We start from the raw sequence: 113,329 nt of genomic DNA on the forward strand, positions 1-113,329 counted from the left end.
AGATTACTATTAAAACTAGTACCACCCTTTGAAGACCCAGTGCTGATTTTCACGCTGGTGCTGCTGATTATCCTGATTGCTCCCATCATATTAAACAAACTGAAAATTCCGGGCATAGTCGGACTTATATTGGCCGGTGTAATTGTGGGTCCAAACGGGTTCAACCTGCTGCAGCGCGACGCCAGCATGATCCTTTTCGGAACAGTAGGAATACTTTATATCATGTTTCTGGCAGGGTTGGAAATGGATATGATAGGGTTCAAGAAGACTAAAGTAAGAAGCATTGTATATGGCGCGCTTACATTCTTTATACCTATAATATCAGGTACTATACTTTTCTTCTATGGATATGAATACGAGATAAATTCAGCAGTACTACTGTCGTGTATGTTTGCCTCCCACACTTTGCTGGCTTATCCTATTGTAAGTAAACTCGGGCTAACCAAAAATGAAGCGGTAACAGTAACCATAGGAGGAACAATCATTACAGATACAGCTGTACTTTTGGTACTGGCAGTAGTAGCAGGGGTCGCACAAGGCAACATTGGAGTAGGATACTGGATAAAGCTGATGGTATCGCTTTCCGTGTTTGTAGCGATTGTGGTATTTGTGTTTCCAATCATAGCCAAATGGTTTTTTAAGCAAATAGAAAGTGAGAAAGGCGCACAGTTCATTTTTGTGCTGACACTGGTGTTTGCAGCAGCATTTCTGGCTGAACTGGCAGGAGTGGAAGCAATATTAGGGGCCTTCCTGGCAGGATTGGCGCTTAACCAACTCATACCCCATACATCAGCTTTGATGAACAGGCTGGAGTTTGTAGGCAACAACATCTTCGTTCCATTCTTCCTCATAAGCGTAGGTATGTTGGTTGATGTAACGGTGCTGTTCGAGGGAATCGAGATCATAATCATGGCAGTTGTCATCATCGTGCTGGCACTGGTAACTAAATGGGTGCCTGCTTACATTACACAAAAGCTTTATGGCTATACCTCCACCCAGCGAAATCTGATGTTTGGGCTCAGTACAGCAAGAGCTGCAGCTACACTAGCAGTGATATTGGTAGGATATGAGTTGCAGATAATTGGGGAGACGGCTCTTAACCTAACAGTGGTGCTAATCCTGGCCACTTCACTGAGCAGTTCATTCATTACAGAAAAAGCAGCACGCATACTGGCAATTATCGAAAGCCGAAAGCAGCCGGACCTAAGCGAGAAGCCAGATAGAATTATGGTGCCGATCGGGAATCCGAAAACGCTCGAGAATCTGGTGGATCTGGCTATCATGCTAAAAAACCCACAGTACCATGAGCCCATATACCCACTCGCCGTGGTAATAGACAATGAACAGGCAAATGAGGAGATCTACAAGAAGAACAAAATGCTGCAGGAAGCCATTAAACATGCGTCAGCAACTGATCATGATGTTCAATTGGTATCCAAAATAGATATAAACGTGGCTAGTGGGATACTACGAGCCATTAAAGAATTGATGATTACGGAGGTGGTGCTGGGCTGGAATGCTAAGATCACGACACGTGACCGGATATTTGGTACCATACTCGATAACCTGCTTGCAAACACTGAGCAAATGATACTCGTGTGTAAGATCATGCAGCCGCTGAATACAACCAACCGTCTGGTAGTGATCGTACCAGCCAACGGAGAACTTGAAAGAGGATTCTTGCGCTGGATGCGAGCCGTACGATTGCTCTCGACACAACTGGGGGCAAAAGTGGTTTTTATGGCAGGTAGAAGAACGAATAATAAAATAAAAGCTACCGTGACGAGCAGTAAGCCAGCCATAGATGCCACGTATATGCCGCGCCCTACCATGCCCGAGTTTGCGAACAACCAGACAGGTATAGGCAAAGACGACATGGTGGTGGTGATCTCGGCTCGAAAAGGAACTGTATCCTACAATGGCGTACTAGACAATGTGCCACGCGTGCTTTCGCGAAATTATAAGGACAACAGCTTTATCATTATTTATCCGGAGCAGCACCCGAACATGTACCAGGACAACCAGTTCAAGACAACGAACTATACCAATGAAGCGAGAGAAATCGAAGGCTTTTAACTATGAACTTGATTTCAAAAAGACGGACTTTAGAAAAACTCCGGAGCTATACCGTATAGGAAAAGGAGAGCAGGGTGTTTTGCTGGTAGAGCCCTATAAGTCGGAGATACTGCCGCATTGGCGCTTTAAAACGCCCGAGGTGGCACAGGAATCATCGGAGCATATCTATGGCTTGTTTTTGGAATACCTCCGCCATAACGACTTTGTGGGCGCCGATATGGCCCGCAAGTTTTTGCAGATGGGCTATACCCGATCGCGCCGCTACGCCAACCACCGCACAGGCCAGAAGTACAAGGGACCTGTGCCGGAAGATAAGAAAGGGCAGAGCGGAGCCCACGGCCGAGACCAGTTGCCGCTAGACCCTGACCCGGTAAAAGCAGAATCGGCACGTATTTTTAAAGAAAAATGGGAGGAAGCCAAAGAAAATGAAACGTATAAAAAGCTAATGGCAGACTTCAGGGCAAAATATGAAGCCTAAAAAAACGGAAATGAGGTATAGCAATTAACCTTTTAATTCAGAAATTAGTAAATCACATATCTTTGCATACAAGATAAAACTAGAGAATAACATGGTTAACAAAGAAATCAGGTTAGGCAAAGGGCTTGGTAAGATCAAGTTTGGCCTTACAATGGAAGAAGTAGAAGCACTATTGGGCGAACCTGAAGAGATAGAAGAGTCCGATGAAGAAGATGAGTTTGAGCACCAGGCCTGGAACTACTGGGAAGAAGGCTACTCGCTGTACTTCGACAAGGAAGACGATTACAAACTGAGCTGCATCGAAACAGCCAACCGCGACGTGAAGTTGTGGGAAGAGCGTATTTTCGAGATGAGCCAGGAGCAGCTAAAAAGACTTTTCGCTGACCACGGTTACGAAGATCTGGAAGAAGAAGAAATGGAAACAGGCGAAACACGCGTTTCTTACGAAAAAGAAATGATCGACCTGTACTTCGACGAAGACCAACTAATAGCCGTGAACTTTGGCGTGTTCATCAACGACAACCTGGAGGTTGTTTGGCCAGAGAAATAAGAAAAACAGTTTCTGCATACATCCCGGCTTCTGCAAAGAAACCGGGATTTTTTTTGCCTAAACCTCGATAAGCTACTCACAACAAGGTATAGATCTGAAAAGAAGACAAGCTATTCCTGAGGCTCCAAGTATAGGTATAACTCATCACTAAAGAAAAGCGTTATACCTGACGGACAGGTATAGCCTGTGGAAAAGCTAATCAAAAACAGCGATTACAGGTATAGGAGGCACTATTTCAGGTATAGCTATACACAGGAGAGCATAAAAAAGGCCCGGTGTAAGCCGGGCCTTTTCAACAGCAATGGTGCTATACCTTAGTTGAAGAAGAAGTTATAAATCTCTTCCTGAATAGCGGGGTTAATAGCGATAGCCAGTATCATGGAGATGATCAGACCAATAGTTACTGACAGGATATCCTTGCCTATCAAATTCAGCGTTTTGGCAATCTTGGTGCTGCTATCCTGTGCTCTCAGGCGCATACCTAACTCACGGCCGGCCAGCAAACCAATAAACACCCAGGTAGTACTCATCGGCACGTTGTTCACCTCCTTGAAAACATAAAGGATCAGGGCATAAACTAAGTCGATGATGGTGGCACTACGCACATCGCGTACCTCCGATTTCTCGTTGATAATGTTCTGAATTTTGTCGCCTTTTTTGAAGAACAGGAAGCCAAGGCCCAGGAAGATAAACAGCGTGAAAACCAGGAACTCGTATATATTCAACTGGCGCGGCAGGTATACAGCAATGTTAGCCAGGTCTTGCGCCAACCAGATGTACCACAAAAAGCCACTGATAATCCACTGTGCCCATACCCAGAACGCATGTGCCTCGCCTTTTATGAAGCGCTTGATAACTTTAGTAAGGGTCAGGTATATAATCAGGGCAGAAATAAAGGCAACGATATAACCGGCTATACTTTTATTGAGCATGCTCAGGATAGTGCCCGAAGTAGCCGTGAACACGCTAAGCAGCATGAACGTGGTGGAGACAGGTATACGGAACCTGGTCAGGAGCAACAGAATGATAGGTGCAGCTAACTGCAGGTATACAAACTTGGATGGTGCTACGTCGAGGCCAGGTGTGGCAAGGCGTTGGTACGATACGTCACCGTCAAACACTACCCAGCTATACGATACCGTGAACACAAAAATAAGCCCCATAAAGAGCCACTGCCAGTACCACTTCCGATGTTCATTGGAGCCAATGAACGTACCGATGGTCTGGATACTGTCGTTGGCGATTGCCGAGTAACCTGCGAAAGCGAAGCCCACCCACATGGCAATGGAAGGATAAGGATAAAGCGCGCCCGCTGCAATCAGGGCAAAGGCAATAAAATAGAGGAACTTCTTTTCTTTTTGAACTACCACATCCACGAAGCTGATTCGCTTCATAAACTTATGGGGTTGGGTAGGCACTACATGCTTCGGCCCTTTCTTTTTCTTCTTAGCCATTTTCAAAAATTGGGTGAGATTTTAAAAACGCCGCAAGTTATCATAAAATAGGCGAGAGACTGAGCGGTCTAATGTTAAGAAATTATTAACAGATGCTGGTTTATACCTGATATACCTTTGATAGTTATACTAAAGCGAGAAAAAATTAGCGTATAGTGTTTTTTGCATACTCGAAAATCTGTAAAAAGCGTATGGCATAATCACACCTTAATCTTCTATCTTTGCAGCATGGCGACACAAGAGAAAACCCCTGTAGAAAACGCGCAATTAAAAGATATCATCTCGCACGCAAAGGAGTACGGCTTCGTATTTCCGTCAAGTGAGATTTATGATGGTCTGCAAGCCGTGTACGATTACGGCCAGATGGGCGTAGAGCTGAAAAACAACCTCAAGAACCTGTGGTGGAAGTCGATGACGCAGCTGCATCAGAACGTGGTAGGTATAGATGCTTCCATTTTCATGCACCCGCTTACCTGGAAGGCCTCCGGTCACATCGACAGCTTCAACGACCCGATGATTGATAACAAGGACTCAAAGAAGCGTTACCGCGCCGACGTGCTGATAGAAGAGAAAGCCGCCCAGTACGAAGCCGACGGACACTACGACAAAGCCAGCGAGCTACTAGTAGAGATGGGCAAGCTGCTCGGTGCCGAAGAACTCGATGCCGTACGTGAGCTGATCATTCGTGAAGATATTAAATGCCCGATTTCCGGCACCACCAACTGGACCGAAGTACGTCAGTTTAACCTGATGTTCTCGACGCAGGTAGGTTCTGTGGCCGAAGACTCGAGCACCATTTACCTGCGCCCCGAAACGGCTCAGGGTATATTTGTGAACTTCCTGAACGTGCAGAAGACCGGCCGCATGAAGGTGCCGTTTGGTATCGCGCAAATCGGGAAGGCCTTCCGTAACGAGATTGTGGCCCGTCAGTTCATCTTCCGTATGCGCGAGTTTGAGCAGATGGAAATGCAGTTTTTCGTGCGCCCTGGCACCGAGATGGAATGGTACAACACTTGGAAAGAGAACCGTAAGAAATGGCACGAAGCCATTGGTATACCTGCTGACAGCCTGCGCTACCACGACCACGAAAAGCTGGCACACTACGCCAACGCTGCCGTGGACATTGAGTTCAAATTCCCATTCGGTTTCAAAGAGGTGGAAGGTATACACTCACGCACCGACTTTGACCTGACCCAGCACCAGGAGTTGAGCCGCAAAAAAATGCAGTACTTCGACAACGACCTGAGCGAAGACGGCAAACCATATGGCAACTACATCCCTTATGTGGTGGAAACATCCGTAGGCGCCGACCGCCTGTTCCTGATGACGCTTTGCAGCGCCTATACCGAAGAAGAAATCACTGAAGGTGACCAAACCAAGACACGTACCTTCCTGAAATTCCACCCGTCACTGGCTCCTGTTAAGGCTGCTATTCTGCCACTCACGAAGAAAGACGGCTTGCCAGAGAAAGCGACAGAGATTTTTAACTCGCTGCGCTACGACTTCAACATGATTTACGAAGAGCGTGACTCCATTGGTAAGCGTTATACCCGTCAGGATTTGATCGGTACACCGTTCTGCATCGCCGTAGACCACCAGACGCTGGAAGACAATACGGTAACCGTTCGTGATCGTGACTCCCGTGAGCAGGTGCGCATGCCAATCAGCGAACTGCACAGCTACATCGACAAAGCTGTTAACTTCAAGAGCATATTTGAGAAGTTGGCCTAAGGTATAGGTATAGCATTAATAGAAAACAGCCTGCGGCACTAAGTCGCAGGCTGTTTTTGTTTTGTAGCCAACCGTCCCGGGACAGATATTAGTTATGGGCGGAGCTGTATGAGGCTCCCAATAGGTATAGCTATACCTTAAATTGTCTCTAAAAATGTCCGAAAATACTCGTAAGTGTTGTTGTTATGTTAAATGGAGTGTTCGGTGATGTGGATAATTAATAGTTAATAGTAGTAGGGTATACAGCCAGTGCTTTGGTAACCAATGCTTTATGATATGCATGATTGAAAATAAGCTACCGCTATACCTGTTACAATGGTCAACCGTGTCTTGGCGCAATTTTAAATTGTCTATACATAGGTTTCAGATATTCAGCTTAAGCAATTAGCTAGGTATAGCCGAAGAACTAGATGCAATTACGAGTATGACAAACGCTTCTCCTAATAATATTGATGGGTTTGAAAACTTTTTAGAGCATGACGGCTAAAGAACAGGCTGTGTAAAAGCTGTTCTAAAACTGCCAATTGGCTTCATAAAGGTGCTTTACAGGCAATTATTCCACAATGTTTGCCAGACTGCAGCACGAGGTTTTATGCACTGTGTCCGGTATAGGTATAGCAAAAGATGGTAGAAAAGTCCTGCAAGCTTCCACGTGGAAAGCATCAAAAAATTAAAAATACTTACCTTTGTATTACAGCTGGAAAATCCGGAGTAAAAAGGGCTCTTTACCAGAGTTTAACGAGACACGAGATCTGTTTTATAACGATTGATTTCCGGTATCTGACCCACAAGGCAGCATGGGCAAAATATGCTGCTTTGTACTGTGGTTTTAGCTAAATGCCCATTTAAGGATACCGGCATATTTGGTTTAGGTGCAAGCGGGCAGGATTGTACTGTTATCAATCCTGAGTATCTTGCTAAATAGCTACATTAGCTTGAACCAGCTGATTTGAATTTTGACGAAGAATTATCGTAAGAATAAGTGCTGAAAATGGCAAAGTATAACGAATACAAAAACCTGAACTACGCGCAAGTAGGCGAGGATGTGCTGGCATTCTGGAAAGAACACAATATCTTTCAGAAGTCGGTGTCGACAAGAGAGGGGCACAAGCCTTTCGTGTTTTATGAAGGACCTCCTTCAGCCAACGGTACGCCGGGTATTCACCACGTGATGGCCCGCGCCGTGAAAGATATTTTCTGCCGTTACAAGACGTTAAAAGGCTTCCAGGTGAACCGCAAAGGCGGCTGGGACACGCACGGTCTGCCCGTAGAGCTGCAGGTAGAAAAGGAGCTGGGCATCACAAAAGAGGATATCGGCAAGAAGATAACGGTGGAGGAATACAACCAGCGCTGCCGCGAAACGGTGATGCGTTTCAAAGGCCAGTGGGACGACCTGACAGAGCAGATGGGTTACTGGGTGGACCTCGACAATCCGTATATCACGTTTGAGAACAATTACATCGAGTCGGTATGGGCGCTGCTGAAACGCCTGTACGACAAAGGTTTCTTATACAAGGGCTATACCATACAGCCTTACTCACCGGGAGCGGGCACGGGTCTGAGCTCACACGAACTCAACCAGCCGGGCTGCTACAAAATGGTGAAGGACACGACCATCGTGGCGCAGTTCGAGGTGAAAAAAATTACACGCAACATGTTCCTGTTCGAGTACGAGGAGGAGAATGTGTTTTTCCTGGCCTGGACAACCACGCCTTGGACGCTTCCGGCGAACACGGCGCTGGCGGTAGGCAAGGGCATCAAGTACGTGAAAGTGCGTACCTACAACCCCTATACTTACGAGCCGATTTCGGTGATACTCGCCAAAGACCTGGTAAGCCGCTTCTTCAATCCGAAAGCAGCCGACCTGGCTCTGACCGACTATAGTTCCGGCGATAAACTGATCCCGTTCAAGGTAGTAGAAGAATTTACGGGTGCTGATCTGGCCGGTGTAGAGTATCACCAATTGATGCCATACGTGCAGCCGGATAAGCCAGCCTTCAGAGTAGTGGTAGGCGATTTCGTGACCACAGAAGATGGTACCGGTATCGTGCACATTTCGCCAACCTTTGGTGCGGACGACTTTAGGGTAGCTGCCCAGAACGATATACCTGCGCTGTTGGTAGAAGACGAGAATGGCAAACCAATGCCGCTCGTGGACAAGCAAGGCCGCTTCGTAAAAGAGGTAACTGACTTTGCCGGTATGTATGTGAAAAACTATACCGGTGAAGATGAGTCAGCTGCTGACTACAAGCCGACCGACGTACTGATTGCCATCAAACTGAAAGAAGAGGGCAGAGCCTTTAAAGTAGAGAAATACGAGCACACCTATCCGCATTGCTGGAGAACTGATAAGCCGGTACTTTACTATCCGCTGGATAGCTGGTTTATCAAGACTACGGCAGTTAAAGATAGATTGATCGAGCTCAACAAGACCATCAATTGGAAACCGGAATCTACGGGTACAGGTCGTTTCGGTAACTGGCTCGAGAATCTGGTGGATTGGAACCTGTCGCGTTCCCGCTATTGGGGCACGCCGCTGCCAATCTGGAGAACAGAAGATGGTGAAGAAGAAATCTGCATCGGCTCTATCCAGCAACTGAGCGACGAGATAGACCGTGCCGTGGACGCTGGCCTGATGGAAGCGTCTGTGGAGATAAACGACCTGCACCGTCCGTATGTGGACAACATCGTGCTGGTAAGCGACTCAGGAAAGCCAATGTACAGAGAGACAGACCTGATCGACGTTTGGTTCGACTCAGGCGCTATGCCTTATGCACAGTGGCACTACCCGCTGGAGAACAAGGAAATCTTCGAACAGAACTTCCCAGCCGACTACATCGCCGAGGGCGTTGACCAGACGCGTGGTTGGTTCTTTACGCTGCATGCTTTGGCTGTGATGTTGGAGGATAGCGTGGCTTACAAGAACGTAATCGCGAATGGTCTGGTACTCGATAAGAACGGTAACAAGATGAGCAAGCGCCTTGGCAATGCCATCGACCCGTTTGAGATGATCGGCAAGTATGGTCCGGACGCCGTGCGCTGGTACATGATTGCCAACGCGCCACCTTGGGACAACCTGAAGTTCAACCCGGAGGGGGTAGTGGAGACACAGCGCCGTTTCTTCGGAACGTTGCAGAATACCTACTCTTTCTTCGCGCTATACGCCAACCTGGATAACTTCACTTTTGCTGAGCACGAGGTGCCACTAGAGCGCAGAACCGAAAGCGACCGCTGGATTATCTCCAAGCTGAACACGCTGGTAGCTGACGTTGACACCTTCTTAGAAGACTACGACCCAACCCGTGCTGCCCGAGCCATACAGGATTTCGTGGTGGATGACCTGAGCAACTGGTACGTGCGCCTGAACCGCAAACGTTTCTGGAAAGGCGAGTACAACGAAGACAAGATGGCCGCTTACCAGACGCTCTATACCTGTCTGGAGACGATCGCCAAACTGGCTTCGCCTATCGCGCCATTCTACGCCGAGCAACTCTACCGCGACCTGAACAACGTGAGCGGCAAGCACAAAGAGGAATCGGTTCATTTGGCTTACTATCCGGAAGTGGAACACTCTGCTATCGACAAGGACCTGGAAGAGCGCATGGCACTGGCCCAGACCATCTCGTCGCTGGTGCACTCGCTGCGCAAGAAGCACTTTATCAAGGTGCGTCAGCCGCTGCAGCGTATCCTTATACCTGTGCTGAATGATAAGACACGTCAGCAGATTCAGGCCGTAGAAGACCTGATCATGAGCGAAGTGAACATCAAGCACGTGGAGTACATCGACGATACGTCCGGTATACTGGTGAAGAAGATCAAGCCGAACTTCAAGAAGCTGGGTCAGGTTTTCGGTCCGAAAATGAAGCTGGTGGCGGCCGCTGTGCAGCAGATGAACCAGGAGGACATCGCGCTCTTAGAGCGTGAAGGCGGAATCGAACTGCAAATCAGCGACGAGGAAACCGCTGTGCTGACGCCGGAGGACGTGGAAATCTCTTCGGAGGACATCCCAGGCTGGTTGGTAGCCAGCGAAGGCAAACTGACAGTGGCACTCGACGTGACCATTACCGAAGAGCTGAAGCAGGAAGGTATCGCCCGTGAGTTGGTGAACCGAATCCAGAACCTGCGCAAAGACAGCAACCTGGAAGTGCAGGATAAGATACACATCGTGCTGCAGGCATCGGTGCCGGAAGTAAATGCCGCTGTGGAAAACTTCCGCGACTACATCCAGGCCGAGACACAGGCGCTGAGCCTTGAACTGACTGACAGTGTGGTAGATGGCACACTCTTAGAGGTGGACGATTACCAGGTGAACATCCACATCCGCACTGAAGCGGTTTAGCATAAATAATAAGCCCCGGCTGTATAAAACGGCTGGGGCTATACCTTATACCTGTATCCTGCGGCGGCTGATTAAAGTCTCTGCAGCCTAATAGACGAAACATGAAATATTGGAAGTACTACCTGGTGGCCCTTATTGTCATCATCATCGACCAGGCTGTGAAGCTTATCGTGCATTACAACATGGAAATGGGGATGCCTGGCGAGATTGTGCTCCTTGGCGACTGGCTGAAGCTGCATTATACTCTGAACCCAGGTATGGCCTTTGGTGTGGAACTCGGCTCTGACTACGGCAAGCTGATGCTGTCGCTGTTCCGGTTAGTTGCGGTGTTCGGTATAGCCTATTACATCTACCATCTTGTCCAGACGAAAGCTCCGAAAGGCCTGATCTGGTGCATTGGCCTGATTCTGGGCGGCGCCATCGGCAACCTGATCGACAGTACCTTCTACGGTGTTCTATTTGACAATCATCCCTATGGCTCTTCCACTCCCTGGTTTCACGGTCAGGTAATTGACATGTTCTACATAGACATATGGGAGGGCATCGTGCCGAACTGGGTTCCGCTATTAGGTGGTAAACCCATGTCTCTCTGGCCTATCTTTAATGTGGCGGATTCGGCTATTTTTATCGGTGTGCTGATTATCCTCTTCAACCAGAAGCGCTTCTTCGCGCACTACGACGAACCGGCTAAGCAGCCTGCAGCCGAGCAAAAGGGTTAATAAGGTATAGATTAAAGCTAAAAAAAGCGGCTGTTCCATGTGGAGCAGCCGCTTTTGTGTGGTATAGTTTAGATGAATTACAGTTTCTTTTTTCTGCGAACCACTGGATGCGGTTAGAAAACTTCCGCTTATATTTCGTGCCTTTTTCTGGTTACTCTACCTCAAATCCTGAGCCTGATGAAATTAAGTAAGCTTATAGCGGTTGTTGCCTTATCTATAGGGCTGTCAGCCTGTGGTTGTGAAGATGTGCATCTGGGTAAGCTCGAGTTTACCAACGAATTAGTATCCTTTTTGCCAGCTCAGCCAGCTCAAGGTATGAGTTATTACATGGCGGAGGAGGGCATTAACCGGAAAATGAAATATGTTAATGCTGCTGGGATAATGAGCGTTGAGCTACCAGTAAGAAAGACAAATTACAGCGGCAAATTTGACCCGAATTCCTGCAAGGAGTTTTTTACAGCTGACCAGAAGGTATACACAAGCCAAACAGAAGGCGAGAGCCTGACCAGTATCAGTATCACTTACAGAAAAGATGCGAGCACTGATCGGTTCAACAATATAACAGATAAAGCTCAAGTTGAGGACGTGATTGAATTCACAATCGGTTACAATAACAAATTTCCTCAGCCGATACAGACTGGCACTTCCAGCAGTAGCCATTTCATTACGAGCCGCACTTTCCTGCTTACTGACGCGACAACCCACACGATTGAGAATCCTACCTATACTCAGAAATTCTTACCAACCGTGACGCTTGGTGGTGTGCAGCACCAAAACGTATACCATCTATACCTAAACCAACCCAACTACTACAGGCCGGAGGAACAGTACATCCACGACCGCTATCCTGCTTTGGATTACATACAAGGAATTTATGTAAAGGAAGGGTTTGGGATTATACATGGCTATACCTCTAAAGGCAAGGATATTGTGCTGAGCATGAACTAATCCAGGATTTTGTTTTACCTGAAGCATCAGTCATTATACCTGCAGCACAAAACGCTGCTCTGATTACAAAACTCCCAATTTTTCCAGCCGTACTTTCAAATCCTCAGGTGAGGTAAAGTGAATTGAATCTATACCTAGTTGCTCGGCGGCTTTAATATTGCGGAGGTTATCGTCGATGAACAGCACTTCGGATGGTTGCAAGTTATACCTATTGAGCAAGGTATGGTAGAAACTGGGGTTGGGTTTGCGGTCCTTTTCAGTGCCAGATACCACAATGCCGTCGAACCAGCCGAGGAAGTCGTAGCGCTCCAGGGCAATCGGGAAAAGCTCAGCTGACCAATTGGTGAGGGCGTATAGCTTATGCTCGCCACGATGCTTCATCTCCCGGAAAATCTCCACAGTGCCTTCAATCGGGCCGCCCAGCATTTCTTCCCAACGCCCGTAATAGGCTCTGATGTGTTCTTCGTGTTCGGGATGCTTTGCGATCAGGTAGTCGTTGGCTTCCTGTATGGTGCGGCCGGCATCCTGTTCTTCGTTCCACTCAAACGTGCAGACGTTTTCAAGGAAATGCAGCATTTGCGCTTCGTCATCAAAAATTTTGCGGTACAGGTGATGCGGGTTCCAGTCGATCAGCACAGCACCGAGATCCCAGATGATCGTGCTTTTAGCATTAGTTTCGGTAGAGGTGCTGTTACCAGTGAAGTTGTTCTCAGAAGAGTTTTTCATATGTTTTAAGCTCAATCTTAAATGTACTGCGAAAAACGAAAACAAGAAAGGCTTCTCAATCATTCAAAAAACCTTATTTTTACCCGAAACACATACCTCATCACCTTTGTCTATACTTACGCCCATACTGCAGGTCACAGATCTCGGAACCACTTTTTCCACTCGCCAGGGTATAGTCCGTGCGGTGAATCAGGTGTCGTTTGCGGTATACCCGGGCGAGGCGGTGGCGATAGTAGGGGAGTCGGGTTCTGGGAAGTCGGTGACGGCGCTGTCGCTCATGCAGCTAATTGACACCAATGCGCAGGTTAGTGGGAAGGCCATATTTGAGTCGGCACGGCTAGGGGCGGTAGACTTGTTACAACTGAAAGAAAAGCAATTGCAACAGGTTCGTGGCAACGAGATGGGCATGATTTTTCAAGATCCCATGTCGTCGCTCAACCCCGTCTATACCTGTGGACAACAGGTGGCAGAGGTGCTCTTGTGGCACCGTAAAATTTCAAAAAAAGAGGCGAAAGAGCGTGTATTACAACTTTTTGAGCAAGCCAGGCTTCCTAGGCCGGAGCAAATTTATAACAGTTATCCACATCAGATTTCCGGGGGACAGAAGCAACGGGTGATGATCGCCATGGCCATGGCCTGCGAACCTGCTATCCTGATTGCCGACGAACCGACTACTGCTTTAGACGTGACGGTGCAGGCCCGCATGCTCTCGCTGATCGATGAACTGCGGGTGAAGCAAAACATGGCCGTACTATTGATCAGTCATGATTTAGGGGTAGTAGCCGAGATTGCCGACCGTGTGCTGGTGATGTACAAAGGCCGCATAGTGGAGCAAGGTAAAGTGCTCGATATTTTCACCAATCCGCAGCATCCTTATACCAAAGGTTTGCTTGCCTGTCGCCCAACGCTCAGCACCAAGTCACAAGCCAAGTTGCCTACGGTCGCTGATTGTATGGAGGAAGACGAGCAAGGTATAGTTCAGGAAAAGAAGCCGCAGGTATACGAGCCGTCGTTGGTGGACGTGGTGAATGCCTATGTGGGTACAGTCTCAGGTATAAAGCAGCAGCGCTACAACAGCCAGAAGCCGCCCTTGTTGCAGGTGCAGGATTTACAGGTATACTTCCCCATCAAGAAAGGAATTTTCTCCCGCACCACAGGCCATGTGAAAGCCGTGGACGGGGTGAGCTTTGAGTTAAAGCACGCCCAAACCATAGCCTTGGTAGGCGAGTCAGGAAGCGGCAAGACGACACTGGGACGGGCAATTTTAAGACTGCTGGAGACAACTGCAGGGAGCGTGCTATTCGAAGGGATGGACATCGCCGGCATGGACGCTGAAACCCTACGCAAAAGCCGCCGGCATTTCCAGATGATCTTCCAGGATCCCTATACCTCGCTCAACCCCATGCACACCGTAGGGGAGGCCATACTGGAACCCATGCGTGTGCATAAACTCTACGGCAGCGATAAAGAACGCCGATCTAAAATGCTGGAACTCCTTGAAAAAGTAGGACTTAAGGCGGAGTATGCGCAGCGTTATCCACAGGCTTTTTCGGGCGGACAACGGCAGCGTATTGCCATAGCACGAGCCTTGGCACTGCAACCCAAACTGTTGATATGCGATGAGTCGGTGTCGGCGCTGGATGTGTCGGTGCAGGCGCAGGTGCTCAATCTGCTCAACGAACTCAGGCGTGATTTCAACATGACCTATATCTTCATCACGCACGATCTGGCTGTTGCCAAGCACATGGCTGACCGTATACTGGTGATGCACAAAGGCCGCATTGTAGAGCAAGGTATACCTGCCCAGCTTTTCCAGAATCCGCAGCACGACTACACGCGTTCTCTCCTGCAAGCTATACCTGCCGGTGATCCTGAATCCATTGTGATGGCGCAGGAAAAGCGAATGATACTGAAAACAGGTATAGCACTGCATCAGGATTAATATACCTTTCTGTATAGCCCATATATAGAGTTTTCTCTATAAATTCACCTGAAATTGATTTGGCTTTAACCTAAGTCCGGCTTGCGGGCGTATAGAGGCTAAACTATTTCAATCAAGAATTGCCATGGCCCGGGTGCGGCATACCTGCACCGGCCAATAGAAACAAGACACATGAGAAGTAAAAGACCAAGCAAAGGCGGCAGAGATAAAGACAGCCGCAACGAAAAAGGCGGCTCCCGCAGAGGCGAGTCTTCCAGAAGAGAACCATCCGCAGGTAGCGGCTCCCGCAGAGGCGACGGACGTAAAGGCGGCAAAGACCGTTCTGCCAAAGGGATCGTGCTGGAGATGTTCTCCAGCAGCCCCGATACCGTATTCACGCAGCGTCAGATGAACCGGAGGCTGGGTATAGTTGACAAGAAAGGCCGCGATGAACTACAGGTTATTGTCAACCAGCTGGTGCGCGAGAACAAACTGTTGCTGATAGACGGTGACAAATACCAACTCAACCTACGCGTCAACATCATCACGGGCCGCGTAGATTTGGCCAACAGCAAGTACGCCTACATTGTATCCGAAGAGACAGAAGACGATGTACGCGTATTCCGTGAGCACCTGAAATATGCCATGGACGGCGACCTGGTGAAAGTGGAAGTGCTGCCAAGAGTGCATGGAGGACGTGCTGAAGGTATGGTGATCGAGGTACTGGAGCGTTCGCGCACCGAACTGGTAGGCCTGATGGAACTTACCAAAAACTTTGGCTTCGTAGTGCCCGACTTCAAGCGACTCTATTTCGACGTATTTGTGGGAGAGCGTAACCTGAATGGAGCCCAGTCAGGCGACAAGGTGCTGGTGAAGATCATTGAATGGCCAAAAGAGCCCGGCAAGAACCCAACGGGCGAGGTAATTCGTGTGTTTGGACCGGCCGGCGAGCACGAGGCTGAGATTCACTCCATCATGGCCGAGTTCGGACTGCCGTTCGAGTTTCCGGAGGCTGTGGAAGAAGAAGCTGAACAGATATCTGACAAAATACCGGCAGGCGAGATTGCCAAGCGACGCGACATGCGCGATGTGACCACCTTTACCATTGACCCTGCCGATGCCAAAGACTTTGATGATGCACTTTCCATCCAAAAGCTAGAAAACGGTAACTGGGAAATAGGCGTGCACATTGCCGACGTGACGCATTACGTGCATCCGCGCAGCATCCTGGAGAAGGAAGCTTTCCACAGAGCTACTTCGGTATACCTGGTGGATAGAACCATCCCGATGTTGCCAGAGCGTCTCTCAAATGGCCTTTGCTCGCTAAGACCAAACGAAGAGAAGCTGACTTTCTCGGTCGTGTTTGAGATTGACGACAACGGCAAACTCTACGACACCTGGTATGGTCGCACGATTACGTATTCTGATCGCCGCTTTGCTTACGAAGAGGCACAGGAGCGCATAGAGTCCGGAGAAGGCGACTTTGCCGAGGAGATCAACGTCCTGAACAACATTGCCAAGAAACTGCAGGCCAAACGCTTTAAAAATGGCGCCATCAGCTTCGAGACAACCGAAGTGAAATTTAAGCTCGATGAAAACGGGAAACCGCTCTCTGTCTATGTGAAGGAGCGCAAAGATGCCCACAAGTTGATCGAGGAATTCATGCTCCTGGCAAACAAAAAGGTGGCTGAGTTTGTCTACGGCTTAGGCAAAGGCAAAAAGCGCCCGACTATGGTATACCGTACGCACGGCTCTCCTGATCCTGACAAGCTAAACACGTTCTCACTCTTCGCTCGCAAGTTTGGGTATAAAGTAGACCCTGAAGGCGATATTTCGGAAGAGCTGAACAACCTGACGCACGAAATTGAAGGTAAGCCGGAACAAAGCGTGCTGCAGAACCTGGCGATCCGGACGATGGCCAAAGCCAAGTATAGCACCGAGCCCGAGGGCCACTTTGGTCTGGCCTTTGACCACTACTCGCACTTCACGTCACCGATTCGTCGTTACCCCGATATGATGGCGCACCGCCTGTTGCAGCATTACCTGGATGGTGGTACTTCGGAGGACAAAGAGGCTTTTGAGGAACGTTGCCGCCATTCATCTGAGATGGAAAAACGTGCCGCTGATGCCGAGCGTGCCTCCATTAAGTACAAGCAGGTGGAGTTTATGAAGGACACCATTGGCAACCAATACAAAGGAATTGTGTCTGGTGTGACAGAATGGGGTATCTTTGTGGAGATTGAAGAAAACAAGTGCGAAGGTATGGTGCGCCTCTCAAGTCTGAACGACGACTACTACGAGCTGGACGCCAACAACTACCGCATCATTGGTCGTCAGTCGAAACGCATCATCTCGTTTGGAGATGAAGTGATGGTCGAGATTGTGAGCGCCAACATGGCCGAGCGCACCATCGACATGGAACTGGTAGAAACCCTTAAAACACACTAATACAACCTGTGGATATTACGCAGCTTTCAACCCAGCTTAACCAAACGCTGAATACCCTCCGCTTTGGCGACCAGCCAACGGAATTGTACGAACCCATCCGCTACATTATGTCGTTGGGCGGAAAGCGGATAAGGCCCTTGCTGGTGCTTTTGGCTGCAAAAATGTACGATGATGATGTGGAAAACGTGCTATTGCCCGCTGCGGCGGTAGAGGTTTTCCACAACTTCACGCTCATGCACGACGACATCATGGACAAGGCCCCACTGCGCCGCGGTAACCCAACCGTGCACGAAAAGTGGAATGCCAACACCGCCATTCTGAGCGGAGACGTGATGCTGGTACGCGCTTACGAAATGATGTTAGGCATAGCCCCCGACAAACTGGGCAAAGTGCTGCAGCTTTTCAGCAAAACAGCCGCTGAGGTATGCGAAGGCCAGCAACTCGACATGAACTTCGAGCGTCGACAGCAGGTGAGCATCGAAGAGTACATCCACATGATCACGCTCAAAACAGCCGTGCTGCTGGGTTTCAGTCTCGAGTTGGGTGCCATGCTGCAGGGAGCCCCTGACAGCGACGCCGAGCACTTGAAGGGGTTCGGAGACAACGTAGGTATAGCCTTCCAGCTGCGCGATGATTTGCTCGATGTGTACGGCGATAAGGCCAAGTTCGGCAAACAGGTCGGCGGCGATATTCTGTCAGATAAGAAGACCTTTCTGATGCTGAAGGCGCTGGAGCAAGCCAACAAGGAACAACTGCAAACCATACTCGACTGGCGTGACAACACTGATGCAGGTATAGCCGAAGAAAAAGTACAGGCCATTACCGCCGTTTACAACCAGCTCAACATCCGAAAGCAAACCGAACAGCAAATCGATTTCTATTTCCAGCAAGCCCTGTATCACTTAGAGGCCGTGCAGGTACCAGTCGAGCGTAAAGCTACCATTCATGGGCTGGCCCTGCAGCTAATGGAGAGGGACAGTTAGAATTGTTAAAATGTTGGTTCGCTAGTGTTGAATCCTCAGGTATAGATTCGCAGGTATAGCATAAAGCTTTTCCGGCTTGTAAAGTTTGCCCGACCTTAATTGGTTTACAAGAATTCTGAAGCCATAAAAAGTCGCCCATTATAAACTTGCGGCAGAAATAAATTCCGATTTTTAGTAGTGAAAATGATTCATCATTCTTGAGTAATCATTTGTCAATAATTCACTCATTCACTCAACCACTCATTCAAAATTAAAAAATGAGCGTTACCGTCATCCTGATTATCATTACAGTGGGCATTTCGATGTATGCCTGGAAGAACCACGACCTGATGCAGAACTGGATTTTTCATCCGTACTCCGTGGCACGTGACAACTCGTGGCATCGCTTCCTGACTTCGGGCTTCCTGCACGCGGATTATACTCACCTGTTCTTTAACATGTTCACGCTGTATTTCTTTGGAAATGCCGTGGAGATGACTTTCGGTGCAATTTTTGGAGATGTAACAGGTATACTTATCTACATGTTGATTTATCTGGGCGGCATTATCGTGTCAGATATACCTACTTTCCTGAAGCACCGCGACGACCCGTCTTACCGGGCTTTAGGTGCTTCGGGTGGTGTGGCTTCGGTCGTGTTCTCCAGCATACTCTTTTACCCGACACAGGATATTTGCCTCTACGCTATTCTTTGTATACCTGGCTTCATCCTCGGCATTCTATACCTGATGTACTCCTACTTCCAGGGCAAGCGCATGGGCGACAACATCAACCACGATGCCCACTTTTACGGTGCGGTGTACGGCATGGTCATAAGCCTGGCTTTAGTACCAAAGGCAGGCCCATTGTTTATCGAGCAAATCAGCAACTGGCGCTTACCTTTTTTATAGGAGGAAGTACAATTGCACTTTATTGGCCTGATTCTTCGATATTAAAATCAGGCTGAGAGCCGATGGATTCCGTATAAATACTAAAGTCATGCATTTATACTGATGAAATCGAAACTATACTATCTATACCTTGGAATTGTACTTCTTGTAGCCTTCTTCCTGACGAGCAGTCAGGCAGTAGCGCAGGATGCTGCCCTGCAGCGCACCACTATTATGCAGTATGTCATTAACGAGCGCCCTGTGCTGGCCGAGCTTTTGACTACGGCAGGTATGGCGCCTGCTCTCTCCGGCAGCACATCCTATACCTTGCTGATGCCCCCCGAAGCACGCCTGCAGGAACTAAAAGGGCAATCAGTAGAGAAAATACGCGCTGTTATGGCGATGCACCTGGTGAAGGGCGCTCTCTCCGGAACCGACTTTAAAGAGGGCAGCAACCTGCAGACCTATAGCGGCGCGACACTGAATGTTTGCCGTAAAAAAGGAAACACCCTGCTGAACGGCGTGGAGTTGCGCCCAACAGATATTGCTCTGCGAAATGGAACGGTGCATGAACTGACAGGCCTGTTGCAACCTTAAAAACAGAAAACGTCCTGCTCGAATTCAGAATTGCACATTTTTACTCTCAATCAGCCTATTACTCCTTGGATAGGTATAATGCATCCGTCAGTAGGTTGCGTATGCTATACAGGAGCCTTCTATGGATAACAAAACACAATATAACGACCCCTCTATACCTGCCCAACAGCATGTTGTCCGAAATTCATGTTACGAAATCGGTTATGACGGCATCCGGAACAGAGTATATTTCAGCATACTGGGCTTTTGGAAAAATGCCGACAGCGTACCTGATTTTTTGAACGACTGGGACAAAGCATTGCAACTGGTTCGGTCAGGTTTTACCCTTTTGGTTGACATGCGCACCATGATTACCCATCCGCACCAGCTCAACCGCCTCCACGAAGAGTCGCAGCGCAGGATGAAAGCTGCCGGATTAAGCAGAATTGCCAACGTGATGCCGGTAGATAAAATTGCTAGTTTGCAAGTGGCAGACATTGTTAAGCAGATAGAAGTGCCTTCTCAGCATTTTGAAACCTGCGAAGCGGCCCAACAATGGCTGAATGAAACCATTGCGTAACATCTTGACGCTTACCGGATTTCTTTTTCCGGCAATACTTTTTCCCCTTTCCGCTATTTTCTATCTTTTGTAACTGTTTGGCCGCAAATACAGTTATAGCTACCAATTATTTCGCCTCTAGTCCGTGGCAACGCTATACCTGCTGACCGACAGCTTACAAGGTCGGTTCTATCCTTAACTATCGAGCATGACGTACGAGATTGGCGTGGTTCTATCTGTGATAGCGGTGGCTGTAGTGCTTTTCGTCAGCGAGAAGCTCTCCATCGACACGACGGCCATTCTGGTAATGACACTCTTCATGATGCTCGGCATACTCACGCCGGCCGAAGGACTAGCCGGTTTCAGCAACCCGGCCACTATCACGGTAGCCTGCATGTTCATCATCAGCTCTGCCATTTTCAAGTCGGGTTCTTTGAGTAATGTGGGCGTGTTGCTTACCCGGATAGGTCGCAAAAGTAACCTGCTTTGTTTATTGGCGGTGATGCTGGTGGCAGCTATGCTGTCCGCTTTTGTTAACGATACGGCGGTGGTGGCCCTGCTGATGCCCATGGTGATACAAGTAGCCCGCGACACCCGCATCAGTCCTGCCAAACTGCTGATGCCCCTCTCTTTCGGTGCGTTACTGGGTGGCGTCTGTACCCTGATCGGTACTTCTACTAACATACTGGTGAGCGGTATTGCCGAGGCGCAGGGCGAGGAACCTATTGGCATGTTTGAACTCACATCGGCCGGAATATTTTTCCTGATAACCGGAGTACTTTACATGTTGTTTGTGGGCCGTTTCCTGTTACCCAACCGAAAGGTGGCCGAAGACCTGACAGAAGATTTTAACATGGGCGACTACCTGACAGAAATTGTGCTGTTGCCCGATTCGCCCTCGGTGGGTATGCCGCTCAGGAGCTCTAGTCTGGTGCAGAACCTGGACATAGACGTGCTGCAAGTCACCCGCGACAAGTATAAACTCAACGCCACACCCTATACCATGCTGCGAGCAGGCGATGTGCTGAAGGTGCGTTGCGATGTAGAGAAACTCAAGAAAATGAAGGAGGAGAAGGGCATCAAGTTGAAATCGGAGCGAAAGCTCAAAGATGAAGATTTGAACAGTGCCAACTCAAAACTCTTCGAGGCCATCGTAACGCCCAACTCCTACATGGTGGGCAAGTCCCTGAAAGAACTCGACTTCAGGGCCTACAACCACGGGGCTACGGTGGTCGCCATCCGGCACCGCGACGAAATCCTACACGAAAAACTCACCCATACCCATCTCTCGGCTGGTGATGTGCTCCTCATTTCGGCCGACAAAAGCCAGGCCCAGAACCTGCGAAACAACGAAGACATTTTGCTCATCTCCGAAACAGAGCGCAGCCACTACGACTACAGCAAGATTATACCTGTACTGGTAATAGGAGCAGGCGTGGTGATAACGGCAGCCACAGGACTGGCGCATATTGTGCTCAGTGCCTTGGTAGGGGTGCTACTGCTGGTGCTTACCAAATCCATACGCCTCGACGAACTCTACAAGTCCATTGAGTGGAAAGTGATTTTTATGCTGGCTGGTGTACTCTCCATGGGTACAGCCCTCGAAAAGACCGGCGCCGCTAGTCTGCTTTCAGGCTTTCTGGTGGAGTCGATTGGTAGTTATGGGCCGCATGCGCTCTTGTCGGCTTTCTTCTTCATCTCTTTTATGTCTACTAATTTTATGTCGAACAACGCCACGGCAGCCTTACTGGCACCTATTGCCATTGTGGCGGCCAAGGAGATGGGGGTGAGTGTTCGGCCTTTTCTGGTGGCGGTGACCTATGCGGCTTCCCTTAGTTTTATGACCCCCATGGGCTATCAGACCAACACCATGATTTACGGGCCGGGCAATTACAAATTTATGGACTACCTGCGTGTGGGTACGCCGCTCAATATGCTGCTGTGGCTGGTGGCTTCGATCATCATACCTTTCTTCTTTCCTTTTTAAATTGTTCCACGTGTGACAAGCTTGGTGGCTGAAGGTATAAATTAATGTTAAACGACTTATAACCAACGCTATTTGGCGACGTAATTTATCAACTCAGCTTTTGGATTACCGTAAAATCAAAATGTTGTTTTGAAACAGATGCAGGCACCTGACAAACTCAAACGGAGTTTGTAAACGCCTGGCCACACGTTCGTCCACACAAGAAGTATATACCTTAGCTACACCAACCATGACAATCGCTATAATAGGAGCAGGGCTAAGCGGTACGCTAACGGCTATCCATCTATTGCAAAATGCCGCATCAGGCACTACTGTATACTTAATAGAACCTGACAGGTATAGAATGAACCGTGGCGTTGCCTATTCAAGTCAGTTGCCGTTTCAGCCGCTCAATGTACCCGCTTCAGCCATGAGCCTGTTTGCTGACGAACCACTCGATTTTTTTAACTGGCTGGAAGCGCATGCCCAACTCTATAAAAGACAGATTTCCCTGCCAGTTCAGATCACCGACTTCATTCCACGTACTATTTTTGGCGATTACCTGAAAGCGCGCTTGCAGGAAGCAGAGGCGGGTGCGGCAAAAGGAGTTTCGCTGGTGCGGGTATACGAAGAGGCGCTATCCGTTGCCAGGCAGGGACGACATTTTACTATTGATTGCAGTAACCAGTGTACCTTGAGCGCTAACAAAGTAGTGCTGGCCATGGGTAATTTCCCGCCGGCGCTTTTGCCTATACCTAACAAAAGCTTTTACAAAAGCCAGCGTTATGTCGCCTCGCCCTGGTCGGCCAAAGGACTGAGTGGACTGCAAACGCACGAATCGCTCTTATTGATTGGTTCCAGCCTGACCATGGTAGACTTGGTGGGCAGCCTGCAGGCGCAAGGTCATAAAGGCAAGGTATACGTGGTGTCGCGCCACGGGCTGTTGCCGCAGCCTTTCGATGTCAGCACACGGCCATATCCTAAAACAGCGATTCCCGAAGGAGCATATCAATCTGCTTTAAGTTTATTCCGCTTCGTCCGGCAAGAGATAAAGCAGGCCGAAGCGGCGGGCTATCCCTGGCGAAGTGTGCTGGATGCCCTGCGCGATGATATACCTGTTCTCTGGCAATCATTGCCAGAGAAAGAGAAAAAAGCTTTTCTGCGCCACATCCGGCCATACTGGGAAGTGCACCGCCACCGCATGCCTGCCTCCTCAGCTGCTCTGCTGCAGGAACTACAGGAAAAAGGGCAACTGGAGGTAATAGCCGCCGCTGTCTTGGATATGCGCGAAACAGAGAGTGGTGCCCGAGTTTCTATCAGGAGAAGGCATTACCAGGAAACAGAGGAAATCGAGGTAGGCAGGGTCATCAATTGCACGGGTCCACAATGCGACTATACCCAGGTAGAGGCGCCCTTGGTAAGGCAGCTGCTGGCAGACGGTCTGACACAACCCGATGTGCTGCGCCTCGGAATAAAAACAACACCAGGTGGCAAACTAATAGATGCATCGGGCAAACCTGTAAGTGGTATGTTCACGCTCGGGCCTCCCAGGAAAGGGATGCTCTACGAGTCTACTGCGTTGCGAGAGATAAGGCAGCAGGCAAAAGCACTTGCACACAGATTGCTTCGCCAGGGAAAAGCCACACTGGAAGTCGCCAAAACCAGCTGACCTGTTAAAACTAACCATGGGAGAAGACCTGTTCCTGATTTTTCTGGCAATACTGAGTCTGGCCTGTGTGATACTGGTGTGGCATTTTATGGCGGAGGATGAAGACATAAGGTAAGGCCTGTATTTATACCTGGGGTGTGTGAGCTAAAGGGCTGCATGAGCGAATAAATTATGTGTTCCCGCTGCTGCATGTGCTGTACGCTCCCGTATATTCGCTGAATAAATGTCTTACATGAAAATCTTCAGCGTATACCTCTTCCTGGCAGGATGTTTCCTGGCAGGTCCTACCTTTGGGCAATCCTCCGGTAAAAAGGTCACGCATCAGGAATTGATCTGGTTTACTTATACCAATACACTTAAGTTCAGTCCGAAGTGGGCGTTGATCTCTGAGATACATGAAAGGAGATTTATTAACCCGGATAGGCACCACCAGTTTGTGCTGCGGTCGCAGGCACGCTATGCACTGGGCGAGAACTGGGAGGCTGTGGCAGGCTTAACTTATTTCCGGCAGAGCCCAAACGACCCTAATGCCACACAAAGACTTGTAGTGCCTGAACTGAGACCGCATGTGCAGTTGAACTACAATCAACCGCTCGTTAGGTTCATGATCACGCACAGGTATAGAGCTGAAAAGCGTTTCTTCCGGAATACAGCCGACGGGGAACTGGCAGACGGGTATAATACTAACTACCGTTTTAGGTATAGGCTAGGCATAGAATACCATTTAACAGACATCAGAGAGCAGCCACTTAAGCTCAAGGTAAGTGATGAACTCCTAATCAATGCAGGCAAAAACATCATTTACAACCGATTCGACCAAAACAGGATGTATGCAGGCCTTAATTATGCGATTTTAAACGATCTGGAGGTGGAGGCGGGATACCTGAACTGGTACCAACAAAGACCAGCAGGCGATCAGTTCTATAACAGGCATATCATCAATTTGACAATTTCCCACCGAATTGACCTGACTAAAAAGCCAAAGGATGCAGAGGAGTAAGGTATAACCGTACGATTTGTGCTAAGTACACAGCCAGAATTGGCCTGAGACGAAAAAACAGTCTTAAAACTTAAAAAAGATTTGGGATTGAAGTTTTACATGCAGAACACCTCTGCCCTTAATCAAATTTCTTTTGCCTACAGATACCCCTTCGCCTGCAAGGCAAACAACTCGGCATACTTGCCGTTCTGCGCTAAGAGTTCTTCGTGCGAACCAAGCTCCTTGAGTTGCCCCTGCTCCAGGAATAGGATGCGGTCGGCCATACGCACCGTAGAGAAGCGGTGGGAGATAAGCACAGCGGTTTTGCCGGCAATCAGTTCCGAGAACCGCAGGAACACCTCGTGCTCGGCGCGGGCATCCAGGGCAGAGGTAGGTTCGTCCAATATTAACAGCTGTGCGTCGCGCATGTAGGCCCGGGCCAGCGCCACCTTCTGCCATTCTCCACCCGACAGTTCCACACCTTTGTTAAATCGCTTACCCAATACCTGTTCATAACCATTCGGCAGGCGCTGGATCACGGGGTCTGCCAGGCTTTTCTGGGCGGAGCCCTGTATGCGGTCGCGGTTAGTGATGCTGCTGATCTGCCCGATGGCAATGTTGTCGGAGGCCGTCATCTGGAAGCGTACATAATCCTGAAAAATAATGCCCACCTGGTGGCGCAAATCGTTGAGGTCGTACTCACGCAAGTCTATACCGTCGAGCAGGATGCGGCCTTCGGTGGGTTCGTACAAACGGGCCAGTAACTTGACCAGCGTGGTTTTGCCTGCTCCGTTTTCGCCCACCAATGCCAGTTTTTCGCCAGCCCGCAGGAGGAAGGAGAGGTGCCGCACGGCCCATTTCTCGCTGTTGTGGTACTTAAATCCGACATCCTCAAAGGTAAAGCCCTGTTGGATGGGACGAGGTATAGACAGCGGATTGACAGGCGGCGTAATCTGTGGCTTGAGCTCCAGAAAATCAAAAAGGTCCTGCAGGTATAGTGCACTCTCGGCAATCTGCGAAAAGCGGGTCATGATGCCTTGCAATAGCCCCCGCATGTTACTGAAAGATCCGGCCAGGAAAGTGAGCGTACCTACTGTAATAGCACCTGCTACTGTCTGCGCCAGTATAAAAATATAAGCCCCGTAGTAAGCCAGCGTTCCAAGTGAGGAGAGCGCGCTACCCCATACTGCCCGGCGTACGATAAGACTTTTGTTCATAGCATAATAGCGATCCGAGAGTTCTTTGAAGCGATTCGCCAGAAAACCGGACAGGTTAAAGGTCTTGATTTCCTTTGCGGTTTCATCGGAGGCGCCGATGTAGCGCAGGTAGTCGAGTTCGCGGCGCTCGGGCGTCCAGGAGCGGGAAAGGGAATAGGTGCGTTCGTTGAAGTGCGTCTCACCCAGAAAAGAAGGTATAACGGCCACGAGTAAGATCAGGATCAGCCAAGGATTAAAGGCAATCAGACCCACGGCCAGAAAAGCAATTGTGACCATATCCTGTAGTTGCGAGAGTACCTGCGACATGAGTACCACCCGTGTAATGGTTTGCCTGCGTGCCCGCTCCAGTTTGTCGTAGAAAGTGGCGTCCTCGAACTGCGCCAGGTCTAGCCGGGCAGCGTGCTCAATGAGTTGTACCGAGGTGTTATTGGAAAACAGGTCGCCCAGCAGACTGTCGAGCAGCGTAATGCCCCGGTTAATGATATCTGAAAGGATGGCCAGACCCAATTCTGCTGCAACCAGTATCCACAAAAAGTTCAGATCCCGTTCGCCTGTTTCGGCAATCAGCCCGATCACTTCGTCAATGATGAGCTTGCCCACATAGAGCATCGCCAAAGGTATAGCCGACTTGACAAGGCGCAGCAGCACGTTGGCGATGGTCATACGTGGGCTCGTATTCCAGATCAGGCGGAAGAACTTGGGCAAGTTTTTCAGTGCGCCCACCTGTTCGCGGAAGCTCTTCTTATCGTCTGCCTGATTCGCCCTGAGGGCACCTTTACCTGGTCTATTCATCGTTTATCTATACCTGAAACCTATACCTATACCGAAAAAATAAGCTTATGTTTTGTTCTGTGGCCTGAATCTTAACAAAAGCTGTAGGGTAATCCTGACTGCCTATACCTTAAATTCATAATTGTACTTATTTTTAGGGCATGAAACAAATTTACTCGTTCCTGATGTTAGCCGTGGCACTCTTGTCAGGGCACCAGGCCACCGCACAAGCTGTGAAAACAAGATATCTGTCAGCCATGCAGAAAGAAGTGCCGGCTGCCGAAGCACATTATTTCGAAGAAATAAAAGAGTACTCTTCTGGAGGAGGAACCCGCACGCGTTACCTGGCAAAAGACAGCTCCAAGGTAAGCCTGATGCATTACAGCCACATAATTTATAGAGATGGGGCTGTCTTAGGAATGCAACATGGGCCTGTTTACGAATGGTACCCTAACGGACAGCTGAAGACGAAGATGGCTTATCATTCCAATAAATGGGACGGTGCTTATACCACCTGGTATGAGAACGGTCAGGTAAGGATGAGCAGCAAGTATAAAATGGGTACACCCCTGGACACCCTAAAGGTATATTATGAAACAGGTGCTTTACGCAGAGTGGAGGTTTATGAGCAGGGTAAAATGGTGTTGGGCGAGGTATACGATGCAAGTGGCAGTCGGCTGGATTTTTTGCCAATGGAAGTCCTGCCCGAGTTTCCGGGAGGAGAGAAGGCCATGTTACGTTGGATCAGTTCGAATCTGAAATATCCGAAAACTACCCTAAAGGCAAAGCTACAGGGCGTGGTGATCCTTTCGTATGTAATAGATGAACAGGGAAAAATTGGAGATATAGAACTGATCAAGGGAATCCATCCTGATGCAGATGCCGAGGCAGTTAGAGTTATAGAGGCCATGCCCACCTGGAAACCCGGGCAGCAGGAGGGCAAGCCCGTACCGGTGCGTTATACCCTACCCTTACGGTTTGCACTTCAATAAGAAAAAGGCACTTGAATATAGGTTTTCACTATATTTTTTTATTTCAAGCCTATCCTAGCTAAATGCAGCACGAAGTTTGAGCAGGTTCAGGTTAAAACCTTATAGTCAAGACCTATGAAAAAAGCTGTACTACTCATGTTGCTGACCGGAGTTGTTTCGCTAAATGCCTGTTCTCCGTCATTACACCCTGAAGTGGACGAACGATTGACCAAAATTCCTACACAACCTCATGGTTATGATATAGAAGTATTTTTTGCAGGAGAGTGGCCCCGCGAAGAGTACATTAAACTGGCAGCGCTTGAGACAAGAAGTGGGGATAATGTACCCTACGCCGACATGATCAAAAATCTGCAGGACAAAGCCAGGGTCTACGGTGCCGATGCAGTAGTCCTCCAGGAAAAGAACATTGTATCCGATGTGTATACCACCGACACTTGGAGTGCGCTGACGGGAGTCGCCATTAAGTATAAGAAATATCTGGACACGAACCTGATGCCCAAAAGCCAACAGGTTGAAATATACGACCCCACGACGGGCGCTTTCCAGCCGTTGATCAACCTGGCATACTGGCCGGATGGAAATCTTAAAACAAAGGATGAACTGCGTGAGAATGCGGCGTTTATTTATAGCAACTACATTGGCGGCTATACCATGCGCTACTTGCAGGAGCGGGGACCGGGCTGGTCGCACCGCATGCAGGAGGGCTTTGTAGTGGAACGGGAACTACACAGAGACGGCATACTACAAAAGCGCATGGAGTTCAACTACGATACAGCCAGACGATTAAAGCAGATCCGGATCAGAAATACAAGAGGCGCATCCGAAGAGATAAATTTTGTATATGACGAAACAGGCAAGCTAAGCCAACGCACCATTCTGAGAAGTGGTAAACCTTACATTGAGGAGGTATACCGCTACGACGAAGCAGGGCAGGCACACGAAGTGCAGGTATACAACACAAACCTGCCCGAAAAACAACCACTTTTGCGAAGCACCTATACCTATTATACCATGGAGGAAATCTGAAAGCCGGCTTCTGCAGTATAGTAGCGTATGACGCGTTACCTGCTGCTTTTCCTGACGGGCTTTGCCCACGCACTCCTGATCCTGCTTTACACCGACCTGACAGGGGATGAGGCGCTTTTCTACAGGAAAATGGGCCTGATGGCAGCAGTTCCACTTTTTGCCTTTACTTCGTGGCTTACCTTGTTCAGCATGCGGTTAGGTGCGCTCGTCTCGCTGCCCAGTCTGCTGGTGCTTTTATACTGGAATCTGCGCACTGCTGAGCACAGCATGAGCCAGGATTCCGCCTTCGATATGGCCATTGCCATCACCCATCTCGTGGCGGGCCTGCTGGCGATGGCAACTTTAATGACCAGTCTCCGCTACGTGTTCAAAACCAACCTATCGTGGGGAGCGGGTACCCCTTCGCCGGGCTTGTTCCTGAAACTGCTGCTGGCCGCTATACCTGTAACACTGGGAACAGCCTATTTACTGTATGCCTGAAGTATAAGGTGGCAGCTCTTTTTTAAATTCGGGACACAGAAATGCGAATCAGAAAAGCCCTGAAATGAGAAAAGCCCCGTCAAAATGACTGGGGCCTTCTCTCACCTTAAAACAAACTAATCTAAACTTTAACTAACCTTATCTTTATGCCTGCCGGAGCAGATTTTATATCACTTTTTTATATATATGCTGTACACAGCTAATAAAATTCAAGAAAATCGGAGTGAGATTTGCGTATTTAGGAAATGCTTTTCATATTAGCTTTCCGTTTAAGTGTCTCTCTCAAATCGGGTGCAAAATTATGGTTTCAGTTTCCTAAAAGCAAGGGGTATTGCATAATTTTTTTTACTTTTATGTAAGCGCCTGGTTATCAGTAATAAAATTTTTAATCAACCTTGAAATTAAGGTCGATTTCCTATCCCAGACTACCCAAAACAGTCACTTTTCCACTGCCCTATACCTTAACATCAGGCGAGTAACTCTCTGCTCTTTGGCTCCATTTTCCAGCAAAAATAAAGGCAGGCGGTTTGCTGCTTTTACAACAGCGCATTCGCTTGCCTTATACCTTGGTCGGTTATCGTTCCTAACTTAAATCATCGCTACCGTTTTGTTATCAATCTGAGTGCCGTAGGTGTTTTTGTAGTGCACCTTACGCTCCAGCGCTTCGATAACAGGTATAGAGAAGTCAACTCCCTCCAGGTTACTGGCAGTAGGCATGCCGCCCGGACTAAACACGTTTATCTCCATCAGCTTATCGCCAACAATGTCGAGGCCTACCATGAACATACCGTCCTGAATGAGCTTTGGGCGCACCAGTTCAACCAGGTCCAGCATACTCTGGTCCACTTTGGCGGCTACAGCCGAGCCACCGGCGTGAATGTTGCTGCGGATGTCGTCTTTACTGTTTACGCGGCGCATGGCGCAGTATTTTCCGTTGTGCTGCAAAGCCTCGCCATTCACGACAAAGAGGCGCACGTCGCCTTCAGTGGCCTGTGGCAGATACTCCTGTGCAATCACGTAGCCGTCGCGGCTGATAGCTTCTACAATCTGGTTCAGGTTGGTGGAATCGTTCTTCTTCACCATAAACACACCCGAGCCGCCCGAACCTTGCAGCGGTTTGAGGATGATGTTGTTTTTCTGCTCGTTGAAGAACTCCTTTATCTCATCCTTATCGCGGGTGATGAGCGTACGCGGACGTACAGCTTCGGGAAAATGCTGAAAGTACATCTTGTTCACAGCATCCGAGAGCGAAGTCGGGTCGTTGAGTACGATCACGCCATGGCGCAAAGCTAGCTGACCGAAGATGATGCCGGCATTCTGGGCCCAGCCGCGGCCTTCGCCTTCCGATGAGGGGTCGTTGCGGAGCATCAGTACGTCCAGATCGGGTGCGGTCACGCGGGTGCGCTTTGCCTTCGGGCCCTGTATGGCTTCCAGAAAAGTGGCCGGCGATTTATACTTATGCTTAGAGTCAGCGATGGCAGCGTTGGCGCCCATGTAGCCGTCGGGGTAGTAGGCCAGGTCGCCTACACCCATCAGCAGCACCGTATGCCCCAGATTATGCATGCGCTGCGCCAGAAAAATAGTGGTATGATCGGGTTTTTCAGTATTTACGTCGTTTACTACGAATCCTATTGTCATGTCTATATATAAGTATTTATTGGGATTAATTTTCCAGTAAGTTAAATACTGATATCCCTTCTTTTAGTTTTTCCAATTTGGGTTGTACGGCCGGATCGGTCAGGTAACGGGGCCGGATGGGCACCGGCCGCAGCACCTGCCGGTAGATGAGTTCCTGCACAATGGGGATGTATTCCTGCCGGATTTTACCGATCAGGAGCGGTTCCAGTTCATTGCCATCTTTGAGATACTGCAACAGGTGCACAAGCCCGCGCAGGTATACGGCGTCTTTGGTGAGACCACCGCCCCGGTGCACGCGCATGGTCACGTTAAAGGCCGTTTCTTCATCGAATTTATAATCATCTTTTAGGCGGCAGAAGTTGTCGGTAAAGCTGCAGCCTTTGGTCAGGTGATGCACCGCCACCACGCGGGCAGCCAGTATACGCAACCGATCCTGATCGAGACCACCTACCAGGTACTCGCTCAACACAGCCAATCCTTCCTGCAACTCCTCGTAGCCAGGTGCCCCTACATAAAGCTGCTGCAGTGGCTGGGCTTTGCCATTAAAGTACGTGAGGATATGCGTGCCCACTTCGTGCTGAATCAGTGCTTCGGCGCGGTGGCGGGGTATTTTAGCATCAGTACCAATGTTGAGTCTGCCTTTGGAAACGATCAACCCGACAATGTCTTTGCGGATGTCCACACCCGAGTCGAGGGCCGGGTACTGGCTTTTGAGGAAGGCAATCTCGCCTTCGGCCAGAGCAGCAAACTCCTCTACAGGTATAAGCGGCACATCTTCCTGGCGGGCGGGCTCAGGTATAGCGGCGAGTATACCTTCAGCTACTTTGAGCAGTTGTTCATCCACGCCGCCAAACACTTGCAGACTGCTGTACAGGAAATCGGGTGTGTTGCGGTCAGCCAGCATGCTCAGGGTCTTATCGAGTTCGTGGCGCTTGTCCCGAAACAGAAAAGCCAGTGTCGGGTCCTCCACCTTCTCAATGGGGATGTTGTAGAGCTTTCGCTTGAGCAGGTCGGCATCCACAGGCATCAGGCGGTAATGGAAGTTAGGTGCCTGCTTGAACTTCTTCCTGCGAAACTCCTCCCAAGCCTCCTCGGCATTGATAGGCGTGACGAGCAACAGAAACCGGAACTGGTCGCTGATGGAAGTGAGCTGCTTGTCGATGCGCCAGACGGCGGGCACAACCGCCTGCCTGCCCAGCGCCTGAAAGTGTTTAGGCTGATGCGTGGTCTGCACGCGCACGAAATCGAACACGGCTTTTTTGATAGCGCTCGACACATGGCTGCGCAGGGTGCGCTGCAGCAAAGGGTATACCTGTCCGGAGCCGGCCTGGCGATAGATAGGTTTCAGTTCGAGCCCGAGCATGAGCGAGCTGTGCTGTTTCAGTTGTTCTTCGCCCATCAGGCTGTTGGAGCCCTCTAGTAAAGTCTGGTTAGAGGCCGTGGCCACCGTAACAGGCAGATTGCTGATTTTAATGTTGGCCAGTTCGTTTGTAAGCGTACGAATGGTGGCGGGCAGCGCCTGTTCGGGACCCAGCACTCGGAAGGTTGGGCTGTCGGCAACACTAATGTCGGGTGCGGCAAAGAGCTCGAGTACCATAAAAGCCCCAAACTCATCGGCCATGGCCTTGGCGATCTCGCCTATCAATTGTCGCAGCTCGGGCGTCTGCTCATTGCGGGCAATGATGTAGGCGGCTTCGGCTTTTACGAAGTCGGCGGTGGCATGGTCGGGATGGCCTGCCGGGTGGCGGAAGAGTACCAGAAAGGGTAATGGCCGGTCGATGTGCAGCAAGCCGCCATCGGGCAGTCGGCGACGCACCTGCCGGCCCCGCTTCAAAGTCCGGACGATGCCTTTTATGAAAATGTCGGAGATGGTGTCGGTCATAGGGAGAGGGTTTTGCATACCTGTTCGCGCGCTGCCAATACAGGTGCTATGGTGCGCTGCAGCGCTTTGCTGATTTCCTGCAGCTGTGCTTCGTCAGGTCTGCCGGTCCACTCATCCATAAAAAATTTCTTGAACTCGATGGAGATGACGCAGGCACGGTCCGGGAAGGTATCGTGAATCCAGCGCATGAAGTGGCCGCCTTCAAATTTTACATTTTCGCGCACATCGAGGTGACGGCCCTGGTAATCGTACGCTTGCAGACTTTGAGTAAAAGCATCCACCACAGGCGCCCAAAGCTGGCGGTTCATGTTGCCGGTGCCAAGGTTCACTTCGGGGTTTTCCTGCGGGTCAGCTTCGGGGCCGTTAGCGCCATCGCGGCGGTGGTTGTAGGTATGGAGGTCGTATACCACTAAGCAACCGTGGCGGTCCGCTATACCTTGCAGCATCTTTTTCACGTCGGCATAAAACTGGTCGTAACGGGCCAGTGACTCCTGTGCCATTTCCTCGGGTAGCTCGTCTTTCCAGACGGTGAGGCCCCAAGCGTCTTCGGGTTTGCGGTAGATGGCCTTCTCCCGTGCCCTGTTCAGGTCCATTTCGAAGCGGGAGTTTAAACCAATTACTTGGTTGTCGGTTATACCTACCCAGCCCGCCGTGAAAGGGTCTTCTTCGCGCAGCCGTTCATCTGACGTAAGTAAAAAGAAGGAACTGATGTTGTCGCGCACAGTATGGCCGTCATGTATGGCAGTGGCGATGAGGGGACTTTGACCGGAAGTTAAGGTATAGTAAGGTTGATTTTGTTTGGTGTCAGGCATAGAATCTTTTTGGAAACTTTTACCCGATAATTATACCTAAGGTTATTCTACAGGCATGTTTGTTTGCACATTGATATTCAGTCACAAACAATTTATGTCGATTAAGTGAAAGCTCAACTCAAAATAGTTTGCAGATTGATTATAAATAAATAGATTTAAAAGTCTATAACAAATTTAGTTACTATAAAGTATAGCTATATACCAATTGTTTCACCCTAAACCAGAGGTGCCCATGCGTCAGATTTACAAAAGTGCGCTATTAGCTATTGCCATTTTCTTAATTGTACTGATCATGCATAGCCTCAGGCATGGGGGGCTCTTTCTGACAGATACCCTAGCGCTTGGCATGTGGTATGGCATCGGGCTAACCGGAGCTTTACTAGTGGGCAGAGTGATGCTTGCCCATAGCCGGTAACATCTTCTGTGCTTGTATAATGAGTCTGCTGCCTTATCTTTACAGGAAGAGAATAAGGTTTACAGATGGAAAACAGTTACGCAGCAGTGGCCTCTGAAAAAGAGGATAGTCAACTGCTGGGAATTTTAGAAGAACATGTAGCATACGAGCCGGAAGCTATACTGGCCGTGATCGCTGAGATTGAAAAAAGAAACCTACAGGCTCCGAATCTGGAGCAAATAAAGCAGGACACCCTGCAAAACCTCCTGCAACGTGAGCAACAGTTAAATCCTGAACCCATAGGCCCGGCTTCGCTCACAGATAAATTCAAAGACTTTTGGGGGTTCTTTGTGCCAAAGCGGCACTATTTTGTCACACCTATCCTGGTCAATACCAACATAGTTATTTTCGTGCTGCTGGCGCTGGCAGGTATGCACGTGCTCTCGCCTGAAGGAGAAGACCTGGTGAATGCGGGCGCCAACTTCGGCCCCTATACCCTGACAGGAGAGCCCTGGCGACTTTTCACGTCCATGTTCCTGCACATCGGCATCATCCACCTGCTCGTGAACATGTATGCGCTGGTTAGCATAGGTGGTGCGCTGGAGCCGCTGGTGGGGCGCAAGCAATTCATCACGGCCTATATACTTTGCGGACTGGCAGGCAGTCTGGCGAGTCTGTGGTGGGATCAGCAGCGCATCAGTGCGGGCGCCTCGGGGGCTATTTTTGGCATGTTCGGTATGTTTATGACCATGGTGTTATTGGAGCAGCGCATGACCTGGGCCGAGAAAAAAGGCATGGTGTTCAATATGCTGGGCGTTATAGCGCTGAACCTGGTTTTTGGTCTTAAAGGAGGTATAGATAATGCGGCGCACACGGGAGGCCTGCTGCTGGGTATAGCATATGGTGCTGTGTTGATGCTACGCTCAGGCAGATACTTTACGCAACACTATAATCTGCGCGGGAGCATCGTGACGGTGGCATTGTTGCTAGGTGCTTTTGTGGGCCTATACCTGCAAATACCAACCGAGAATGCCCGATACCTGACCATGCTGGACCGCTTTGGCGAGCGCGAGACAAAGGCGATGGATGTGATGAAGGAAATGGAGTTGGATGCTACTCTGATCAGTGGGGGAAAGTACCTGCAGGGGCTGGAGCAAGGTATAGCGCTGTGGGATGAGAGCATCAAGGATCTGATAACGCTACAAGAGTTGTCGGACCTGGGCGAACAGCAGGCAAAAGAGGTCGAGATTTTGCTAAGCTATACACAACTGCGCAAAACGTCCTATACCATGATGCGCGACGATATACAGAGCAACAAGCCGTGGATGCACCAGAAGCAGCAACGGGTGCTGTGGGCCATCGGTACGTATGTGCAGGAACTACAGGCATTGCGGGGAGGAGAGGAGCATGAGTCGAAAGAAACTGAAAGCGAGATACCCGTAGATGTGGAGGTAGACAAGATGGAAACACTTGACCCGGACGCAAAGCCCTTATTTGTGATAGACGGTGAACCGCTGGAGCAAATGAATCTGAATGATGTAGAAGAGATCATTCATCCAGATGATGTTGAATCGATATCAGTTTTGAAAGGAGAGGAGGCCGTAGCCAAGTATGGCGAGAAAGCCCAAAACGGGGTGGTCGAAATAATTTCAAAACAGAAATAGGCTGCTATAATAGTGTGACTGTCGATTCAGCTTGATGTGTTAACCAATTAGAGGTAGCGGCCTATACCTTGGGTGTGCTGCCCTCAACTTGAGTGAATGCTCTAAACGCTCTTTGGGATTTCCTAATCCCGAAGCTTACTGCTAAGGATGTCCACATCCCCGTGTGCCAGCACACGCACGTCTCCAGACCCACAACAGTTGGGGGTAAGGGCCCTCTATTGGGATTCGGATTTATAAGTCCGAGCCAGTTCTTCAATTCAGCTTTTCTAAATTCTTGTGTTGGCGACAAGGGGCATACTGCTCCCTGTTTGTCATTGCTATACCTTCATGGCAAACATCTCTCAGGCGCCAGCCTATACTCTGCCATGTCTTTTTGCAGGGGAGTATCAAAAAGTATGATTTTTTTTCTGAGGTTCAAGCAACCTTTCGGTAATCTGTGCATCTATTAGGCAGTGAAAAGCTTCAGAGAGGTATAGCCTGCTGAGCCGACACACGCTTAACCAAAACCATCAAACAGATAAAACCATGAACACCATCAACATCTACAAAGCGCTAGCCTCTATTTTTGTAATGGCCTTACTGCTATCAAGCCTGACTGCAATGGCGCAGGATCGTCGTAACCTGAAAGGCGAGGGAGAGCCTGTGTCACAGAACAGAACCGTATCCGGGTTCAAAGGAATAGATGTGAGCGGCGGCTTTTCGGTGGAATTAACGCAGAGCGGCAAAGAAGGCGTACGCATCGAAGCGCAGGAGAACCTGCTCAACAGTATACAGACAGAAGTAAAGGATGGGGTACTCCACATTTATACCTCTGACAACATCAGCACTAACAAAGGTCTGAAGGCTTATATTTCAATCAAGGAGCTAAATATGATTGATATAAGTGGCGGGGTGAAAGTGACAAGCAATTCCACTTTTAAGTCAGATGCTTTTAAGATGGACCTGAGCGGGGGCTCTAAAGTAGAGCTGACAATTAACACTAAAAAATTGACAGCCGACATGAGTGGTGCCAGCAAAGTGATGCTGAGTGGCCGCGCCGACGAAATGCGCATGGATATGTCGGGAGCTTCTAAAGTAGACGCTTCCGGGCTGGAGGCTAAGGATGTATACCTGGAAGCCAGTGGTGCCAGCAATGTAAAGGTGTTTGCCAAAAACAAGTTGAGCGTGAATGCCTCAGGCGCTACGAAAGTGGCCTACAAAGGCGACCCAAGTGTATCGTCAAATGTGTCGGCGGCAGCCAAAATTTCTAAAATGTAAGAGAATACACTGCACATAAGAAAAGGGCAGCCCGCTGGGTTGCCCTTTTCTTATGTGCTAACTTTTTATACCTACTGGCGCACCGGCACCGGCAGCACTGGCAGACTGGTATGTCCCAGTTCGTCAGTAGCCTGTACGGCAAAGAAATAATTGTCTTTCGAGTAAGGCAGTGTCACTTTCGTGTCTTTCACAAAGAACTTCTTGTTCCAGGTTTGGCTGCTTGTTTCACGCATCAGGATGTAGTAGCCTGCTGGTTTTTTACCTTTAGGAGGGGCATCCCATTTCAGGTCGGTTTTGTTAGTGAGGTTGGCGGTGAGCACGCCTATTTTCTCCGGAGCATGCGGTGCTCTGCCCAGGTTTGCCATCGTCGCCAGGTTCACAGCCGTGTTCTTGCGCAAGTACTCGAAGTCCATAAACTCTGTCAGGTCGCCGTACTGCTTGCCGTTCTCTTTGCGCACGTCTTGATGCTGGTGATCGAAGTCCTCGTTCATCTCGCTCATGCGCACAGCCGCATAGCCCTGCTGATTGAATGGCGTATGATCACCACCGCGCAGAAAACGGTCCGGGCGGTAGCCGAGCACCACCTCAATCTGGTCAACATAGGCCTCGCCAGTCATTTTCATGTAGCGGGCCAGGTTGCGGCTTGGGCCATCGTTTTCAGAACCCAAGGTACGGCGTAGACGGGCCTGCTCTTCTGTTTCGTTGGAAGGAGTGGCTTCGCTGAAAACACGCACGCGGGTGTTGTCGTGGATGCCCATTTCAGAGGAGTAAGAGTTGCCCACAATGTCGTTGTTGAGAACAGCTACCAGGTTCCAGCCCTCTTTCTTCACGCGCTCCGCCATGTGGCGGGAGCCGTACAAGCCCTGCTCTTCGCCCTGAAAAGCCACAAACACCAGGGTAGCCGGGAACTGGCGCGAAGCCATCACACGGGCCATCTCCATCACAATGGCTACACCAGAGGCATCGTCGTTAGCACCGGGCGCTTTACTTTTGGAGTCCATCACGTCGGTAGCGCGGGAGTCAAGGTGGCCGGCTACAATGATCACGCGATCATCATTCGGGTCAGCACCTTTAAGCGTAGCGACTACGTTGGCCATCTCCACATCCTGCGGTATGCGGCGGCCATCGCTCTTTACGGTATAGCGATCCATGTCCACGATCATGCGGCCGTTAGAGGCTTTGGCGTATTTCTCAAATTCTGACTTCACCCACTCGCGGGCAGCACCTATACCTCTTTTCTTGTCAGTGGTTGAGCTCAGAGAGTGCCGAGTCTCAAACGAAACCATTTTATCGACCAGTGCCCGCAGGTTGTCTGCCGACACTTCATTGACCATTTTTTTGATTTCTTCGTCGTGGGTAGCTGGGGCCTGTGCTGCTACGGTTTGGCTAAGGTATAGCCCAGCCAGCAGGCAAAGCGCGAGCAGTCGGGTGAACTTTGTTCTGTAAGTCATTGGTGTTAGGTGAGGGTGATTAAGTGCTTAGTAGTTTAGATTCTAAATATAAGCAGCTTCAGGAAAGAATGAAAAGAAAGGCTGAGCCAAAGTATAGGCAAGCGCAGGTATAACAGAGAAATCCAGGCTGAGATGTAAACTCCGAGACATTAAGGTATATAGTTCAGCTGACAGCGCTCGCCCTCGAGTTTGTAGAGTTCTGCCTCAACGGCAATGCCATGTTTGGCCTCGGTAAGTTCTGTTTGGTAGCGCTGCGCCAGTTCACGACGCTTGATGGCTTCCAGAAAACGCCGGGCATCCTCTCGGCTTTCCAGCGTGAGGCCCGGCACCTGCGTCGGTTTGTCATCGTCGCCTTTGGCTACCATGGTAAAGTATGAGGTGTTGGTATGTTTAACTATACCTGTTTTCACGTTCTCGGCGATCACTTTTATACCTACCATCAGCGACGTATTGCCCACATAATTCACCGAAGCCAGCAGCGATACCAGTTCTCCCACCTCCACGGGCTGCAGAAAATGTACTCCATCTACTGTTACAGTCACACAATAATTGCCGGCGTGCTTGGCGGAGCAGGCATAGGCCACTTTGTCCATGAGCGAGAGTAAAATGCCACCGTGTATCTTGCCGCCGAAGTTGGCGTAGCTCGGAATCATGAGTTCGGTGAGGGTGGTGCGGGAATAGGAGACAGGTCGGAATGCAGGTATAGCCATGTTCTGTTTATCGATTATGGCAAGGTATACGGGTCCGGCAAAAGCGGGGGTACGCTACTGCTGCAAATAAGGAGCTACTTCGGAGAGCTTAAAAGAAACAGAAGCACCGTCTATCGACAGGCATGCTTCAGGCAGGCCAAGCGAGGCATGAAAAACGAGCTGATCATCTTCGAAGCCAATACTCAGCTCATCGAAACCAAACGCAGGTATAGACTCCACCATAGCAAAGCAGTCACTAAAGTCAGGGTCGTCTGAAAAGAGATGGTACTCCGCCTGAATCCGTTGGTTGACTTGCCGAAGCAAATCGTCTCGTTTTTCGTTGAACAGGAGTTCGTTTTTGATCGGCACAGATTCCTCATTTTCCAACTTGTACAGGGCGTACTCCCAGCTGTAGCGGCCTTTGTAATCGGGCATGCCGGTAGCCACCGATCTATAATTTTGGTAAGTGCAGGTTCTGACAATGATCGGATCTTCGGAGCCCGGGTTGTCTTCGTCTTTTTCCTCGCACGCAGTGGACGTGCTGTCAGTTGCTGTCTGTTCTTCAGGCTCAGAGGAAACTTCCGTAATGGGAGCATCCGTTATTGTTTCTTCTGCAGACTCAATCGTAACGCCGTCAGCTTCTGTCAGGCTTCGTTTACTTTGCTCACAACCAAAGCTCATGCTCAAAAACAGCACCGGTGGGATTAAAAACGCAAGGTTTCTCATAAAAAAGCAGCAGGTATAGCGCCTACAAAAATACTACTTCTTTCACCACTTCGTCGCCCATAGCGCGGTTGAGCAGTTCTACCACTTTGCTTTTCGACATGTTGAGCTCGTGCTTGAGGGGGGCAGAGGTGAGGCGCACAAACAGTTTTTGGTCCCGGAAGTAAAGCTCCTTCGTTTTCATGGCAATGGGCTTGCCCATGATTTCCTCCCAGCGCTGCACCAGGTTCACCTCATTGAGCTTGCCCTGTAGCCGGTAGGCCTTCAGCAACCCTTTGATGCTATCGCCGATGGTCTGCACGTCAGCCTTTCGCTTCGCAATCTCCTCTTTCTTCTTGTAGTAGCGCACGGGGGGTGGTTTTTGAATGAGTGGTTGAGTGATTTGGTGGTGTGAAGTTACTGAAATTGTGGTGATGGTGGGTAGCAGGTATAGACAAAAGTATGGCTAAATCATTAAGGATATACACGCTATAAACTACTCACATTGAATTGAAGATTCCTTGATACTCAACAGGGTAAATTATTTCATAATCCCATTCTTCCTCAGATATCATAATCCTCTTTGTTACTAATACGTGGTCAATAAGCTCTTCTTCCTTTAATATTTCTAACACTAGTTCGGTAGCTTTATCCCAATCATTAACATGGAACAGCATATTTGCGCCTACACCAAGATCACCTGCCACCCATTCGCCCAGCATTTCATTTCTTAAGCTTTTATCGATTTTGTCCTCAATTTGGTATCTTAAATTTAAGAACTTAAAAACATCAATATTGTCCATTGCAGTATCAGGCACGATCTGCACAAACAAAACACTTTGACTATCCGCTGCCTTTGCTGATAATCCTTGGCTAATGAAATAAGTAGTTAATGAATCAACAGTGGTGTAAGTATAAGCTAATCTTCTTGATGAGTTAATTACCTGATTAGTATGATAATGCTCTCCACGAAATACTTTGCCGCTTTGTAAGATTAATTCAGATTTACTTGACAGGAGCCTTTCAAAGAAGATAGTGTCATTATCAATTTTATAAAATGTGTTAACAATTTTGCTGTCGTTGTTCTTAAAATCTGCTAGCAGCTTATCCTTTGGTTTATAGGTGCAGCTAGATAAAAGAGCTAATGCAAGGATTATCGATATATGCCTTATCATGTAAAAAGATTTAACAAGGAACTCTCCAATTAAGCAATCACCTTTACTGTACCCTCCTTCACCTCAAACCTACGAATCTGTTCCGACAGGTTCTCCAGTATTTTATCTGTCCGACCCAGGTGCGTATCTGTCAAAAATATCTGGCCGAAGGTATGGGCTGCGACCATTTGCATGAGCTTAGTGATTCGCTTCTCGTCGAGGCGGTCGAAGATGTCGTCGAGGAGGAGGAGGGGCTTGTGGTGCTGTCGCTCGTCCATTACTTCAAAGTGCGCCAACTTCAGGGCAATCACATAACTTTTCTGCTGGCCCTGCGAGCCAAAGCTTTTCACCGGGTTGCCATCCATCAGGAAAACGAAGTCGTCTTTATGTGTGCCTACAGTGGTACGCTGCAAGGTGCGGTCCTTCTGCTCGGCTTGTTCCAGCAAAGTGGCAAAGTCGGCGCCGGGCAGTTGGCTTTTGTAAGTCAGGGTTACGGTTTCGCTGCTGTCAGAGATGTGGCGGTAGTGCTTCTGGAAAACCGGCTCAAACGTCTCCAGAAAAGCCATACGCTCCTGCGCCAGCTGTTCGCCAAGCGGCACCAGTTGCTCGTTGAGGATGTGCAGGTAGTCGCGGTCGTAGTAGCGGCGCTCGGCAAACTGCTTGAGCAAAGAGTTGCGCTGCTTGAGGATGTAGTTGTACTGAATCAACTGCTCCAGGTAGGTATGGTTGAGCTGCGAGATCAGGCTGTCGAAGTATTTGCGACGTTCCTCGCTACCTTCCCGGATCAGGTCAGTGTCGTAGGGCGAGATCAATACCACCGGAAAGCGGCCAATGTGGTCACTCATTTTCTCATAAGCCACCTTATTGTGAAGCACCGTTTTCTTCTGGCCCTGCTTCAGGCTGCAGGTCACAGTGTGCTTCTCTTCCTCTATCTTAAAGCGGCCTTTCACCATAAAATACTCCTCGCCCTGCTTAATGTTGAGGGCATCGGAGCTGTTGAAAGCGCTGCGCGTCATGGAGAGGTAATGGATGGCATCGAGCAGGTTGGTCTTGCCGCTGCCGTTGTCGCCGATAAAGCAGTTTATGTGCGGCGAGAAACTAATGTTAGCTTCGTCGTAGTTCTTGAAAAACAGCAGACTTAGATTTTCGAGGAGCATTAGTTTCTTCTTTGATTTCTTTTTCCTTAATTTCGCATGCTAAAACCCGACAGTAAGCTGATTTGCCGCTAATTGAGGCCCGAATTTCGCTAAAAATGCTGTACGGACAACAATAACGATACATAAATACCCATGGCTGATACGAAAGAAAAAGCAAAAGCAAAGTCGCAGAAAGCAAAGGTACAGGCTGAACCAACATTTTCAAAAGAGACTTACATGTGGTGGTACGAGTCCATGAAACTCATGCGCCGCTTCGAAGAAAAAACGGGCCAGCTGTATGGCCAGCAGAAAATCAAAGGCTTTTGCCACCTCTACATTGGCCAGGAAGCCTGTGTGGCTGGCGCCGTAACAGCCCTCAACAAAGATGACAAGTGGATTACCGCATACCGCGACCACGCGCATCCATTGGCGCTGGGCACCTCTCCGGGTGCTATTATGGCCGAAATGTACGCCAAAATAACCGGTTGCTCTAAAGGCAAAGGCGGCTCCATGCACATGTTCGACAAAGAAGTTAACTTCATGGGCGGCCACGGCATTGTGGGCGGTCAGGTGCCGCTGGGCGCAGGTATAGCCTTTGCCGAGAAGTATAACAAAACCGGCAACGTGTGCATCTGCTACATGGGCGATGGTGCCGTGCGCCAAGGCGCATTCCACGAGGCCCTGAACATGGCCATGACCTGGAAACTGCCTGTTATTTTCGTGATCGAGAACAACGGCTACGCGATGGGTACATCAGTAACACGTACCTCTAACGTGAATGACCTGTACAAACTGGGCCATGCATACGAAATGCCATCGGAGCCGGTAGAGGCCATGAGCGTAGAAAATGTGCACAATGCCGTAGCGAAAGCTGCTGAGCGTGCCCGTGCCGGCGAAGGACCTACTCTGCTCGAGTTCAAGACCTACCGCTACAAAGGCCACTCCATGTCTGACCCTGCCAAGTACAGAACCAAAGAAGAATTGGAAGACTACAAAGGTCGCGACTCAATAGAATCTGTAAAGGCGACTATTCTGAAAAACGGATGGGCAACTGAAGAGGAACTGGAGGAAATCGACGAGAAGCAAAAGCAGATTGTAGCTGAGGCAGTGAAGTTTGCCGAGGATTCGCCATTCCCGGATCCGTCGGAGCTTTACACCGACATCTACGTGGAGGCGGACTATCCATACATAATGGACTAAATTTTAAATAATTAAGGATTAGGAATTAAAAAACATAAATTTGATGTTCTGGTCTTATGAGATTTGGAACGAATCGCTTTTAATTTCTATTTTTGAGTTCTTATTTCAATTAAACTAATGGCAAAAGAGACAGTAAAGAAGCACAGCGAGTTTGAGGAGCTGGTAGAGAGTCCGGAGGTGTTGGCTGAACGCCTGGCGCATTCGGAGGACTTTGTGAAGAAAAACAAGACCAAGCTGCTCGGTGTGTTTGCCGCAATTGCCGCTATCATCGTTGCAGGTTTCCTGTATTACAACCACCGCACTACCCAGAACCAGGAGGCTCACGAGGCCATGTTCCAGGCAGTTTACTACTTCGAAGCCGATTCGCTTAACAAAGCTCTGAACGGCGACGGTCAGTACGATGGTCTGTTGAAGATCTCTGATGAGTATAGCGGAACAGAAGCCGGCAACCTGGCCAAATTCTATGCTGGTGTTGCTTTACTGAAGCAGGGAAGCTTTGCCGAAGCACAGTCCCACCTCGAAGGTTTTAAGTCAGATGACTACCTGATGCAGGCACGTGCTTACAGCCTGACAGGCGATGCACTTTCGGAGCAGGGCAAGTACAAGGAGGCCGCTGATATGTATAACAAAGCGGCTAACCACAACAGCAACCCTTACTTCTCGCCACAGTACCTGATGAAAGCTGCCGTAGCTTACGAAGCTGCCAACGACTTCCAGGCTGCTGCCAACACGTACGACAAGATCATCAAAGACTTTGTGACGTCGGCTGAAGTAACAGAAGCCAAAAAATTTAAGGCTCGTGCTGAAGCAATGTCCGGCGCAGCTGCTAACTAAGATCCGATAGGCGAACGCCTGGATATAAAAGCGCTTTTGTCTTTCCGGCAGAAGCGCTTCTTTTTTTGAGCTGGCGGGACTGGCTCCCAAGGGCTATACCTGTACGGGAGGTTTACATTCCTATACCTGTGAGCTCAACCATTAACCATTTAACCATCAACAATTAATCACATGGCTACTTCACTCAAAAACCTGAATGACTATAAGAAGGAAGGCTTCGGCGATATATCAGAAAAGAAATTCGGCATTGTAGTGGCCGACTGGCATAGCGAAATCACGGATGTGCTATGTGCTGGTGCCATCGATACTTTGTTGCAGCACGGTGCTAAAAAGGAGAACATTTTCAGGAATACCGTGCCCGGGAGCTTCGAGCTAACATTGGGCGCACAGTTCCTGGCCCTGCAGGAAGAAATCGACGCGGTAATTTGTATCGGAGTAGTGATCAAAGGCGACACTAAACATGATGACTATATCAACCATGCGGTCGCCAATGGGCTTACCAATGTGTCGCTCAAGTTTAACAAGCCTGTAGCATTTGGCCTGGTTACTACCAATAACCTGGAGCAGGCACTGGACAGAGCAGGCGGCAAGCACGGCAACAAAGGAGTAGAAGCAGCCGCTGCTGTTATTCATATGCTAAGCTTCTAGGCCTAAGCAGGTATACAGGTATAACACAAAGGCCCTTGCCGTAATTGGCAGGGGCCTTTGTTGTTTATCCAGGTTACTAAGGTATAGGCAAACTTAAAAGTTATACCCTATGGCTATACCTGGCCGGAAAGAAAAGCCGCCTCCCAGAAGCATATCACCGATTATACCTGTATCAAAGTCTTCTTCTGTTCCGGCATTCACCTTCAGGTTACCGCCATTGTACCCGGCGCCCATAAATACATCGAGGGTGAGGCCACTGTTGAATATCCACTGGTTACCAATGGCCACACCAGCTCCCACCGGTTTGTAAGTGGCGCTATAATCGCGGCCTTCTTCGTCCTTTTTCTCTGCTGTCAGTTTAAAACTCCTGATACGGCCATAGCCTGCCACATAAGGTCCCATAGGCGCTACTTTGTTTTCAGAAAAATAATACCGCACCTCAGGAGTAAAGCCATAACCTCTGAATTTGACATTAGAAATAGAAACGCCGGTTAGGGAAGCACCAAGCTGTGCACTCAGGTTATCGGTGATGGCATACTCTAGAAAACCGGATCCTGTAAGGGCAAAGGCACTCAGAGGATTTACCTTGATAACGGCCCGTTTTGGCTGTTGTGCCTGAGCATGAGCTTGTTGAGTAGGTATAAAAAAAAGTGCCGCAGCGGCAAAGGCGAGTATGATGCTGTTTTTCATATATTGAAGTGCGTATTACAAAATTAAAATAGCCTGGTTGTAGCTCATAGCAAGTTCCATTCCAGTCTTGCAGCGTACCGAACAAAATAGCGGAAAGACAAATTTAAAATTAAAATAAAGAGGGCAGGTAGCAAATTATAGATATAACTTCTATTTTTGCACGAAATTTAGCTTAAATAATAACCTGAACATCAGAGTGGTTCGGTTTTTGGGTTTACCATTTGAGCTTTAAACTAAATCTACCCCGCTGCTGTTAATAGGCACAAGAGCAATGCTCCAAACAGGGGAAGGTTTTTTTAGCTTGCGAGACAAAAAAACTATAACCTAGTTCTAAGATAGTATAATGAATACAAACGAAGAGAAACAGCGGTATTCCAGAGAGGAATTGGCAGAGTTTGAAGCAATCATTCAGGAGAAACTGACCAATGCGCGTAAGGAAGTGTCTTTTATCAAGGAAACCCTGAGCCGTAAAAATGACTCGGGTACGGATAACACAGCTTCTCCTACCAAAGTGTTGGAAGACGGAGCAGACACAGCAGAGAAAGAAAGTCTGAACCAGCTGGCGTCGCGTCAGATGAAGTTTATCCAGCAGCTGGAAAATGCGCTTATCCGCATCAAAAACGGCACTTACGGTGTGTGTATCGTTACAGGCAAATTGATCCCGAAAGAGAGACTGCGCGCCGTGCCACATACCCAGCATACCATCGAAGCCAAGCTTCAGCGTAAAGACTAGTAAATTTATACTTTGAATATACTGCAGAACCATATTCAGGCACTGGTTTTTTGTGCCCAATCGCCCATAAGCATCGAAGAGATACAGCGCTGCCTCACGGAGTCGCTGCAGATGGAGGTGCTGGTAAGTGATGTGCTGGAAGCTATTGAGAGTATCAATCAGCAACTGGCGGAGTCAGGTTTTGCCTTTCAGATATACGCTATCGGGGGCGGGTACCAGTTCCTGACCAAGCCGGAGTACCAGGAAACAGTCAGCACTTACTTGAAGCACAAATCAAAAAAGAAATTGTCAGCGTCTTCTCTGGAGACGCTGGCAATTATTGCCTACAAACAGCCGATCACCCGCTCGGCCGTAGAGCAGATTCGTGGCGTGGGCTGCGACTATGCCATTCACAAACTACTAGAGAAAGAACTTATCGAGATCAAGGGTAAAGCCGAAACCATTGGGAGACCCGTACTGTACGGCACGTCTCAAAAGTTCATGGATTACTTCGGTATTAACCACATCAAAGACCTTCCACAGCTAAAGGATTTCGCCTCAGAAGAGAACATGATCGGCGAAATAGCCGATTAGCGAACCCCCATCATTCATTAGAGTATACTATTCTTATATATACTGCACACAGAGGTACAGTAGCGATACTGCATCATTAATTATTAGACAATGGCAACAGAAAACGAAAGACCATCCCGCAACGACGGCGAAGGCAGAAGATCGTCTGACAGAAACGAGTCAGGCAGGCCGTATAATGACCGCGGCGAAAAGAAAATCTTTAACAGAAGAGATAAAGGCGAAGGAAGAGATGGCGGAGAGCGCCGCTCTTACGGAAACGATAGAAGAGAAGACCGCGGAGACCGCAAACCATACGGCGACCGTCGCGAAGGTGGTGAGCGTCGCAGCTTCGGAGGTGACAGAGAGCGCCGCGAGGGCGGTGAAAGAAAATCTTACGGAGATCGCAAAGAAGGCGGAGAAAGACGCTCTTTTGGCGGCGATCGTGAGCGCAAGCCTTATGGCGACAGAAGAGAGGGTGGCGAACGTCGCTCTTTTGGAGGAGACCGTGAGCGTAAACCCTATGGTGATCGCAACGAAGGTGGCGAACGCAGATCATATGGCGATCGTCGTGAAGGCGGTGAACGTCGCTTTGACGCTGAGCGTGGCGAAAGAAAATCCTTTGGCCGCGATAACAGAGAAGAAGGTGGTGAGCGCCGTTCGTTCGATGAAAACCGTGAAGAAAGAGGCGAACGCCGCTCTTTTGGCAATGATCGTCGTGAAGGCGGAGAAAGACGTTCATTTGGTGGCGATAGAGAACGCAAACCTTATGGCGATCGTCGCGAAGGCGGTGACAGAGAGCGTAAATCATACGGCGACCGTAAGCCATACGGCGACAGAAGAGAGGGCGGTGAAGGCCTTTCTTTTGGAGGGGATCGTGAGCGCAAATCCTACGGCGACCGCAGAGAAGGTGGTGAAAGAGAAGAGCGCGGCGAGCGTCGCAGCTTCGGAGGCAACCGTCGTGAAGGAGATGACCGTGGTGAGAGACGTTCTTTCGGAGGAGACCGCAAAGAAGGTGGCGAGCGCCGCAGCTTTGGTGATCGACGCGAAGGAGGCGAACGCAGATCATTTGACCGCAAAGACAAGTTTAGCAAAGGCGGTGAGGAGCGTCGTGGCCGTAGCTTCGACCGCAGCTCTGATTCAGAGCATAATCCTGAGACGCCAAACTATGACCTGCGCCGCTACAAAGACAATCCGCGTATCAAGAAAACGAACCGCAAGGGCGAAGACGAGGACGGAAGTATCCGTCTGAACCGTTACATCGCCAATGCCGGGGTATGTTCACGTCGTGAGGCGGATGAGCTGATTCTGTCTGGCGAGATCAAAGTAAATGGCGAAGCAGTTACCGAAATGGGCTTCAAGGTACAGCCTTCTGATACCGTGACATACGGCAAGAAAGTGTTGAGCCGCGAGAAGATGGTATACGTGCTGCTCAATAAACCGAAAGACTTTATCACGACGACAGAAGATCCGGAAGGTCGCAAGACCGTGATGAGCCTCGTGGAGAAATCCTCAAAAGAGCGCATCTTCCCGGTAGGCCGCTTGGACCGCAATACCACTGGTCTATTGTTGTTCACCAACGACGGCGAACTGGCCCAGAAACTGACGCACCCGTCTAACGAAATCAAAAAAATCTACCAGGTAGAGCTTGACAAGCCAATTACCAAAGACGATTTCCAGAAAGTAGTGGAAGGCGTGGAGTTGGAAGACGGCAAAGCGATGGTAGACGATGTGGCGATGCTGGGTGACTCCAAAAAATTCCTCGGACTGGAAATCCATATCGGTCGTAACCGCATTGTGCGTCGTATTTTCGAGCACCTGGGTTATGAAGTGGTAAGCCTGGACCGCGTGCAATATGCTGGACTTATCAAGAAGGATCTGCCACGCAGCGAATGGCGTTACCTCACCGAAAAAGAAGTGATTCGTCTGAAATACTTTATGTAAGCATATGCGCAGCATCGCCATTGACTTAGGTAATACAGGAGGCAAATACGGCATGTTTGAAGAGGATGCTCTTGTCTCGCAGGGCAATTTCAAAGAGCAGGAAGGGCTGCCGCAGGAGTTAGCATCCCAGACTTTCGATAACGCCATTATTGCCTCCGTAAGTGGGGGTGCTGTAGAACAAATAAAAGCAGGGCTGTCAGTGTCCGGAAGCATCATAGAGCTTTCGGCGCAGACAGCCCTGCCTGTTTCTAATGATTATAAGACTCCCGCAACACTAGGTGCCGACCGCATTGCAGCGGCCGTGGCAGCCCACTATTTCTTCCCGGGGCGCAATTGCCTTATAATTGATGCAGGCACAGCCATCACGTATGACTTTATTGATGCGCAAGGTCATTACCAGGGTGGAGGTATAGCGCCTGGCATCCAAATGAAATTTAAAGCGCTGCATAATTTTACAGGCCGCCTTCCGTTAGTACAAGGAATCCACGAAAATTTTCCTTTGATCGGGCAGACCACCCAGGAGTCGCTGGAGAGCGGCGTGCTGGGCGGTACAGTGGCAGAAGTAGAAGGTATAATCAGCGCGTATCGCCAAAAATCAGACAAACTGGTGGTTATACTTTGTGGTGGAGACGCAGGATTTTTTGAAAGTACCGTAAAACACCCCATCTTTGTAATTCCTGAACTGGTCCTGATTGGGCTTCAAAGAATATTAAGACATAATGTATAAAACGCTCCGTTTACTTATTTGCGCATCCGTACTGTGCCTGGCGCAGGGCGTGCAGGCGCAAAGCATCGGTAACTCGCCTTATTCCCGCTACGGATTAGGAGAACTCAACACAAACTTAGGCAATTTGCGAACAGCGGCTATGGGTGATGTGGGCGTAAGCACCGGAAACAGCTTCCACTCCAATACCGCTAATCCGGCACTTCTATACTATAATAGCATCACGGTATTTGATATAGGTATAGCAGGCAGGTATAAAACTCTGAAAAACGCCACCCAGTCGCAGCGCGACGGTGATGCCAACCTGACTTACATGACCTTGGGAGTACCTATAACCAAGCGCTGGAGCTCTGCTGTTAGCTTAAGGCCGTATAGCTCAGTTGAATATAACATCGTTAACATGGGTTCTTTGCCTAACAGGCAGGAAGCTGTGGTGATCAGCGAATACAGTGGCGAAGGCGGCATCTCGGAGCTCTATTTTGGGCACGGGGTAAGAATCGCTGACGGCCTGACAATTGGCGCTAGTGCCTCATACCTGTTTGGCACTATTTCGCAGGAGTCTTCTTCTATTGTAGCGGATACATCGATCAGCAATGCTTCGCTGGAGCGAGTGGCTTACGTAGAGCGTACCCGTTACTCCGATTTTATTTTCAGAGGTGGAGCCAATTACCGCAAAAAAATAGCTGATAAAGCATTTGTAAGTGCAGGGGCAGTTTATACCCTGGGCACCGACCTGAATGCGAAGCGCAGTTCCGCTTACGAGCGCCGCGACCTTGGTGATGCCCTCAAAGGAACACCGATGCTGCCAGACAGTGTGGAATCTTCTGTAAATGTTCCTCCAAGCCTGAGCGCCTCCATCAGCTACGACAATGGGTCTAACCTGACGATCGGTACAGAGTTCATGACACAAGACTGGTCGGACTACCGAAACCTGAATGGTGAGCAGCAGATGGGCAAAAGCTATAAAATTGGTTTTGGTGCCGAGTATACGCCTAACCCAACAGCCATCGACAGCTACTTTAAGCGCATTACATACCGTGGTGGCCTTCGCTACGGACAGAGTCCGTACATCGTTAACGGCGAAAATATCAAAGATATGGCCGTAACAGGTGGTGTCACTTTGCCATTAGGCCGCGGCAGTTACTTTGAACCACCCTTTCAGCTGAATGTGATGATGGGCTATGGCAAAAGGGGCACAACTGACAATGGACTGATTGCCGAAAACTACTTTCAGTTCGGAGCAGGCGTGACCATCAACAGCCGCTGGTTTGTAAAACGCAGAATAGAATAAACTATTCCGACTTTAAAAGCATTATTAAAACAGGCCGTTCTGACGACGGTCTTTTTTAATTTTTAGTATCTTCACTTTTGAATAAGTATAAAAGCATGCCGAGATCTATTTTTTCAGTGCTGATCGTCTTGTTTGCCTTACTGGCAACAGGTTGCGGAACAGACCTGAAAGACCCGGACCAGGAGAAAAAATACGAAGGCCCGTTTCGGGAGACAGCCAATGTGCTGACACTTTACAGCGACTCAGCCAAAGTGATGGTGAGGCTGCAGACTCCGATGCAGGAAGATTATGAAAACGGTGATGTAGTGTTCCCGGATGGCATTGACGTAGAATTTCTGGAAGAAGGGGAGAAGGTGACATCGACGCTGCGGGCCAACTACGGGAAGCAGGAACGAAACAAAGACCTATACCTGGTGCGGGGCAACGTGATCGTGCACAACCTGCAGAAGCAGGAAAAGCTTGAGACAGAAGAGCTTTACTGGAACAAAGCCAAAGCCCAGATCTACACCGACAAGTTTGTGAAGATAACGACGCCTGAGGAAATCCTGATGGGGCACGGCCTGGAAGCAAACCAGGACTTTAGTAATTATAGAATCAAAAAAGTAACGGGCGTATTCAGCCTGAAAGAATAATGAACCAAAAACGGGTTAATACTATTTTACTGGCGTTGGCTTTTGTAGCCATGGTAATTGGTGTGCACAAAAGCATTCAGGAGTCTGACATAGCAGGCAATTACTGGATTTACATGATCGGCTTTATGCTCTATATCGTGTACCATTACCGCAAGAAGAAACAGACCGAGTAGTCTCATCTTATGATAGACCCCGACCAGATACTGTTGCTGTTTATTGCGCTGTTGGCCTGTGCATTCTTCTCAGGTATGGAGATCGCTTTTATGGCAGCGAATAAACTGCAGATAGAGCTCGACGAGAAAAACAACGTTCTTTCAGGGCGCATACTGACGCACTTGCTGCAACACCCTGCCCGCCTGATGGGCACGACTCTGATCGGCTACGTTCTCTCGCTGGTGCTGTACGGCTTTGTGATAGCAGGTATCATCTATACCTTGCTTCAGGCCTTCCTGCCGGCGTCTTTGCAACTAGCACCGCTTATTCTGGTACTGCAGGTATTGGTGGCTTCGGTCTTTGTGCTGCTCACTGCCGAGTTTCTTCCCCGCAGCCTCTTTGCCATTAACCCCAACCGCATGCTGGACCTGCTGGCTATACCTATGCTGGTGCTGCACTACCTCCTATACCCTGTTGTGATCGTGCTGATGGGGATAAGCAAGTGGATTGCCGAACGCATCCTCAAGATCGAATTTTCAGAAGAGTACCCGGTGTTTGGAGCGACAGACCTGAACACCTACATCAAAAACAGACTGTACCACCCGGTAGAGGAGGGCGCCCCGGAAGTAGACCAGGAGATATTTCATAATGCAATGGATTTTAAAACAGTGCGTGTGAAAGAATGCATGGTGCCCCGCACGGAAGTAGAAGCTGTGGAGGTAAACGAGCCAATAGAGCTGTTGCGCGACACCTTTATCAAAACAGGGCATTCCAAGATACTGGTATACGAGGACTCCATAGACAACATCATCGGGTACTGTCACCAGCTGGCCATGTTTCAGCAGCCAAGCCAGATCCGCGACATTCTTTCGCCGGTAAGCCTGGTACCGGAGAGCATGCTGGCCAGCGAGTTGTTTTTGCGTTTCGGCACAGAGCATCGCACTGTGGCCGTGGTGGTAGACGAGTTTGGCGGCACGTCAGGTATAGTAACCGTGGAGGACGTGATTGAGGAGATTGTGGGGGAAATACAGGATGAATATGACTACGAGGCTCTGCTCGAGCAAGTATTCCCGGCCAAGCACCTATACCTGCTAAGTGCCCGCCACGAAATCGACTACCTCAACGATAAATACGAGCTCAGCCTGCCTGAAGGGGATTATGAGACGCTGGGCGGACTTATCTTTTCGGTGCTGGGCGAAATACCAAAACCGGGCGATGTGGTGGAACTGCGACCTTTTACCATTACCATCCTGTCCATGGATGACAACCGCATCAACGCTGTGAAGCTCTTCAAAGACCCAGACTTACAGGCAGATGGCGTATTTTAAACAGATACGCACAAAATTTTGAATTTTTGCACGATTAACCTTATTTTGCACATCCTTTATCATTCGTATAACACATGGCATTAATTAACAAGATTAGAGAAAAGTCGGGTTGGGCTGTTGGCGCTATCGCCATTGGACTTGGCGTATTTGTAGTAGGCGGCGACCTATTAGGGCCAAACTCCAGACTTTTGGGGAACGATGCGACTACCGTAGGCGAAATAGCCGGTGAGGAAATTGACTACCAGCGTTTCGACATGGTGTTCCAGCAGATCAAAGCCCAGTACGAAGGACAGGTGCAGCGTTCTGCCACCGAGGGCGAAATGGCCATGATGCGTGAGCAAGCCTGGAACCAGCTAATCTTCCAGATTGCCTTGCAGAAGGAGTACGACCGCCTGGGCATCGAGGTGTCAGAAGAAGAACTGGCCGACATGGTGCAGGGTAACAACATTCACCCTTCAGTGCGCCAGGCATTCACCAATCCACAGACAGGTGAGTTTGAGCGCAACCAGGTTGTTCAGTACCTGCAGAGCCTGGACCAGACCGGTGGCCGTCCGATGTGGGTTAACTTTGAGCAGAGCATTCTCAACGACCGCATCCAGACCAAGTATAGCAACCTGCTGACCAAGTCGGAGTACGTAACATCAGCTGAAGCGAAGAAGCACTTCGAGGCACAAAACACGATCGCCAACATGAAAGTGTTGTATATCCCTTACTTCTCGATCGCTGATTCTGCTGTGAGTGTAACCGATGCGCAGTTGAAAGACTACTATAACCGCAACAAAGAGCTTTATAAAGTTGAAGACGGCCGTACGCTGGAGTATGTGACCATCCCGGTTGCAGCTTCTACCGAAGACATGAACTACTTCCAGGAAGAGTTGAAAGACCTGACTGAGCAGTTCGCGGCATCGGCCAACGACTCTGCTTTTGTGAACACGCACTCAGACCTGCCATACGACGGCACATACCTGCACACAGCAGAATTGCCTGAGAAACTACACGAAATCGCGCCGCTGGAAGAAGGCAAGGTATACGGTCCTTACAACCAGGGCGATACTTATGCGATGTACAAGATCATGGACATCAGAGACGGCAGCACAAACACTGCCCGTGCCAGCCACATCCTGATCAAGCCAGAGAATGACTCGCCTGAGGCGAAGCAGGCTGCCCTTGCCAAAGCAAAAGACATTCATACGCAGATCAAAAATGGCGCTGATTTCGGGGCAATGGCTGCACAGCACGGTTCTGACGGTACTGCCGCAGTAGGTGGCGACCTAGGTTACTTTACAGAAGGCCGCATGGTACCAGCTTTCGAGAAGGCTGTATTCGGCGCAACTGCCGAAGGCTTGTTGCCAGCTCCTGTTGAAACAGAGTATGGCTACCACATCATCAAAATAACGGCTCCTAAGTCGAAGCGTACTTATAAAGTAGCGGCCGTGCAGCGCTCATTGGATGCAAGCGATGCCACCCGCGATCAGGCCTATGCAATGGCTGATGAGCTGGCCGGCACAAGCGGTTCAAGCAACGAGTTCAGAGAGAACGTGAAGAAAAACGAAGCACTTTCTATTGAAGAAGCGCCAAGCATAGGTAAGAATAACGTGCTTGTAGGAAACCTGAGCAATGCCAGAGAACTGGTGCGCTGGGCATATTCTAAAGACACATCCGTAGGTGATGTATCGCCTGTGTTCGAAATCAACGACCAGTATGTAATCGCAACCCTGACCGGCCAGCGTGAGAAAGGCTACGCCAGGTTGGAAGACGTGAAAGAAGAACTGACTGCCGCCGTTCGTAACGAGCTGAAAGCACAACAGATCATGGACAAGCTGAAAGGCGCTACCGGTTCACTTGACCAGATTGCGGCTAACTACGGTCCGGATGCAATTGTGAGAGATGCAGAGGAAGTATCGCTTGCTTCTGGTGCTATACCTGGCCTGGGCCTGGAACCAGTGGCTATCGGCAAAGCGTTTGGCCTGAAGCCAGGCAGCCGTACTGCTCCTATCGAAGGACAGGGTGGTGTGGTGATCGCAGAGCTTGTTAACCTGACTAATGCACCGGATGCGCAAGACCTTTCAGGCGTGAAGGCGCAGCTGGTAAATACCCGCACTTCACGTGTAGAAACCAATGCGTTCGAAGCGATCAAAGAGAAAGCTGATATCAAAGACAACCGCGTAAGGTTCTTCTAAGAACTGCACGACAGGTATAAGCAAAGGGCTGCTCCGATAGGAGCAGCCCTTTGCTGTTTATGGCTAAACCGAAATTATTGGCTATCTTCATTTTCGGGAGAGAAGATCATATCAAAAAGCCCGTCTACACGTTGTAATAGATGATGTTTATACCTGCTCATACCTATTTGTCGCGCCTGCTGTTTGTGTTCCTGTTTGTGGTACTGGCAGTGCCTTTTTCAATGGCGCAAACCCAGGAACTGGCGCTGGCACGCGAGTACCTTAGCAAAGGCGAATACCAGAAGGCAGAGGTTATCTACAGCAAGCTGATCGATGACCAGCGCCTTTTCTCCGTTGTATACCCCGACTATCTGAAAACCCTGCTGGCCCAGAATAACCACAAAGAAGCCGAAAAGCTGGTAAAGCGCACCATGAAGCGCCACCCGGAGCAGATCAACTACAACATCGACCTAGGTATAGTATATCAAGCCGCCGGCGACAAAACTGGTGCAGAGAAGCACTTCGACAAACTGATTGCTCAACTGAAGCCGGAGGAGGTGATTGTAGCAGCCAGCGTATTTGTGCAGCACGAATTGTTCGACTACGCAGAGAAAGCCTATTTGCGTGGCCGCGAGCTAAGTAAGAATCCTTACGAGCACAACCGCTCGCTTATCGCTCTCTATACCTTCCGGCAGAAGCACGAGAATTTGATAGGAGAGGCACTTAACCTGCTGCAGGAAAACGAAAGTGAGCTGATCTATGTGCAGAACATGCTGCAGAACAGCATGCAGGACGAAAAGACCACGGATGCGCTGGAAAAAGAACTGATTACCCGGGTGCAGCAAAACCCCGACCTGCTGGCTTACAACGAACTGCTGATCTGGCTCTACATCCAGCGCCGCGACTTCTACAGCGCCTTGCTGCAGGCCCGCTCCGTGGACAAGCGTACCCGCAGTGGTGGCACCCGCGTGATGGAACTAGGTGCCATCAGCGCCCGCAACCAGGACTACCAGGGCGCCATCGAGGCCTACGAGTACATCATCGAAGAATATCCTGATGGTCCCTACTATTTGATCGCCAGGCAGCGGCTTATACACGCTCGTGAGGAGCAGGTAGAAAACACCTTCCCCGTTGACCTGGACAAGATCAGGACGCTGATATCAGACTATGAGGCGCTGCTGGCTGAGGTGGGACGCAATGCCCAGACCGTGGAGGTGTTGCAGCACATGGCGAACCTATACGCCTTTCACTTGGATGAAAAAGACAAAGCCATTGCCTTGTTGCAGGAGGCGATTGCAACGCCCCGCGCAAAGGCCGACTTTGTGGCCGAGAGCAAACTTACGCTGGGCGATATATACCTCCTGAAAGGGGAGCCCTGGGAATCGACGCTGCTCTACTCGCAGGTAGAAAAATCGCACAAAGAGACACCGATCGGGCACGAAGCCAAGCTGCGAAACGCTCGGCTCAACTATTACAAAGGCGACTTCGAGCTGGCGCAGGCCCACCTTGACATCCTGAAGCTGGCCACCAGCCGCGAGATCGCCAACGACGCTATGGACCTGAGCTTGCTCATTACCGATAATACCGGTCTGGATACGTCTACCGTAGCGATGGAGGAGTATGCGGCTATTGAGTTGCTGATTTTCCAGAACAAGCTGGACGAGGCGCAAAACAGGTTAGATGCCATGCTGCAGAAATTCCCGGGCCACAGCCTGACAGATGAGATCTACTTCCGGAAAGCCAGCATCTATGAACGGGCTGGTGCGTTTGATAAAGCCATTGCCAGTCTGGAGAAAGTGGTGAGTGCTCCCGCTGATATTCTAAGTGATGATGCGCTCTATAAAATGGCCTACATTTACGAAGAGAACCTGAAAGATACCCAGAAAGCGCAGGAGCTATACAATGAGTTCTTGGTCAAGCACCAGGGAAGCATTTTTGTAGCCGAGGCACGCAAGCGATTCCGCAAACTACGCGGCGATGCGCCTGTGGTTAACTGACAGGTATAGGGCTCAATCGTAAACGTAATACTTCCAGTTATCAAGCCCGGTATCAGACAAGGTGGTCACTTCCCCTTCCGCCTTATGAGAACCCGACGGATCGAATATCACCACTTCATAATTAAAGCCAAGAATCACGTTCTGTGTGAAGGACAAGGTATAGGCCTTTTCTGTTTTGGTGTATTGATAAGCCGGAATTCCTATCACCCAGGAAGCGGGCTGACTCATAGTTAGCTCTTCCAGTGCTTCCGGATAGGCGCCTCGCTCCTGGTAGTAATTGTCTACCTGCTCAATCAAGGCAGCGGCATTGGTCATGGCAAGGTTACAGCTTATATCACGGGTATGATTGGCAAGCCAGGTAGTGGAAACCAAAGCAGTGGCAGGCAGGGCCCAGCACAAAATAGCAAAAGCTTTGGACAGGCTTGGTGCAGGATATCTTAGGAAAGCCCATACCATCCATATCAGGGTAACTGGGATTAGCAAAAAGCCCAATATGCCTACAAACATGCCCAACGAAAAAAACAACTGAGCAGGAAGGTATAGGAGGGCAGGCCCCGGCAGAAAAGGTAGATTGGTGAACAGAATGGCCAGTACGCAGGTCAGGATTACAATCATCCAGAGTCTTCTGTTCATGCCAAGGTAGTGTTTGTGAGAGGTTTATACGCTGCCCTGCTGGAACTCCTAGGAGAAGAAAAGGAACAGGAACAAGATAAATATAAGGAAAAAACCATACATGATCAGGTCAAGCGAGTAATTCTTATACTGCTCATAAAGTTCTTTAATGCGTTTCATAATCAGCGGTATTGTGTAGCCGCAAATTACAAAAAATAGCGGAAAGGTGCTGTGTGATGGGTTGATCCAACTTCAAATCCAGGCTAAATTAACTACCTTTGCACTCGGGTTTATTTGTGAAGCAGCATATGGAGAAAAGGTGGGTTTATAACGAAAGCGTAGCGCCAGAGGCAATCAATCAATTGGCCGAATCGCTCCGGATCAGTACTACACTGGCCGATGTGCTGTGCCAGCGCGCTATCTGCACGTTCGAGGAAGCCAAAGACTTTTTCCGCCCCAGCCTGCACCACCTGCACGACCCTTTCCTGATGAAGGACATGCACCGCGCCGTCGACCGACTGGCGGAGGCACTGCACGGCTCCGAGAAGATACTGGTATACGGCGACTACGACGTAGACGGCACCACCTCGGTAGCGCTCATGTTTAGCTTCCTGCAACCATTCACTCAACCCGACCAACTCGAGTATTACATCCCGGACAGGTATAAGGAGGGTTATGGCGTATCCACGCAAGGTATAGACTATGCCAAAGAGCAGGGTTTTTCGCTCATCATCAGCCTCGACTGCGGCATCAAGTCTGCGGATAAAGTAGCTTATGCCAAGTCACTAGGTATAGACTTCATCATCTGCGATCATCACTTACCCGACGAGGACATTCCGCAGGCAGTGGCTGTGCTCGATCCAAAACAGATCGATTGCCCATACCCTTATAAAGAGCTTTCGGGTTGTGGCGTAGGCTTTAAGCTGGCGCAGGCTTTTTGTATCCAACAGGGCATCCCACAAGAAGAAACATTTAAGCTGCTGGACCTGCTGGTGGTGAGTATCGCTGCCGATATTGTGCCGATCACAGGCGAGAATCGCATCCTGGCTTATTATGGTCTCCAACAGATCAACGGACCGGGACCATTGCGCCCGGGGCTCGAAGCACTGAAGGAGCTGGCAGGTATAGCAGGCGAGATGGACATTACCAGCGTCGTGTTTGGCTTTGCGCCACGTATTAATGCGGCAGGTCGTATGGGCGATGCGAAGCGCTCTGTACGCATGCTACTGGCCCAGACGAAGGTGGAGGCTTTTGAGATGGCCGATATCATCAACGAGTCCAACAAAGAGCGTCGCGACAAAGACTCCAATATTACCAAAGAGGCGCTGCAGATGATCGCTGAAGATGACTTTCTGCGCAACGCGAATTCTACAGTTCTCTTCAAGGAAAACTGGCATAAAGGCGTGATCGGTATTGTGGCATCGCGCTGCATTGATCATTACTACCGCCCTACGATCATCCTCACGCAGTCAAACGGCAAGGCGTCTGGCTCAGCCCGTTCAGTACACGGATTTAACGTGCACGACGCCATTGAAAGCTGCTCTGACCTGCTCGACCAGTTCGGAGGCCATATGTATGCTGCAGGCCTTACGTTGCCTGTAGAGAACGTGCCCGCTTTCAGACAGCGCTTTGAAGAGGTGGTAGCCCGCACCATTACCGAAGATCAGAAAATCCCGCAGATAGAAGTAGATGCCAAAATCAGGCTCAACCAGATCACGCAGAACTTTTGCAAAATCATAAAGCAGATGGAGCCCTTTGGGCCGGGCAACATGAAACCTGTGTTTGTGTCGGAGTGCGTGTACGATACGGGTAGTGTGCGCGTGGTTGGTGACAGTCACCTGAAGCTGCGCCTGACGCAGGACGGCTTTTACGACATCGATGCCATCGGCTTCGGCTTTGGCGACTTTTTCAAGCACATCTCCAAAGGTATACCGTTTGATGTATGCTATACCATAGAAGAAAACGTATTTAGGGGGAACGTAACGCTGCAACTGCGCATCAAAGACATCCGGATGATGAAGTAGTAACAGGAGAGCATTGTATCTATCTCAACGTAGGTATAAACAAGGTTAGCCCAACTCTAAAGACCATATCCATATAGCAGGATCAGACAAAGCGCGCACAATCCTATACCTGACAAACCAAGCTTAACATGTCGGCGCCTATAGGCAAAATAACCAAGTAAGATGTCAAGCGCTTCCAACGTAAACAGGGAGATCAGCATAGGTTGGCTCATGGGATAGCTCGATACAGCATGCTGTACATCACCTAAGTCCACAAAGCTTTCTTCTAGTTGAGAGTAGAAATAAGTGATCACCACGAGCCCTGTCAGGCCGATCAATACAGAAGCGAATCCCATTTTCATATACTTAGGATTACGCACAGGCAGCAAAAATAAATGAAGTGAGCCCTACAACTGCAGGGCTCGCTTCATTTATAGGGTGTTATGGTTGTTCGCTGTTGCTTGCCAAAAGCTTCACGGCAGGTAGTTGCTCCAGTTCCGCTAAGATTATCTTCTCCGGGTAAGGTATAAGTTTGGGAGGCACACACATCAGGTTGAGGCTATTGAGGTCGCCTGCAAAGTAATTGAGGTCGATGGCTGCATTTACACCGGCTAGTTTTCCTGTGTCGGTATATTGCCAGAAAAGCCATTTGTCTTCGTGGTGAATTTCGGGCTCAATAGTATTGTAGCGGGCAATCCAGAAATGATAATCCTTGAAATGGCCCTGCAGCCAGCGGCGGTAAAAATTCTGATTGGTATAGATGATAGGCTTTACACCATAATGGGCTGTCACGGCTTCCAGCCAGATGCGCATGTTTTTCCGCATGTCGGCAGGGGAGGTGTGCTTTTCGATCACTTCTACATCCAGCACGGGTGGCAGGTCGCCTTCATGAAGTTCCACGGTGTTGATGAACATCTCGATCTGGCCCTGCACCGGAGCGGCAGGTATAAAGAAATGATAAGCGCCCCGTTTGATGCCCACACGCTTTGTTTCTTCCCAGTTACGGGCAAAGTAGGGGTCCAGCCTGTAATCGTCCTGCGTCGCCTTTACAAATGCAAACGTCACGTCAGCATCCCGCACCTGGTCCCAGTCCACCTCTTTCTGCCACTTCGACACGTCTATACCTTTCAGGCTCGAAGAAGTTATAAGCGTGGTCTTGGTGGTAGCGCCCGTGCTTTTGGCAGCGGCTCCGTTGTTTTTTGCATTATCGGAATTTCCGGAAAGAAGCCCGGTAAGCATCAACGAAAGCAGTAAGCCGGAATAAGCCAACTTGTGGGCGGCCAGGTAGAGTAAAGAAAATATCATAAAGGCTGGTTAATCGGAATTCCAAACTAATAAGAAGACGCGACACTAACAACAGTATACCCGGAATAATTTCATTTCTGAAATTAGATTTTCTGAATATAGACAAAGGTATATCTAATGTTATACTTGGCAGGTATAAGTATAAACTTGGCAGGATTACTGCATTGCAGGACGGGTCTAGAATGTGTAAATTAGCCCGATGATATTAAGAGCCGAACATCTATATAAGAAATATAAGTCGCGCATGGTCGTGAACGACGTGAGCGTGGAAGTGAACCAAGGTGAGATTGTGGGTTTGCTGGGGCCGAATGGTGCCGGTAAAACCACCTCGTTTTACATGATCGTGGGGCTGGTAAAGCCAAATCAGGGCCGGATATACCTCGACACAGAAGACATAACCGACCTGCCTATGTACCAGCGTGCCAAGCGTGGTGTCGGTTATCTGGCGCAGGAGGCCTCTGTGTTCCGGCAGCTGACAGTGGAGGAGAACATTCTGGCTCCGCTCGAGATGACCAATCGCTCGAAAAAGGAACAGCTGGAGAAGGTGGAGGAACTGTTGGAAGAGTTTTCGCTGACGCATGTGCGCAAGAATAAAGGCATTGTGCTGTCAGGTGGGGAGCGCCGCCGCACCGAGATTGCCCGCGCCCTGGCCGTTGACCCCAAATTTGTGTTGCTCGACGAACCCTTCGCCGGCGTAGACCCGATTGCGGTAGAAGAAATCCAGAGCATCGTCGCCAAACTCAAGAGCAAAAATATCGGCATCCTGATCACCGACCACAACGTAAACGAAACCCTTTCCATCACCGACCGCGCCTACCTGCTCTTCGAGGGCAAAATTCTAAAGTCTGGCACCGCCGAAGAACTGGCCGCCGACGAACAGGTGCGCCGCGTATATCTGGGCAAACATTTCGAGTTGAAGAGGAAAATTTAGGTTAAATTGTTTAACTGCTAAATGGTTGAATTGTTGCTCAGAGAGAGATAAATGGAAGAGAAAAAATATCTTAAATTGAACGACATTGAAGCCTATAAGATCAGCTTTGCATTAAGTAATCATATCTGGGATATTGTGATAAGCTGGAGCATTTCCCCAAAAAACACTGTAGGTCAACAGTATGCGACTGCTGCTGACAGTATATCTGCAAATATTTCTGAAGGGTTTGGGAGGTATGGAAAGAAAGATAAAATAAAGTTTTATCGCTATGCGCAGGGCTATATGTACGAGTCATTTAATTAGACGGAGAAAGCAAGAGTACGTAAACTGATCACAGAAGAGCAATACCTATACATATTAGGTGAGTTGAAGAAGCTGCCAATAGCAATCAATAGCCTAATAAAATGGACAAACAAAAATTTAACCATTTAGCCTTCAACCTTTGGAAATAATAAACTCAATCGTGACGTGGGTGATGAAGAAGCGGATTCATGACATAGATCTGTTTCGGAAGTACCCACATGACGTGCAGAACGAGCTGTTTCAGGACCTGATCAGCACAGCGAAGGGCACGGAGTTTGGCAAGAAGTATGGCTTTAACGATACCAAATCGGTAAAGACCTTCCAGGAGCGGGTACCGATTGCTACCTACGAAGACCTGTACCCCTACATAGAGCGGGTAATGAAGGGCGAACAGAATATCCTGTGGCCAAGCAAGATCGAATGGTTTGCCAAGTCATCGGGTACCACTAATGCCCGGAGCAAGTTTATACCTGTCAGCCCGGAGTCGCTGGAGGACTGCCACTACAAGGGCGGCAAAGACATGCTTTCGCTCTACGTCAATAACTACCCCGATACCAAACTTTTCACGGGCAAAGGGCTCTCCATAGGTGGCAGCCATCATCCCAACGAATTCAATGCCAAGACTTCCTGCGGCGACGTGTCGGCGGTGATCATGCAGAACCTGCCCATCTGGGCCGAGGCTATGCGTACGCCACCGCTCAAAGTAGCCCTGATGGACAAGTGGGAGGAGAAGATCGAGAAGATGCTGGAGGTGACCGTGCCGGAAAACGTGACCAGCCTGAGCGGTGTGCCCACCTGGACCTATGTATTGTTAAAACGCATTCTGGAGGTAACAGGCAAAAAAAACATCCTGGAGGTATGGCCAAACCTGGAGCTTTTCACGCACGGCGCAGTAGCTTTCGGTCCGTACCGTCAACTATTCAAAGAGATTATACCTTCCGCTCAAATGCACTACCTGGAGGTATACAATGCCTCGGAAGGCTTCTTTGGGATACAGGACCAGCGCAACACCGAAGACGAAATGCTGCTGATGCTGGATTATGGCGTGTACTACGAGTTCATTCCAATAGACCTGTTCGAGGAGGAGAACCCCAAAACGCTCACGCTCGACCAGGTGGAACTGGGCAAGAACTACGCCATCGTGATCTCTACAAACGCCGGCCTGTGGCGTTACAAAATCGGTGACACCGTACGTTTTACTAACCTCAGTCCATATCGCATCAAAATATCGGGTCGTACGAAGCATTTTATCAATGCCTTTGGCGAAGAGATGATCGTGGAGAATGCCGAAGTGGCCATTACCAAGGCCTGCGATGCGACTGGCGCCATTATTACAAACTTCACAGCTGCCCCAGTGTATATGGAGAGTGGCAAGCGTGGCGGTCACGAATGGCTGATTGAGTTCGAGAAAGCGCCAGACAGCCTACCCCGCTTCACGCAAGTGCTCGACGAAACCCTGCGCGACATCAACTCCGACTACGATGCCAAGCGCCAGAACGACATCGCCCTGCTGGAGCCCATTGTGCATGCCGCCCCAACGGGTACGTTCATGGACTGGCTCAGCAAAAAAGGCAAACTAGGCGGGCAACATAAAGTGCCAAGGCTTAGCAATACCCGCGAGTATCTGGAGGAGATTATGGAGATGACAGGATTGGCAGGAGTTAAAAACTAAGTTAGAGTCTATACCTGATTTTATACCTTGAGTAAAGTAAAAAGACATTAAGTATAGCGGACAAATCCACTTTTTCTGATTTCTCAACAGCATTTTTTATGGTTTTGAAGCCTGCCGCAGGTATAGCGATCAGCTAAACAAGCCGTAAAGAGTTATAAATACTGCAGAACCCAAGATCAACAGTAGAATCACATTGAGGTATAGCGGCACCGTCTTTCCTTTCACTTTAGTGTAATCAAAGCCTTGGCCATTCAGCACCATGAATAAGACAAGGTTAATAATAGTCAACACTCTGTTGAGGGCGTTCCAGATATTCTTGATTTCTAAAGTCATCGGATAGGTTTTTTATACTTAAATTGCCCGCTTTCGCATGTTCGTTATGGTCAAAACAAGCCCCATGGCGAGCCCGACCAGTGAAAGGATTGAGCCAACAGCGATCAACTGTATAGCACTCCCATTAACAACTTCAAAATCGCTAAACTCAGACAAAGTTGCTAAAAAAACCATGAAGCTAACGGCTGAGGCGAACAAGCCCAGGCAGGTTCCTGCTACTTCATTCTGCCATAGAGCTTGAATAGTAAGCGCGGCCATTATGCCAAAAGCAACAAAACTGATGTTCTGTTTGGCAAACAAATCTCCGAAGAACCAAAATGCGGCCAATCCAATGAAATAGGTATAGGGGAGTACCCTACTACTTCCATAATAGCGCAATTGATGAAATCCTTTCATCTTTACTTGCTTTAGGCTGACTGAAAACTAAACTGCATTACTCCAGAAAACTACTCATAAAGCCGCCTTCCTTCTTCGCATTCTCACCGTGTGGCACCAAGGCTTGGATCAGTTTCTTCACTGGCATGGATTGCAGCCATACCTTGCCGGTGCCACGCAACGTGGCTAAAAATATACCTTCCCCGCCAAAGATCATGGATTTGAGTCCGCCGGCCTGCTGTATACTAAAGTCTATACCTAGCTCAAAAGCTACCACACAGCCCGTGTCGACGCGCAGGGTTTCGTTGTTGAGTTCTTTCTCTACAATAGTGCCGCCCGCATGCAGAAAGGCCAGTCCGTCGCCGGTTAGCTTCTGCAGGATAAAACCCTCGCCACCGAACAGTCCGGAGCCCAGTTTCTGATTGAAGTGCATGGCCAGTTTAGTGCCCAATGCTGCTGCCAGAAAAGCGTCGCGCTGTGCAATAAGTGTGTTGCCGGTCAGCTGCTGCAGGTCGATGGGTAAAATGGTGCCGGGGTAAGGTGCTGAAAAAGCAACCCGGCTTTTGCCGTAACCACGGTGCGTAAAGTGTGTCATAAACAGCGACTCGCCCGTAATCAGGCGGCTGCCCATTGAAACCAGTTTACCCAGAAAGCCTTGGCTGGGATTGGAGCCGTCGCCCATTTTAGTCTGGAAATCGATGCCTTCTTCCATGTAAACCATGGCGCCAGCTTCGGCAATCACCGTTTCGTTAGGGTCGAGTTCTATTTCGAGTACCTGAATGTCGTTACCGAAAATGCGGAAGTCTATTTCGTGTGCGTTTCTCATAGTTTTTAGGACTTAGTGTTCAGACAGACAAGATAGTAAATTATCTAATCCTCTTCATCGTCTTCGTCTTCATCACTGCGGCCTTTTTTTCGTCGGGCCTTCGGCAGGTCCTTATCATCCTCATCATCCGAAACAGAACTGGTGCCTTTCACGAAATCCTCGTCGGTTTCTTCTACCTCTTCGCCCTCCTCTATATGAAACTCTTCTTCCTCTTTCTTGGCACGCTCGGCGGCGTCGCGTTTCACAAGTTTTTTGTCTTCCACGTTTTTGTTCAGGAACTCGTTTATCTGGTCAATGGAGTAGTTCGATTTGATTTCGCCCTGCTGGTTTACCTTAATTTCAAAGCCCTCAAGATCTTTGTGTACACGGGTTTTCTTTTTAGAGCTTTTGTTCTCTTTTTTATTCTTAGCCATAGTCTGGTGCTTGTTGTTCTCACTGAAGTATAAGGCGAAACGGCCAAATAGTTTCAGACAGGTATAGCACAGAGGTATAAAAAAGGCGGCTACCCCTTTCGGAATAGCCGCCTCTGTAAGGTATAAGGTATAGCCTATGCTGTTGCGTACTGGCTTAGTGCGCTAATAGCAGCGTCTATGCGGTTTGCGGTCTCCTCGCGGCCTATCACCTCGATGATCTGCATCAGGTCAGGACCAGCCTCGGCACCGGTTACAGCCAGGCGAAGTGCCTGCATCACCATGCCGATTTTCATGCCGTGGCGCTCCAGAATGTTTACCAGCAAATCTTTTACTGTGTCAGCATTGAAGTCACTCAGAGAAGAGAGCTCGTTGCGGAAGTCGGTGAACACGGCCACTGCCTGACTGTTCCACTTCTTGGAAGCTACCTTCTCGCTGTACTCGGTAGGAGCCACGAAGAAGTAAGCAGCCTCACGCCAGAACTCCTGCGGGAAGCTCACGCGCTCTTTCATCAGACCAGCGATTTTCTCGGCTTTCTCAGGCGAGCACGTAATATTTTGCTCTTCCAGTGCTTTCAGCAGGTAGCCTGCCAACTCAGCGTCTGGCTTAGCGCGCAGGTACTGCTCGTTGAACCAACGTGCTTTCTGTATGTCGAAACGGGTACCAGACTTGCCGATACGCTCGATAGAGAATTCATTTGCCAGCTCCTCCATAGAGAAGATTTCCTGCTGCGTGCCCGGGTTCCAGCCCAAAAAGGCGAGGAAGTTAATGAACGCTTCCGGAATATAACCTGCCTCGCGGTAGCCAGAAGAAACTTCGCTGGTAAACGGATCTACCCAATGCAGCGGGAATACCGGGAAGCCCAGCTTATCGCCGTCGCGCTTGCTCAGTTTGCCGTTGCCGTCTGGCTTAAGCAAAAGCGGCAGGTGCGCAAACTTCGGCATGGTGTCTTCCCAACCCAGGTAGCGGTATAGCAACACGTGCAGTGGCGCCGATGGCAACCACTCCTCCCCACGGATTACGTGCGTGATTTCCATCAGGTGATCGTCTACGATGTTGGCCAGGTGGTAGGTCGGCATACCGTCCGACTTCATCAATACTTTATCGTCGATGGCAGAAGAGTGTACCATTACCCAACCGCGGATCATGTCCTTTAAACGAACCTCTTCCTTGCGCGGTACTTTCAGGCGGATTACGTAAGGGTCACCAGATTCCAGACGCTTCTTCACTTCATCTTCCGGCAGCGTGAGCGAGTTTTTCATCGTCATGCGGGTGATAGCGTTGTACTGCGGCGTGGCTACTTTGGCAGCTTTCAGGCGCTCGCGCATTTCGTCCAGCTCCTCAGCCGTATCGAAAGCGTAGTAAGCATGGCCGCTCTCGATCAGTTGCATGGCGTACTGCATGTACATCGGCTTGCGCTCCGACTGACGGTAAGGCGCATAGGGACCACCATCCCAAGGGCTTTCGTCCAGCTCGATGCCGCACCACTGCAGCGACTCACGGATGTAATCTTCAGCGCCGGGCACAAAACGGTTCTGGTCTGTGTCCTCGATGCGCAAAATCATTTTGCCGCCTGTTTTCTTGGCCAGCAAAAAGTTATAAAGGGCCGTGCGAACACCGCCGATATGGAGAGGCCCTGTCGGGCTCGGGGCAAAGCGTACTCTAACTTCTCTTTCCATGTATGGTTATTTCAAAAAGGCATTGCTAATTCAGGCACAAAGGTACAAAATAAATTATCGTTTCGGTAAGTGTTGCGTGCTGTAAACTATACCTGTACGAGGCGCAGGTATAAACATAACCTTTCATCCGCGTATCAGTTTTAGAATAATATCCCTTACCTCCCCATGCCCCGCAAGACGCTGAAAAAGATATGGTGCCTGCTCCAGGAGGCTGGCCTTGAGTTCATCGAGAACAACTCCTTTCAAAAAGGGGCGGCGCTGGCCTATTATACTATTTTCGCGCTGCCGCCTATTCTGCTGATCATCATCAACGCTACCGGTTATTTTTTTGGAGAACAGGCTGTGTCAGGAGAGGTATACTACCAGATTCGGGAAACGATCGGCTCGGAAGCGGCCTTTGCAGTGCAACGCATGGTGGAGAGCATCAACGACATAACCTCCTTCAACCTCGCTACCGTCATCATTGTCGTCACGCTTTTTATTGCGGCTACAGGCGTATTTGTGTCGCTGCAGGACTCGCTTAATGAGGTATGGTATGTGCGGCCCGCTCCCAAGCGCGGCTACGTCAAACTGATCCTCGACCGCTTTCTATCCTTCGCCATGATTCTGGCAATCGCTATTCTGCTGATCGTGTCGCTGCTGGCCAATGCCATTTTGGTCGCCATCGGTGATTTTCTGACGGCTCGACTGGCTGGCTGGATTGTATATGTTATGCGGGGCGTCAACCTGGTGTCGGGCTTCGTGCTGATGACTTTTATGTTCGGCTGCATCTACCGTTTTCTGCCCGACGCCAAAATAAAGTGGCGAGATGTATGGGTGGGCGCGTTGGTGACGTCGGTGCTGTTTGCGATTGGCCGTGAGATTATCGGGCTATACCTGGGCACAAGCAATATTACATCCATTTACGGAGCAGCAGGTTCGGTCATTGTCATTCTGCTGTGGGTATTCTATACCTCGCAAATCATCTTTTTCGGAGCCGTGTTCACCTTTGTATACTCCCGCAAGTATGGCTTCAACATTTACCCCGCCGAGTACGCGGTGCGCTTCATCCGGCAGGAAATAGAAGTAGGCCACACGGCCGTGAACGCCGAGCCGGGGAAGTTCACCAAAGATATTTATGGGGAAGCGGAAGCAAAAGAGGCCGCTAAGTCCGATGAGCATGATAAGTCAGCGGGGGAGGGAATCTGAGTGAACGGCCTCGTGTAAAAGACGTGCAAGGCTGCCGGCTGAAGCATACCTTTAGACAATGTTGGTGGCAGTGCTTTTGATCTTCCGATATTTAACTGTTTTAAATTTCCTTGACCAGTAAACAATATAAATTGTCCCCAATATTGTAGGTGTTATCCAAACAAGTGTTGTCCCTATATTAAGTCCTGCAACCATAAAAGCTGTCACAGATGCAATTAATGCTCTAACTATCCGTCCGATATGACTTTTGATCCAGGCATTTTTGTTTTCTGTAAAAGTCTTGAATGTTTGAAAGTCTTTTAACGACATAAAACCACCAAAACAGCCAAAGAAAACAAATAAAACGCTGTTGTCTATTTTCTGTGCCATTCCAATAATTCCAATAAGCGTCATTACTATCGAGGTCAATAACATTGCTCCTGAAATTGATTTGTCAATATTGTCTGCCTTTGATTTTGCTTTTTAATGTCAGTGCCCTATTACCTGAAAGAACTAGATAAATGGTAAATATGCCGATTAAAAATAAAAATAGATTTTCGTGGTTTGGCATTCTTGCAATAAATAGAGAAATCAGAGAACTTATCACCATTGAATATGAAAATATATTTCCTGCCTTTTTATGATTTATAGCACCTTTATTTACTAAAATACTTATCATGCCAGTTATCAATCCAAGTCCACCGAAAAAAGCGTGTATGTAGATTAGAATTCTTATCGTTTGTTCCATTTTTTTATTTGTTAGTAATCCAGTGGTTTTCATAGCATTGCCACCAACGGGTTAGTACAGGCAATGTGTGTGGCATTAGCCGAACGTAATCCCTGTGCTGTATTGGCGTATCGTATTTTTCACCACTTTATTTATTCGGTGTAGGGTTCTGCTCTATACCCAATGAAATTTCTAACCTTCGTATTTTCAAGTATCTCTAAGTTTAGCTCCCATACTTCATCTTACCACTCCTTTAGACCAGGATAATTGCAGCAAGCCTACCATATAACCTTGTGCAAATAACTTTTTAGGAACGGTTGGGCAAGTAAGTAAAACTTCATATTCCAAATGTCGTTTCTAACGAGAAACATAAAAATACTACTATGAATAACTTATTCAGAGGATTGCTTGCTGGCTATGGTGCTAAAAAACTAGGTGGAGGATGCTTCAGTACGATTCTAATTTTTGTAATTATTTGGGTGGTGCTTGGTCAATGTAGCAATACATTTAAATCGAACGAAAGCGAAGAAAGCACCACTAATCAAACCGAGATAAAAGAATCTGGATTTGTCACTTCATGTGCCCCCGCCATTTGGTAAAAGTTTATATGCTTTTATGCTAATTTACTGCTTCCCCAATCATGGGTGTAAGTAGGGCACATGATACACTTCTTATAATTCAACGTTACTCGTGCAGCCGAAGCCCGTAGCGCAGCAAGGGTTAAAGCTGAACTTTGTTGGGCAAAGGTTTTCTTTAAATACTTATTATCGGCTCAAGCTCCTGTTTTTGTATCAGATTTTCTATTTCTTCATAAGAAGGTTGTTTTATTAAAGTCTCTGAAATTTCTGGTCTGTAAACTCTGATGCTTACTGGCTGCTGATCATTATTAACCCAATTATATAAGTCTTTCATAAAGCTATCCTCTTCTACATAAATTCTGTCAGAGTACTTTTTGATGTATCCTACTCTTTTATTGTTGTCAACAATTAAATCACCCGTTTCGGATCTATAGTAAACAATTTGCAGGTCACCGTAGTGGTCTTCAATCGCCATCAATTGAAGTCCGTTCACGATTAGGAATACAACAGCAGCTACAACAGATATAGAAATTCCTAATATAACCTTAGTGCGTTTTTTCATAATTCAACTTTTGCCCAACTTGTGGCTAAATAGAGTAAACATACGGTTTTTTGTTGTTTTCAACAGATAACCGTAACCGGATTACCGATTATACTATATATCCCTTAAACTATACCTGCAGCCCCACCGTCAAAAGACGAGGCTGCAGGTATAGCAATGATCAATATAAGCTCCCTTACAGAGCCGCAATACAGGAAATCTCCACATTTACATCTTTCGGCAGGCGGCTTACCTCTACCGTTTCGCGGGCAGGCGGGTTAGCGCTAAAGTAGCTGCCGTATACCTCGTTTATTTTGCCGAAGTTGCCCAGGTCTTTCACGAAGATGGAACACTTGAGCACATTATCGAAGCCCATACCTGCTTCTTGTAGTATCGCAAACAGGTTTTTCATGACCTGGTGTGTTTCTTCCTCAATGGTGCCGCTTACCAGCTCACCTGTTTGTGGGTCCAGCGGGATTTGTCCTGAAACATACATGGTGCCGTTGTGAAGCGTGGCCTGGCTGTAAGGCCCTATAGCTGCTGGCGCATTGGCCGATGTGATGATGCTGTGAGTCATAGTCTGATTAGTTTTAATGTGTATCTTTACCCATCAAAAGTACAGAAATATGCACATACTTGTTTTGTCTGGCGATGAAATGGCCACTGAGTTCCAACAGAAATTTCCGGAAGGAGCAAATGGCAACACCTATACCTTCCTGCACAGCCGCCACCTCACCGACGATCAGTTAAAGCCCGGCAATGTCGTATTCGACTTCCTGCTGCACGAAGAGCCGGAGCGCCTCGGCGATTACGCGCCTCATCAAGTCGTATTCTGCCAGGCCGTCACGAAGCAACTGGCTGCGCTGGTGCATGCCTCAGGTTTTGACACATGCTGTACCCTGTTCGGTTTCAACGGTCTGCCAACGCTTTTCAATCGCCCCGTGCTAGAGGTGAGCCTCTACAAGCAAAGCGACGCCGAAAAGTTGCACCAGGTATGTGAGCAGCTCGGAACAGAGTATCAGGTAGTGGATGACCGCGCAGGTATGGCCACGCCGCGCATCCTGTGCATGATCATCAACGAGGCCTGCTATACCTTGCAGGAGGGTACCGCCTCTATTCAGGACATAGACTTAGGTATGAAGCTCGGCACCAACTACCCACACGGGCCATTTGAGTGGGCCAATGCCATAGGTATAGCCAATGTCTACAAAGTGCTGGAGGTGATGTACGAAGACACCAAAGAAGAACGCTACAAAATCTGCCCGCTGCTCAAGACGAAGTATCTGAGAGGAGAAAAGTTTGAGCTGTAAACAAAAAAGGGGAAGCCCATTAGCTTCCCCTTCTCTTTTATCATTTCAGACGGTTACTCTACCGTTACAGACTTCGCTAAATTACGAGGCTGGTCTACGTTGCAGCCGCGCATCACCGCAATGTGGTAGGACAGCAACTGCAGCGGAATAACAGACAACAACGGCACCAGGTGCTCGCTCGTCTCTGGAATCTCGATCACGTGGTCAGCCATGGCAGGTATAGTGGTGTCACCTTCTGTCACAACAGCAATGATCTTTCCTTTACGGGCCTTCACCTCTTGTATGTTGGACACGATCTTCTCGTACGAGCTGTCCTTTGTAGCAATTACTACCACTGGCATCTGCGCATCAATCAGGGCGATCGGGCCGTGCTTCATCTCAGCGGCAGGGTAGCCCTCAGCATGGATGTAAGAAATCTCTTTCAGTTTCAGGGCGCCTTCCAGTGCAACCGGGAAGTTGTAACCGCGGCCCAGGTATAGAAAGTTCGTCGCGTCTTTGTACTGCTCAGAAATCTTAATGATCTGGTCGTTTAGTTCCAGCGCCCTCTCTACTTTGGCCGGAATGCTTTCCAGTTCCACCATCAGCTGGTGCAGCTTGGTCGTTTCTAAAGTACCGCGCTTGCTACCCAGGATCATAGCGATAAGCGAAAGTACCGTTACCTGTGCGGTAAAGGCCTTGGTAGATGCTACACCAATCTCAGGACCAGCATGGGTATAAGCGCCCGCGTCTGTAGCACGTGCTATAGAAGAACCTACCACGTTGCAGATACCAAAAATCGTGGCACCTTTCGACTTGGCTAGTTCCAGTGCAGCCAGTGTATCAGCAGTCTCACCAGACTGCGAAATAGCCACTACTATGTCACGCTCGCTGATGATAGGATTGCGGTAACGGAACTCAGAGGCGTACTCTACTTCTACAGGTATGCGGGCCAGGTCTTCAATCAGATATTCGGCCACCAGGCCGGCGTGCCACGAAGTACCGCAGGCTACAATCAGGATCCGCTCTGCATTCACGAATTTATTTTCGAACTCACGGATGCCACCCATCATCATGTGGTTGTTTTCCGCAATCATGCGGCCGCGCATGCTGTCCAGGATAGAACGTGGTTGCTCAAAAATTTCCTTCAGCATGAAGTGCGGGTAGCCGCCTTTCTCGATCGACTCAAGGGCCATTTCAAGGCGCTGTACATAAGGTGTTTGCACCACGTCTTCCTTGGTACGGATCTCCAGCTCGCCGTTTTTGATCACTACCAGCTCGTAGTCGTTCACATATACCACATCGTTGGTATATTCAATTATAGGCGTTGCGTCAGAAGCAAGGAAGTATTCGCCTTCGCCTATACCTACCACCAGCGGACTGCCTTTACGAGCCGCAATAAGTTGGTTCTGGTCATCTTTCGAAAGCACCACAATGGCATAAGCACCTACTACTTCGTGCAGGGCCAGGCGCACTGCTTCGGCCAGCGTACAGTTGCTGTTCTGCTTAATGTCTTCGATCAGGTTGATGAAGACCTCCGAGTCTGTCTCAGACTGGAAGGTATGGCCTTTCTCGATCAGGAGCTGCTTCAGGGAAGCATAGTTCTCGATAATGCCGTTGTGGATGATGGCAATGTTCTTGGAGCTAGAGAAGTGCGGATGCGCATTTGCGTCGTTAGGCTCGCCGTGGGTAGCCCAGCGGGTGTGGCCCATACCAATGTTGCCGTGCACATCTTTATCTGCAATAAACTCTTCAAGGTCGCTTACCTTGCCTTTTCTTTTGAAGACGTTCAGTCCTCCGTTCATCAGGGCTATTCCTGCGCTGTCATAGCCTCTGTACTCAAGTCGTTTCAAGCCTTTTAGGACAATAGGGCAAGCATCTCTATGCCCTACATATGCTACAATTCCGCACATACAGTATAAAATTTCATTAAAAAAATAAAGGGTACCTGCAAAGGTACCCTTTTCTATAATATGTATAAAATTTCTTACTAATATTTAAGACCTGCTACTGCAACTTTGAATAATATATCAGTAGTCTTACCGGATTTGCCTCATTGTTTGTGATGATAGCGCGGTATGGGCGTACTTCAGGGCGTATAGTAGTTGACCCGTCTGAATTCGCAGCTCCGCTTACAGCACCCAGCATGAGGCCGTTATTTGACTTAATACCCATCATAACACCTTGCAGGTAACTTGTTATGTTCAGGGTATAGTAATCTACGCCGTTTTTGCGGCTGTTAGCCACAAGTGCTGGGTACCTGGTATCCAATGGGTAAGCGCCATCTTGTTGCACGGCTCTTACAGTGCCTGTTATGTCTCTTAAAAATTGGTTTGTGCTGTTGGTTTCATACAAAACCAATTGCGGCGGTCTCGACAGATTGTTAGCCGAAGATGCTGCTTTAACAGGTATAAGCAACTCTGCCCGGTTGATGATCAGGTTTCCAGGTATATCCTTGAGCTTGTCCAGGTAAGGGAAGTCGATCCTGCTGAGCAATTGCGTGCCTGATTGCACATAAGAGTCGCCGCCTGTTTCGGTGGCAGGTATAAAATCTCCGTTAGCTTGCAGTGCTGCAACAGCAGTACCGGTACGGTCAGATGCCAGCTGCGTGAAGTAATTGCCGCCGCCCAGCAAAAAGTTATGCTGTTTCGCCGTGCCGTCGGTTGTTGTATAATGCAGCGTCAGGTTAGAGTTGGTGCTGTTCAGGGTCAGACCTACTACACTTGCATTTTCGTCTTCTGGCACCGTTAGCGCAATACCTTTAAAGAAGTTCAGGAACCCTGCCTGACTAGCTAGACCCGCCTGGCCGGATTGCGCCATAAATTCATTCGCCAGTTCGTTGCTCAACTTAATCTTAAGCAGTCTCGTGGTTTTGGTGGTTACATTCTCCTTCTTTTCAGTGTCTATACGAGGCAGAAAAGCCTTCGAACCAATAGGGGTAGCATCATAGGCGAAAGGAGTGGTCGTAAAGTATGACGTTCTCTCATCAAAAGCGCCCGTAACACGGTGCACGTTTACCTGCATCGCTTCCAGAGTATCCGCAAACTTAAACGAGTAGTCCAGTGTGAGCACCAAGGAATCTGCTCTGGCACCTGCGCCAAAGTTCAGGCTGGTTCCGTTAAGCGACACCTCCGTGATCGTACTGGCGCGCACTTTACCCAGCACCGGATCAATATACTGACCTAGCAGAGGGGGCTGTGAGCGGAACGAGGAGATCGAATCCCCCTGAAACACGGTTCCGGTCTGGATAGTAAGGGTGTCGGTGAACTCTGTACCTATCAGGTTTTCATCCTGAAGTTCGAGTCCGATGTCTTTTGGGTCTTCGCAGGCTGTGAGAGCGGCAAATGAAAAGAAGAAAAGGAGAAATCTTCTAGCGGCTGAGTTCATTATATAGGTTGAAGTATGAATCACACAGGTTGTCGTCGGCACTAATGGTATTGATGTTTTTGTTCGTTTCAACAAATTCGCTGAACAGGGCATTGATGTTCTCGCTGAAATTCTCGTTTGTCTTGATCACAGAGTCAGCGTACTCCATGCCCACCTTGATAAAGCTGTCCAGATCTGCTTCCTGCAAAGAGGCCAGCATGCTGTCGTCGATATCAAGCATTTTTACTTTTTCGAGCAGGTCACCGTTAAACTTATGCTTGTACTCGTGGTTGTAAACCGTAAAGATAGACTTCGAATCTTTAAAAATCGGGTCTTTCTTGTAAGTAGTTTTCAGGTACATCGGAATCAGACCGGTCATCCAGTCGTTGCAATGCACGATATCTGGCTGCCAGCCCAGTTTCTTCACTGTTTCGAGCACGCCCTTGCAGAAGAAGATGGCACGCTCGTCGTTATCCTGGTGGAAGTTGTTGTTCTTATCCACAAAAACGGACTTGCGCTGGAAATAGTCTTCGTTATCGATAAAATATACCTGCAGCTTGGCATTCGGGATAGAAGCAACTTTAATAACAAGTGGCTTCTCGTCGTCGCCCACAGCGATATTAATGCCTGAAAGGCGCACTACCTCATGCAAACGGTTTTTACGCTCGTTTATTATACCGAACTTGGGTACAAAGATGCGGATCTCCATACCTCTTTCCTGCATGCTCTGCGGTAGCGTGTTCAGAAATTCTGCTACTTTAGTGGTTTGAAGGAAAGGAAGGATCTCGGTGGCGGCGTACAGGATTCGCAATTTAGACATGGGTATGTAATTAAAAAATTAATGAGCAACAGTAATGGGACGTGCAAAATTAGTATTTTTTATTCTAATTTTCAATTTAATGTTCTATAACCTACTTTTGCTGGCTTTCAGCAATTGCATCATTTATACCTATTAATATGGAAGTTATAGAGCAGGTGTCAGCCCTTCGGGCCATTGTGGGGGCGCTGCGTTGCGGCGGCAAACGCATAGGCTTTGTGCCCACCATGGGCGCCCTGCACGAAGGGCACCTGCAACTTTTGCGTGCCTCGACCCGCGAAAATGACATTACGATTTGTAGTGTGTTCGTGAATCCGACTCAATTCAACAACGCCTCCGATTATAAACTATACCCTCGTACACTTGAGCATGATATCAGTCTGCTGCAAACCGTTGGTTGCAACTATCTGTTTGCGCCGAGTGCCGAAGAGATATATCCACAACAGTCGGTGCTGCAGTTTAGTTTCGGTGCACTGGAGGCCGTGATGGAGGGGGAGCACCGCCCGGGGCACTTCAATGGGGTAGCCACAGTGGTGAGCAAGTTGTTTCATGTTGTGCAGCCGCATAAAGCTTATTTCGGGCAGAAGGATCTGCAGCAGGTGGCCATCGTGCGGCAACTGGTGCAGGCGCTGAGCTTCGACCTGGAGCTGGTGTGCTTCCCAACCGTGCGCGAAGCCGACGGGTTAGCCATGTCGTCGCGTAACAAGCGCCTGAGCGACGCCCAGCGACAGCTGGCCCCGCAACTGTACAAAGCGCTGCAACTAGCCGCCGCCGAACTACAGCAGAAACCCATCGAAACCATCAAAAACGAACTGGCACAGCAGCTGCATCAATCGAGCGAGATCAGGCTGGAATACTTTGAAGTGGTAGATGCCCTTACCCTGCAGCCGCTCGAAAAAATAAGCGGACAGGATGAAGTAGCCCTTTGCATTGCCGCTTTTGTAGGGGAGGTGCGCCTGATCGACAATATGCTCGTGAATCTAAAAGAAAGCTGATTTGTTCTGGATGGTAAAGGCCTGAGAAGATGCTGATGCGCTGATAGTTTATATGCAGCGAATTGCATAACTTTGCGGCCTATTACAAAAATAAACCATGTATATTGAGGTTTTAAAATCCAAAATCCACCGTTGCCGGGTTACGCAGGCTGAGTTGCATTATGTGGGGAGCATCACCATTGATGAAGACCTGATGGATGCCGCCAACGTGGTGGAGAATGAGAAAGTACAGATCGTCAACATTAACAACGGGGAGCGCTTCGAGACTTATGTTATTAAGGGTGAGCGCGGTACCGGCACAGTGTGTCTGAACGGCCCGGCCGCTCGCAAAGTGCAGGTAGGCGACATCGTGATTGTGATCTCTTACTGCTCCATCAAGTTCGAAGACGCCAAGGAGCACCAGCCCACGCTCGTGTTCCCGGATCAGCATAACCGATTGGTGTAACGCCATTGCATGAGAAAACTGCTCTCTTTTCTGAAGTACGGCCTGCTTCTGGGGCTTTCCGCATTTCTGATGTGGTATGCCCTCAAAGAGCTCGACTTCGAGAAACTGTGGGCAGAGCTCCAAAACATCGACTACAGCTGGCTTGCGCTCTCCCTCTTAATGGGCCTGGCAGCTTACATGAGCCGGGCGTACCGCTGGTATATGCAGATACGGCCCACAGGCTATACCCCTTCTTTTAAGAACACCTACAATGCCATGATGGTGGGCTATGTGGCCAACCTGGTGCTGCCCCGCATGGGTGAGGTCGTGCGTTGTAGCATGCTCCGCCGCAGCGATGGTATACCTGTCAACAAAGCCTTCGGCACAGTCATTGCCGAGCGCATCATCGACATGGTGATGTTGCTCCTTTTCCTAGGGCTCACCTTTCTGCTGGAGGTCAACCGCCTCCGCGATTTCCTTTTCAGCCTTTTCACGGATAAGTATACCAGTCTGGAGCAAAGCTTCGGGTCGCTATACCTGCTGGTTGTGTTGGTAATGGCGGTCGGGGCCGTGTTTCTAATCCTTGGGCTGCTATACCTGAACAAACTGCGCCAAAACACTTTTTTCAGAAAGTCCGTTACTTTTGTGCGCGGCATGCTGCAGGGCGTGTTCAGCATCACTAAAATTGAAAACCAGTTTGCTTTTTGGGGCCATACCTTGTTTGTATGGACCATGTACTATGGCATGAGCCTTGTGGTTTTCTATGCTATACCTGCCACATCCGGGTTGTCGCCCATAGCCGGGCTCTCGGTGCTGGTGATCGGGACGCTAGGTATGGCAGCCCCGGTGCAGGGCGGGGTAGGGGTTTACCATCTGCTTGTACAGACTGTACTGTTGCTTTACGGTGTGCCCAAAGAGGCTGGAATGGCCTATGCCCTGGTGGCGCATACTTCGCAAACACTTTTGGTAGTTGCCATGGGAGTACTTAGCTTTATAGCAGGAATGTTACAAAAGCCGGCTCTGGCGGAGGAGCATACACAGGCAAACCCATCTATACATGAATTCGAAAGATAAAATCCTGTCCCTGCCCGATTTGCAGGAGCTGACGCAGGTATGGCGCAGTCAGGGCCAGAAGATAGTTTTTACAAACGGCTGCTTCGATATCTTGCACCTGGGCCACGTTGATTACCTTGAAAAAGCACGACAACTTGGCGATAAACTGGTGCTCGGACTTAACACGGATGCGTCAATAAGCCGTATAAAAGGCCCAAGCCGCCCACTTCAGGACGAAATGTCACGTGCGCGCGTCATGGCATCGCTTTTGTTTGTGGATGCCGTAGTATTCTTCGATGAAGATACGCCGCTTGAACTGATCAAGGCTGTGCAGCCGGATATACTGGTGAAAGGCGACGATTATACCATCGAAAATATAGTGGGGCAGGATGTCGTTATGGCACGGGGAGGCGAAGTGAAAACCGTACCGCTCGTGAAGGGCTACTCCACCACGAATGTTGTTAAAAAAATAGAAAACCAGAACAAGTTATAATTAGGAGAAAGCGATGTTAGGAATATATTTCATAGGTATCCTCTTCATGGGCCTCAGCATGTGGGTGAGCTGGAGACTGAAGAGCAAGTTTAAAAAGTACTCGGAGATTCCGTTGCAGTCGGGTTACACCGGCCGCGAGATTGCCGAAATGATGCTGGCCGATAACGGCATACACGATGTGAAAGTAATATCGGTAGCCGGCCGACTGACGGACCACTACAACCCTGCTGACAAAACCGTGAACCTGAGCGAATATGTGTACGAAGCACGCAGTGCCGCTGCGGCAGCCGTGGCAGCGCACGAATGCGGCCACGCCGTGCAGCACGCCAGGGCGTATGGTTTCCTCAAGTTCCGCTCTGCCATGGTGCCGGCGTTGAGCATCGCCTCGCGTTACATGCAGTGGATTATCCTGATCGGTATTTTCATGCTGCAGACTACGCCAATTCCGCTGACTATCGGTGTAGCGCTGTTTGGTCTGACCACTATCTTCAGCTTTGTAACACTACCCGTTGAATTTGACGCCAGTAAGCGAGCGCTTGCCTGGATCAGTTCCAATAACATTGTATCACAGCAGGAACTGGCCATGTCGAAAGACGCACTCAAGTGGGCCGCTCTGACTTATGTGGTAGCAGCGCTGGGTTCTCTGGCAACGCTATTGTACTATGTGTCGCTGCTTATGGGCCGCCGGGACTAAGCTGGGTATTATGCAAATCTAGATCACACAAAGCGCCATCCGTTCATGTAGAGCGGGTGGCGCTTTTGTTTTATTGCACTAACTATAAACGTTGGTTAACAAATATTAGCAAGGAGAGTTATACAAATATTACCAGATTTCATAATTTTGTACTATAATCCATTAATTACAGTCCTTTTATATATAAAAGCATGAATTTCCAATTAACTGAAGAACACCTGGCAGTACAGGCTGCCGCCCGTGAGTTTGCACAAACAGAGTTGCTGCCCGGCGTAATCGAGCGCGACGAGCACCAGAAATTCCCGGCTGAGCAGATCAAAAAAATGGGAGAGCTTGGCTTCCTGGGTATGATGGTGGACCCGAAATACAACGGCGGCGGTATGGATACGATCTCCTATGTACTGGCCATGGAAGAGATTTCTAAAGTAGATGCTTCTGCTTCTGTCGTGATGTCGGTGAACAACTCGCTGGTATGCTGGGGCCTTGAGAAATACGGTACCGAAGAGCAAAAGCAGAAATACCTGACACGCCTGGCAACCGGCGAGATCATCGGTGCTTTCTGTCTTTCTGAGCCAGAGGCTGGTTCTGATGCCACGTCGCAGCGCACAACTGCCGAAGACAAAGGCGACTATTATCTGCTGAACGGGACTAAAAACTGGATTACAAACGGTAGCACCGCTTCTGTATACCTGGTGATCGCGCAGACAGATCCGGAGAAGAAGCACCGTGGCATCAACGCGTTTATCGTAGAGCGCGGCATGGAAGGCTTCCAGGTAGGGCTGAAAGAAAACAAGCTGGGTATCCGTGGCTCTGACACGCACTCCCTGATGTTCACGGATGTGAAAGTGCCGAAGGAAAACCGCATCGGTGAAGACGGCTTTGGCTTTAAGTTCGCGATGTCTACGCTGGCTGGTGGCCGCATTGGTATTGCTGCACAGGCGCTAGGTATAGCTTCAGGTGCCTTCGAGCTGGCTGTGAAATATTCGAAAGAGCGCAAGGCATTTGGTGTAGAGATTGCCAAGCACCAGGCAATCCAGTTCAAACTGGCCGACATGGCCACAAACATTGAGGCTGCCCGCATGCTTTGCCTGAAGGCTGCTTTCCATAAAGACACACACCAGGATTACGGCATGTCCGGTGCCATGGCGAAACTTTTTGCTTCTAAAGTAGCAATGGAGACAACGGTTGAAGCAGTGCAAGTTCACGGTGGTTACGGTTTCGTGAAAGAGTACCATGTGGAGCGATTGATGCGCGATGCTAAAATTACACAAATATATGAGGGCACTTCTGAGATTCAGAAAATAGTAATTTCAAGAGAATTGTTAAAGTAATTTGGCACTTAAACCTTTGTTCCTGTGTTATTTAGGCTAAGGATAGGGTTTATTGAATTAAAATTAAATATTTAAAATATTTTGAATTTTATAAAGATAAACCTTAGCTTTAGGCCAAAATCAAAGGGTTTATAGTATAAAAGTTAGTTGGTAACACACATGGAAGATTACAATAAGATTATTGAGTCGCTTGGGGTGCGATTCATTAAAGCGAAAAATCTGGTGTTGCAGCAGCCGTTCTCGGTTCGCAATTACTACGACGTAGGCAACAACCTGATTCTGCTTCATAAAGGTACAATTTTCTTTGGTGAGGAGGAACAGATGGTAGAGGAGGGCGAATTGCTCTTTATACCGGGTGGACGAAGCACAAAGGTAACCTATGGTTCCGGCGATGGCAGGTCTATCACAAATGACGATCTGATCACCAACAGAGAAAAGTTCTTTAAGAGCAACAACGACCTCGACCTGATCGGCGACGCGGAAGAGAGCCACAGCTATGTGAGCTTCGAAGCGAAAGTGTTCGATTCTGTTAACTTCTTTGCATCGCTTGACCTGCCAGCGTTCCTGATTTCAGGAAACAACAAACTGGCTAACCTGGTGATTAAGGTAGTGGAAGAAAGTATGCAGGACCTGCCAGGCAAAGAGCGTCTGATCAGCATCTACACCGAGAACATCGTGGTAGAGATCGTACGTCACATCCTGCGCAACAAAATGTTTGTGGAGCAACTGGCTACCAACAGCACGTACTTCAAAGACCCTCGCCTCATCGACCTGTTCAACTATATTAAGGAGAACCTGGGTGGCGACTTGTCTAACAAAGTGCTTTCTAACGTTGCCAACGTTTCTGAGGACTATGTAGGTCAGTACTTCAAAATGCTGACAGGTATAAACCCACAGGATTATATTGAATACCAGCGTATGGAGCGTGCCGTGTTCCTGCTTCGTACCACGAAGAAGAGCATCCGTGAAATCGGTAAGGATGTAGGCTACAAAGATACAGCTTACTTCTGCCGTCGCTTCAAGATGATGTTTGGTATACCTGCCGGTAAGATGCGCCGTCGCGAATCAGCGATGAACATCTAAGGCTAGATTATAAGAAGCTATAGTATGAGAAACCTCGGCCAGAAAGCCGGGGTTTTTTTCTATGTGGTTACCTACCACAATCACATCGGCGCCAGCCTCCAGTGCTGCCTTTGCCTTAGCCGCCGTATCGATACCTCCTCCTACAATAATAGGCGTCTCTACCGACTGTCGCACGGCTTTAATCATGTCAGCGCTGACAGGATACAGCGCACCGCTGCCACCGTCCAGGTATATGTAACGCAACCCCAGCAGTTCACCGGCCATAGCAGTGCAGGCAGCAATAGCAGGCTTGTCGTAAGGTATAGGCGTGGTGCCGCTCATGTAAGAGGCTGTGGTCTGGCGGCCGGTATCCACGAGTATGTAGCCGGTAGGGTATACCTGCAGCTCACTGGCTTTGAGAATAGGGGCCGAAAGCACGTGCTGGCCGATCAGGAAGTCAGGGTTGCGACCCGAGATAAGGGAAAGAAGCAAAATACCGTCGGCCTGCTTGTCGATGTGCAGGCTGTTGCTCGGGAAGAGAATGACAGGTATAGCGCTGTTATCTTTTATAAGTTTGATAATAGCGGCCTGGTTGTCGGTGGTAATGAGACTTCCGCCAACAAAGAAAAAATCTACCTGATGAGTTTCGCTCATCGAGAGCAGGTTCAGGCAGGAAGCTTCGTCCAGGTTATCGGGGTCGATCAGGAGGGCGAAGTGCTTTCTGCCTGGCTCATGCTGCTGTCTGTTACAAAGGTTGTTGAATGGCATCCTCTTCCGGAATGGTATAAGCAATGGTTTCTACTTCAGTCACCTCGATGGGTGCTGCTGCAATATCGCTATTTTTAGAAACAGTGCTTAAGTATTCCTCTACCTTTTTAGTCAGGTATACGAGGAGCAGGGCCATTACCTGCTGACTGATGACGTGCATCAGCTCAGAATTCACAAAGCTTTTGGACACGCCGGTCTGCTGATTTGGCTCACGTTGTGCGGGCGACATGCGCTCAGAGGACAAGGTGTAGGCGTCTTCCTGCTCGTGTACAAAAGAGTCATAGCCGACCATGTTCTCGTTGTTGGCGGTATAGCTATCCTCCTGTTCGTATGCATATTTGTGGAAGCCAAGTCCGTCCGGCTGTTTTGTAGCGTATTTCGATTGCTTGGCAGCCTTCTTGCCCTTTAGCGTTTTAACTTTTTTTTTGCCGCCGCTGAACATGCTCCGGAGCAAGAGCCCTGCTACCAGCACACCGCCGGCTATGGCCACCTTTTTGCCAATCTGCTGGCCCTGCGTTTTTATCTGATCCACATCACCCATGAGGGCCTTCTTGTATTCTTCTTTCTGGCGCTCCAGCAGTTCCCGTTCACTGTCGAACAAGGGGTTTGTTATCTCGCTCATATCTGATTTTCTCGTTTATCGGTTTTATAGATGGTATTATCCAAAGCCTTGTCTGCCATACCCTGGAACACTTTTTTATCGAGGCCTACTAGCAGTATGACCAGCACTACTACATAGAACAAGGCAATAATTCCGAAGCCCCAGAAAGAACTGTCGAGCAGGTGGTTAAGCAGCAGCCCCAGGAAAATGCTCACAAACAGAAAACTCATCAGGCCGAAAAAGCCCAGCAGTACACCGTGTATGGCACCCACCATGGCTGCCTTCATCTTTTCCTGTATCTCAAGCCGTATAATGTCTATGCGGGTATCGATATACCCCATCAGGTTCTCAATAAGGTTAGTGCTTTTTTCTCTTGTGCCGTTGTCGTTCATAGTGCCAGCTTTTTAGTGCTTTTTATGTATACGGTAGTATATTGAAATATTTACGGAAGATGCAATCAGTTAAAGTTGTAGTACGGAATTTGCTGTATCTTGTCCGTGTTTACTTAACTCAAGTATCATTTTTTTGTTACATCAGCCCCTTTGGAGCATAATCTTTATAGCATACTAGGCGTGAGCCCCACAGCTTCGGCGCAGGAGATCAAACTGGCTTACAAACGGCTTGCTTTGAAGTATCACCCTGACCGAAACCCGGGCGATGCACGAGCTGAGGAGCTGTTCAAGGTCGCTAACTCTGCTTACCAGACTTTGTCGGATCCGGGCAAACGCGCGCGCTATGACCTGCGCCTGCAGTACCTGAACGAGCAGCGGCAGGCCATTCGCCAGCACCAGCCGCACCACCACGCCCGTTACCGGCAAACCCGGCCGCCTGCTCCCGTGTCGGAGCGGCACTACCAGAACATACCTCGCCGCGAAGGGCGCCGCTTTGTGCGCAAGGACCTCTATATCACGCTCGGCTTTTTTGCTTTCATGTTTGTGTTCAGTGTGTTGCTCAAGTCTACCATGGACTACATCACGGGCGAAGACAGGTATAAAACGGCCCTCAGCTACATCGAGCACGGCAAGTATAGCAGCGCCCACAGCCTGTTGAATGATGCCATCTACTTTCGGCCAAAGCATGCGGATGCTTACCTGACGAGAGCGAGCATCTCGATGAACGTAAATGAAAATTACCGGGCGGCTGTGGAGGACCTGAACCAAGTGATTGCGCTGCAGGATAGACCCTCTGCGGAAGTATTTATGATGCGAGGTAAAAGCCTCGCCAAGTTGGAAAAGTATGAAGAAGCCGAAAGGGATTTTGGTATAGCCCTCGCGCTTGACAGCACCCTGCATACAGCCCAGCTGGACAGGGGAGAGGTGCGCTTATTTTACCTGCAGAAGTTCGAACCAGCCATAGCCGATTTTACCAACTTTCTGCGCCATACCTCTAAAGGCGAGTCATGGGCCAGTGCGCTGACCTTCCGGGGCTTTGGGTACTACAGAACAGGAGATTATGCCGCCTCGGAGGCAGACTACCGCCAGGTGCTCCGCGCTGACAACGCCAATGGTCGGGTGTATTACCTGCTTGGCCGCACCGAGCTGGAACAAGCGCAGCCCGACTCTGCCTGCGCCCACTTTAATGAAGCGTATCGGCTTGGCTATTCCGCGGCGCTGCTGGAGCTTCGCGCCAATTGTCCCTAGTAGTATTTTAGCAGCTTCTTCTGCATTTTCTCACTGTCCCAGGGCTGACCTCCCAGGTATATCTCCTTTACCTCACCGCTCGGGTTCAATATGTAGGTAGTCGGGTATACTGTCAGTTGCTGATTGGCAAGCGGGGTGCTGGCCCTGAGGTAGGTAAAGGTATAAGGTTGTCGGCTCCGGAACTTCAGCAGTTTTTCCACTTCCTCGTCCGACACGGTCACCACGGCAATCTTATCAGGGTATAGCTGCTGGAGGCGGTCCATAGAAGGCATTTCTTCGATGCAGGGCTTGCACCAGGTAGCCCACACGTTCAGCACCACTACTCTCCCTTTATATTTTTCTATAGTTGTAGGCTCACCCTGTAGATTGGTGAGTTGCAGCGCCTGCCAGTTCACGTGTTGCGGTACAGTCTGGTTGAGCATGTAGAAGGCAAACACGGCAATAATACTTGTAACGGCAAAGCCCATGGCATAGGCAGCCCAGAAGGTTTTTCGTCGGGTCATGGGTTAAAGCTGTATGTTCTGGATGAAAAACATATAGATAAGAGCCAGCACAAGCACAGTGCCGATGCCGGCGGCCATGCCCGCAAAAATGGCGCTCCAGTAGGGTTTTTTCATGGCGTTAATAGATGTTGTAACAGCTAAGGTACTAAAATACAGGAAGAATTGCAGCCCGAAATCGATTTAGACAACCAGTAGCTTATTATGAAGTATAGTAGGGCAGTGGAAAGTGAGAAGGGTATAAAAACAAAAAACCCTTACCTGTTAAGGTAAGGGTTCAAGCTGGTGGTGATGATTGGAATCGAACCAACGACACAAGGATTTTCAGTCCTTTGCTCTACCAACTGAGCTACATCACCAGCTCTGTTGTTTCTCCCTCTTGCGAAAGAGTATGCAAAAGTAGTAACCAAATCCGAAGACGCAAACTTTCGGGCAAAAATATTTTAAAAAAGTGCCCTTGTATACGTTTATTCTCACTATTCTGCTATCTTTATCTATGAATTGGTATGTATAACGAATAATTCACCGTGATTCAACTCGAGAACATTATCTTCCTGATAGTAGCAGGCCTGGGCATCGGCCTGTTTGTGTGGCAGATCCGCAAGATTCGAAAGAACATTCTGATAGGGCGTGACGTCGATCTAAGCGATAATCCGTCGGAGCGCATTAACAAAACCTTGCTGGTGGCATTTGGCCAGCAGAAAATGTTTAAGCGCATGTTGCCGGCCGTGCTGCACCTTTTTGTGTACGTTGGTTTCCTGGTGATCAACATCGAGGTGCTGGAGATCATGATCGACGGGATTTTCGGCACGCACCGGGTGCTCGGTTTCCTGGGCCCGTTCTATGATGGGCTGATGGCCGTGAACGAGATTCTGGCTGCCCTTGTGATTATTGCCTGTGTTATCTTCCTGTGGCGTCGCAATGTGACCAAAGTGCCACGCCTGGCAACTGGCGTGGAGATGCGCGCCTGGCCCAAGATGGATGCCAACGTGATCCTGATCACCGAGATCGTGCTGATGTTTGCCCTCTTTGCCTTCAACATAGCAGACCTGAAACTGGCTGCGCTCAACAACCATGCCTTGCCGGGCACCTTTCCGGTGAGCAGCTCCTTTATGGATATTTTTGGCAGCGACACCGGTACACTGGCGACGATAGCAAGCGTTGGCTGGTGGATCCACATCATCGGCATCCTAGCATTTATGAACTACCTGCCGAGCTCCAAGCACTTCCACATCATCATGGCTTTCCCGAACGTGTACTTCTCCAAGCTGTGGCCGAAGGGTAAGTTTACGACCAACCCGGCTATCACGCACGAGATCAAAGCGATGCTGGACCCAAGCTACCAGCCGCCGGCACCGGAAATGGACGCAGAGGGAAACCCGATTGTGCAGCGCTTCGGTGCCAAGGACGTAGAGGACCTGACCTGGAAACAGCTGATGGATTCCTATACCTGTACCGAGTGTGGCCGCTGTACCTCGGTGTGTCCGGCTAACCTGACTGGCAAACTGCTGTCGCCGCGTAAGATCGTAATGGATACCCGCGACCGCATGGAAGAGAAAGGCGGACATCCGGCTATCTTTGCGCCAAATCACTACAAAGAATTGGGTGTGGAACGCGTGCAGACTACAGACGAAAAAACATTGCTGCGTGGCTACATAACACCGGAAGAGCTTTGGGCCTGTACCACCTGCAATGCCTGCGTGGAGTCCTGCCCAGTGAACATCGACCAGCTGTCCACCATCATGGACTTGCGCCGCTACCTAGTGCTGGAAGAATCTGCTGCCCCTGCTTCGATAAACACGATGTTCACCAACATCGAGAACAACGGTGCTCCATGGGCCTTCTCACCATCCGACCGCTTCAACTGGGCGGAGGACCTGTATGTGCCGAGTAAGAACTAGACAAAAGAATTTTTAGACATAGGGCAAAAGACTTTATGATACTGGACTCACAAACATGTCCTTTGTCTTTCGTCAAGCAGTCCTTTGTCCTTTTCAAATACACAGATGGAAGAAAATAAAAGATTAGTGAAAGTGCCGACCATGGCGGAAATGGCTGCGAAGGGCGAAGAGCCGGAAGTGCTGTTCTGGGTTGGCTGTGCCGGTTCGTTCGACGACCGCTACAAGCGCGTAACACGTGCCTTCGTACAAATTTTAGAGCACGTAGGCGTAAAATATGCTGTACTGGGCACCGAAGAAAGCTGCACTGGCGAACCGGCTAAGCGAGCCGGTAACGAGTTCCTGTTCCAGATGCAGGCGATCACCAACATCGAAGTGCTCAATGCCTACAATGTGAAGAAGATCGTAACGGCTTGTCCGCACTGCTTTAACACGCTTAAAAATGAGTACCCGGATCTGGGTGGTAACTATGAAGTGATTCACCACTCCACGTTCCTACAGCAGCTCATCAACGAGGGCAAGGTAAAAGTGCAGGGCGGTGAGGCCTTCAAAGGCAAGCGCATCACCTTCCACGACTCCTGCTACCTGGGTCGCGCCAACAACATTTACGAAGCCCCGCGTGACGTACTGGCCGCTCTCGATGCTGACCTGGTAGAAATGAAGCGCAGCCGTGCCAACGGACTTTGCTGTGGTGCTGGTGGTGCCCAGATGTTCAAGGAGCCGGAGACGGGCAACAAAGACATCAACATTGAGCGTACGGAAGAGGCCCTGGCCACTCTCGGTACAGGCGACGGTGTGATCGCAACTGCCTGCCCATTCTGCATGGTGATGATGAGCGACGGCGTGAAAAACAAGGAGCAGGAAGAAACCGTAAAAGTTTTTGACATTGCCGAGCTGATCGCACAAGCCGAGGGGCTGGGTAAATAGATTGCTATATTGTTAAGTTGTTTAATCGTTGTTTAGGTAAACAGGCCCATCGACACATGCTTGTTTGATCATCAGCCAGTGTGCTGGAACACGTACAGCCATCAGCTAATCAGCCGTCAACAATCTGCACGTTTTTTGAGGCAACAATTTAACAATCAACAGTTCAAGAATTAAAAAATGTATATCCCTTTTGACCAATTGCCACCGCATGCCCGGCTCTGGATTTACCAGGCTGATAGGGCTTTGACGGCGGTAGAGCAGGAAGAAATAAAGCCAATGCTGGAGCGTTTTGCTACTGATTGGAGCAGTCATGGGGCGGGGCTACAGGCGTCGGCCAGTTTGTTGCACGATCGTTTTCTGGTGCTGGCTAACAACGAAGCCGTTACGTCTGCCAGTGGATGTTCCATCGACTCATCGGTGAGTTTTGTGCGGGAACTGGAGCAGCGCTTTGGCATTTCGTTCTTCGACCGTACCCGCCTGGCTTTCCTGAAAGACGGCCAGATGCAGGTGGTGAGCATGAACGAACTGAAAAATAAAGTGGCCGCCGGCGAGATTGACGGACAGACCTTATATTTTGATACATTGGTAAATAATTACGGAGAACTGCAGGATGCCTGGCCACGGCCGGCGCAGCAAAGCTGGCTCTCCAGGTATTTTTAGATCCGCTAATTCAAAAACTACCCCCATGCAGCAGACGCTATCGACACAGTCAGTGGCTAATTACCTGAAGTTTACAGCAGCCGTTCTGCTGCTGGCAGTGGTGCTCAGCTCCTGCGGCGCGGGCATGTACTTGAGCAAGGCCGAAAAGCGCTTTGAAGAAGAGCAGTATGAGCGGGCCATCGAGTACTACAAGCAGGCGCTGAAAGGGGCTAGGAATACCGGCGAGATCAACTACCGCATTGCTGAGTCATACCGCTTGTCTAACCGACTGGCGGAGGCCGAAACTTATTACAAGGCTGCGCTCGACAACAACTATCGCAAAGAGGAAGGTTTCTTTTACTACGGCATGGCGCTCAAAGCCAATGGCAAGTACGAAGCCGCTTTGGGCCAGATGCAGGATTATGCCCGCATCGGCAGCAAACAGGAGCTCAAAACCCTTGCCTTGCGCGAAGTCGAAACGCTGAGCCAACTGAGCCGCATCCTGAAGAAAAACACAGGTTTTGAAATTTATAACCTAGAAGCACTAAATACAGAAGGCTCTGACTTTGCACCTTTTGTGCGTGGCAACGAATTGGTTTTCTCGTCCTCCCGCGGACCAGGCAAAACCTACCTGGGCAATGGCGAAGGCTTTTTGAACCTGTATGCGACTACATTGGGCGACTCGGCCAATCTGGGAGCTGCCGTGCGCAAGCTGGAAGGTATAAACACCGACGACCTGCACGAGGCCCTGGCGACATTTGCTGACGAGGGAAACACGATGGTTTTTGCGCGTGGCAACGAAGGTACCAAGAAAGGCCGCCGCAACGTAGACCTGTTCATCTCGTTCTACCGCTCCAATGCCTGGACAGAACCCAAACTGCTCAACATCAGCGACCCGCGCGCCTGGGATTCTTCTCCGGCTTTTACGCCCGATGGCAAAACGCTCTACTTCTCCTCTGACCGCAAAGGAGGACTTGGAGGCAACGATATCTACAAAACCACCATCGACGACAACGGACGCTTCTCTGCTCCCGAAAATATGGGTCCGGATTTCAACACGCCGGGTAACGAAAGTTATGTATACATAGGGCCGGATGGCACACTATACATCGCTTCTGACGGTCTGCCAGGCTTGGGCGGGCTCGATGTTTTTAAGATTGAAGATGGCAAACCCGTGAACATGGGTGTACCGGTTAACTCCAGCGGCGACGATTTTGGGATCTTTTTCCAGGATGCTCTTACAGGCTATATTTCCTCTAACCGCGAAGGTGGCAAAGGGGGCGACGACATTTATGCAATTGCCAAATCGGTGCGTAAACTGGTGAACTTCTTTGTAGATGGCACGGTTTACCAACGTCGCGACAAGGACAAGCAGCAAGTGGTGGTACCGAACACACAAGTGGTGTTGCAGGACAACAGTGGGCAGAAAATAGCCGAAACCACAGCTGATGCAGAAGGCAAGTTCTCATTCCCGCTCGACAGTGCTACTACTTATTCCTTACTCGCCGAGAAAGCCGGTTTCTTTGCGGCGCGCCAGCGCGTGAGCACTGTAGGTAAGATGCCGCCACAGAACCAGTTGCCAAACGAGGTGAACGAAGTGCGCCTGACTGCTGACCTCTTGCTGACCGAGATCGTGAAAGAAAAAGCCATCGTACTCGAGAACATCTTCTACGATTTCGATAAAGCTGACATCAGACCGGACGCTGCTGAAGAACTCGATAAACTGGTGCAGATACTGGTAGATAATCCGCGTATCTCCATCGAGTTGAGCTCGCACACTGACTCCCGTGGTGTAGATATTTACAACCAGGACCTGTCGCAGCGCCGTGCCCAGTCTGCCGTGAATTACATCATCTCCAAAGGTATAGACAAGTCGCGCATTACGGCCAGAGGTTATGGCGAGGGCCGCCCGGTGGTGCGCAATGCTAAGACCGAAGACGAACACCAACGCAACCGCCGCACTGAGTTTAAGGTGGTGCGCATTCAGGAGTAGCAGGTATAAGGTATAGCGCTATACCTTATATAAATAAATAAAAATCGGCGGCTATAGTCTTGCACTGTAGCCGCCGATGCTGTTTCTATACCGCTGCTACGCCTGCAGCGAGTCCTGTGCCCGTGCAGATATAAATACAAGCATGCTGAAGCATGAAATCAACAATTTCTTTTTTTATATTTTATTTAAATTTCTTTATATAGAAGAGCCAATATATTACAAGATGCTTGCAAGGTATAGCGGCTGCTTTTTTTCGAAACGCTCTACATTATACCTGTTGGATTTGGCTCTGTGAAATGCCGGCTCGACTAATAATTGCCACCACAGCTTTTTAAAAGCATTTCTTTTTGCCGTATATACAAAGGCCTTTCTTAAATTTGTAAAGCAAGCAAGACCAGCACAATGGAAAATAGATACCTCCGGCGCGGCGTGTCCGCCTCCAAGGAAGACGTACACAACGCCATCAAGAACATCGACAAAGGGCTTTTCCCGAAAGCATTCTGCAAGATCATCCCCGACATCCTCACCGGCGACCCCGAGTACTGTGCCATCATGCATGCCGACGGCGCAGGAACCAAGTCGGCCCTGGCCTACATGTACTGGAAAGAAACCGGCGACCTGAGCGTATGGAAAGGTATAGCGCAGGACGCTGTGGTGATGAACACCGACGATCTGATGTGCGTGGGCGCAACGGATAACATCCTGCTCTCTTCTACCATCGGCCGCAACAAGAATCTTATACCTGGCGAAGTGATTGCCGCCATTATCAACGGTACCGAGGAGGTGCTGCAAATGCTCCGCGACAATGGCATCGGCATCTACAGCACAGGCGGCGAGACAGCCGACGTAGGCGACCTGGTGCGGACCATCATTGTGGACAGCACCGTGACCGCCCGCATGCGCCGCGACGAAGTGATTTCAAACGACAACATACAAGCTGGTGATGTGATTGTAGGCTTCGCCTCGCACGGGCAGGCTACTTATGAAGACGAGTACAACGGTGGCATGGGCAGCAACGGCCTTACCTCTGCCCGCCACGATGTGTTCCACTCGTACCTGTCAGCTTCTTACCCGGAAAGCTACGATCCGGAACTGCCAAAGGATCTGGTGTACGCCGGCAATTACCGCCTGACGGATGTGGAGGAGAAAACAGGTATGGAAGTAGGCAAACTGGTGCTTTCACCAACCCGTACCTATGCGCCAATCGTGAAAGAAATCCTGAATCAGCACCGCCCGCACATACATGGCATGGTGCACTGCAGCGGCGGCGCCCAGACCAAAGTGCTGCACTTCACCAACAAGGTACACATCATCAAAGACAACCTCTTCCCTGTGCCGCCACTGTTCCGCATCATACAGGAACAGAGCCACACCGACTGGAAAGAGATGTACAAGGTCTTCAACATGGGCCACCGCCTGGAGATATACCTGCCGGAGCAACACGCTCAAAACCTGATCGATATTTCAAAGTCGTTTGGTGTGGAGGCACAGATTGTTGGCCGCGTAGAAACCAGCGAACGCAACGAACTTACAATTAAGACTGATAAGGGAGAGTTTTATTACGAAGGGTAAAAGTTTAATAAGCTCTAAAGGAAAACCACAGGTGTAGCGCCTGTGGTTTTTTCTTATACCTATACCTGCAAACCAAAAATCCCCGCAGACAAACCCCACTGCACTTTAGTTCCATAAACTGGCACAATAATTGGCTTGGCGAAGGTATACGCTAAAACCTATAAGCCATGAAAAAGCTTCTACTACCGTTCTTGTTTGTGCTGCTGGCGCTGCCGGCTTTCGCACAACCCACTGTCGTTACCTTTACCACCCACAGGGGCGAGCCCTTCCAGATGGCGCTGGATGGACGCCTGATCAACCGTTCGGCTTCCAACTTTGTGCGCATCACGCACCTGCGGCCCGGCAACCATTATGTGGAGTTCCGGATCAGAGGCCGCCATGGTATTTACAGGACAGGTATAAATGTGCTGGCCCGCGCCGGTTTCGAAACGAATTATGCTGTGCGCGTGTCGGGCCGTAAAGTGAGTCTGCGCGTGATCAGCGAGATACCACTGGGGCCGCCACCGGTAGTGGTCGTGCCGCCGCGCTACCCCGATAGGTATGAACCCGCTCCGCCCCGCTACGAAGAACCCGCCAACGGCTGCAACCTGTTGGAGCGCTACGACGTGGAGCGCCTGATCGACGCTATGAAAGGCCGCGACTTCGAGAGTACCCGCCTCACTGTTGCCCGCGAAGCGGTGCGTAATAGCAGCATCCTGTCAGAGGACCTGCGCAACGTGCTGTTAGCTTTTGAGTTTGAAAGCACCCGACTCGAGTTTGCCAAGTTCGCCTACGACAATGTGTGCGACAAAGAGCGCTTCTACTACATCTACGACGTCTTCCAGTCAGACCACCACGTGCGGGAATTGGAGCAGTATACCAGCCGCAGACGCTAAGGTATAGCCAAGTCAATAGAAACACCCGGGGGAGCAACAGGTACAAAATCCTGTTGCTCTTTCTTATTTAAGAGGGAGGGTAAAATTTTGACAAAGGAGTTTTTACAAAGAATATAAGAGTACTCAGCGTAAATTGCGTCTTAAAGGATCTGAGTTCGCATTGCCTGTTTACTTCTTAAGCGTCGTGGGCATTACGTTGCTTAAAGCATGATAGTAGTGGCATGACCAACTTAAGCGGCAGGAAAAGGAGCCTATACCGAAAGGTCTTTTGTCCTCTGTCAAAAACTCCTTTGTCCGAAAGAGACTCTCCTATACCTGAGAGGCGGAGCAAGCCTACGATTTAATCTTTTGGGGCAGGTAGCCGAAGTGTTTTTTGAAAGCAGCTGTGAAGTGGGCGGCGTACTTAAAGCCCAGGGCACTTGCAATATCGCCTACTTTTTGGTCACCTTCGAGCAGCATCTTGCGGGCCTGCTCCATGCGGTAAGTGTTCAGGTAGCCAAACACCGTGGTGCCGAACACCTGCTTGAAGTGCTTTTTAAGGTAATACTCGTTTGTGCCGACCATGTGGGCCAGGTCAATCAGGGAGCAGGGGCACTCCATATTCTTGAGGATCAGGTCGCGGGCGTGGAGCATCTTTTCGATATCCGTTTGCTTCAGCCCGTTCGTGCTTGGTGCTTCGTCCTGCTCACATTGCTCAAACTGCAGCATGAGGAGCTCGATCACCTTCGCCTGCACAAACATGCGCTTGCAGTAGCCCGTGTACATGCAGTTGAGCAACTCTTGCAGCACCGAGATAATCTTTGGCGTAATGGGCAAATTTCCTTTTCTGAGCCGTGCAGGCTTACCAGCCAGGATATGCTCCCGCAATTCTGAAAAAGGGTTTCCTGTCTCGGGTAGATAATGCAGCAGAAAGTCAGAAGGGATGTATACCGTCATCATCTCCACCTGCGGATCGGGCTTTATTTCCTGTCGCGCCTGTGCGTCGGAGAAGAAGAGCAGGTTATGCTGCTGGGCGTCAAAACTGGCAAAGGCTTTTGGGTTGTCTCCTACTCTGAAAGAGCTCTTCCCGCGCATCGAAAAGTATAGCTGCGCAAAGTCCTCACTGTTAAAACATCCTACCACTTTCTTACTCGATAAACTAAAGGCTGTGTGGCTGAAGTGAATTTCGCCGGATGGAAAGCGCATGCTGACCTCGGAAGCCGCACGCGCATTTGGGCTCTGGCAGGTGCAGTAGGTGGGCCGGTTTTGCTCAGCCAATTGCTGACTGGTACAGTCTTTTTCACTGTTTCTCGGTTCACTCACGTCTTGCTCCATGTTTTCCCTCATTTGATAAAAGAATTCCCTTACCCGTTACCAAAATAGCTTTGTAAGTTATACTTTTGCGCAAGTTACGTTTATTTAGACTATATCTAAATAGTGTGTCACCTAAAAAAAGGCAATGCCTTTATCAGCATTGCCTTAAACCCAAATACTATACCTTATAAAGATATGTTCAAACATTTACTGGCGTCGGCTTTTCTCATACTCATGGCGCTTGGAGTTTCAGCACAGGACCTGGCCGTTTCGGGGCAGGTGACAGAACAGGCGACCGGCACAGCACTGCCAGGTGTTACGGTTAGAGTGAAAGAGTCAAACAACGGAACCACGACGAACCCGAACGGAACTTTTCAGATTCGTGCCAAAGAAGGGGAAGTGCTCGTTTTCTCATACATTGGTTATGCTTCTCAGGAAGTGCCGGTAAACGGAAATGCAAGTTCGCTGCAGGTAGAGCTCCAGCCCGGCAACACACAGCTATCTGAAGTAGTCGTAACAGGCGCACTCGGCATTAAGCGTCCCGCACGCGAACTAGGTACGGCCAGTGCTCAACTCAACACCGCCGAACTGAACCAGGGTAAAGTAGTGAATCCTATACTTGGGTTGGCCAGTAAGGTATCAGGCCTGCGCATCAACTTGTTCGACAGTAAAGTAGATCCGGATGTACAGGTAAACCTACGCGGCATACGCTCGCATACCGGCAATAACGCGCCGCTTTACGTGGTGGACGGTGTACCTATACCTGACATTAATCGCCTCAACCCGAATGATATTGAAAGCATCAATGTGCTAAAGGGCGCCAACGCAGCAGCGGTATACGGCTCTGACGGGGTAAATGGTGTACTGATGATCACGACCAAAAAAGGCCGGGCAGGAGCACAGCGAATCAATTTCACGAACACAACTACTTTTGATAAAATCTCGCGCCTGCCGGAACAGCAGACAGAATTCGGGCAGGGCCTGAACGGCGTGTATGACCCGCTGCAGTACCAGTCCTGGGGTTCGCGTTTCGATGGGGAACTGCGCCCTGTAGGACCTGTGCTACCAGACGGTAGCCAATGGCAACTACCATACAGCGCCCACCCGGACGGCAGAAAAGCATTCTTCAACACGGGCTTCACCACTCAAAACGACCTGAACTTTTCGGGTGGCGATGAGAAGTCAACCTACTATTTCTCACTGCAGGATGTACTGACCAAAGGCATCATTGAAGGCGACAAAAACAGACGCTCAGGCGCCCGCTTTAACGGTTCCCGTTCTTTTGGCAAGCTGAGCACCAGCTATAACGTTAATTACGTGTTCAACAAAAGTGATGTAACGCAAAGTGAGCCATGGTCTACAGTATACCGTTTGCCGGTTAGCCTGCCTTTTGCCGACCTGAAAGACTGGGAAAACACGCTGCACGCCAACCCGAACTACTGGTTCAGCACCAATCAACCGAATCCATACTTCAACGCCGATAACCAGCGCACGGTAAATGAGCAGCAGACGCTGACCGGAAACATAGAGCTCAATTACGAGATTGCTCCCTGGATCAGCGCCATCTACCGTCTGGGCCTTTACAGCCGCAACACCGACACCCGTACCACAGTAGGTAAATTTACTTATACCACGCCGGGCCGTACCAACATACCGGGCAGCGTGAACGATGCTACTAACACCTTCCGTCGCATCAACAGCGATTTCATCCTCGACCTGCACAAGGACTTCGGTAAGTTCAGCACCCGTTTGCTGTTGGGCAACAACCTGCGCACCGACGACAGCAAAATAACCAATCTGAGCGCCTCGGCGCTGGTAGTGCCCGGCCTGTTCAATCAAGACAACCGTTTGGGGCAGTTGGGTGGCAAGTCCGGCATCAGCCAGAGAAGACAGGTGGCAGGTTTCGGAGAGTTTACTGCCGGCTACAACAATTACCTGTTCCTGACCTTTACCGGTCGCCAGGAATCCGTGTCGGTGCTGAGTCCTGAAAACCGCAGCTACTTTTACCCGGGCGTGAGTTCGTCGTTTGTTTTCAGCGATGCTATACCTGCGCTCCAAAACAACAGCATGCTTTCTTACGGCAAGGTATACGCCTCTTACAACAAGACCGGCAACGTAGTAGTGGACCCTTACCAGTTGCAGAACGTGTATAGCCAGACCGACGGTTTCCCATACGCAAACCTGCCTGGTTTTAGCCTGGGTACTTCCGATGCCAACCCGAACCTGAAGCCTGAATTTGTGACCTCGCTTGAAGTGGGTACGCAGCTGAGCTTCTTCCAGAACCGCCTGAACCTGGAGGCTGCCTACGTGGATGCCAAAACAACGGACGGTACCATCCTGGCCGACATTTCTGCCGGATCTGGCTTTACTTCTGCCTGGGTGAATGCCTTTAAAGCGAGCAACAAGATCATCGAGCTGAACATTAATGGTGATGTGATTCAGCGTGGCCACCTGGTATGGAATGTAGGCGCCAACCTCACGCACATCAGAAGCGAGGTAGAGGAAATCTATGGCGGAATCGATCAGCTGTTCCACTTCCGCCAGAACTACCTGATCGTGGGCAAGCCATACAACAGCTACCTGTTCACCGACTACAGACGCGACCCGCAGGGAAGAGTGATCGTGGACCCGGCTACCGGCAATCCGACGAGCACGTCAGAGCTATACTATGGCGGCACCGGCACACCGCCGTACCAGTTAGGTCTCAACACTTCGGTGCAGTACAAGGGCTTTCAGTTAGGTGCGCAATTCGACTGGAGAATGGGAGCGGTGGTCTATACCGAGGCAGCTGCCCGCATGCTATCAGATGGCACGAGCCCGCTTACAACGCAGTATGGCCGCGAGGCGTTTGTTATACCTAACTCAGTCATTGAAACTTCTCCGGGCGTGTTCACGCCAAACACCGAGATACAAACCAAAGGCGACCGCAACTACTGGGCAAATTTTGTAGCTCCGGTGCAGTCGAACTACGCGGTGAGCGCTGACTTCTTTAAAATACGTGAGCTGAGCCTGAGCTATACCTTGCCAATGGGCTGGCTGGATGGTCAGAACCTGGTGAAAGAAGCGACAATCGGCTTCGTGGGCCGCAACCTGTTCTCTATATGGGCAAAAGACAACATCTACAACGACCCGGAATTTGTGTACGCCGGCGGAAGCAGCGAGGGTTACATGAGCTGGAGACACTTGCCCCCGACCCGTTCGTTTGGTTTCAATGTAAATGTGGCATTCTAAATAAGATCATTCTGCATACTTTGTGATATGAAAAAGTTATTATCCTTTATCCTGATAGCACTGACCGGCACGGCTTTTACCGCCTGCGACAGCTTTCTGGATACAAATGTCAACCCTAATGCGCCGACCGATGTGCCGGTGGAGCAAAAATTACCGACCGCTCTTGTCAAGACCGTAAACCTTGAAACCGGTACCCTGAACCAACTGGGTGCTGTGTGGGTAGGTTACTGGGCCAAAGCCACCGACGGGCCGGTAAACACCTCGCTGTTTAGATTGGAGGAAACCTACGGTGTGGAGGCCATGTCTTTTGACCGCGATGGTCGCCCGATCTGGGAAGACAGCTACACCACGCTGGTGAACTACAAAGACATTGAAAATAGTGCCGCTACCACCGGCGACCTAGCCTATGTAGGTATAGCGAAGATCATGCAGGGCTGGCACTTCATGCGGCTTGTAGATCTTTACAACAATGTGCCTTTCTCGGATGCGCTGCAGGGCAGCAAAAACGTAACGCCCAAGTACGAAGACGGACAGGTGGTGTATGACGGTGCCATCAACCTGATCACAGCAGGTATACAGGACATCAAAGCAGCTCCTGCCTTGTCTAAAAAGCCGGTGACTGACGACGTGGTTTTCAAAGGCAACCTGACACTCTGGATTAAGTTTGCCAATACCATTAAGCTGAGAGCTTTGCTTCGCCAGTCTGAAGCCGGAAGAGCAGGCTACATCAACGATGAACTGGCCAAGATCAAGCAGGAGGGAAGCGGTTTTCTGGGTGCTGGCGAGAGTGCCTTGGTGAATCCGGGCTACCAGATTACGGCCGGTCTGCAAAATCCTTTCTGGGACACCTACTACCGCAACCAGGCCGGAGCGCTTACCACAGGCTACAACACCCTGCGCCCTACGGCATACCTGGTACAGCAGTACAAAGAGCGCAACGACCCGCGCCTGCCCAAACTCTACCGCAGTGTGCATGGAGACTACGTAGGCGTACCACTCGGAGCCACCAGTGCTGACTTTACCATGGCAAAAACATCGGCTTTGCTGGGACCGAACGAGAACGGGAACCAACCGGCAGGCCTGTTGAAAAGTGCGCAACAACCATCCGTGTTGCTGTCTTCTTTTGAGAGCTTGTTCTTGCAGGCCGAGGCGGCCGAAAGGGGCTGGCTGAGCGGAGCAGAGCAACTATATGAGGAGGCGATCAAAGAATCCTTTAAGTACATGAACGTGCCGGCAGGAGAATTTACAGTTTATAATCTTCAGCCATCTGTTAACTTTGCACTTGCCCCAAATAAAATTGAGCGCATCATCGGGCAGAAATGGTTGGCGCTGAACAGCATCAGCAGCATCGAGGTCTGGAATGACTTCAGGAGATTGGGCTACCTGAGCAGGTTGCCACAGTCGCTGCAGAGCCCGTCGGCTGACCCGGATTTCAGGCCACGAAGATTGACTTACCGTCAGTCGGAGGTATATACCAACAGCGACGAAGTAGCGAAACAGGGAGCAATTGACCCTTTCCGCTCGCGCGTGTTCTGGAACGAATAAACTGAAAATAGCCCTACAATACCTCCCCTCTTTGCCGGCAACAGCAAGGAGGGCTTTTTAGCTAAATATCTCTCTATCATGAAACAGAATCCAAGACAAAAATCAACCTGGCAAAAGGTGCGCAAGCTGTTCAATGACCTCCACCTGTGGATGGGTATAGCAAGCGGCCTTATCCTGTTTGTGGTCTGCCTGAGCGGTACCATCTATACCTTCAATACCGAGGTGCAGGAGTTTATGGAGCCGGAGAAATTTACCGTGCAGGTAGAGGCGGGGGCTAAGCCCATGGCAGCTGAAGCAATCATTGCAAAAGTAGCAGCCGAGACGGGAGGTAAAGTAAGTTCTATCACTATACCTGCCGATGCCAGCCGTACCTACACTGTGAATGTGAAAAAGGCGAACAAAGGTGATGAAGGAAAAGGTGCTGAAGGCCGTGGTGGCGAAAAAGGTGGCCGTGAGAAAGGCGGCGAGGGCAAAAAAGGACCGGAAGGCGCTGTAGCCAAAGCCGGTCCGGGTGCTGGTCCTGGCGGGAAAGGTGGAGGTGGTGGTGGTCGCGACCGTGGCACAAACTACCTCGTGAACCCTTATACTGCAGAAGTAATCGGTACGACCGAAAGCCCGACCTCCGAGTTTTTCATGACCATGTTCCGTCTGCACCGCTGGCTGCTGCTCGATACCGAAGTAGGCCGTCCGATTGTAGGCTGGGCAACCATTATTTTTACGCTGATCGTTATCAGTGGGCTGGTGATCTGGATTCCGCAGAAAGTGAAAAACTGGCGACAGGGCCTCAAAATAAAATGGAGCGGCAACTGGAAACGCGTGAATCATGACCTGCACAACTCGCTGGGTTTTTACTCGTCGTTCCTGCTGCTGGTAATGTCGCTTACCGGCCTCACCTGGTCATTTGAATGGTATAAAGAGGGCTTCTTTAAAGTGCTGGGCGTAGAGCAGCAGAAAGACCGCAAAGAAGAGCCACTCTTGTCAAAAGTGCCGGCTGACCAGTCTCAGGCCGCTACGCTTACGATTGCAGATTATGTGAAGTCGGCCGAAACCGCGCTGCCTTATAAAGGCGATTACCGCATTTCGTTGCCAGCCGACTCAGCTGCTACTGTTTCCATCAACATAAACAAAGTAGGCTTTTTCGCACCGGCAGCATCAGACAAAGTGCAGCTTGATCAGTACAGTGGCCAGGTGCTGAAGGCAGAGATCTTTGCCGACAAGCCGTTCAACGAGCAAATAATTTCGTCTATCAAGCCGCTGCACGTGGGCAATGTGTATGGCACTTTCTCCAAAATACTTTACTTCATCGCCTGCCTTGTAGCGACCAGTTTGCCGATAACAGGTACTATTATCTGGATCAACAAACTGCGCAAGAAGTCGAAGAAGGGTGCTATACCTGTGGCGAAAAGAGCGACAGCTTAGCAGGTATAAGATTTAGCAGGTATAGCAGCAACACCATCGCAAGCTATACCTGAAGAAAACAAAAAAGGCTTCTCCGGTTAAGAGAAGCCTTTTTTGATGCGGTTAGCTATACCTTAGCGCAACCTGTCTGCCGAGCGAACCAGGTCTTCGTCACGCTTGATGAAGCGGTTAGCCAGGGCATTGAGCAGCAGCGCCAAGATGGGCATGTAAAAACCAGCCTCGTAGTTACCTTCGTTGCCAGAGGCCATGCCATTGCCTACATAGTTGGCATAGTAAAACGATGTGCCAAACAGTGCGATCAACACCATTGAGTTGATCAGGCCAAACTTCATTTGATTGAGGCGGCTCTTGTACTGGAAAATTTCATACAAAGCCACACCTGCGGCCACAATAGCGAGTATCCCAATCGCGATGGTGCTCGTGCCTGTTTGAGCGCCCGCCTGCACGGCCTCGCCCTGTTCATTCACGGTCTGGAAGAACAGGCTCCAGGCGGTCAGTACGACTTCTTCTCCGGTAGTAATATCTACTTTAGACCAGAGTGGCAAAAACAACAGCGACACCATGGCAACCACGATGAGCGCCAGAAATACGGTTTGAATTCTTTGTATCATAAGGGGGTTAATTTAACTTGCAAAGAGATGCAAAATTAGACAAAGACCTGTAAAACAAAAATTGATGAGTACAGCTTATATAATTGATATCGTCAGAACACCCGTTGGCAAGTTTACCGGAGCGCTCAGCAGTGTGCGCCCCGACGACATGGCAGCCTTTATTCTGAAGGAGTTAATGGCCCGCAATCCGCAGGTAGACCCGAGCCTGATTGAGGATGTAGTGCTGGGGGCTGCTAACCAAGCCGGGGAAGACAATCGCAACGTGGCCCGAATGGCGCTCCTGTTGGCCGGGCTTCCGAGCGAAATCGGCGGCGTGACCGTGAACCGCCTTTGCGCTTCGGGGTTGCAGTCCATCATCGATGCGGGCCGTGCCATTACCTGCGGCGATGGTGAAGTATACCTGGCCGGTGGCGTGGAGAGCATGACCCGTGCCCCTTTCGTGATGGCGAAAGCCGAAACCGCTTTCGCCCGTACTCCTGAAATCTACGACACAACAATCGGCTGGCGCTTTGTGAACAACACGCTCTCGTCGATGCACTATCCGCATACCATGGGCGAAACAGCTGAGAATGTGGCTGAACGCTACGGAGTTTCACGTGAAGCGCAGGACGAATTTGCCCACGGTTCGCAGCTTAAGTACAAGGCAGCTGCCGAAGCCGGGAAGTTCAAAGATGAGATCATCCCTATACCTGTTCCGCAGCGCAAAGGCGACCCGATCATCTTCGACACCGACGAGCACCCACGCCTTTCTTCAGTTGAGAAACTGGGCACATTGGGCGCAGCCTTCAAAAAAGGAGGCACCGTAACGGCAGGCAACGCCTCCGGTATAAACGACGGTGCGGCGGCTTCGCTGGTCGTGAGTGAAGAAATTGTGAAGCGCTTCAACCTGAAGCCCATGGCACGCATTGTGTCGGCGGCGGTGGCAGGCGTGGAGCCCGCTTACATGGGTATGGGTCCCGTACCAGCAACCCTGAAAGCTCTGAAACGTGCAGGGCTTACCATCAATGATATTGGTCTGGCAGAGATAAACGAGGCTTTTGCAGCGCAGGCTATACCTTGTGTGCAGGAGCTGGGCATTAACCCGGACATTGTGAATATGAATGGTGGCTCCATTGCCATTGGTCACCCGCTCGGCGCCAGCGGTACCCGCATCTCAGCCACTTTGCTGCACGAAATGAAGCGCCGCGATAACGTGCGCTACGGTTTGGCCACCATGTGCGTAGGCGTAGGCCAGGGTGCTGCTATCATTTACGAAAAGCTTTAGAAAAAATAGTTTGCCTGTTTTATTTGTTAATCAACTGATGGTAAGCAAGGTATAGCACATTAAAAATAGTGTGAGCTGAAAGCGCCTGCTTAAAGCAAAACAACTGGAACAGTTAAGCACTTTGAGCGGTTATAGTCTACACGCGTTGCGTGAGCATTGAAACAGAAAGGAAATTATGAAAAACACCTTCATTGGGGTGAACCTGATTCCTCAGAACGATGAGGAAAGACTGCTGAAACTGCAGGAGTACGATATATTGGACACGCCACCAGAAGGAGCTTTCAATCACATAGCGGCTATGGCTGCGCGCATGTTTAATGTACCCATCGCCCTCGTTGCGTTGGTTGACTCTGAACGCGTGTGGTTTAAAGCCAACGTAGGTATGGAGGGTGTGGAGAACGTGAGCCGGGGCGTGAGTTTGTGCTCTCTTGCGATTCTGAACGAGGGTCCAACTGTATTTCCGGATGCCGTAAACGAGCCCTGCCTGCTGGCAAACCCGCTGGTGACAGGCAATTTCGGACTTCGTTTTTATGCGGGCGCCCCGCTAAAGACATCCGATGGGTATAATCTGGGCACGCTTTGCATCGTAGACAAGCAGCCACGCGATTTTTCGGAAGCCGACCAGAAAGTGCTGGGGCAGTTGGCTGCCATTGTGATGGATGAAATAGAGCTCCGCTACCTGAAACGCAAAGTGCAGGTAGAGGCTAGCTAAAGTCTGTCTGGAAGGTATAAATTGCTAAACCCGCAGGTACTACAGAGCCTGCGGGTTTATTTTTTTATCTTTGCTTCATGCGGTATTTTTTAGAGATAGCCTATGACGGCACTCGTTTTCATGGCTGGCAGATGCAGCCCAATGCCCTCTCGGTGCAAGAGGTGCTCGACGATTGCCTGAGCAAAGTGCTGCGGCAGCCAATCAGCTCCATAGGGAGCGGCCGCACCGACACAGGCGTACACGCGAGTCAGCAGTTTGTGCATTTGGATGTGGAACAGGAGCTTGACCTGGAGCATACGGTCTACCGCTTCAACCGCCTGTTGCCTAACGACATCGTAGCGAAACATCTATACCTGGTCACCGATGAGGCACACGCCCGTTTCGACGCGTTTGAGCGTACCTATCATTATCACATCACCTTAGCCAGAGACCCCTTCAAAAGATACTACGCCACCTATTTGCCGCGTTCCGTAGATGTGGAGCAGATGAATGAGGCGGCCGCTGTTTTGCTTCGTTACGAGGATTTCACGACCTTTAGCAAAGTCAAAGGCGACACCAAACATTATCGCTGCCACATGTACGAAGCCAAATGGCGACAGCAAGGCAACGAGCTGGTGTTTACCATCCGGGCTAACCGTTTCCTGAGAGGTATGGTACGATTGGTCGTAGGCACTTTGCTGGATGTAGGCCGTGGCAAGCTCACAGTAGCCGATTTTGAGCGGATTGTGGCCAGTCAGGACCGCAGCAAAGCCAGCGGGGCGGCTCCTTCCGAGGGGCTATACCTGGCCAAAGTGTCGTATCCGGAGCATATTTTCAAGACATCACCCAAAACAAACCCTTTATAGCATGCAATTACCAGAAGATCAGAACGGTCCACATCTTAACGGCAAACACCTTCGCCCTGAAAGCTTGATGATGAGCTACGGGTATAACCCGGAGTGGTCAGAAATGGCTGTGAAGGCGCCAATTTACCAAACCTCTACTTTCGTTTTCAAGAACGCGGAAGAAGGGAAGGCCTTTTTTGAACTAGCGTATGGCCTGCGTGAGAAGCACGCCGAAGAGCAGCTCGGCCTCATTTACAGCCGCCTGAACAACCCGGACCTCGAAATCCTCGAGAACCGCCTCCGCTTCTGGGATGGTGCCGAAGAAGCAGCCGTTTTTGCCAGCGGTATGGCCGCCATCAGCACCACGCTCTTGGCCTTGCTCAAGCCCGGCGACCTGATCCTGCACAGCGAGCCTATCTATGGTGGTTCTGACTACTACATCAAAAACATCCTGCCAAAGTTCGGCGTGAAGAGCATGGGCTTTCGTGCCAACACGCCAATAGAGGAAGTAGAGCAAATGCTCGAAGAATCAGGTATGGCCGACAAACTGGCGATGGTATACCTGGAAACCCCAGCCAACCCAACCAACCACTTGGTAGACATCGAGGCCTGCGCCGCCATGGCCAAAAAGCACTCGACTGCCGACAAAAAAGTAGTGTTAGCCGTGGACAATACGTTCCTGGGCCCTGTGTTCTCGCACCCGCTCAAGCACGGCGCTGACCTGGTACTTTACTCTGCCACCAAGTACATCGGCGGCCACTCCGACCTGATCGCAGGTGCCTGCGCTGGTCCGGCCGACCTGATGAAGCAGGTGAAAGGTATGCGTACCTTCATGGGTTCTATGGCGAGCCCGTGGACAGGCTGGATGCTGATGCGAAGCCTCGAGACGCTGAAAATCCGCATGGAGTGTCAGGCACGTGGCGCTGAAGTAGTAGCTGCTTATCTGAAGGAGCATCCGAAAGTAGACAAGATTTACTTCCTTGGCTACCTGCAGGACAATCCGCAGCAGCAGGCTATTTACGACAAGCAGTGCAAGGCAGCGGGCTCTATGATTTCGTTCGACATTAAAGGTGGTGAAAAAGAGGCCTTTACGTTCTTGAACAACCTCAAACTCATCAAACTAGCCGTGAGTCTGGGCGGCACGGAGTCGCTGGCTGAGCACCCGGCTTCTATGACGCACTCTGATATTTGTCTGGCCGACCGTGCCGTGATGGGTATAGGCGAGGGCATGATTCGTATCTCGGTAGGCGTGGAGCACCCGGAGGATATTATCTCTGACATCGCGCAGGCGCTTGAGAAAGTTGCTATACCTGCGGAAGCGGAGGTATAGGTATAGACCTGCATTTTTGAAGCCCTTCTCTGTCAAACAGAGAAGGGCTTTTTTATACCTTGTGATGCAGTTGCTATACCTGATAAATCCCGAAAATCCTGATGCAAAAACCATTAACTTTGCGGTCGGTTAGCATGTGGTACTCGTAAGGGTATAGCTGGAGAATGGCGGAGTGAGATTTCGGCGCTATGGTGTGAGCGTCCACGTTCGTGTCTGGTATTGCGGGGTCTCTGGCCCAGGTAGAGCAAAGCGTATTGCTTAGTAGCATCGCCATGCGGCGGGCACTTACTTTTTTCCTTGATGAAAAAAAGTAAGCAAAAAAACCAAGACGCTCCAAACTCGCTGAACGCTCTTGACAGGGGGACCCCTTCACCCCCAACAGTGGAGTGTCGTTTGGTGCACCTGGCGGTTGTCTTAGCTCCGTAGCTGCTGTGGTAAGTATGTCTGCTATACCTGCCAGTGGTCTGTGACACGAAGCTATACCTTACACCTAGCAGCGGCTAAAAGCCTCCCTTCGAAGGGGGCAGGGGGATGTTAACGTCCCCGAAGACAACTAAAACCTGATATAACAAACTTGGAAGATAAACCACAAAATACAGGCAAGGTATTCGATGCAGATGTCATCCGGCGGCTCTTTACGTTCGTGAAGCCCTATATCCGGATTTTCTACTTCATCGTGTTCCTGACATTTGCCTCGGCTATTCTGGCTGCCGTGCGTCCTTTCCTGATTCAGTATACCGTCGACAACGAGATACTGCAGAATGATTGGGAAGGGCTGAACAAGATGTTCGTGATACTCGCGGTGCTCTTAATTGGGCATGCCATTGTGCAGTATCTCCATACCTACTTCGCTGGCTGGCTGGGGCAGCATGTGGTGCGCGACATCCGGGTCGTGCTCTACCGCCACATCCTCAACCTGCGCCTCAAATTCTTCGACCGCACACCCATTGGTACGCTCGTGACCCGTAACGTATCCGATGTGGAGACGCTTTCCGATGTGTTCAGCGAAGGCCTTGCTGCCATGATTGGCGACATCCTGCAACTGGTGTTCATTCTCGGCTTTATGTTCTACATCGATTGGGAGCTGGCACTGGTCAGTTTGTCCACTTTCCCGATTATGCTGGTGAGTACCTACATTTTCAAGGAGAAGATCAAAGATACTTTCCAGGATGTGCGTACAGCCGTGGCGCGACTCAACTCCTTTGTGCAGGAGCATATCACAGGTATGAACATCGTGCAGATCTTCAACAACGAGAAGCGCGAGCTCGAGAAATTCAAGGAAATCAACAAAGAGCATACCCGCGCCAACGTCCGCTCTGTGCTGTATTACTCGGTTTATTTTCCGGTGGCTGAGATTATTGGTGCGGCGGGTCTGGGCTTGCTCGTATGGTATGGTGCCCACGGGGTTATTGAAAATGACGTATCGCTAGGTACGCTGATGGCGTTTATCCTTTACATCCAGATGTTCTTCCGCCCGATTCGCATGATTGCCGACCGCTTCAATACCTTGCAGCTGGGTGTGGTAAGTACCGAGCGCCTCATGCGCCTCCTCGACAGCAAAGAGATGATTCCGGATAACGGCGATTACAAGCCTGAAAAAATAAAAGGCAATGTGGCCTTCAAGGACGTGTGGTTTGCCTACAAAGACGAGGATTGGGTGCTACGCAACATTTCTTTGGATGTCAAAGCGGGCGAATCGGTTGCCTTTGTGGGAGCTACGGGGGCGGGTAAGACTTCAGTTATCAACCTGCTCAACCGCTTCTACGAAATCAACAGCGGCCAGATTCTGATTGATGGCCACGACATTAAAGAATATGACCTGAGCGTGCTGCGCCATCATATTGGCGTGGTATTGCAGGATGTGTTCCTTTTCTCCGGCACCATCGCCGACAACATTAGTCTGGGCAACAAAACTATTACCGAAGAGCAAATGTGGCACGCCGCCGACCTGGTGGGTGCCCGCAAGTTCATTGAGCGACTGCCGGGCGGGCTGCATTATCAGGTAATGGAGCGCGGAGCCACGCTTTCGGTAGGCCAGCGTCAGCTCATTTCGTTTGTGCGGGCTATGGTCTACAATCCGGAAATCATTATCCTGGACGAGGCTACTTCCAGCGTCGATTCCGAAACCGAAGAACTGATACAGTACGCCATCGACCAGCTGATGCACGGTCGTACGTCCATCGTCATCGCCCACCGTTTGTCTACCATCCAAAAGGCCGATAAGATCATTGTGATGGACCGCGGCGAGATAAAAGAAATGGGTAACCACGAGGAATTGCTGCGCCGCGATGGTTACTATGCCCAACTCTACCACATGCAGTACAAAAACATGATTGACTTATGAACAAGAAATTCTTGTTAGTGATGTTGGTCCTTTCGGCCATCGTAGCGGCTTTTTACGCCTACCTGGGAGGTTTTAGTTCAACAAGTGTATCCGAAGTGAACTCGGAACGACTTTTTGTGGCAGGCCGTGCCTTCAGTGGTTCTGTAAACGACAGCGGGATTAATGATGCTTTCCGGAGAGCCGCTGAGGTACTCGACAAAAACGAACTGCAAGGACAGCTGGGCAACATCTACTACAACAACCCGGAGGGGCGTGCCGATAGTGTAAACGCTTTTATCGGCGTGGTTATACCTGACAGCACCGTGCAGTTGCCGGCCGACTACGAACTGCGGGTGGTGCCGGGTGGCCGCCGTGCCCTGCGAAGCGAAGTGAATGCTCATTACATGCTGGCCCCGAACAAACTTTACGAAGCCATTTTTGACTATGCCAAGGAGAAAAATCTGGAGCTGGAAACTTTTTACGTGGAGTGGTTCCCGGAAGACCGCCAGGGTATAGTAGAGGTTCCGATTAAGGAGTAACTTGCAAGTATAGATTATCTCTATATCTTTGGTGAAAGGAGAAAGGCTATGTCTTTCCTCGTGGAACGATAGCAAAAAAGCAAATTGGGCAAAAAGGCAGAGGCAAAAAAAGAGCTGATACTGGAGGCAGCCAAGGCGGTGTTCGGTAAAATGGGCTACAGCAAGGCTACCTTGGATGATATTGCCCATGCCATCGGCCTCAAGAAACCCACGCTCTACTACTACTACAAAAGCAAGGAAGTGCTTTTTATCGAGGCCTTCTCGCAGGAGTGGAAAGGCAGCCTGTACCATATCAAGAAAATTGCCGAGCAGGAAAAAGACCCCCGCGAGCGCCTGTTGCGCTACATCCGCTCATCGTTGCGCTACTACCAGGAAATCGTGACGCAGCACACCATCTCCATCAAAGTACTCATCGAGACGCGCACTATGTTTCAGGAGCTTTTCAAGGAATCGCGTGCCAAGGAGACAAACTTCTACGCCACAGTCATAAAAGAAGGTATAGCCAACGGCACCTTTCTCGATTGCGAAGCCGAACGCGTAGGTTACTCCATTATGGTAGTCAAAGACCTGATTCAGTTCGAAGAGTTTCAGCGCGCCCAGTTCCACAACCTGCCCACCATCAATTTTGAGAAAATAGAGCGCGAGGTGCTGTATACCGTAAACCTGATTCTGGAAGGTATACGGGTAAAGGGATAGCCGCAGACGGCGTGCGCTACCAGCTATCCAATACTTAACGTCACTATGATTTTGAAAAAAGCAGCAGCCAATCTGTTGTGTTGCCTCGTGCTGCTAAGCAGCTGCATCGGCTCAACCCGGCATGCGGCTATACCTGGCGGTTGCCCTCAGGCACTGCAGGCAAATGACCGCATACTGGTTGGCGTAATCCCGGGACTTTTGGCGCATCGCTCGCATCAGTTGTATCAGCAATTGGAACAAGAGTTTGGTCAAAAAGGAATTTCAACAGCCTATGTAGCAGAGCAGGAGTATGACCTGGCCCGGCAAGGTATAAAACCGAACCCAGCGCCGGATTCAATCACACTGGTGCAAATGCGAAAGGCGGGCTATACCTATTATCTGGAACTGGCCGTAGGAGATGTTGCATCAGGTATGGGCTATGCACGGACAAGCGCGCAGGAACAGAAGGAGATACAGCAAGGCTACGGCACAATCGGGGCGGACGATTCGAAAGCTACGGTGCACTTCAAACTCCATTCAACAGACCAGAAAAAGCAAGTCTATACCTTGGCAACAACCACTAAACTGAGTGGGGTAACATTAGCTGGCAACAAGCACGAAGATGGGTATAGGAATAGTAGCACTGTCAATCTTTCCACGGCATCGCTAGCCACAGATAAGGCACTGAAAAAGGGAGTTGCAGAACTTCTGAAAAACTGTAAAGTGAGCCAGTAAGATACGGCAGCGAATGCATAATGCCCCAGGCAAACCGTTTGCCTGGGGCATTATTATTTAAAGCCTGTTCAGGCTAAATTCGTTTCAAAACTGAGGGGTGGATTGGAGCGAAATCTGGGATTCTACTCCTGGGGGTTACTAGCTTTGTATTCTTCCAGCTTGGCCTTAAGCGCGTCTACATCGGCGTGGTGTCCTTTGGCTACTTCGGCAGCGTCGAGCTCGATGAGCATGTTCTGCATCTGTTTCAGGTAGGCGGCTTTGTCCTTTTTAAGGCAGCCTTTGTGGTTGTCTTTGCAGGTGCCGTCCTCATCCATGGGTTTGAACATACTGCCCTCGCCATAGATAAGCCATTGCGTGTTCAGGTCCTGAAAGTTCTTAACGATAGCCACTAACTCATCGAGGAGGTAATTTTTCCCTGACAGGATATTAGCAAGCACTGCTTCATCGCTGCCCGTCATCTCAAGGAGCTGCGGCATTTCCAACTCTTTGATGCTGGTATAAAAACGGAACCTTTTGCCGATTTGCTGTATGTCAATAGCCATAGATAGAGATTTATGAGGTTATGTAAACTTGCTATACGTACCTATAACAGTTTCTGTATCAAAAAATTCCCGGGCTATTTGTATAGAGTATTAATAAACAGATTGTTGCCGTTTGGAAATTGTGCTGTTACACCTTGTTGCACTAAACCTTCGGTAGCTGGTTTTAAAAAGCAGCGGATAAGGGCTATCTTTTGGATTCACACTTATTCCTTACATAAAGATGAAAAAAAAGAGCCTACCCTTATCCAGACTGCCTGTACTAATGTAGCGGGATTCAGCGAGCTTTACGAGAAGTTCCGAAAAAAAATCACCGTCTCGGGCCGCGGCCAGAGCACCCTCAAAAACTACAGCCACCACCTGGCCAAGGTGGCCCTGCACTTTAACTGCCTGCCCACCGAGCTGGACTGCGACCAGCTCAACGACTACCTCTACCTGGTAAAGCGGGAGCACAACACCCCCTCCAACTCCTACTTCAAGTTCACCGTCTACTCCCTGCGCTACGTCTTTCGCATGGAAGGCCTCAAGGACAAGCGCATTGAGCTGCCTGTCCTCAGGGGCAGCAAAAAGCTGCCTGTTGTTCTAAGCAAGCCCGAGGTTAAAAGGCTGCTCTCGGCGCCAAAGCTGTTAAAACACCGGGTCCTTATTGCCACCCTCTACGACTGCGGGCTGCGCTGTGCCGAAGTGCGTAACCTTCGTCTTTCGGACCTGGACTTTGACCGCCGCATGCTCCACGTGCGCCAGGGCAAGGGAGGCAAAGACCGCTACGTGCCCCTGAGCGAGCACCTGATCCGCGGGCTTTAAAAGTACATCCAGTCAGAGTGCCCGCAGACCTGGCTCTTCAACGGCCAGGTGCAGCAGAGTGAAGAGGGCCTGACAGACACCCGCTATTCCCAACAAGGGGTGCAGTGGGTGGTGCGAACGGCACGTAATGAAGCCGGCCTCTCCAAGCAGGTCAGCACGCATACGCTGCGCCACACCTTCGCCACCCACCTGCTCGAGGACGGCCTGGACATCATCTCCATCAAAGACCTGCTGGGCCACGAGAGTATTCAGACCACGATGGTCTACCTGCACGTGGCCCAGAGCGGCAGGAAAAAGCCTTTCTCGCCGCTCGACACCCTCTACGCCTAGTGCGGGCCAAGCACGAGGTGGCAGACGTCTTGCGTCTGCACTGGCCCCAGGTCGAGAACTGTGGTGGCATCAATTCCTGGCAGCTGCGCACGCTCTCGGCCCTCCTGCGCTGCCGCACCCAGCAGATGGGCGGGCACGTGGACGCCTGCTCAGACTGCGGCCAGGTGCGCGTGAGCTACAACTCCTGCCGCAACCGCCACTGCCCCAAGTGCCAGGGCCGCAAGCGCGAGCAGTGGATCCAGGCCCGCGAGCAGGAGCTCTTGCCCGTGCCCTACTTCCACGTGGTCTTCACCCTGCCCGACACGCTCAACCAGCTGGCCCTCCAGCAGCCAAAGCTTGTCTACGACACCCTCTTTGAGGCCGCCTGGCAGACGCTGCTTGCCTTCGCCACGGACACAAAGCACCTGGGGGCAAGGCCGGGCATGGTGGCCGTGCTCCACACCTGGGGCCAGACCCTCTCGCTGCACCCGCACCTGCACTGCATCGTGCCCGGTGGCGGGCTCAGTGAAAGCGGCAGGTGGCGAGGGGCCCGCGGCAAGGGACGCTACCTCTTCCCGGTCAAGGCCATGAGCCAGGTCTACAGAGCTAAGTACGTGCAGGTGTTGAAGGAGAAACTGCCAACAGTAGAGAAAGAGCTGCTAAAGGCACTGTTCGGCAAACAGTGGGTGGTCTATGCCAAGCGCCCCTTCTCGGGGCCCGAACATGTGGTCGAGTACCTGGGTCGCTATACCCACAAGATCGCTATCTCTAACCACCGTCTCACAGCCGTGGACGAGCAGTCGGTGAGCTTCTCCTACAAGGACTACCGGCAGGGGGCCAAAAGGCTGGAGATGAAGCTCGAGGGCATGGAGTTCATCCGTCGCTTTGCCCTGCACATCCTGCCCCGGGGCTTTGTGCGCATCCGCCACTACGGCATACTCAGCGGCACTGCCAAGGGGGTGGCCATTCCGGTGATACGGGAGCAATTGCCTGAGGAGAAACGGCGGAAAGCAGAAGTGCGCCAGCTCCAGGAGTACAATCCGCTCGAGTGCCCCTGCTGCAAAAAGGAGACGATGGTCACCCTGCAGGTGCTGGCTAAACGGGGGCCGCCACAGGGGATGAGGACGCAGCGCCCCTACCAGGAGTTCGAGTAAGAAGCTAAAAAAAGCCGCCCGACAAGGCGGCCTGGCGAAGCTATGCCCATTAGGCAGCAAATGCCTTGAAAAGAGCGGGAATTCTCCCCCGGAAACAGCAGAAAGTATCTACTATTACCCTTTCAGGCTCACCTCCAATGGGCCAGTCAGCTACCTGAAAGCCCAAACAAGTAGTTCAGGGGCAAGCCTCTTCCGACTTAAAACCCATAATGCGTCGCCCGGTTAGGTGCAACCACGGCTTCATTGTGGGCACTCCGTACCCAACGAAGCCTTAGTTGTTAGTAAGGGGAATTTATAGATACAGCTTGGGCTGTTGCAGGTATAGCTAGCGGGTTTCGTCTGTGCGGCGGGCACTCACTTTTTTCCTTGATGGGGGTAGGGGCCACTACTGTTCGAAACCTTGTCAAGTTCGTATTATGTAACGGGCATACATGAAAGGAGGCTGATATGAAGGCGAAGGATTTACTGGCATTTATCCCTGACCAGGACCT

105 protein-coding genes, 1 tRNA gene and 1 pseudogene (1 of these 107 running past the window's edge) are annotated in these 113,329 nt (G+C 49.9%); 70 read left to right on the forward strand and 37 right to left on the reverse strand.

The features are described 5' to 3' along the window. The 4 genes from K3G39_RS10645 to K3G39_RS20860 form a co-directional block, all read left to right on the forward strand. Nucleotides 1-2,076, forward strand: the 3' portion of a protein-coding gene (locus K3G39_RS10645) for a cation:proton antiporter (protein WP_220626154.1). The gene continues 3 nt to the left of window position 1, outside the view; 2,076 of the gene's 2,079 nt are visible here — the last part of the coding sequence; its start codon lies beyond the left edge, outside the window; its stop codon occupies nucleotides 2,074-2,076. After that, entirely contained in the window at nucleotides 2,048-2,554 is a 507-nt protein-coding gene (locus tag K3G39_RS10650) for a DUF4385 domain-containing protein (RefSeq protein ID WP_220626155.1), read from the forward strand. The genes K3G39_RS10645 and K3G39_RS10650 overlap by 29 nt, the downstream gene beginning before the upstream one ends. 91 nt (nucleotides 2,555-2,645) lie before the next feature. After that, nucleotides 2,646-3,104 carry a hypothetical protein gene (locus tag K3G39_RS10655; RefSeq protein WP_220626156.1) on the forward strand — a complete coding sequence of 153 codons (459 nt, stop codon included), beginning with the start codon at nucleotides 2,646-2,648 and terminating at the stop codon, nucleotides 3,102-3,104. A gap of 186 nt (nucleotides 3,105-3,290) precedes the next feature. Next, nucleotides 3,291-3,422: a hypothetical protein gene (locus tag K3G39_RS20860; RefSeq protein WP_255594240.1), complete on the forward strand. Its 132-nt coding sequence runs from the start codon at nucleotides 3,291-3,293 to the stop codon at nucleotides 3,420-3,422. On the opposite strand, the gene K3G39_RS10660 is transcribed toward K3G39_RS20860, so the two are convergent. Continuing rightward, nucleotides 3,419-4,558 (reverse strand): hypothetical protein, encoded by a 1,140-nt coding sequence (locus K3G39_RS10660; protein WP_220626157.1) that lies wholly within the window; start codon nucleotides 4,556-4,558, stop codon nucleotides 3,419-3,421. The two genes, K3G39_RS20860 and K3G39_RS10660, sit on opposite strands and share 4 nt — an antisense overlap. A gap of 228 nt (nucleotides 4,559-4,786) precedes the next feature. On the opposite strand from K3G39_RS10660, the gene K3G39_RS10665 reads away from it, so the two are divergent. The 4 genes from K3G39_RS10665 to K3G39_RS10680 all read left to right on the forward strand — a co-directional run bounded on the left by K3G39_RS10665 (nucleotide 4,787) and on the right by K3G39_RS10680 (nucleotide 12,295). After that, a complete protein-coding gene (locus K3G39_RS10665) occupies nucleotides 4,787-6,289 on the forward strand; it encodes a glycine--tRNA ligase (protein WP_220626158.1) in 1,503 nt (500 codons plus the stop codon). 991 nt (nucleotides 6,290-7,280) lie between these two features. Continuing rightward, the gene (gene ileS / locus K3G39_RS10670; protein ID WP_220626159.1) at nucleotides 7,281-10,628 is read left to right on the forward strand and encodes an isoleucine--tRNA ligase; all 3,348 of its coding nucleotides are present in this window, start codon (nucleotides 7,281-7,283) and stop codon (nucleotides 10,626-10,628) included. A gap of 101 nt (nucleotides 10,629-10,729) precedes the next feature. Next, nucleotides 10,730-11,347 carry a lipoprotein signal peptidase gene (locus K3G39_RS10675; RefSeq protein ID WP_220626160.1) on the forward strand — a complete coding sequence of 206 codons (618 nt, stop codon included), beginning with the start codon at nucleotides 10,730-10,732 and terminating at the stop codon, nucleotides 11,345-11,347. A 177-nt stretch (nucleotides 11,348-11,524) separates the two neighbouring features. After that, nucleotides 11,525-12,295, forward strand: coding sequence for a hypothetical protein (locus K3G39_RS10680; protein WP_220626161.1), 771 nt, complete (start codon nucleotides 11,525-11,527; stop codon nucleotides 12,293-12,295). 63 nt (nucleotides 12,296-12,358) lie between these two features. Here K3G39_RS10680 and K3G39_RS10685 read toward each other — a convergent pair whose 3' ends face one another. Continuing rightward, nucleotides 12,359-13,021 (reverse strand): HAD family phosphatase, encoded by a 663-nt coding sequence (locus K3G39_RS10685; RefSeq protein ID WP_220626162.1) that lies wholly within the window; start codon nucleotides 13,019-13,021, stop codon nucleotides 12,359-12,361. Nucleotides 13,022-13,127: 106 nt separating this feature from the next. Between K3G39_RS10685 and K3G39_RS10690 the strand changes: the two genes are divergently transcribed. From K3G39_RS10690 to K3G39_RS10730, 9 genes are all read left to right on the forward strand, one after another. Beyond that, nucleotides 13,128-14,963: an ABC transporter ATP-binding protein gene (locus K3G39_RS10690; RefSeq protein ID WP_220626163.1), complete on the forward strand. Its 1,836-nt coding sequence runs from the start codon at nucleotides 13,128-13,130 to the stop codon at nucleotides 14,961-14,963. Nucleotides 14,964-15,134: 171 nt separating this feature from the next. Further along, nucleotides 15,135-17,390 (forward strand): ribonuclease R, encoded by a 2,256-nt coding sequence (rnr, locus tag K3G39_RS10695; RefSeq protein ID WP_220626164.1) that lies wholly within the window; start codon nucleotides 15,135-15,137, stop codon nucleotides 17,388-17,390. Nucleotides 17,391-17,398: 8 nt separating this feature from the next. Beyond that, the gene (locus tag K3G39_RS10700; RefSeq protein ID WP_220626165.1) at nucleotides 17,399-18,373 is read left to right on the forward strand and encodes a polyprenyl synthetase family protein; all 975 of its coding nucleotides are present in this window, start codon (nucleotides 17,399-17,401) and stop codon (nucleotides 18,371-18,373) included. A 257-nt stretch (nucleotides 18,374-18,630) separates the two neighbouring features. Further along, on the forward strand, nucleotides 18,631-19,260 hold the full coding sequence (locus K3G39_RS10705) for a rhomboid family intramembrane serine protease (RefSeq protein WP_220626166.1): 630 nt from the start codon (nucleotides 18,631-18,633) through the stop codon (nucleotides 19,258-19,260). A gap of 102 nt (nucleotides 19,261-19,362) precedes the next feature. Continuing rightward, nucleotides 19,363-19,836 (forward strand): fasciclin domain-containing protein, encoded by a 474-nt coding sequence (locus tag K3G39_RS10710; RefSeq protein WP_220626167.1) that lies wholly within the window; start codon nucleotides 19,363-19,365, stop codon nucleotides 19,834-19,836. Between the two features lie 121 nt (nucleotides 19,837-19,957). Further along, complete coding sequence (locus tag K3G39_RS10715) at nucleotides 19,958-20,395, forward strand: hypothetical protein (protein WP_220626168.1); 438 nt, start codon at nucleotides 19,958-19,960, stop codon at nucleotides 20,393-20,395. 187 nt (nucleotides 20,396-20,582) lie between these two features. After that, on the forward strand, nucleotides 20,583-22,361 hold the full coding sequence (locus tag K3G39_RS10720; protein ID WP_220626169.1) for an SLC13 family permease: 1,779 nt from the start codon (nucleotides 20,583-20,585) through the stop codon (nucleotides 22,359-22,361). A gap of 229 nt (nucleotides 22,362-22,590) precedes the next feature. Continuing rightward, the gene (locus K3G39_RS10725) at nucleotides 22,591-24,009 is read left to right on the forward strand and encodes an FAD/NAD(P)-binding protein (protein WP_220626170.1); all 1,419 of its coding nucleotides are present in this window, start codon (nucleotides 22,591-22,593) and stop codon (nucleotides 24,007-24,009) included. 232 nt (nucleotides 24,010-24,241) lie between these two features. After that, nucleotides 24,242-25,009, forward strand: a complete 768-nt coding sequence (locus tag K3G39_RS10730; RefSeq protein WP_220626171.1) for a DUF2490 domain-containing protein — start codon at nucleotides 24,242-24,244, stop codon at nucleotides 25,007-25,009. Between the two features lie 137 nt (nucleotides 25,010-25,146). Here the strand turns inward: K3G39_RS10730 and K3G39_RS10735 are convergent, their stop codons facing one another. Then, nucleotides 25,147-26,997, reverse strand: a complete 1,851-nt coding sequence (locus tag K3G39_RS10735) for an ABC transporter ATP-binding protein (protein WP_220626172.1) — start codon at nucleotides 26,995-26,997, stop codon at nucleotides 25,147-25,149. Nucleotides 26,998-27,137: 140 nt separating this feature from the next. Here K3G39_RS10735 and K3G39_RS10740 point away from each other — a divergent pair, with 140 nt between their 5' ends. The 3 genes from K3G39_RS10740 (at nucleotide 27,138) to K3G39_RS10750 (ending at nucleotide 29,474) form a co-directional block, all read left to right on the forward strand. After that, nucleotides 27,138-27,968, forward strand: coding sequence for an energy transducer TonB (locus K3G39_RS10740; protein WP_220626173.1), 831 nt, complete (start codon nucleotides 27,138-27,140; stop codon nucleotides 27,966-27,968). A 114-nt stretch (nucleotides 27,969-28,082) separates the two neighbouring features. Then, the gene (locus tag K3G39_RS10745; RefSeq protein ID WP_220626174.1) at nucleotides 28,083-28,994 is read left to right on the forward strand and encodes a hypothetical protein; all 912 of its coding nucleotides are present in this window, start codon (nucleotides 28,083-28,085) and stop codon (nucleotides 28,992-28,994) included. Nucleotides 28,995-29,021: 27 nt separating this feature from the next. After that, nucleotides 29,022-29,474: a hypothetical protein gene (locus K3G39_RS10750; RefSeq protein ID WP_220626175.1), complete on the forward strand. Its 453-nt coding sequence runs from the start codon at nucleotides 29,022-29,024 to the stop codon at nucleotides 29,472-29,474. 588 nt (nucleotides 29,475-30,062) lie between these two features. Here K3G39_RS10750 and K3G39_RS10755 read toward each other — a convergent pair. The 3 genes from K3G39_RS10755 to K3G39_RS10765 are packed head-to-tail and all read right to left on the reverse strand — an operon-like array spanning nucleotide 30,063 to nucleotide 33,806. Continuing rightward, complete coding sequence (locus K3G39_RS10755; protein WP_220626176.1) at nucleotides 30,063-31,112, reverse strand: glutathione synthetase; 1,050 nt, start codon at nucleotides 31,110-31,112, stop codon at nucleotides 30,063-30,065. 25 nt (nucleotides 31,113-31,137) lie between these two features. Beyond that, nucleotides 31,138-33,012: a flavohemoglobin expression-modulating QEGLA motif protein gene (locus K3G39_RS10760; protein ID WP_220626177.1), complete on the reverse strand. Its 1,875-nt coding sequence runs from the start codon at nucleotides 33,010-33,012 to the stop codon at nucleotides 31,138-31,140. Then, a complete protein-coding gene (locus K3G39_RS10765) occupies nucleotides 32,991-33,806 on the reverse strand; it encodes an N-formylglutamate amidohydrolase (RefSeq protein WP_220626178.1) in 816 nt (271 codons plus the stop codon). The genes K3G39_RS10760 and K3G39_RS10765 overlap by 22 nt, the downstream gene beginning before the upstream one ends. Nucleotides 33,807-34,038: 232 nt before the next feature. Here K3G39_RS10765 and K3G39_RS10770 point away from each other — a divergent pair, with 232 nt between their 5' ends. The 3 genes from K3G39_RS10770 (at nucleotide 34,039) to K3G39_RS10780 (ending at nucleotide 37,121) form a co-directional block, all read left to right on the forward strand. Continuing rightward, nucleotides 34,039-34,221, forward strand: a complete 183-nt coding sequence (locus K3G39_RS10770) for a hypothetical protein (RefSeq protein ID WP_220626179.1) — start codon at nucleotides 34,039-34,041, stop codon at nucleotides 34,219-34,221. Nucleotides 34,222-34,286: 65 nt separating this feature from the next. After that, nucleotides 34,287-35,864 carry a rhomboid family intramembrane serine protease gene (locus tag K3G39_RS10775; RefSeq protein ID WP_220626180.1) on the forward strand — a complete coding sequence of 526 codons (1,578 nt, stop codon included), beginning with the start codon at nucleotides 34,287-34,289 and terminating at the stop codon, nucleotides 35,862-35,864. 525 nt (nucleotides 35,865-36,389) lie between these two features. Beyond that, nucleotides 36,390-37,121 carry a head GIN domain-containing protein gene (locus tag K3G39_RS10780; protein WP_220626181.1) on the forward strand — a complete coding sequence of 244 codons (732 nt, stop codon included), beginning with the start codon at nucleotides 36,390-36,392 and terminating at the stop codon, nucleotides 37,119-37,121. Between the two features lie 71 nt (nucleotides 37,122-37,192). Here K3G39_RS10780 and K3G39_RS10785 read toward each other — a convergent pair whose 3' ends face one another. From K3G39_RS10785 to recF, 6 genes are all read right to left on the reverse strand, one after another. Further along, on the reverse strand, nucleotides 37,193-38,572 hold the full coding sequence (locus K3G39_RS10785; protein ID WP_220626182.1) for a M28 family metallopeptidase: 1,380 nt from the start codon (nucleotides 38,570-38,572) through the stop codon (nucleotides 37,193-37,195). A 149-nt stretch (nucleotides 38,573-38,721) separates the two neighbouring features. Continuing rightward, complete coding sequence (locus K3G39_RS10790; RefSeq protein WP_220626183.1) at nucleotides 38,722-39,282, reverse strand: acyl-CoA thioesterase; 561 nt, start codon at nucleotides 39,280-39,282, stop codon at nucleotides 38,722-38,724. Between the two features lie 54 nt (nucleotides 39,283-39,336). Then, nucleotides 39,337-39,987 (reverse strand): hypothetical protein, encoded by a 651-nt coding sequence (locus tag K3G39_RS10795; RefSeq protein ID WP_220626184.1) that lies wholly within the window; start codon nucleotides 39,985-39,987, stop codon nucleotides 39,337-39,339. Nucleotides 39,988-40,009: 22 nt separating this feature from the next. After that, on the reverse strand, nucleotides 40,010-40,333 hold the full coding sequence (locus tag K3G39_RS10800) for a DUF721 domain-containing protein (RefSeq protein WP_220626185.1): 324 nt from the start codon (nucleotides 40,331-40,333) through the stop codon (nucleotides 40,010-40,012). Nucleotides 40,334-40,463: 130 nt separating this feature from the next. Continuing rightward, nucleotides 40,464-41,138, reverse strand: a complete 675-nt coding sequence (locus K3G39_RS10805; RefSeq protein WP_220626186.1) for a hypothetical protein — start codon at nucleotides 41,136-41,138, stop codon at nucleotides 40,464-40,466. 29 nt (nucleotides 41,139-41,167) lie between these two features. Next, nucleotides 41,168-42,274, reverse strand: coding sequence for a DNA replication/repair protein RecF (recF, locus tag K3G39_RS10810; RefSeq protein ID WP_220626187.1), 1,107 nt, complete (start codon nucleotides 42,272-42,274; stop codon nucleotides 41,168-41,170). A gap of 132 nt (nucleotides 42,275-42,406) precedes the next feature. Here recF and pdhA point away from each other — a divergent pair, with 132 nt between their 5' ends. The 3 genes from pdhA to ribH all read left to right on the forward strand — a co-directional run bounded on the left by pdhA (nucleotide 42,407) and on the right by ribH (nucleotide 44,935). Beyond that, nucleotides 42,407-43,453, forward strand: coding sequence for a pyruvate dehydrogenase (acetyl-transferring) E1 component subunit alpha (gene pdhA / locus K3G39_RS10815; RefSeq protein ID WP_220626188.1), 1,047 nt, complete (start codon nucleotides 42,407-42,409; stop codon nucleotides 43,451-43,453). Nucleotides 43,454-43,570: 117 nt separating this feature from the next. Further along, on the forward strand, nucleotides 43,571-44,287 hold the full coding sequence (locus K3G39_RS10820; protein WP_220626189.1) for a tol-pal system YbgF family protein: 717 nt from the start codon (nucleotides 43,571-43,573) through the stop codon (nucleotides 44,285-44,287). Between the two features lie 171 nt (nucleotides 44,288-44,458). After that, the gene (gene ribH / locus K3G39_RS10825) at nucleotides 44,459-44,935 is read left to right on the forward strand and encodes a 6,7-dimethyl-8-ribityllumazine synthase (protein WP_220626190.1); all 477 of its coding nucleotides are present in this window, start codon (nucleotides 44,459-44,461) and stop codon (nucleotides 44,933-44,935) included. A gap of 93 nt (nucleotides 44,936-45,028) precedes the next feature. On the opposite strand, the gene K3G39_RS10830 is transcribed toward ribH, so the two are convergent. Further along, the gene (locus K3G39_RS10830) at nucleotides 45,029-45,625 is read right to left on the reverse strand and encodes a DUF3575 domain-containing protein (RefSeq protein WP_220626191.1); all 597 of its coding nucleotides are present in this window, start codon (nucleotides 45,623-45,625) and stop codon (nucleotides 45,029-45,031) included. 343 nt (nucleotides 45,626-45,968) lie between these two features. Between K3G39_RS10830 and K3G39_RS10835 the strand changes: the two genes are divergently transcribed. From K3G39_RS10835 to K3G39_RS10880, 10 genes are all read left to right on the forward strand, one after another. Further along, nucleotides 45,969-46,358: a TraR/DksA C4-type zinc finger protein gene (locus K3G39_RS10835; protein WP_220626192.1), complete on the forward strand. Its 390-nt coding sequence runs from the start codon at nucleotides 45,969-45,971 to the stop codon at nucleotides 46,356-46,358. Between the two features lie 12 nt (nucleotides 46,359-46,370). Beyond that, nucleotides 46,371-46,931: an SMC-Scp complex subunit ScpB gene (gene scpB, locus K3G39_RS10840; protein ID WP_220626193.1), complete on the forward strand. Its 561-nt coding sequence runs from the start codon at nucleotides 46,371-46,373 to the stop codon at nucleotides 46,929-46,931. Between the two features lie 90 nt (nucleotides 46,932-47,021). Continuing rightward, nucleotides 47,022-48,851, forward strand: coding sequence for a pseudouridine synthase (locus K3G39_RS10845; RefSeq protein ID WP_255594241.1), 1,830 nt, complete (start codon nucleotides 47,022-47,024; stop codon nucleotides 48,849-48,851). Between the two features lie 4 nt (nucleotides 48,852-48,855). Continuing rightward, the gene (locus K3G39_RS10850) at nucleotides 48,856-49,578 is read left to right on the forward strand and encodes a type III pantothenate kinase (protein ID WP_220626194.1); all 723 of its coding nucleotides are present in this window, start codon (nucleotides 48,856-48,858) and stop codon (nucleotides 49,576-49,578) included. Then, nucleotides 49,571-50,866, forward strand: coding sequence for a hypothetical protein (locus K3G39_RS10855; RefSeq protein ID WP_220626195.1), 1,296 nt, complete (start codon nucleotides 49,571-49,573; stop codon nucleotides 50,864-50,866). Before K3G39_RS10850 ends, K3G39_RS10855 begins: the two co-directional genes overlap by 8 nt. Before the next feature lie 95 nt (nucleotides 50,867-50,961). After that, on the forward strand, nucleotides 50,962-51,498 hold the full coding sequence (lptC, locus tag K3G39_RS10860; protein ID WP_220626196.1) for an LPS export ABC transporter periplasmic protein LptC: 537 nt from the start codon (nucleotides 50,962-50,964) through the stop codon (nucleotides 51,496-51,498). Beyond that, on the forward strand, nucleotides 51,498-51,671 hold the full coding sequence (locus K3G39_RS10865) for a hypothetical protein (RefSeq protein ID WP_220626197.1): 174 nt from the start codon (nucleotides 51,498-51,500) through the stop codon (nucleotides 51,669-51,671). The genes lptC and K3G39_RS10865 overlap by 1 nt, the downstream gene beginning before the upstream one ends. 9 nt (nucleotides 51,672-51,680) lie before the next feature. Then, complete coding sequence (locus K3G39_RS10870; protein WP_220626198.1) at nucleotides 51,681-52,979, forward strand: hemolysin family protein; 1,299 nt, start codon at nucleotides 51,681-51,683, stop codon at nucleotides 52,977-52,979. Nucleotides 52,980-53,053: 74 nt separating this feature from the next. Next, nucleotides 53,054-55,159, forward strand: a complete 2,106-nt coding sequence (locus K3G39_RS10875) for a peptidylprolyl isomerase (RefSeq protein WP_220626199.1) — start codon at nucleotides 53,054-53,056, stop codon at nucleotides 55,157-55,159. Between the two features lie 140 nt (nucleotides 55,160-55,299). Beyond that, the gene (locus tag K3G39_RS10880; protein WP_255594242.1) at nucleotides 55,300-57,135 is read left to right on the forward strand and encodes a tetratricopeptide repeat protein; all 1,836 of its coding nucleotides are present in this window, start codon (nucleotides 55,300-55,302) and stop codon (nucleotides 57,133-57,135) included. Nucleotides 57,136-57,147: 12 nt separating this feature from the next. Here the strand turns inward: K3G39_RS10880 and K3G39_RS10885 are convergent, their stop codons facing one another. After that, nucleotides 57,148-57,768 carry a hypothetical protein gene (locus K3G39_RS10885; RefSeq protein ID WP_220626200.1) on the reverse strand — a complete coding sequence of 207 codons (621 nt, stop codon included), beginning with the start codon at nucleotides 57,766-57,768 and terminating at the stop codon, nucleotides 57,148-57,150. 287 nt (nucleotides 57,769-58,055) lie between these two features. Here K3G39_RS10885 and recJ point away from each other — a divergent pair, with 287 nt between their 5' ends. Beyond that, nucleotides 58,056-59,771: a single-stranded-DNA-specific exonuclease RecJ gene (recJ, locus tag K3G39_RS10890; RefSeq protein ID WP_220626201.1), complete on the forward strand. Its 1,716-nt coding sequence runs from the start codon at nucleotides 58,056-58,058 to the stop codon at nucleotides 59,769-59,771. Between the two features lie 56 nt (nucleotides 59,772-59,827). Here the strand turns inward: recJ and K3G39_RS10895 are convergent, their stop codons facing one another. Continuing rightward, nucleotides 59,828-60,106, reverse strand: coding sequence for a hypothetical protein (locus tag K3G39_RS10895; protein ID WP_220626202.1), 279 nt, complete (start codon nucleotides 60,104-60,106; stop codon nucleotides 59,828-59,830). Nucleotides 60,107-60,191: 85 nt separating this feature from the next. Then, a complete protein-coding gene (locus tag K3G39_RS10900; RefSeq protein WP_220626203.1) occupies nucleotides 60,192-61,055 on the reverse strand; it encodes a glycoside hydrolase family 25 protein in 864 nt (287 codons plus the stop codon). A 199-nt stretch (nucleotides 61,056-61,254) separates the two neighbouring features. Here K3G39_RS10900 and lptB point away from each other — a divergent pair, with 199 nt between their 5' ends. The 3 genes from lptB to K3G39_RS10915 all read left to right on the forward strand — a co-directional run bounded on the left by lptB (nucleotide 61,255) and on the right by K3G39_RS10915 (nucleotide 63,961). Continuing rightward, nucleotides 61,255-61,986, forward strand: a complete 732-nt coding sequence (lptB, locus tag K3G39_RS10905; RefSeq protein WP_220626204.1) for an LPS export ABC transporter ATP-binding protein — start codon at nucleotides 61,255-61,257, stop codon at nucleotides 61,984-61,986. A gap of 51 nt (nucleotides 61,987-62,037) precedes the next feature. After that, nucleotides 62,038-62,289, forward strand: a complete 252-nt coding sequence (locus K3G39_RS10910) for a four helix bundle protein (protein WP_220626205.1) — start codon at nucleotides 62,038-62,040, stop codon at nucleotides 62,287-62,289. A 172-nt stretch (nucleotides 62,290-62,461) separates the two neighbouring features. Beyond that, nucleotides 62,462-63,961: a GH3 auxin-responsive promoter family protein gene (locus K3G39_RS10915; protein ID WP_220626256.1), complete on the forward strand. Its 1,500-nt coding sequence runs from the start codon at nucleotides 62,462-62,464 to the stop codon at nucleotides 63,959-63,961. A 129-nt stretch (nucleotides 63,962-64,090) separates the two neighbouring features. Here the strand turns inward: K3G39_RS10915 and K3G39_RS10920 are convergent, their stop codons facing one another. The 5 genes from K3G39_RS10920 to gltX all read right to left on the reverse strand — a co-directional run bounded on the left by K3G39_RS10920 (nucleotide 64,091) and on the right by gltX (nucleotide 67,584). After that, the gene (locus tag K3G39_RS10920; protein ID WP_220626206.1) at nucleotides 64,091-64,294 is read right to left on the reverse strand and encodes a hypothetical protein; all 204 of its coding nucleotides are present in this window, start codon (nucleotides 64,292-64,294) and stop codon (nucleotides 64,091-64,093) included. 18 nt (nucleotides 64,295-64,312) lie between these two features. Next, entirely contained in the window at nucleotides 64,313-64,690 is a 378-nt protein-coding gene (locus K3G39_RS10925) for a hypothetical protein (protein ID WP_220626207.1), read from the reverse strand. A gap of 37 nt (nucleotides 64,691-64,727) precedes the next feature. Next, on the reverse strand, nucleotides 64,728-65,495 hold the full coding sequence (locus tag K3G39_RS10930) for a TIGR00266 family protein (protein WP_220626208.1): 768 nt from the start codon (nucleotides 65,493-65,495) through the stop codon (nucleotides 64,728-64,730). A 44-nt stretch (nucleotides 65,496-65,539) separates the two neighbouring features. After that, complete coding sequence (locus K3G39_RS10935; RefSeq protein WP_220626209.1) at nucleotides 65,540-65,908, reverse strand: hypothetical protein; 369 nt, start codon at nucleotides 65,906-65,908, stop codon at nucleotides 65,540-65,542. Nucleotides 65,909-66,042: 134 nt separating this feature from the next. Next, nucleotides 66,043-67,584, reverse strand: a complete 1,542-nt coding sequence (gene gltX / locus K3G39_RS10940) for a glutamate--tRNA ligase (RefSeq protein ID WP_220626210.1) — start codon at nucleotides 67,582-67,584, stop codon at nucleotides 66,043-66,045. Nucleotides 67,585-67,749: 165 nt separating this feature from the next. On the opposite strand from gltX, the gene K3G39_RS10945 reads away from it, so the two are divergent. Beyond that, nucleotides 67,750-68,772, forward strand: a complete 1,023-nt coding sequence (locus K3G39_RS10945; protein WP_220626211.1) for a YihY/virulence factor BrkB family protein — start codon at nucleotides 67,750-67,752, stop codon at nucleotides 68,770-68,772. A gap of 51 nt (nucleotides 68,773-68,823) precedes the next feature. Here the strand turns inward: K3G39_RS10945 and K3G39_RS10950 are convergent, their stop codons facing one another. Both K3G39_RS10950 and K3G39_RS10955 read right to left on the reverse strand, forming a co-directional pair. Continuing rightward, nucleotides 68,824-69,165, reverse strand: a complete 342-nt coding sequence (locus tag K3G39_RS10950; RefSeq protein WP_220626212.1) for a hypothetical protein — start codon at nucleotides 69,163-69,165, stop codon at nucleotides 68,824-68,826. 40 nt (nucleotides 69,166-69,205) lie between these two features. Then, nucleotides 69,206-69,499 carry a hypothetical protein gene (locus K3G39_RS10955; RefSeq protein WP_220626213.1) on the reverse strand — a complete coding sequence of 98 codons (294 nt, stop codon included), beginning with the start codon at nucleotides 69,497-69,499 and terminating at the stop codon, nucleotides 69,206-69,208. A gap of 362 nt (nucleotides 69,500-69,861) precedes the next feature. Here K3G39_RS10955 and K3G39_RS10960 point away from each other — a divergent pair, with 362 nt between their 5' ends. After that, entirely contained in the window at nucleotides 69,862-70,077 is a 216-nt protein-coding gene (locus tag K3G39_RS10960; protein ID WP_220626259.1) for a hypothetical protein, read from the forward strand. Nucleotides 70,078-70,231: 154 nt separating this feature from the next. On the opposite strand, the gene K3G39_RS10965 is transcribed toward K3G39_RS10960, so the two are convergent. Then, nucleotides 70,232-70,618: a hypothetical protein gene (locus tag K3G39_RS10965; RefSeq protein ID WP_220626214.1), complete on the reverse strand. Its 387-nt coding sequence runs from the start codon at nucleotides 70,616-70,618 to the stop codon at nucleotides 70,232-70,234. Nucleotides 70,619-70,793: 175 nt separating this feature from the next. After that, the gene (locus K3G39_RS10970) at nucleotides 70,794-71,174 is read right to left on the reverse strand and encodes a RidA family protein (RefSeq protein WP_220626215.1); all 381 of its coding nucleotides are present in this window, start codon (nucleotides 71,172-71,174) and stop codon (nucleotides 70,794-70,796) included. A gap of 49 nt (nucleotides 71,175-71,223) precedes the next feature. Between K3G39_RS10970 and K3G39_RS10975 the strand changes: the two genes are divergently transcribed. Further along, nucleotides 71,224-71,907, forward strand: a complete 684-nt coding sequence (locus K3G39_RS10975) for a 3-hydroxyacyl-CoA dehydrogenase family protein (RefSeq protein ID WP_220626216.1) — start codon at nucleotides 71,224-71,226, stop codon at nucleotides 71,905-71,907. Nucleotides 71,908-71,960: 53 nt separating this feature from the next. On the opposite strand, the gene glmS is transcribed toward K3G39_RS10975, so the two are convergent. The 3 genes from glmS to K3G39_RS10990 form a co-directional block, all read right to left on the reverse strand. After that, nucleotides 71,961-73,796: a glutamine--fructose-6-phosphate transaminase (isomerizing) gene (gene glmS / locus K3G39_RS10980; RefSeq protein WP_220626217.1), complete on the reverse strand. Its 1,836-nt coding sequence runs from the start codon at nucleotides 73,794-73,796 to the stop codon at nucleotides 71,961-71,963. Nucleotides 73,797-73,890: 94 nt separating this feature from the next. Continuing rightward, on the reverse strand, nucleotides 73,891-75,270 hold the full coding sequence (locus K3G39_RS10985; protein ID WP_220626218.1) for a DUF4270 family protein: 1,380 nt from the start codon (nucleotides 75,268-75,270) through the stop codon (nucleotides 73,891-73,893). Then, nucleotides 75,254-76,069, reverse strand: coding sequence for a glycogen/starch synthase (locus K3G39_RS10990; RefSeq protein ID WP_220626219.1), 816 nt, complete (start codon nucleotides 76,067-76,069; stop codon nucleotides 75,254-75,256). The genes K3G39_RS10985 and K3G39_RS10990 overlap by 17 nt, the downstream gene beginning before the upstream one ends. Nucleotides 76,070-76,206: 137 nt before the next feature. Between K3G39_RS10990 and panC the strand changes: the two genes are divergently transcribed. The 7 genes from panC to K3G39_RS11025 all read left to right on the forward strand — a co-directional run bounded on the left by panC (nucleotide 76,207) and on the right by K3G39_RS11025 (nucleotide 82,139). Next, complete coding sequence (gene panC / locus K3G39_RS10995; RefSeq protein ID WP_220626220.1) at nucleotides 76,207-77,061, forward strand: pantoate--beta-alanine ligase; 855 nt, start codon at nucleotides 76,207-76,209, stop codon at nucleotides 77,059-77,061. Between the two features lie 97 nt (nucleotides 77,062-77,158). Further along, entirely contained in the window at nucleotides 77,159-77,506 is a 348-nt protein-coding gene (gene panD, locus K3G39_RS11000; protein ID WP_220626221.1) for an aspartate 1-decarboxylase, read from the forward strand. 9 nt (nucleotides 77,507-77,515) lie between these two features. Beyond that, nucleotides 77,516-78,559, forward strand: a complete 1,044-nt coding sequence (locus K3G39_RS11005; protein WP_220626222.1) for a lysylphosphatidylglycerol synthase transmembrane domain-containing protein — start codon at nucleotides 77,516-77,518, stop codon at nucleotides 78,557-78,559. Beyond that, nucleotides 78,543-79,031: a D-glycero-beta-D-manno-heptose 1-phosphate adenylyltransferase gene (gene rfaE2 / locus K3G39_RS11010; RefSeq protein ID WP_220626223.1), complete on the forward strand. Its 489-nt coding sequence runs from the start codon at nucleotides 78,543-78,545 to the stop codon at nucleotides 79,029-79,031. The genes K3G39_RS11005 and rfaE2 overlap by 17 nt, the downstream gene beginning before the upstream one ends. A gap of 13 nt (nucleotides 79,032-79,044) precedes the next feature. Beyond that, nucleotides 79,045-79,725, forward strand: coding sequence for a zinc metallopeptidase (locus K3G39_RS11015; RefSeq protein ID WP_220626224.1), 681 nt, complete (start codon nucleotides 79,045-79,047; stop codon nucleotides 79,723-79,725). Between the two features lie 191 nt (nucleotides 79,726-79,916). After that, nucleotides 79,917-81,056 (forward strand): acyl-CoA dehydrogenase, encoded by a 1,140-nt coding sequence (locus K3G39_RS11020; protein WP_220626225.1) that lies wholly within the window; start codon nucleotides 79,917-79,919, stop codon nucleotides 81,054-81,056. Between the two features lie 159 nt (nucleotides 81,057-81,215). Beyond that, a complete protein-coding gene (locus K3G39_RS11025) occupies nucleotides 81,216-82,139 on the forward strand; it encodes a helix-turn-helix domain-containing protein (protein WP_076421288.1) in 924 nt (307 codons plus the stop codon). On the opposite strand, the gene K3G39_RS11030 is transcribed toward K3G39_RS11025, so the two are convergent. Genes K3G39_RS11030 through K3G39_RS11040 form a run of 3 tightly spaced genes read right to left on the reverse strand, consistent with a single transcriptional unit; the run spans nucleotide 82,122 to nucleotide 83,879 of the window. After that, complete coding sequence (locus tag K3G39_RS11030; RefSeq protein WP_220626226.1) at nucleotides 82,122-82,886, reverse strand: geranylgeranylglyceryl/heptaprenylglyceryl phosphate synthase; 765 nt, start codon at nucleotides 82,884-82,886, stop codon at nucleotides 82,122-82,124. The genes K3G39_RS11025 and K3G39_RS11030 overlap by 18 nt on opposite strands. After that, a complete protein-coding gene (locus K3G39_RS11035) occupies nucleotides 82,864-83,508 on the reverse strand; it encodes a hypothetical protein (RefSeq protein WP_220626227.1) in 645 nt (214 codons plus the stop codon). Before K3G39_RS11035 ends, K3G39_RS11030 begins: the two co-directional genes overlap by 23 nt. Then, a complete protein-coding gene (locus tag K3G39_RS11040) occupies nucleotides 83,505-83,879 on the reverse strand; it encodes a phage holin family protein (protein WP_188500708.1) in 375 nt (124 codons plus the stop codon). Before K3G39_RS11040 ends, K3G39_RS11035 begins: the two co-directional genes overlap by 4 nt. A gap of 150 nt (nucleotides 83,880-84,029) precedes the next feature. Between K3G39_RS11040 and K3G39_RS11045 the strand changes: the two genes are divergently transcribed. Next, nucleotides 84,030-85,127 (forward strand): tetratricopeptide repeat protein, encoded by a 1,098-nt coding sequence (locus tag K3G39_RS11045; RefSeq protein ID WP_220626228.1) that lies wholly within the window; start codon nucleotides 84,030-84,032, stop codon nucleotides 85,125-85,127. On the opposite strand, the gene K3G39_RS11050 is transcribed toward K3G39_RS11045, so the two are convergent. Continuing rightward, on the reverse strand, nucleotides 85,124-85,630 hold the full coding sequence (locus K3G39_RS11050) for a TlpA disulfide reductase family protein (RefSeq protein WP_220626229.1): 507 nt from the start codon (nucleotides 85,628-85,630) through the stop codon (nucleotides 85,124-85,126). The genes K3G39_RS11045 and K3G39_RS11050 overlap by 4 nt on opposite strands. A 280-nt stretch (nucleotides 85,631-85,910) precedes the next feature. Then, nucleotides 85,911-85,986 (reverse strand) — tRNA-Phe (locus K3G39_RS11055). Between the two features lie 168 nt (nucleotides 85,987-86,154). Between K3G39_RS11055 and K3G39_RS11060 the strand changes: the two genes are divergently transcribed. From K3G39_RS11060 to K3G39_RS11085, 6 genes are all read left to right on the forward strand, one after another. Next, nucleotides 86,155-87,528, forward strand: coding sequence for a (Fe-S)-binding protein (locus K3G39_RS11060; protein WP_220626230.1), 1,374 nt, complete (start codon nucleotides 86,155-86,157; stop codon nucleotides 87,526-87,528). A gap of 105 nt (nucleotides 87,529-87,633) precedes the next feature. Beyond that, entirely contained in the window at nucleotides 87,634-88,452 is an 819-nt protein-coding gene (locus K3G39_RS11065; RefSeq protein ID WP_255594243.1) for a (Fe-S)-binding protein, read from the forward strand. Nucleotides 88,453-88,629: 177 nt separating this feature from the next. Continuing rightward, nucleotides 88,630-89,112 (forward strand): hypothetical protein, encoded by a 483-nt coding sequence (locus tag K3G39_RS11070; RefSeq protein ID WP_220626231.1) that lies wholly within the window; start codon nucleotides 88,630-88,632, stop codon nucleotides 89,110-89,112. Between the two features lie 25 nt (nucleotides 89,113-89,137). Next, nucleotides 89,138-91,084, forward strand: a complete 1,947-nt coding sequence (locus tag K3G39_RS11075; RefSeq protein WP_220626232.1) for an OmpA family protein — start codon at nucleotides 89,138-89,140, stop codon at nucleotides 91,082-91,084. 402 nt (nucleotides 91,085-91,486) lie between these two features. Further along, nucleotides 91,487-92,656 (forward strand): AIR synthase related protein, encoded by a 1,170-nt coding sequence (locus tag K3G39_RS11080; RefSeq protein ID WP_220626233.1) that lies wholly within the window; start codon nucleotides 91,487-91,489, stop codon nucleotides 92,654-92,656. A gap of 167 nt (nucleotides 92,657-92,823) precedes the next feature. Continuing rightward, nucleotides 92,824-93,531, forward strand: coding sequence for a DUF4476 domain-containing protein (locus K3G39_RS11085; protein ID WP_220626234.1), 708 nt, complete (start codon nucleotides 92,824-92,826; stop codon nucleotides 93,529-93,531). A gap of 333 nt (nucleotides 93,532-93,864) precedes the next feature. Here K3G39_RS11085 and K3G39_RS11090 read toward each other — a convergent pair whose 3' ends face one another. Beyond that, nucleotides 93,865-94,845, reverse strand: coding sequence for a helix-turn-helix transcriptional regulator (locus K3G39_RS11090; RefSeq protein ID WP_255594244.1), 981 nt, complete (start codon nucleotides 94,843-94,845; stop codon nucleotides 93,865-93,867). 174 nt (nucleotides 94,846-95,019) lie between these two features. On the opposite strand from K3G39_RS11090, the gene K3G39_RS11095 reads away from it, so the two are divergent. The 3 genes from K3G39_RS11095 (at nucleotide 95,020) to K3G39_RS11105 (ending at nucleotide 101,019) form a co-directional block, all read left to right on the forward strand. Continuing rightward, nucleotides 95,020-98,055, forward strand: coding sequence for a SusC/RagA family TonB-linked outer membrane protein (locus tag K3G39_RS11095; protein WP_220626235.1), 3,036 nt, complete (start codon nucleotides 95,020-95,022; stop codon nucleotides 98,053-98,055). 27 nt (nucleotides 98,056-98,082) lie between these two features. After that, complete coding sequence (locus K3G39_RS11100) at nucleotides 98,083-99,600, forward strand: SusD/RagB family nutrient-binding outer membrane lipoprotein (RefSeq protein ID WP_220626236.1); 1,518 nt, start codon at nucleotides 98,083-98,085, stop codon at nucleotides 99,598-99,600. A 78-nt stretch (nucleotides 99,601-99,678) separates the two neighbouring features. Beyond that, nucleotides 99,679-101,019 (forward strand): PepSY domain-containing protein, encoded by a 1,341-nt coding sequence (locus tag K3G39_RS11105; protein ID WP_220626237.1) that lies wholly within the window; start codon nucleotides 99,679-99,681, stop codon nucleotides 101,017-101,019. 113 nt (nucleotides 101,020-101,132) lie between these two features. Here K3G39_RS11105 and K3G39_RS11110 read toward each other — a convergent pair whose 3' ends face one another. After that, nucleotides 101,133-101,630: a DUF4293 domain-containing protein gene (locus K3G39_RS11110; protein WP_220626238.1), complete on the reverse strand. Its 498-nt coding sequence runs from the start codon at nucleotides 101,628-101,630 to the stop codon at nucleotides 101,133-101,135. Between the two features lie 64 nt (nucleotides 101,631-101,694). Between K3G39_RS11110 and K3G39_RS11115 the strand changes: the two genes are divergently transcribed. The 4 genes from K3G39_RS11115 (at nucleotide 101,695) to K3G39_RS11130 (ending at nucleotide 105,760) form a co-directional block, all read left to right on the forward strand. After that, on the forward strand, nucleotides 101,695-102,894 hold the full coding sequence (locus K3G39_RS11115; RefSeq protein WP_220626239.1) for an acetyl-CoA C-acyltransferase: 1,200 nt from the start codon (nucleotides 101,695-101,697) through the stop codon (nucleotides 102,892-102,894). A gap of 175 nt (nucleotides 102,895-103,069) precedes the next feature. Beyond that, nucleotides 103,070-103,606, forward strand: coding sequence for a GAF domain-containing protein (locus K3G39_RS11120; protein ID WP_220626240.1), 537 nt, complete (start codon nucleotides 103,070-103,072; stop codon nucleotides 103,604-103,606). A gap of 77 nt (nucleotides 103,607-103,683) precedes the next feature. Next, a complete protein-coding gene (gene truA, locus K3G39_RS11125) occupies nucleotides 103,684-104,451 on the forward strand; it encodes a tRNA pseudouridine(38-40) synthase TruA (RefSeq protein WP_220626241.1) in 768 nt (255 codons plus the stop codon). Between the two features lies 1 nt (nucleotide 104,452). Further along, nucleotides 104,453-105,760 (forward strand): cystathionine gamma-synthase family protein, encoded by a 1,308-nt coding sequence (locus K3G39_RS11130; protein WP_220626242.1) that lies wholly within the window; start codon nucleotides 104,453-104,455, stop codon nucleotides 105,758-105,760. A 73-nt stretch (nucleotides 105,761-105,833) separates the two neighbouring features. Here K3G39_RS11130 and K3G39_RS11135 read toward each other — a convergent pair whose 3' ends face one another. Continuing rightward, the gene (locus K3G39_RS11135; RefSeq protein ID WP_220626243.1) at nucleotides 105,834-106,034 is read right to left on the reverse strand and encodes a hypothetical protein; all 201 of its coding nucleotides are present in this window, start codon (nucleotides 106,032-106,034) and stop codon (nucleotides 105,834-105,836) included. A 300-nt stretch (nucleotides 106,035-106,334) separates the two neighbouring features. On the opposite strand from K3G39_RS11135, the gene K3G39_RS11140 reads away from it, so the two are divergent. From K3G39_RS11140 to K3G39_RS11155, 4 genes are all read left to right on the forward strand, one after another. Further along, nucleotides 106,335-108,104, forward strand: coding sequence for an ABC transporter ATP-binding protein (locus tag K3G39_RS11140; RefSeq protein WP_220626244.1), 1,770 nt, complete (start codon nucleotides 106,335-106,337; stop codon nucleotides 108,102-108,104). Then, nucleotides 108,101-108,622 (forward strand): GyrI-like domain-containing protein, encoded by a 522-nt coding sequence (locus tag K3G39_RS11145; protein ID WP_220626245.1) that lies wholly within the window; start codon nucleotides 108,101-108,103, stop codon nucleotides 108,620-108,622. Before K3G39_RS11140 ends, K3G39_RS11145 begins: the two co-directional genes overlap by 4 nt. An 84-nt stretch (nucleotides 108,623-108,706) precedes the next feature. Next, nucleotides 108,707-109,318 (forward strand): TetR/AcrR family transcriptional regulator, encoded by a 612-nt coding sequence (locus tag K3G39_RS11150; protein ID WP_220626246.1) that lies wholly within the window; start codon nucleotides 108,707-108,709, stop codon nucleotides 109,316-109,318. A 51-nt stretch (nucleotides 109,319-109,369) separates the two neighbouring features. Continuing rightward, nucleotides 109,370-110,032: a hypothetical protein gene (locus tag K3G39_RS11155; protein WP_220626247.1), complete on the forward strand. Its 663-nt coding sequence runs from the start codon at nucleotides 109,370-109,372 to the stop codon at nucleotides 110,030-110,032. 122 nt (nucleotides 110,033-110,154) lie between these two features. On the opposite strand, the gene K3G39_RS11160 is transcribed toward K3G39_RS11155, so the two are convergent. After that, complete coding sequence (locus tag K3G39_RS11160; protein WP_220626248.1) at nucleotides 110,155-110,574, reverse strand: hypothetical protein; 420 nt, start codon at nucleotides 110,572-110,574, stop codon at nucleotides 110,155-110,157. A 366-nt stretch (nucleotides 110,575-110,940) separates the two neighbouring features. Here K3G39_RS11160 and K3G39_RS20865 point away from each other — a divergent pair. Next, a pseudogene (locus K3G39_RS20865) lies at nucleotides 110,941-111,705 on the forward strand (tyrosine-type recombinase/integrase). Beyond that, nucleotides 111,705-112,838, forward strand: coding sequence for an IS91 family transposase (locus K3G39_RS11175; RefSeq protein ID WP_220626251.1), 1,134 nt, complete (start codon nucleotides 111,705-111,707; stop codon nucleotides 112,836-112,838). Before K3G39_RS20865 ends, K3G39_RS11175 begins: the two are co-directional and overlap by 1 nt. Nucleotides 112,839-113,329 lie beyond the last annotated feature (491 nt).

It is taken from the genome of Pontibacter sp. HSC-14F20, assembly GCF_019599265.1.
GTDB lineage: Bacteria > Bacteroidota > Bacteroidia > Cytophagales > Hymenobacteraceae > Pontibacter.

Bases quoted from the DNA above. Each gene is read 5' to 3' on its own strand.
- K3G39_RS10990 (WP_220626219.1), bottom strand. From the start codon at position 76,069: ATGTCTAAATTGCGAATCCTGTACGCCGCCACCGAGATCCTTCCTTTC.
- K3G39_RS11005 (WP_220626222.1), top strand. From the start codon at position 77,516: ATGAGAAAACTGCTCTCTTTTCTGAAGTACGGCCTGCTTCTGGGGCTT.
- K3G39_RS10760 (WP_220626177.1), bottom strand. From the start codon at position 33,012: ATGCAAAACCCTCTCCCTATGACCGACACCATCTCCGACATTTTCATA.
- K3G39_RS10970 (WP_220626215.1), bottom strand. From the start codon at position 71,174: ATGACTCACAGCATCATCACATCGGCCAATGCGCCAGCAGCTATAGGG.
- K3G39_RS11130 (WP_220626242.1), top strand. From the start codon at position 104,453: ATGCAATTACCAGAAGATCAGAACGGTCCACATCTTAACGGCAAACAC.
- K3G39_RS10795 (WP_220626184.1), bottom strand. From the start codon at position 39,987: ATGAGAAACCTTGCGTTTTTAATCCCACCGGTGCTGTTTTTGAGCATG.
- K3G39_RS11105 (WP_220626237.1), top strand. From the start codon at position 99,679: ATGAAACAGAATCCAAGACAAAAATCAACCTGGCAAAAGGTGCGCAAG.
- K3G39_RS10680 (WP_220626161.1), top strand. From the start codon at position 11,525: ATGAAATTAAGTAAGCTTATAGCGGTTGTTGCCTTATCTATAGGGCTG.
- rfaE2 (WP_220626223.1), top strand. From the start codon at position 78,543: ATGAATTCGAAAGATAAAATCCTGTCCCTGCCCGATTTGCAGGAGCTG.
- K3G39_RS10720 (WP_220626169.1), top strand. From the start codon at position 20,583: ATGACGTACGAGATTGGCGTGGTTCTATCTGTGATAGCGGTGGCTGTA.
- K3G39_RS11120 (WP_220626240.1), top strand. From the start codon at position 103,070: ATGAAAAACACCTTCATTGGGGTGAACCTGATTCCTCAGAACGATGAG.
- K3G39_RS10770 (WP_220626179.1), top strand. From the start codon at position 34,039: ATGCGTCAGATTTACAAAAGTGCGCTATTAGCTATTGCCATTTTCTTA.
- K3G39_RS11110 (WP_220626238.1), bottom strand. From the start codon at position 101,630: ATGATACAAAGAATTCAAACCGTATTTCTGGCGCTCATCGTGGTTGCC.
- K3G39_RS10780 (WP_220626181.1), top strand. From the start codon at position 36,390: ATGAACACCATCAACATCTACAAAGCGCTAGCCTCTATTTTTGTAATG.
- K3G39_RS11035 (WP_220626227.1), bottom strand. From the start codon at position 83,508: ATGAGCGAGATAACAAACCCCTTGTTCGACAGTGAACGGGAACTGCTG.
- K3G39_RS11015 (WP_220626224.1), top strand. From the start codon at position 79,045: ATGTTAGGAATATATTTCATAGGTATCCTCTTCATGGGCCTCAGCATG.
- ribH (WP_220626190.1), top strand. From the start codon at position 44,459: ATGGCTACTTCACTCAAAAACCTGAATGACTATAAGAAGGAAGGCTTC.
- K3G39_RS10745 (WP_220626174.1), top strand. From the start codon at position 28,083: ATGAAAAAAGCTGTACTACTCATGTTGCTGACCGGAGTTGTTTCGCTA.
- K3G39_RS10945 (WP_220626211.1), top strand. From the start codon at position 67,750: ATGCCCCGCAAGACGCTGAAAAAGATATGGTGCCTGCTCCAGGAGGCT.
- K3G39_RS10885 (WP_220626200.1), bottom strand. From the start codon at position 57,768: ATGAACAGAAGACTCTGGATGATTGTAATCCTGACCTGCGTACTGGCC.
- K3G39_RS10985 (WP_220626218.1), bottom strand. From the start codon at position 75,270: ATGAACTCAGCCGCTAGAAGATTTCTCCTTTTCTTCTTTTCATTTGCC.
- K3G39_RS10830 (WP_220626191.1), bottom strand. From the start codon at position 45,625: ATGAAAAACAGCATCATACTCGCCTTTGCCGCTGCGGCACTTTTTTTT.
- K3G39_RS10725 (WP_220626170.1), top strand. From the start codon at position 22,591: ATGACAATCGCTATAATAGGAGCAGGGCTAAGCGGTACGCTAACGGCT.
- K3G39_RS10895 (WP_220626202.1), bottom strand. From the start codon at position 60,106: ATGGGATTCGCTTCTGTATTGATCGGCCTGACAGGGCTCGTGGTGATC.
- K3G39_RS10685 (WP_220626162.1), bottom strand. From the start codon at position 13,021: ATGAAAAACTCTTCTGAGAACAACTTCACTGGTAACAGCACCTCTACC.
- K3G39_RS10960 (WP_220626259.1), top strand. From the start codon at position 69,862: ATGAATAACTTATTCAGAGGATTGCTTGCTGGCTATGGTGCTAAAAAA.
- K3G39_RS10845 (WP_255594241.1), top strand. From the start codon at position 47,022: ATGGCAACAGAAAACGAAAGACCATCCCGCAACGACGGCGAAGGCAGA.
- K3G39_RS10835 (WP_220626192.1), top strand. From the start codon at position 45,969: ATGAATACAAACGAAGAGAAACAGCGGTATTCCAGAGAGGAATTGGCA.
- K3G39_RS10775 (WP_220626180.1), top strand. From the start codon at position 34,287: ATGGAAAACAGTTACGCAGCAGTGGCCTCTGAAAAAGAGGATAGTCAA.
- K3G39_RS10935 (WP_220626209.1), bottom strand. From the start codon at position 65,908: ATGGCTAAGAATAAAAAAGAGAACAAAAGCTCTAAAAAGAAAACCCGT.
- K3G39_RS10855 (WP_220626195.1), top strand. From the start codon at position 49,571: ATGTATAAAACGCTCCGTTTACTTATTTGCGCATCCGTACTGTGCCTG.
- K3G39_RS10790 (WP_220626183.1), bottom strand. From the start codon at position 39,282: ATGGCTATACCTGCATTCCGACCTGTCTCCTATTCCCGCACCACCCTC.
- K3G39_RS10820 (WP_220626189.1), top strand. From the start codon at position 43,571: ATGGCAAAAGAGACAGTAAAGAAGCACAGCGAGTTTGAGGAGCTGGTA.
- panC (WP_220626220.1), top strand. From the start codon at position 76,207: ATGGAAGTTATAGAGCAGGTGTCAGCCCTTCGGGCCATTGTGGGGGCG.
- K3G39_RS10865 (WP_220626197.1), top strand. From the start codon at position 51,498: ATGAACCAAAAACGGGTTAATACTATTTTACTGGCGTTGGCTTTTGTA.
- K3G39_RS10765 (WP_220626178.1), bottom strand. From the start codon at position 33,806: ATGCCTGACACCAAACAAAATCAACCTTACTATACCTTAACTTCCGGT.
- K3G39_RS10705 (WP_220626166.1), top strand. From the start codon at position 18,631: ATGAGCGTTACCGTCATCCTGATTATCATTACAGTGGGCATTTCGATG.
- recJ (WP_220626201.1), top strand. From the start codon at position 58,056: ATGGAGAAAAGGTGGGTTTATAACGAAAGCGTAGCGCCAGAGGCAATC.
- K3G39_RS10655 (WP_220626156.1), top strand. From the start codon at position 2,646: ATGGTTAACAAAGAAATCAGGTTAGGCAAAGGGCTTGGTAAGATCAAG.
- K3G39_RS11085 (WP_220626234.1), top strand. From the start codon at position 92,824: ATGAAAAAGCTTCTACTACCGTTCTTGTTTGTGCTGCTGGCGCTGCCG.
- ileS (WP_220626159.1), top strand. From the start codon at position 7,281: ATGGCAAAGTATAACGAATACAAAAACCTGAACTACGCGCAAGTAGGC.
- K3G39_RS10755 (WP_220626176.1), bottom strand. From the start codon at position 31,112: ATGACAATAGGATTCGTAGTAAACGACGTAAATACTGAAAAACCCGAT.
- K3G39_RS10920 (WP_220626206.1), bottom strand. From the start codon at position 64,294: ATGACTTTAGAAATCAAGAATATCTGGAACGCCCTCAACAGAGTGTTG.
- K3G39_RS11160 (WP_220626248.1), bottom strand. From the start codon at position 110,574: ATGGCTATTGACATACAGCAAATCGGCAAAAGGTTCCGTTTTTATACC.
- K3G39_RS11135 (WP_220626243.1), bottom strand. From the start codon at position 106,034: ATGGCGATGCTACTAAGCAATACGCTTTGCTCTACCTGGGCCAGAGAC.
- K3G39_RS11090 (WP_255594244.1), bottom strand. From the start codon at position 94,845: ATGGAGCAAGACGTGAGTGAACCGAGAAACAGTGAAAAAGACTGTACC.
- K3G39_RS10660 (WP_220626157.1), bottom strand. From the start codon at position 4,558: ATGGCTAAGAAGAAAAAGAAAGGGCCGAAGCATGTAGTGCCTACCCAA.
- K3G39_RS10785 (WP_220626182.1), bottom strand. From the start codon at position 38,572: ATGACTTACAGAACAAAGTTCACCCGACTGCTCGCGCTTTGCCTGCTG.
- K3G39_RS10735 (WP_220626172.1), bottom strand. From the start codon at position 26,997: ATGAATAGACCAGGTAAAGGTGCCCTCAGGGCGAATCAGGCAGACGAT.
- K3G39_RS11145 (WP_220626245.1), top strand. From the start codon at position 108,101: ATGAACAAGAAATTCTTGTTAGTGATGTTGGTCCTTTCGGCCATCGTA.
- panD (WP_220626221.1), top strand. From the start codon at position 77,159: ATGTATATTGAGGTTTTAAAATCCAAAATCCACCGTTGCCGGGTTACG.
- pdhA (WP_220626188.1), top strand. From the start codon at position 42,407: ATGGCTGATACGAAAGAAAAAGCAAAAGCAAAGTCGCAGAAAGCAAAG.
- K3G39_RS10880 (WP_255594242.1), top strand. From the start codon at position 55,300: ATGATGTTTATACCTGCTCATACCTATTTGTCGCGCCTGCTGTTTGTG.
- K3G39_RS10910 (WP_220626205.1), top strand. From the start codon at position 62,038: ATGGAAGAGAAAAAATATCTTAAATTGAACGACATTGAAGCCTATAAG.
- K3G39_RS10850 (WP_220626194.1), top strand. From the start codon at position 48,856: ATGCGCAGCATCGCCATTGACTTAGGTAATACAGGAGGCAAATACGGC.
- K3G39_RS11115 (WP_220626239.1), top strand. From the start codon at position 101,695: ATGAGTACAGCTTATATAATTGATATCGTCAGAACACCCGTTGGCAAG.
- K3G39_RS11100 (WP_220626236.1), top strand. From the start codon at position 98,083: ATGAAAAAGTTATTATCCTTTATCCTGATAGCACTGACCGGCACGGCT.
- K3G39_RS10715 (WP_220626168.1), top strand. From the start codon at position 19,958: ATGGATAACAAAACACAATATAACGACCCCTCTATACCTGCCCAACAG.
- K3G39_RS11095 (WP_220626235.1), top strand. From the start codon at position 95,020: ATGTTCAAACATTTACTGGCGTCGGCTTTTCTCATACTCATGGCGCTT.
- K3G39_RS11065 (WP_255594243.1), top strand. From the start codon at position 87,634: ATGGAAGAAAATAAAAGATTAGTGAAAGTGCCGACCATGGCGGAAATG.
- K3G39_RS11040 (WP_188500708.1), bottom strand. From the start codon at position 83,879: ATGAACGACAACGGCACAAGAGAAAAAAGCACTAACCTTATTGAGAAC.
- K3G39_RS11020 (WP_220626225.1), top strand. From the start codon at position 79,917: ATGAATTTCCAATTAACTGAAGAACACCTGGCAGTACAGGCTGCCGCC.
- lptB (WP_220626204.1), top strand. From the start codon at position 61,255: ATGATATTAAGAGCCGAACATCTATATAAGAAATATAAGTCGCGCATG.
- truA (WP_220626241.1), top strand. From the start codon at position 103,684: ATGCGGTATTTTTTAGAGATAGCCTATGACGGCACTCGTTTTCATGGC.
- K3G39_RS10665 (WP_220626158.1), top strand. From the start codon at position 4,787: ATGGCGACACAAGAGAAAACCCCTGTAGAAAACGCGCAATTAAAAGAT.
- K3G39_RS11070 (WP_220626231.1), top strand. From the start codon at position 88,630: ATGTATATCCCTTTTGACCAATTGCCACCGCATGCCCGGCTCTGGATT.
- K3G39_RS10955 (WP_220626213.1), bottom strand. From the start codon at position 69,499: ATGGAACAAACGATAAGAATTCTAATCTACATACACGCTTTTTTCGGT.
- K3G39_RS10650 (WP_220626155.1), top strand. From the start codon at position 2,048: ATGAAGCGAGAGAAATCGAAGGCTTTTAACTATGAACTTGATTTCAAA.
- K3G39_RS10965 (WP_220626214.1), bottom strand. From the start codon at position 70,618: ATGAAAAAACGCACTAAGGTTATATTAGGAATTTCTATATCTGTTGTA.
- K3G39_RS11025 (WP_076421288.1), top strand. From the start codon at position 81,216: ATGGAAGATTACAATAAGATTATTGAGTCGCTTGGGGTGCGATTCATT.
- rnr (WP_220626164.1), top strand. From the start codon at position 15,135: ATGAGAAGTAAAAGACCAAGCAAAGGCGGCAGAGATAAAGACAGCCGC.
- K3G39_RS10750 (WP_220626175.1), top strand. From the start codon at position 29,022: ATGACGCGTTACCTGCTGCTTTTCCTGACGGGCTTTGCCCACGCACTC.
- lptC (WP_220626196.1), top strand. From the start codon at position 50,962: ATGCCGAGATCTATTTTTTCAGTGCTGATCGTCTTGTTTGCCTTACTG.
- K3G39_RS10875 (WP_220626199.1), top strand. From the start codon at position 53,054: ATGGCATTAATTAACAAGATTAGAGAAAAGTCGGGTTGGGCTGTTGGC.
- K3G39_RS10870 (WP_220626198.1), top strand. From the start codon at position 51,681: ATGATAGACCCCGACCAGATACTGTTGCTGTTTATTGCGCTGTTGGCC.
- K3G39_RS10915 (WP_220626256.1), top strand. From the start codon at position 62,462: ATGAAGAAGCGGATTCATGACATAGATCTGTTTCGGAAGTACCCACAT.
- K3G39_RS11030 (WP_220626226.1), bottom strand. From the start codon at position 82,886: ATGCCATTCAACAACCTTTGTAACAGACAGCAGCATGAGCCAGGCAGA.
- K3G39_RS10900 (WP_220626203.1), bottom strand. From the start codon at position 61,055: ATGATATTTTCTTTACTCTACCTGGCCGCCCACAAGTTGGCTTATTCC.
- K3G39_RS10975 (WP_220626216.1), top strand. From the start codon at position 71,224: ATGCACATACTTGTTTTGTCTGGCGATGAAATGGCCACTGAGTTCCAA.
- K3G39_RS11075 (WP_220626232.1), top strand. From the start codon at position 89,138: ATGCAGCAGACGCTATCGACACAGTCAGTGGCTAATTACCTGAAGTTT.
- K3G39_RS10675 (WP_220626160.1), top strand. From the start codon at position 10,730: ATGAAATATTGGAAGTACTACCTGGTGGCCCTTATTGTCATCATCATC.
- glmS (WP_220626217.1), bottom strand. From the start codon at position 73,796: ATGTGCGGAATTGTAGCATATGTAGGGCATAGAGATGCTTGCCCTATT.
- K3G39_RS10925 (WP_220626207.1), bottom strand. From the start codon at position 64,690: ATGAAAGGATTTCATCAATTGCGCTATTATGGAAGTAGTAGGGTACTC.
- K3G39_RS10730 (WP_220626171.1), top strand. From the start codon at position 24,242: ATGAAAATCTTCAGCGTATACCTCTTCCTGGCAGGATGTTTCCTGGCA.
- K3G39_RS10805 (WP_220626186.1), bottom strand. From the start codon at position 41,138: ATGATAAGGCATATATCGATAATCCTTGCATTAGCTCTTTTATCTAGC.
- recF (WP_220626187.1), bottom strand. From the start codon at position 42,274: ATGCTCCTCGAAAATCTAAGTCTGCTGTTTTTCAAGAACTACGACGAA.
- K3G39_RS10710 (WP_220626167.1), top strand. From the start codon at position 19,363: ATGAAATCGAAACTATACTATCTATACCTTGGAATTGTACTTCTTGTA.
- K3G39_RS10930 (WP_220626208.1), bottom strand. From the start codon at position 65,495: ATGAGAAACGCACACGAAATAGACTTCCGCATTTTCGGTAACGACATT.
- K3G39_RS10740 (WP_220626173.1), top strand. From the start codon at position 27,138: ATGAAACAAATTTACTCGTTCCTGATGTTAGCCGTGGCACTCTTGTCA.
- gltX (WP_220626210.1), bottom strand. From the start codon at position 67,584: ATGGAAAGAGAAGTTAGAGTACGCTTTGCCCCGAGCCCGACAGGGCCT.
- K3G39_RS11050 (WP_220626229.1), bottom strand. From the start codon at position 85,630: ATGACCCGACGAAAAACCTTCTGGGCTGCCTATGCCATGGGCTTTGCC.
- K3G39_RS11080 (WP_220626233.1), top strand. From the start codon at position 91,487: ATGGAAAATAGATACCTCCGGCGCGGCGTGTCCGCCTCCAAGGAAGAC.
- K3G39_RS10950 (WP_220626212.1), bottom strand. From the start codon at position 69,165: ATGACGCTTATTGGAATTATTGGAATGGCACAGAAAATAGACAACAGC.